Below are 89,490 nucleotides of genomic sequence, written 5' to 3'. Positions count from 1 at the left end.
CAGGACAGTCTACGTGCGCGTAGTGGCGAGTAGGTGTGTCATATTCAACGTGTGAAGTAGAGATGGTTATACCACGTGCTTTTTCTTCAGGCGCGTTATCGATCTGATCGAATGCCTGAGCTGCACCACCGTAAGTCTTTGCAAGAACTGTAGTGATTGCTGCAGTTAGTGTAGTTTTACCATGGTCAACGTGGCCGATTGTTCCCACGTTTACATGGGGTTTCGTACGTTCAAACTTTTCTTTTGCCATTTTTCTCGTTTCCTAAGTTAAAAGTCCGACCCAATACAGACCGGACCGAACCTTCATTAAGATTTAATTTCTAGATTCTATAATTGCTTTAGCAACATTGCTAGGCGCTTCAGAATAATTGAAGAACTCCATAGAGTATGACGCGCGACCTTGCGTTTGTGAACGCAGATCTGTGGCATACCCAAACATTTCTGAAAGAGGTACTTTCGCGCGTACAATTTTTACGCCCGCGACACCATCTTCCATACCTTCGATCATACCGCGACGACGGTTCAAATCGCCAACAACATCACCCATCCAATCTTCCGGCGTGGTTACTTCAACCTTCATTGTGGGCTCCAGCAATACCGGGTTTGCCTCGGTACAGCCTTTCTTGAATCCCATAGAGCCGGCGATCTTAAACGCCATTTCAGAAGAGTCAACATCGTGATATGAACCATCAAACAGCGTAACCTTAACATCAAGAACAGGGTAGCCTGCAAGTACACCACTTTGCAGCTGTTCCTGAATTCCTTTATCTACCGCAGAAATAAATTCTTTCGGTACCACACCGCCTACAATTTCATTAACGAATTCATAGCCAGCGCCTTCTTCCTGAGGCTCTATTCGCAACCACACGTGGCCAAATTGACCACGACCGCCAGATTGACGAACAAACTTGCCTTCTGCTTCCACCGTAGAACGAATTGTTTCACGATAGGCCACCTGAGGTTTACCTACGTTACATTCAACTTTAAATTCGCGCTTCATACGGTCGACAATAATATCTAGGTGTAATTCGCCCATCCCAGATATTATGGTTTGGCCACTTTCATCATCAGTATGGACTCTAAATGATGGATCTTCGGCAGCCAATTTGCCTAACGCCAGCCCCATTTTCTCCTGATCAGCTTGTGACCGAGGTTCAACGGCAATGGAAATAACCGGATCGGGAAATTCCATTCTTTCTAGGGTGATTATATGATTTGGATCACATAAGGTATCCCCAGTGGTGACGTCTTTTAGACCGATCGCTGCGGCTATGTCGCCAGCTCGGACTTCTTTAAGCTCTTCTCGGTCTTTAGCATGCATTTGTACAATACGACCGAAACGCTCTCGTTTACCTTTTACCGGGTTATACACAGTATCGCCTGTGTTCACCACACCGGAATAGCAACGGAAGAACGTTAATGTTCCCACAAAGGGGTCGGTGGCAATTTTAAACGCCAATGCCGAAAACGGTTCTTTATCGTCGGCGTGGCGTTCTGCTTCTGACTCATCGCCATCATCCAGTACACCTTGGATTGCCGGCACATCAATAGGTGCTGGCAAATATTCAATAACCGCATCAAGTACGGCCTGAACGCCTTTATTCTTAAACGCACTACCGCATGTCGCTAGCACAATTTCATTGTTCAATACACGAGTACGAAGCGCAGAGCGGATTTCCTGTTCGGTTAAGTCTTCACCTTCGAGATACTTATCCATCAGTGAATCAGACGCTTCTGCTGCCGCTTCTATCAACTCGGTACGATAGTGCTCTGCCTTTTCGGCAAGCTCTTCTGGAATCTCTTCATAGGTAAAGGTCATACCCATGTCTTGAGCATTCCAGTTAATGGCTTTCATCTTGATTAAATCGATGACGCCTTCGAATTCTTCTTCTGCACCAATATTCAATTGAATAGGCACACAGTTTGCGCCTAAGCGCTTTTTAATTTGCGCAACAACGCGCTCAAAGTCGGCACCGGCCCGGTCCATCTTATTGACGAAAACCAGACGCGGCACGCGATACTTATCAGCCTGTCTCCAGACCGTTTCTGATTGAGGTTCTACCCCAGAAGACCCACAAAAAACAACAACCGCACCATCAAGCACGCGCAAAGAACGCTCTACTTCAATGGTAAAGTCTACGTGTCCCGGCGTATCAATGATATTGATACGGTGGGTATCGTACTGCTGTTGCATACCGGCCCAAAAACAGGTGGTCGCAGCAGAAGTAATGGTAATACCACGTTCCTGCTCCTGCTCCATCCAGTCCATGGTGGCAGCACCATCATGTACTTCGCCAATTTTGTGCGATAGTCCTGTATAAAACAGAACACGCTCAGTAGTGGTAGTTTTACCTGCGTCTACGTGAGCTACTATGCCAATATTACGATAACGTTCAATTGGGGTCTTACGAGGCATACGACTCTCTCAGTTTAAACGTTGATTACCAACGATAGTGTGCGAACGCTTTGTTCGCTTCGGCCATACGGTGTACGTCTTCACGTTTCTTAACCGCAGAACCTTTGTTGTCTGCTGCGTCTAACATTTCAGCTGCAAGGCGTTGTGCCATGGATTTTTCGCCACGTTTACGTGCCGCTTCTACCAACCAACGCATACCTAATGCATTACGACGAACAGGACGAACTTCTACTGGTACTTGGTAAGTTGAACCACCAACACGGCGAGATTTAACTTCCACAGTAGGACGAATGTTGTCCAAAGCGTCTTCAAATACATCAAGGTGTGCCTTGCTGGTTTTTTCAGCAACAATATCAAGCGCACCGTAAACAATCTTTTCAGCAACTGATTTCTTGCCGTCGAGCATTACGACATTCATGAATTTAGCAAGCAGTTGAGAACCAAATTTTGGTTCAGGTAGGATTTTACGTTGACCTACGACTCTTCTTCTTGGCATTTCTATTCTCCGTATGAATTCAGGGAATTCCCAAAACTCTAATTACTTCAGTTTGGCCTTACTAACGGAGAACCGTTAAGACTTAGGCTTCTTGGCGCCGTACTTAGAACGGGCCTGACGACGGTCGTTAACGCCGGCGCAGTCTAATGTACCGCGAACAGTGTGATAACGAACACCTGGTAGATCTTTCACACGACCACCGCGAATAAGAACAACGCTGTGCTCTTGCAGGTTGTGGCCTTCACCACCGATGTATGAAGATACTTCAAAACCATTAGTTAAACGTACACGGCATACTTTACGCAGTGCAGAGTTTGGTTTTTTAGGCGTAGTTGTATATACACGGGTACATACACCACGTCTTTGTGGGCAAGCTTGCAAAGCAGCAACGTTGCTTTTCGCAACGGGCTGGCGGCGTGGCTTACGCACTAACTGGTTAACTGTTGCCATTAACTAGCTCCTGATTGAAAACAATAAAAACCCGATACCATGGCCGGGTCTGCTAAGACGGCTTATTGACCTTTAGGAAATCAAACGAAGGTTGCTCAACCCTTACCTGTTTTCCCATACAAAAAACCGCGTCCTGATTGGCTTAATCCAGAAAAAATCAGGATTAACCCAAATTCGGGTCGCGGAATTCTAATGATCTCATAAGCCACTGTCAAGGTGTACAAAGGATAACCAGAGGATTATTCTTTGACTGGCACCAAAACAAAGACGGACAGCACCAAATACTGTCCGTTTATACTTATTCGTCTGTAGAGTTATTACCACCTACTTCCGCATTCAATGCTTCAGTAAGGGCTTGTTCTGCTTCAGCAGCAGATACAGACATTTCTTCGATTTCTTCTGCACGTTTTGCCATCCGGCGTTCGTGGTAAGCGAAACCAGTACCAGCAGGGATTAATCGTCCAACGATTACGTTTTCTTTCAGACCACGTAAATCATCTTCTTTACCCTGTACAGCCGCTTCTGTAAGCACCCGTGTGGTTTCCTGGAACGACGCTGCAGAGATAAACGACTCAGTAGACAGCGACGCTTTAGTAATACCTAACAGTTGGGTCTCATAAAGCGCTGGCAGTTTGCCCTGTTTTTCCATCTCACGGTTTGAGATTTTCACATGGGCAACTTCAACTTGTTCGCCTTCGAGGAACTGGGTATCACCTGGTGCGGTAATAATACACTTACGCAACATCTGGCGAATAACCACCTCAATGTGCTTATCGTTAATTTTTACACCTTGCAGACGATAAACTTCCTGTACTTCGTTAACGATGTAGTTAGAAACTGCACTGATACCACGCAAACGTAAGATGTCATGAGGAGACTCAGGACCGTCAGCGATAACTTCACCACGTTCAACCTGCTCACCTTCAAACACGTTAAGTTGACGCCATTTTGGAATCATCTCTTCGTATGCATCGCCACCGTCGGTCGGTGTGATAACCAAACGTTTCTTACCTTTGGTCTCTTTACCAAAGCCGATGGTACCGGAGATTTCTGCCAATATAGCAGGCTCTTTCGGCTTACGGGCTTCAAACAAGTCAGCAACACGTGGCAGACCACCGGTGATATCACGGGTCTTCGAGCTTTCCTGCGGGATACGCGCTAACACATCACCAGCATGAGCCAGCTTGCCATCAGCCGCTTCAATGGTGGTAAAGCTAGGCAGACGAATTTCCTGCAATGCGCCTTCGTCGCTTTCAAGGATCAGCTTAGGTTCTTTTGAGTTAACCTTAGCAAGATCTTTCACCACGATACGGGTAAGACCGGTCAATTCGTCTTGCTGCATTTCCGTGTTGGTATCGTCAATATCAGCAAAAGTGATCTTAGACGGACGCTCAACCACAATTGGGTGACTGTGCGGATCCCACGTTGCAACAATTTGGCCTGGGGTGACTACTGCGCCGTCGTCTACAGACAAGATAGCACCGTAAGGCACTTTATAGCGCTCTTTCTCACGACCGTGGCTGTCGATGACCGTCAGTTCGGTAGAACGAGATACAATCACTACTTTATCGTCGCTGTTGCGTACGAATTTCGTGTTATGCATCTTCAGATTACCGTCAGTTTTAACCTGAACACTGTTTTCTGCTGACGCTCTTGATGCTGCACCACCGATGTGGAAGGTACGCATGGTAAGCTGTGTACCCGGTTCACCGATTGATTGTGCTGCAATAACACCTACCGATTCACCTTTAGCGACCATGTGACCACGGGCCAAATCACGACCATAACAGTTAGCACACACACCAAAGTCATTGTCACAGGTAATAACAGAACGCACCATTACCTGGTCAACAGAGTTAGCTTCAAGCATGTCAACCAAGGCTTCATCAAGTAGCACGTTACGTTCTACTAAGACTTCGTTAGTACCTGGTTTAAGTACATCTTCAGCCACTACACGACCGAGTACACGTTCACGCAGTGGTTCAACAACATCACCACCTTCAATCAGTGGTGACATCTTCACACCTTCAAAGGTGCCACAATCGGAGTTGGTAATAACCAAATCCTGCGCTACGTCAACCAGACGACGGGTAAGATACCCAGAGTTAGCGGTTTTCAGTGCTGTATCGGCAAGACCTTTACGAGCACCGTGAGTAGAGATGAAGTACTGTAATACGTTCAAACCTTCACGGAAGTTTGCCGTGATGGGCGTTTCGATGATGGAACCATCTGGTTTCGCCATCAAGCCACGCATACCAGCTAACTGACGAATCTGAGCGGCACTACCACGAGCACCGGAGTCAGCCATCATATAAACAGAGTTAAATGATGCCTGTTCTTCTTCTTCACCGTCACGGTTAATTACCACGTCAGTTTTCAGGTTTTCCATCATGGCTTTCGCGACTTTTTCGTTCGCGTTAGACCAAATATCGATAACTTTATTGTATCGCTCACCGGCAGTTACAAGACCGTTTTGGAATTGTTCCTGAATCTCGATAACTTCCGCTTCTGCCGCTTCGATAATGTCTTTTTTGGCATCTGGGATAACCATGTCATCAATACCAACTGATGCACCCGCTACCATTGCGTAATGGAAACCGGTATACATGATTTGGTCAGCAGCGATAACGGTATCTTTCAGACCCAATGTCCGATAACAGGCATTAAGCAATTTCGAAATCTGCTTTTTACCCATAGGCTGGTTGATGATCTCAAACGGCAGACCTTTAGGTAAAATCAAAGAGAAAATAGCACGGCCAACAGTGGTATCTGTCAGTGTCACTTTTTCTGTTTTACTACCATCTTCAGCAATATCATATTCGGTGATACGTACTTTAACACGGGCATGTAACTCAGCCGCTTCGGTACGATACGCTTTTTCAGCTTCGTGAGGGCTGGTAAATACCATGCCTTCACCTCTACCGTTAACCTTATCGCGTGTTAAATAGTAAAGACCTAATACAACGTCCTGTGAAGGTACGATAATAGGCTCACCGTTCGCAGGTGACAGAATGTTGTTGGTCGACATCATCAGAGCGCGGGCTTCTAGCTGCGCTTCAATAGTCAATGGCACGTGAACCGCCATTTGGTCACCATCGAAGTCGGCGTTGTAAGCAGCACACACCAAGGGGTGTAACTGAATCGCTTTACCTTCGATAAGGGTAGGTTCAAATGCTTGGATGCCCAATCTGTGCAAGGTAGGAGCACGGTTCAGCAATACAGGGTGTTCACGAATTACTTCGTCAAGTACGTCCCATACTTCTGGCGCTTCGCGCTCTACCAATTTTTTGGCAGCTTTAATGGTGGTGGCTAAACCACGGCCTTCTAATTTACCGTAGATAAATGGCTTGAACAGTTCCAATGCCATTTTCTTAGGCAGACCACACTGATGCAAACGCAACGTAGGTCCAACGGTAATAACAGAACGACCCGAGTAATCTACACGCTTACCTAGCAAGTTCTGACGGAAACGACCTTGCTTACCTTTGATCATATCGGCCAAAGATTTCAACGGACGCTTGTTAGAGCCTGTGATAGCACGACCACGACGACCGTTATCCAACAAGGCATCTACCGCTTCTTGCAGCATACGCTTTTCGTTACGTACGATGATATCAGGCGCCGCTAGGTCTAAAAGACGCTTCAGACGGTTGTTACGGTTGATAACACGACGATACAAATCGTTCAAATCAGACGTTGCAAAACGGCCACCATCGAGCGGTACCAACGGACGTAAGTCTGGCGGTAATACCGGTAATACCGTCATGATCATCCACTCAGGCTTATTACCAGACTGCTGGAATGACTCAAGCAACTTCAGGCGCTTAGTGATTTTCTTACGCTTAGTTTCAGAGTTAATACTTGGTAACTCTTCACGCATAGAAGCCACATCGGCATCCACGTCGAGGACTTTAAGCAAATCGAATACGGCTTCAGCACCCATTTTTGCGTCAAATTCGTCGCCATGCTCTTCTAACGCATCAAGGTATTCTTCTTCACTCAGCAGTTGGCTGCGTTCAAGTGTCGTCATACCTGGTTCTGTGACCACGTAGGATTCAAAATACAAGACACGTTCGATATCCCGCAATGTCATATCCAGCATCAAGCCGATACGTGACGGAAGGGATTTTAAGAACCAGATATGTGCAACCGGACTAGCCAGTTCGATGTGACCCATACGCTCACGACGCACTTTTGTCAGGGTAACTTCTACGCCGCACTTCTCACAGATAACACCACGATGCTTTAAACGCTTATACTTACCGCATAAACATTCGTAGTCTTTTACTGGTCCGAAAATACGGGCACAAAACAAGCCGTCACGCTCTGGTTTGAACGTACGGTAGTTAATGGTTTCAGGCTTCTTAACTTCACCGAATGACCAAGAACGGATCATGTCAGGCGATGACAGGCCAATTCGAATATTATCGAATTCTTCTGTCTTGTTTTGTTGCTTTAGAAACTTTAATAAGTCTTTCACATTACTCTCCCAGCGGAGTCAGTCTCTATAGCCCGGCGAACCGGGCCATCAAATCATACAATGGCGTAAGCCGTATTACTTTTCTTCCAACTCGATATTGATACCGAGTGAACGAATCTCTTTGAGCAATACGTTGAAGGATTCAGGCATGCCTGGCTCCATTCTGTGATCGCCATCCACGATGTTCTTGTACATTTTGGTACGACCGTTAACGTCATCAGACTTAACAGTAAGCATTTCCTGCAAGGTATAAGCAGCACCGTATGCTTCAAGTGCCCACACTTCCATCTCTCCGAAGCGCTGACCACCAAACTGTGCTTTACCACCAAGGGGTTGCTGTGTAACCAAGCTGTATGAACCGGTAGAACGCGCGTGCATCTTATCGTCAACCAAGTGGTTCAGTTTCAGCATGTACATGTAACCTACTGTTACTGGTCGTTCGAATTCACGTCCAGTCCGCCCGTCAAACAGTTTAATTTGTCCGCTTTCAGGCAGGTCAGCAAGTTTTAACATCGCTTTAATTTCTGATTCCTTCGCACCGGAGAAAACCGGAGTCGCAACGGGTACACCTTTGCGCAGGTTATCAGCCAAACGAAGTATCTCATCGTCAGTAAAGTTATCGATATCCACTTCTTGGTGAACATCACCCAAGGTATACACCTCTTTAAGGAAGGTACGTAACTTAGCTAACGCTTCTTGTTCTTTGATCATACGGTCGATCTTCACACCCAATCCATGAGCAGCCATGCCCAGGTGAGTCTCAAGAATCTGACCGATGTTCATCCGCGATGGTACACCCAGCGGGTTCAATACGATGTCTACCGGCGTACCGTTTTCATCGTATGGCATATCTTCCACAGGGATTACCGTGGAGATAACACCTTTGTTACCGTGACGACCGGCCATTTTGTCACCCGGTTGAATGTGACGTTTAACAGCAAGGTATACTTTAACAATCTTAAGTACGCCAGGTGCTAAGTCATCACCCTGAGTGATTTTACGACGCTTGTTCTCGAACTTCTTATCGAAATCAGATTTGATTTCAATATGTTGCTCGGTAATTTGATCAAGCTCGTTTTGCGCATCTTCGTTAGTCAATGGAATTTCTAACCATTTTTCACGAGGCATGCTGTCCAATTTGGCTTCGGCCACCCCTGCGTTAATTAGCAGGTTACGGGCACGGGCAAAAATACCATCGGCTAAGATATTAAACTCGTCAGACAGGTCTTTCTTAACCTGACGGAGTTGCATATCTTCGATTTCCATGGCGCGCTTGTCTTTCTCAACGCCGTCACGGGTAAACACTTGAACATCGATAACGGTGCCGTGAACCGAATTAGGTACACGTAACGACGTATCTTTAACGTCCGAGGCTTTTTCACCGAAGATTGCTCTTAACAGTTTCTCTTCTGGCGTAAGCTGGGTTTCACCTTTAGGTGTTACCTTACCAACCAGAATATCGCCGCCTTTCACTTCCGCACCAATGTAAACAACACCGGATTCATCCAACTTGCCTAACGCGGCTTCACCAACGTTAGGAATATCAGAAGAAATCTCTTCTGGCCCCAACTTGGTATCACGAGCGATACAGCTTAATTCTTGGATGTGGATCGTTGTAAAACGGTCTTCCTGAGCAACACGCTCGGAAATGAGGATGGAATCCTCAAAGTTATAACCATTCCACGGCATAAATGCGATACGCATGTTCTGACCCAGGGCCAGTTCACCTAAGTCCGTTGATGGACCATCGGCCAATACGTCACCAGCAACAATGGGCTCACCCACGTTACAAGTTGGGCGCTGGTTAATACAGGTGTTCTGGTTAGAACGGGTGTACTTAGTCAGGTTGTAGATATCAATACCGGCTTCACCAGGCAGCATTTCATCTTCATTAACCTTAATAACGATACGACTGGCGTCAACATAGTCCACCATACCGCCACGCTTAGCCACCACAGTAACACCAGAGTCAACCGCAACGGTTTTTTCCATTCCTGTGCCCACTAACGGCTTATCAGCACGTAATGTAGGAACAGCCTGACGTTGCATGTTCGCACCCATCAAGGCACGGTTTGCATCATCGTGTTCTAGGAATGGAATGATGCTTGCTGCAACAGATACGATCTGTTGAGGCGAAACATCCATATATTTGATTTCTTCTTTCGGCATCAACGTGGTTTCACCACGGTGACGTGAAGGAATAAGATCGTCAATCAAAGCGCCATTTTCATCCACAGCCACATTTGCCTGTGCGATTTTGAACTGGCCTTCTTCGATGGCAGATAAATAATCAATTTCATCAGAAATCACACCATCGACAATGCGACGGAATGGTGTTTCTAAGAAACCGAAATCATTGGTACGGGCAAAGCTCGCCAATGAGTTTATCAAACCGATGTTTGGACCTTCAGGTGTTTCGATAGGACAAAGACGACCGTAGTGCGTAGGGTGTACGTCTCGAACTTCAAAGCCTGCACGTTCACGGGTAAGACCACCTGGACCTAAAGCAGAAATACGACGCTTGTGCGTTACTTCTGACAATGGGTTGTTTTGGTCCATGAACTGTGACAACTGCGACGAACCAAAGAACTCTTTGACCGCTGCAGAAATCGGTTTAGCGTTAATCAGATCCTGAGGCATGATGTTGTCTAGGTCACCTAGACTCAAACGCTCTTTAACCGCACGTTCAACACGTACTAAGCCAACTCGGAACTGGTTTTCGGCCATTTCACCTACAGAACGGATACGACGGTTACCAAGGTGATCGATATCATCCACTTCATCTTTACCATCACGGATAAGAATCAGTTGTTGCATTACTGCAACGATATCGGCTTTATCCAAGGTACCTGAACCGGTGAGTTCTTCCCGTCCTAAACGGCGGTTGAACTTCATGCGGCCCACTGAAGATAAATCGTAACGTTCTTCCGCGAAGAAAAGATTTTCGAACAGGGTTTCTGCTGCATCTTTTGTTGGCGGCTCACCGGGACGCATCATACGGTAGATTTCTACCAATGCTTCCAAACGGTTTGTTGAGTTATCAATACGTAACGTATCAGAGATGTAAGAACCGTGATCCAATTCATTGATGTACAATGTTTCGAATTCTTTGATACCGGCTTGGCTTAATGCAGCCATGTTTTCCAGTGTCACTTCATCGTTTGCATTTACGATGACTTCGCCAGTATCTTCATCAATATGGGTACGTCCGTAGACACGCCCAATCATATATTCTGCTGGAACTTCAAGTTCAGTCACGCCGGCTTTTTCAAGGGCACGGGTGTGACGGGCAGATACACGACGACCGGTTTCAACAATCACTTCGCCTGCGTTGTCCTTGATATCGAACTGGGCGGTTTCACCCCGTAAGCGATCAGGAACCACTTCCATAAGCAGTTTATTGTCTTCGATACGAATGTTCACTTTCTCGAAGAATAACTCGAGAATTTCTTCGGTGGTCATCTCCAGCGCACGCAAAATAATCGTTGCAGGCAATTTACGGCGACGGTCGATACGCACGAACAGGTTATCTTTCGGATCAAATTCGAAATCTAACCATGAACCACGGTATGGAATAACGCGGGCGTTATACAATACTTTACCGGAAGAGTGAGTTTTACCTTTGTCGTGATCAAAGAATACACCAGGGGAACGGTGCAGCTGTGAGACGATAACACGCTCTGTACCATTAATGACGAACGTACCGTTCTCTGTCATTAAAGGTATTTCGCCCATGTACACTTCTTGTTCTTTAATATCTTTTACGGTACCTGGGGCAGCTTCTTTATCGAATAATACCAACCGCAGTTTTACTCTTAACGGGGCTGAATACGTGACGCCACGAATCTGACATTCTTTAACATCGAAAACAGGTTCGCCCAGGCGATAGCTGACATACTGCAGCTCAGAACTGCCTGAGTAGCTTTTGATTGGAAATACAGAGCGGAAAGCGGCTTCTAAGCCATATTGTCCATCTGCATCTATTTCAATAAATTTTTTGAAAGAATCTAGCTGGATTGAAAGGAGGTATGGAATTTCCAATACCTGTGGGTGTTTGCCAAAATCCTTACGGATACGTTTCTTTTCGCTATAAGAGTAAACCATGGGTTCCTCAGCCTGCTGATTTTTGACCCAACCTGCTGTCTGAACTTAATCAAACAACAAACTTCCACAACCCTTATTCAGGGTAATTTCATAGCATACAACAAAATTCAACTAATTTTTAGTTAACTTGTTGGTTTTATGCTTTTTTATGAAATTCCTGTTTGCGCTTGGTGAACTACAGTAAAGGGCTAGAAACTGTACACCCTACAGCGCAAAAAGGCTGGTGGTCAAAAATAACCACCAGCCTTGCCGTTTCAGGCAGGTAATCTGATTAATTCAGATTACTTGATTTCAACTTCAGCACCAGCTTCTTCAAGCTGCTTCTTCAGTTCTTCTGCTTCGTCTTTGCTTACGCCTTCTTTGATAGCTTTAGGAGCAGATTCAACTACTTCTTTAGCTTCTTTAAGACCTAGGCCAGTTGCGCCGCGAACAGCTTTGATAACTGCAACTTTGTTGCCACCGAATGAAGTCATTACAACGTCGAATTCAGTTTTTTCTTCAACTGCTGCTTCACCGCCAGCTGCTGGACCAGCTACAGCTACAGCTGCAGTTGCTTCAACACCGAACTTTTCTTCAGCTGCTTCGATCAATTCAACCAGTTCCATAACTGGCATTTCAGCGATCGCGTTTAAAATATCTTCTTTAGTCAGAGCCATTTCTCTAAACTCCTGGGATTAGTATGTTAAAAAATTCAAAATGCCAAAAACGAAAATTATTTTTCGTCTTTGATCGCCGCCAATACGCGCACAAACTTGGTAGGTACTTCGTTGATTGTTTGAACGAATTTGCCCACCGGTGCTTTGAAGGTTGCAAGAAGTTTTGCAAGCGCTTCGTCGCGAGTTGGAAGAGAAGCTACTGCATCCAGTTTTTCTGGACCCAATAAACCGCTGCCGATAGAAAGTGCTGTTACTTTTAGCTTATCGTTTCCCTTAGCAAAGTCTTTGAAAAGACGTGCTGCGCCGCCAGGGGCGTCAATAGAGAAACCATAGATAAGCGGGCCAGTAAGGGCGCTTTCTAAGTCAGCAAATTTACTGTCTGATAATGCGCGCTTAGCCAGAGTATTACGTACAACCTTAAGGTATACGCCTTGCTCACGAGCTTTTACACGCAGATCAGTCAGTTCTGCTACTTCCATCCCACGGTATTCAGCGACGGCAACGGATAGAGCGCGAGATGCAACGTCGGATACCTCTGCTACGATCTCTTTTTTTGCTGCTAAACCTAGTGCCACTGAGTTCACCTCTTAAAATCTGACTTTGGAATCGAATTTTCGATGCCGCCATCAGGGTTCACAGATTGATACAGTCGGGATAAGACTGTACCGCTCCACGGTGTTCCTGGTCCCAGAGAGTCTGAGTCGAAACCACCGTCTGCGCAGGCTTTTTGTTTTAAGTGACCCGTTGATTGCAGAAGTTCTCTTACCTCTTCTGCCGGGAAACGCCTGCGGTCTTGGACGGGAGCTATCGTTATTCGCTTCTGGCGATATACAACAGCTCCAACCCATAACCTTTAGAGAATCAGATGCACTTACGTCACCTGATAAAAGTCTTACAAGCCAACAGTGGCCTTATCAACAGTCAGACCTGCGCCCATAGTGGTGCTCAGACTAACTTTCTCGATGTAAGTCCCTTTAGCAGAAGAAGGCTTCGCCTTTTTCAATGCTTCAAGCAGGGCTTCGAGGTTTTCTTGAATTTGGTTCGCTTCAAAGGCAATTTTGCCGATGCTAGCGTGGATGATACCGTTTTTGTCGTTGCGATAACGAACCTGACCTGCTTTTGCATTTTTAACTGCAGTGGCAACGTCTGGGGTTACAGTACCTGTTTTAGGGTTAGGCATCAGGCCACGTGGACCTAAGATTTGACCTAATTGACCAACAACGCGCATGGCGTCAGGGCTGGCAACAACTACGTCAAAGTTCATTTCGCCTTTCTTAACTTGTTCAGCTAAGTCATCCATACCAACGATATCAGCACCTGCTTCTTTCGCAGCATCAGCATTGGCGCCCTGTGTAAACACAGCTACCCGTACTTCTTTACCCGTACCGTTTGGCAACACAGTTGCACCACGAACGTTTTGATCAGATTTCTTTGCATCGATACCAAGATTGATAGCAACGTCAATGCTTTCTGCGAACTTAGCGGTGGCCAGTTCTTTAAGCAAAGAAACAGCTTCGTTGATGTCGTAATCTTTAGTGGCGTCTACTTTTTCGCGGATAAGACGAGCGCGTTTTGTTAATTTAGCCATTCGATTAACCCTCTACGTTCAAGCCCATGGAGCGAGCAGAACCCGCGATAGTACGTACTGCTGCATCCATATCAGCTGCAGTTAGATCTGGCTCTTTAGTATTGGCAATTTCTTCCAATTGAGCGCGAGTAACCGTACCCACTTTTTCAGTGTTAGGACGACCAGAACCACTCTTGATGCCCGCTGCTTTTTTCAGCAAGTAAGAGGCTGGAGGCGTTTTGGTTTCGAATGTAAAAGAACGATCTTCGTAAACTGTAATTTCTACAGGTACTGGAGCGCCTTTTTCAATGCTTTCAGTTTTTGCGTTGAAAGCTTTACAGAATTCCATGATGTTCACACCATGTTGACCTAATGCAGGACCAACTGGTGGTGAAGGGTTAGCAGCGCCTGCTGCAACCTGTAGCTTAATTAAGCCAGTTACTTTTTTAGCCATAATAATGCTCTCGTTTGTGGGTCTAACGCCTTGCAAATACTCGAGAATATTTGCTCTAACGGCTCCCCGTTCCGTTCAAAAGGGCGCGTAATGTACAACAAATAGCCTATCCATGCAAGGGTGCTTGCCAAATAAATACGGAGAAACCGATAAAAAAACCGTTTATTGGATCAGTTACAACCTCAAGACGGTGTTGTCATACTCACCACTTGTTTATAACAACGGTTAAGGAGAAAAGTCCGATGACGGAACTCACTAAGCTTGAATCTCGCCAAGTGAATGGTGGGATACTTCTTTATCTTGCTATTGCTTATCAATATTTCAATGGCCTACAAGACGCCCAGAAATTTGGTGCTGGACTAGGCAGTGGTTTTTACGATGGTAAATATGGTCAAAGGAGCATCCCATAATGCATGAACTTAATAAACAACAAATTTCTGCTGTGCAAGGCGGTATCTATGGATGGTATCAATTAGGTTACGATATTGGCTATGCCGCAGGGTATTTTTATCGCAATGTTATGATCGGCAACGGTGTAATAGACGATTTAGCCAAGTCCGTTCGTTAACCCAACAAGGAGACAATGAAGGGTCGATTCCCTTCATTGTTTTTAGAATGAGTATAATCGTTAAATTTTTTCTTGTTTTTGGTCTGTTAAGCATGATGAACGGTGCATTCCAGTCCTTTGGGGGGGCGGGCAGAGAAATCACCGGCAGCTATTATGTCACAGGCTTTGTACACTTTAATATTGCGGTGACATTACACGTACTAGACCAGCTTACAAAACTGAAAAAACAGCTTAAGTATCAATTAAAGGACAACCAACCTTTAGATGATTCGGAAACAAAAAACCCAGCGTAATGCTGGGTTTTTATGTACTTGCAGATAAAAAACGCTAACTAGCCCTTTTCTACCTGACCGAACTCTAGGTCTACCGGGGTAGAACGACCGAAGATCAATACAGACACTTTTACGCGGCTTTTTTCGTAATCCACTTCTTCGACCACACCGTTGAAGTCGGCGAAAGGTCCATCGGTAACCCGAACCACTTCGCCCGGTTCGAACAAAGTTTTTGGTTTTGGCTTATCGGTAGATTCTTCAAGACGATTTAATATGGCGTCAGCTTCACGTTTGGTGATAGGCATAGGACGGTCAGACGTACCGCCAATGAAACCGAGTACACGAGGTACACTTTTCACTAAGTGCCACGATTGCTCGTTCATTTCCATTTCAACCAACACGTAACCTGGGTAAAACTTACGCTCTGACTTACGCTTCTGGCCAGCACGCATTTCGACTACTTCTTCAGTAGGCACCAGTACTTGTCCGAAGTACTTTTCCATGCCATGCATTTTAATGTACTCAAGCAGGGTCTTCTTTACCCGTCCTTCATACTGAGAGTAAGCCTGCACGACATACCAACGTTTGTTGTTTTCTTCCGGCGCCTGACTTTCTTCAGGAACTTGATTATCTTCAGGAACTTGATTTTCTTCAGACATATTACACTCCGATTCCGGTGATGAAGGCAACGAGTCGCACGATGATCCCATCAAGGCCCCAAAGCAACAATGCCATGATCAATGTTGCTGCCATAACAATAAGGGTGGTTTGGTTTGTTTCTTGACGCGTTGGCCAAATAACTTTACGCACTTCCATGCGAGATTCTTTGGCAAAGTTAAGAAAAGCACTGCCTTTAACTGTGGTGGCAGCTATCAATCCAGCAATAGCTACAACCGCAACGGCTACCAGCGCACGAATCAATACCGAGAATTCATCAAACATGTGGTTTGCGGCAATAAGACCTGCCAACAAGGCAAAGATTACCAGCCATTTCATCATATCCAACGGGTTGGATGTACTTTCCGTTTTTTCGCTCATTTCACGATCCTAGCAATACTGCGTCAGTCTCTACAAACTACTTCATAGAGTTCAATTCTGGCAGGGGTGGAGGGACTCGAACCCCCAACCATCGGTTTTGGAGACCGCTGTTCTACCAATTCGAACTACACCCCTAAATGTCTTAAGTTAAGACAAAATTTGGTTACACTACCCTTGTGAATGTTTGGCGTTTCTTTGTGAAAAATCGCGGAATCGCAAGGGAGGGAGGCGTATTATACCGATCCTTGCCCGAGATACAAGCAAACAAATGCACTGTATTGTGTACAAAAGAAATCCTCTTACAAACCGAGTAATTGCCCCTGATATCCTTATTCAACGCCAATAAATCCGCCGGTTTGATGAGCCCAAAGCTTCGCATAGAGGCCTTTTTTAGCCACCAACTCCTGATGGGAACCAGACTCCACAATCTCACCTTGGTCGAGTACAAGCAGCCTATCCATTTGCGCAATGGTCGATAAACGATGAGCAATGGCCAGTACGGTTTTGTTGTCCATCACCGAGTTCAAACAATCTTGTATTGCCGCTTCCACTTCTGAATCCAATGCGGAGGTGGCTTCATCCAAGATTAATATTGGTGCATCTTTTAGCAATACCCGAGCGATGGCTATACGCTGGCGCTGTCCTCCCGACAATTTAACCCCCCGCTCTCCCACATGGGCATCGTAACCGGTACGACCTTGATTATCAGAAAGGGTAAGAATAAAGTCGTGGGCCTCTGCTTGCTTAGCTGCGCGAATCACCTCTTCTTCCGTCGCGTCAGTACGTCCATAAATGATATTGTCTCGCACCGAACGGTGCATCAGTGAGGTATCTTGGGTCACCATGCTAATTTTTTCCCGCAACATCTCTTGGGGCACGGATTCAATGGGTTGACCGTCTAGGGTAATCTGCCCCGCGGACGTATCATAAAAACGCATCAATAAATTGACTAAGGTCGATTTTCCTGCCCCAGAGCGGCCTACCAGCCCCACTTTTTCACCTGGCTTGATGGTAAAATTTAAATCGTCAAATACCTTAATCGCCCTATCATCACTGTCCACATAGGCAAAGTTCACATGATTAAACCCGATCTCGCCGCCATTAAGGATGAGCTGATTAGGTGTTTGTGGATCTTTAACTTTCACCGGTTTAGCCAAGGTGTTCATGCCATCTTGTACTGTCCCTAGATTTTCGAACAACGATGAAACCTCCCACATGACCCAATGGGACATGCCGTTTAAGCGCAACACCAAACTGATCGCAATGGCAATATCACCGGGACTCACGATGTTCTGTAGCCACAAATAAATCGACAATGCACCCACTGCGAATATCAACACCGCGTTGGCCAGTTCTACGCAATTTTCTAAAATCGTTACCAGACGCATTTGGGGATGTACTGTTTTGAGAAACACGTCCATACTTTCTTTGGCGTAATCGGCTTCACGACGACTATGGGAAAACAGTTTCACCGTAGTGATATTGGTATAGCTATCAACTATTCGTCCGGTCATTTCAGAACGGGCATTAGCTTGGGCTTGAGAGACCTGCTTTAGCTTTGGCACCAGCACCCGTAAAATACCGATGTAAACAAAAAACCACACCAGTAGCGGTAAAGCTAAACGCCAGTCTGTGGAAAAGATCAGCACCACCATCGACACAAAATACACGCTAATGTAGACCATCAGATCCAGTAGTTTCATTACCGTTTCACGGACAGAAAGTGCCGTTTGCATGACTTTGGTAGCAATGCGACCGGCAAATTCGTTATGAAAAAAGCTCACGCTTTGTCCTAACAAATAACGGTGAGCCTGCCAGCGTATACGCATGGGGTAATTCCCCATTAACGACTGTCGATTGAACAATGAGCGCAACAAAATGCAACCTGGGATCAACACCAATACCACCAGCGCCATGCCGGTAAGCGTCCAAGCTTCTTCAGCTAAAAAATCACTACGTTCATGTTGACCAAACCAATCAACCATCTGTCCGAGAAACCCAAACAGGGTGACTTCAAGGATGGCAATAATGGCACTAAGTAAGGAAACCGCACCAATGATTTTCCACATTCCTTGGGAGTAATAACGACAAAAAGCCATTAATCCTTTGGGGGGTTGACCAGGAGGGATATCAGGAAACGGCTGAGTCAGCCGTTCAAAAAAAGAAAACATAGATGTGCTCAGGTTTATTCATTAAACCCTAGCTTAGTGAGGATAGATTCAACTTTTTCAAGGTGTTTATCTTGCCATTGGGACAATGTCATCTCCCCATCGTTCTTGGTGCGGGCTTTCGCAATCTCTAACGCATCTGCAGCTTCTGCTAGGGGGATAACGGCGATCCCTTCTTCGTCAGCCACAATGATGTCGCCAGGATGCACTTCTACACCGCCACAATTAATAACCTGATTAAGAGGGGACAATGTTTCTTTCGCGCCGGGTTTCGGACAAGCGCCTCGGGCATATACAGGAAACCCCATCTCACGGACCTCCCCCACATCGCGTATCACGCCATCAATGACAAACCCAGCAACACCTCGTTCCTGGGCAATGGCACACACATTGCCGCCTGCTAATGCATACATATCGTCGGCCTCGGCAACAATGATATCCCCAGGACTCGCTCGGTAAATGGCAGCGTGAAACATAAGATGGTCGCCTGGGGCGCATTTTACCGTATAAGCAGGCCCTGCAATCTTCGGAGCCGGACTCCACAGCGAATGGATTTTGTAATCCATAAATTGTGATCGGGGCAATGCATCAGCATATTCGCACACCGAAACGGACGTAAACTCTTCGTACATGATGGCTCCTTTCAAACTATAGTCGCTAAATTAACTATAACACTTTCCCATTCATGTGCATTTTTTCGCCGTTAATACTCACAATAACCTGCCGTGTTTTCAGCGGTGTAACCCCCTATCCTAGCTTTCTAGCACGCACCCGTTTGCCTTTGATTTTGCCTTCCCGAAAAAGCTTCAACGCACGCTTGACGCTGCGGGCTTTAACCGAAACGAAACTCTGGGCATTTTGCACCTGGATTTTACCAATATCGTCCGCCGGTAATTCGGCATCCTTGACTAAAGAGCCAAGAAAATCCCCCGGTCGCAGCTTTTGCTTTTTACCCGCATTGATATGTAAGCACACATATTCAGGTAGCTTTATACGATTAGCGTGAAAACGTACACTTGGCCCACCTTTCAGTGGAATATTCACCTCACTAAAGGCTTCAATTTTAGTGAATTGGTCTTGTTCTGAAGGCCCCACCAAAGACACAGCCAGTCCTTTCGTACCGGCTCGCCCAGTTCTTCCGACGCGGTGAGTATGGGTGTCCACATCTTCACTGATGTCCACGTTAATAACGCAATCCACCTCTTTGATATCCAGCCCTCGTGCGGCCACATCCGTGCCCACCAAAACTGACAACGCCTCGGCGGCAAAGCGAGCTAATACCTCTGTTCGTTCCCGCTGCTCCATGTCACCTTGTAATCCCGCAGCAGAAAACCCTTCGCTAACTAAGGCCTCGGTGACTTCCACAACGCGACGACGTGTATTACAAAAGAGAATGGCTTTTGTAGGCTGTAAGGTAGTCAGTACCCCTTTTAACACCGTCAGCCGCGTATGCTCTTCCACCGAGAACGCCCGTTGTTCTATGTCTGGGTTTGAGGTGCTTTTTTCTTTTGCCAAAAATTCATGGGCTTGATGTAAATACCTTGCCGCCATATTCTGAATACCCGACGTCCAGGTAGCCGAAAACAACAACGTTTGAACTGGACTTGGCATGGCATCAAAGATGGCGTCTACATCTTCTGCAAACCCCATATCGAGCATACGGTCGGCCTCATCGAGTACCCGACTGATCACGCCATCTAAACGTAGTCGACGTTTTTGTAGGTGATCTAATATACGGCCGGGCGTGCCTACCACGACATGAGCACCATGCTTTAAGGATTGGATTTGAGGCCCCATGGGCTCACCACCACACAATGTTTGCACCTTCAGGTTTGCCATACATTGGCCCACCTCTCGATACTGCTGTGCTACCTGGGCAGCCAACTCACGTGTGGGACAAAGCACCAGCACTTGTGTAGAAAACTGACTGACCGTAACCGTATTTAGGGTTGCCACGGCAAAGGCGATGGTTTTACCGCTTCCGGTTTGCCCTTGGGCCATAATATCTTTGCCATCGAGTGCCGCTGGCAATGTACCGGCTTGAACCGATGTCATAGAAGGAAAACCAAGACGTGACAACGCTGTTTGAAGTTCGTCCCGAATAGTGCTGATGTCTGAAAATTGATTCATTATTTTTGATTTACTTGATAAAGGTATATAACGCCATCCATGAAGCTATAATCCGTTTGATTTCTGCCGTTCATATCATGGACCCATTGCTTCGCCCATTTCTGATATTGACCTGTACGTTTTACATTATCTGCCGCCCGCTTAAATCGCGCGGCCAGTTCTTCTGATGTGCCTGCCTTCGACATGACCAACCAGGATTGCGCATTCATAATAGGACTAACCGGCCTAATATCCACGCAAGGTTCTATTTGCTGCTGACAGCCTAATTCTATGGCCCGTTTAGAGGCAAAAACCACATCAGCTCGCTGATGAATAACCCCTTCAATAGCATCATGCCAAGAATCATATTCTACCGTTATCAACCCCTGACTGCGGGCGATATCACCGCGAAAATCACGCTTGAGCACGGCCATAATGGTATCATCTGGCACCTGTTTTAGTGAGGAATAAAACGCGTCTTGATCACCGTACAATCGATACTCATTTGCCGTCAACGGTGTAATCCAATGAAACAGGTCTTCTCTGTCGGGGGTTCGCACCACGGCAAAGGCCAATACATTTGGCTGGTAGAGTGCTTCTCTGTATAAACGCTTCCAGGGGGCGGCGAGAACAGGTTTAACTAACCCCGCCTCATTCATGATCCGTTTGACTATTTCTGCATTGTACCCCACCATTTCCGAGCGACCATTGAGCTTTGCGAATTCCCCTGCCAACTCCCCCAGTACCCACAATTGTTCGTCCTTATCTATGCCAATGGTCGATCCCAGTTTTAAGGTACCGTTAACATAGGAAGCGGCCAGTCCATACTGATTAAATTGACGTATGGTGGCATTGGAAAGACGGGCAAACTTTTCGCTGCTTTTAAAGCGAGTCGCCGCATTGGTGAGTGTTTCTGCCAGTTCGTCACTGCCCTCATATTTCGGCAACACCAGATAGCTTACCGGCGTACTGTGGGTTAACACAGGCACTAACGAAGAACAGTCTAAATGTGCAGATTTGCACACCAAATTTAGGCCATACGCAGAAAATAAGATCCCTTCAACCCGGTCACGCAGTAATGCTTCCACCGCTTGGGCCCACGAATTGACCGCCATAATCGATTTTACACCGGATTCACGAAGTATTGTTTCTCGGTAGTCTTTTCGCAATACCGACACCGTGGGCAACGTATTGAGAGACCTGATTTCAAGATCCGTGTACGCCGATCCTTTCTTAACAAATAGTTGATTAGACGTTGCGGTGACTGAAGTAAGCCAGTGAAATGACGCTTCCCGTTCTGGGGTGCGTACCACTGAGGCACCAAGTTGCCTTGGTGTCACAGCAAGATCCGCTAACATGCGGGCAAAGGGTTCGGGGCGCAGATTACCGATATAACCGGCCTCTAACAGCATGCCATTGATAACATCAATGGTATAGCCACTTAATTCGCCCGAAGCATCAAGATCGGAAAAAACGGGGACAGGGTTAACAATGACAGGTAAAGACTCTGCATTGCTCCAACTAGCAAAACACCAAACGGCTACAAGCCAAATCTTTATTCGGGTTAAGTTAATGACTGCTCCAACTTCCACTTCAATGTTTTCCCTGCAGCAAAAGGTACCATTTCGGTACCATCAGGTAAGGTAACGATTTCTGGTACTGTCCAAGGTGATTCGATCAGCGTAATCGTACCGTCATTAATTGGCAGACCATAAAAATTCGCCCCATGAAGACTAGCAAAGCCTTCTAGTTTGTCCAATATACCCAACGAATCAAATACTTCTGCGTACAGTTCAATAGCGCTCCACGCGCTGTAACAACCGGCGCAACCACATGCGTTTTCTTTACGATGTTTAGCATGAGGCGCAGAGTCGGTACCGAGAAAAAACTTCGCTGAGCCCGTTGCCACGGCTTCTTGTAACGCTTGCTGATGACTATTTCTTTTTAATACCGGCAAACAATAATTGTGAGGCCGAATTCCGCCGACTAAGAGATCATTACGGTTAAGCATCAAATGCTGCGGCGTAATTGTTGCGCCCACATTTTTATCGGCGGCAAAGACAAACTCTGCAGCGTCTGCGGTAGTAATGTGCTCAAAAACAATTTTTAGCTGGGGGAACGCATTAACGATAGGCCGTAAATGGGTTTCTATAAAAACTTTTTCGCGGTCAAAAATATCCACATGACTTTGGGTCACCTCACCGTGAATAAGTAGCAATAGCCCCTGCTCTTGCATCGCTTCAAATACGGGATAAAGTGCCTGAATTCCGGTTACCGCAGCATCAGAATTCGTGGTTGCACCAGCAGGATAAAGTTTACAAGCCACCACCCCAGCAGCCTTTGCAGCGGCGATATCTTCTTTGCTGGATTGATTGGTCAAAAATAGGGTCATTAAAGGTTCAAATTGGCTACCGGCGGGTCTTGCAGCTTCGATACGCCCTTTATAATCCATGGCCATATCGGCGGTGGTTACCGGTGGAACCAGATTAGGCATCACGATAGCTCGCGCGAAGCAGCGGGCGGTGGCGGGCACCGTTTCTGACAGCATGTCGCCATCACGAAAATGAAGGTGCCAATCATCTGGTGTGCGAAGAGTAAGCGATTGCATTGGGTGGTTGCCTATTAAAAAGTCTGATAGGGCAATTATGCCTCAAACCCCCACTTTCTGCAGCAATTCTCTCGCTACTCGCCCTATCAAAAGCACCTTTTTAGTACCTAGTTAACCTTTTTTGGTATAAGCCGCGATAATCACAATTCGGGTACCATTTACTTTACCTTCAATATGCAATGGATTATCGCTAAGACTGATGTTGCGTACCGGCGTGCCTCGTTTCGCTGTAAACCCCGCCCCTTTTACGTTTAAATCTTTAACTAGGTGAACATTATCGCCCGCAACAAGTGCCGTACCATTGCAATCTAGGGTCGGCTCTTTGTCGAGATCCACCAGTCCGGCTTCCCCCCATTCTCGAACATTGTCTTCTAAATACGCAATATCGAGTAAATCTTGGGCCCATGTTTCACTTTTCAGCTTGTTTAGCATGCGCCATGCCGTCACCTGAACCGGTGGAACGGGAGACCAAATAGCTTCATTAAGACAGCGCCAATGGGCAGGATCAAGTGGTGCTTCACCGGCCAATTGATCGCGACACGTCTGGCATGCTGCCAGGTGGGTATCTGATTGTGAGTCTGGAGTAAAAGGGACTTCATACAAAGCTACTAAGTCTTTACTGCCACATAATTCACAGGTATTGCCTGCACGCGTCATTACACGAGTTTCCAAAATGTATGCTCCGTCACGTTATAAAGGCCCAATTTTAGCAGGGTTTTAAAGGGATCCGTTATCAATTCATTGCATTTTATCTATATTTATCTTGGTTAACGTAAATTAATTGGCTAACGTCATAACCTAATGCTTCGGCTTTATCGACCAAACTATCGAGGGTATCGGGTGCTAAGGTTTTCGTTCTCGACAGCACCCATAGATAAGAACGATCCGGCCCTGAAACTAACGCGTAACGGTAACTTTCGTCTACCGACACCACTACGTAGCTGGCATAGAAAGGGCCAAAGAAGGACACTTTTAAATAACCGATGGACGGGTTTTCTACAAAGTATGCCTTTCCTTCTGCCTCTTCCCATTCACCACTTTCGTCATTAAACCCTTTATTCAGTACATTGATACCACCATCATCCCGCAAGGTATACGTGGCTGTGACATTAGATAAACCCTCTTCAAAGGAATGAGGTAACCGCGCTATTTCATACCAGTTACCTAGATAACGGTCTGCATCAAAATTTTCTACCGGCTTTACACCGTCAGGGACGGATGTACAACTCGCTAATAATAAAAGTCCTGCTGCTATCCAAAGTAACCGCTGCATATCGTGCTCCTAAGGGTATTCGTATTAATGTACCTACTACTCTATAGGCTTATTTTGACCAAATGGTTTCATTCATCATCACCCATTTCGCCTTTTCAGGTATCAAGTAAGGCCAGTGCGCCTAATACTCCTGACTGTGTCCCCAACCCCGGAAGACAAATAATATCGCTAAAAGCCACTTTTGGTGGCAACACAATATAGTCGTTCAGACTGATTTGGGTTTTATCAATAATGCGTTCAACGATGCCTTGCTTTTGCATCACACCACCACCGAAAATAATACGTTGGGCGCTTAGCCCTACCAGCAGGTTGTGACACAATTGTGCGAGTACATCGGTGAGTTTATCCCAAGCGGGATGATCATCGGCAAGGGTGTCTGATGGTTGCCCCCATATTTTGCCTAAAGAGGTACCGGACGCTAACCCCTCTACACAATTGCCATGGAAAGGACACACGCCTTGTATACCGTCAGGGGGAATCACTTTGAAATGGCCTATCTCTGGATGCACCAAACCGTGCAGCGGTTTACCGTGAATTACCACTCCGCCCCCCACGCCAGTACCTACCGTGATGTAAACACACACATCGGTGCCTTGGGCAGCGCCCCACCGAGATTCAGCTAAAGCCGCGGCATTGACGTCGGTATCAATCACCACATCACAATTTAGGGCGTCGGCAAAAAAAGGGGCAATGGACACATAGGACCAATTAGGCTTAGGGGTTTTTGTGATAAAGCCATAGGTATCTGATTGGGGATTGAGATCTAACGGGCCAAAACTGCCTATCCCCATTTGTTTGAAATCGTAGCCGGCCTCGCGCTGTGCCTTGAAAAAATCCACGCAAGCGTTGAGCGTTTTTTCTGGTAACGCGGTGGGCACCCGAACCTGTTCCACCACTTCCTTAGCTTTGTTTACAATTGCGCAGTTGAATTTGGTGCCACCTGCTTCGATGACTGCATAGTACTCATCATTTAATGCCATAGTTATACGCCTTCGTTGGTCAATTAAAAGCAACCTTAAACATGTATCTTAGCAGCCAAACCGTATCTTAAAACAGAGGTTTGAAGTGGTAACAAATAAAACCTCCATCCTAGAGTAAACTTATCTGTCATCTAGGGCGTAGATAAGAATGAAAAAAACGTCGCAAATTTTCATTTACGCTATAATTAGGAGACCTCATCAGCCGCCCTACGGATTACAAACAAAAAACTTCCTATACGTCGTTCAAGTCCCTCACATCAGCGAACCAAAGCGGGGGTCGTGGTTGTTATACTTACAAAAGGAATACCTATGAATGCGTCCTATGAACACGAATATCTGTGTCCACATTGCGGCCATCTAAATGTGACCGAAGTCGAAACGGAAAAAGACATGTATAGGGAAAAGTACGCCACCTGCTCACAGTGTGATGTGAAGCTGGAAATCGTGCCTGCTGAAGGCATAGAAGATAGGATTAATTTGATTGTTTCTGTGGCATTTACAGATGCGGTCTCACGCTGACAGTTTGTGCTCAGCGTGTGAACGAAAAGGGCTAATACTAGCCCTGAAAGAATTCCTGCCTCAATATTGCATCGCTAGCAAATTGACCACCCAGTGCCGAGGTTCGGGTATAAGAGTTTGTATCGCGGATCCCACGGGCCTTCACACAATAGTGCGTGGCGTTAATGCATACGGCAACATCGTCGGTTCCCGCCAAGGTTTGAATCGCCACCAGTACCTGTTGAGTTAAACGCTCTTGTACTTGCGGGCGCTGAGCAAAAAAACTTACCAAGCGATTTAATTTCGATAAACCAATTACCGTGTCTTTCGGGATATACGACACCGACGCCGTACCATCGATGGTTACAAAATGATGCTCACAGGTACTGGTAAGACTAATATCTGACACCTGAACCGGTTGATTGAGTTTCATTTTATTCTCAATGACCGTAATTTTAGGGAAGTTTCGGTAATCCAGCCCACCGAAAATCTCATTGACGTACATCTTAGCAATACGCGCAGGGGTATCGGCCAAACTGTCGTCGCTACGATCTAGGCCCAATGTATCCATGATGTCTGTCATTGCAGCTTCAATCCGTGAACGCTTTTCGTCGTCTGTCAGGCCATTACGAACCATAGGGGTTTCTAGGCCTTTTTCTTCCAACGCAGCTCTTACTTGGGCTGCCGATGGAGACAAACCAGGCTCTATAACCTCACGTACTACTACCGCTTCATTTGATAACATTGCTATATTCCGAAACCACCTAATATCTGTAAATCAGATATTATTAACTTTATTAACTACACAACTTAAGGAGTTCGCTTTGTCTAACCCTGTGCTGATAACGGGCGCTTCCCAACGAGTGGGTCTTGCCATCGCCACCGACCTGTTAAACAAAGGCTACTCGGTCATTATAACATACCGCACTCACAAAGCGGCAGTTGACACATTAAGAGACGCAGGTGCGATAACTATTCAGGCTGATTTTAGCACTGACCTGGGCGTTAAGCGATGCATTGAAACGATTAAATCTCATACACACACATTAAGAGGGATTATCCACAATGCATCGTTATGGGATTCAGAAAAGCACACCACCGACTACAGCACTTTGTTTGATTCAATGATGCAGATACACGCTAAGGCACCGTATCTTCTGAATATGGGGCTAAAAGATCTGCTTACAAGAGACACCACGGTGGCAGATATCATTCATATAACCGATTTTGTTCAAGACACAGGCAGCGAAAAACACATTGCGTACGCTGCTAGCAAAGCGGCATTGCACAATCTCACCCTGTCTTTTGCCAAACTGCTGGCCCCTTCAGTCAAGGTGAACACCATCGCACCAGCCTTACTCATGTTTAACGATACTGATGACGACTCCTACAAAGCGAAGGCATTAGAAAAATCACTCATGGCTTGTGAACCCGGCGCGGTAGCGGCGGTGGAAGGGGTGAACTATTTGCTCAATAACACGTATGTGACCGGAGAAACATTACAGGTCAATGGTGGGCGTCACCTCAAATTCAGCTAAAAAATACGTTGAGTATTGGTGTGTAAAAGTGGAAAGGATATACTTGCCCCGGCTTTCAACCTCTTATGCTGGATACTTTCATGTCGAACCTTAAAGCTTGCCTTCTTGCCGAGTGGGAACCCCTTGATGCGGTTATTCTCGCTTGGCCCCATGCTCATACTGACTGGGCGCCTTGGTTAGAAGACACGCGCCAGACCTATCTGTCGCTAATAGAACAGATAAATGACGCCGACGCCGGCGTGATATTGTTGTGTCTACAAGAGGATATAGCGACGCTAACGCCACGGCTGTCGCCAGATGCTAGGGTGTTGATTGTCCCAGCCCAGTACAATGATACCTGGGCCCGAGATTTTGCTTTTTTAACCTGTAAAAGCCCCACTCATCCGCACCGGCAACCGGTGGAGTTTACCTTTAACGGCTGGGGAGGAAAATTTGACGCGCAGCAGGACAACCAAGTAAATCAGCGCTACCTGGCAGAGCTTTGCGCGCTTCCGCTACGTACCATAGAAATGGTGGCAGAAGGCGGCGCGTTGGAAATCGATGACCAGGGCCACCTGCTCACCACAGCTCAATGCCTACTGAATCCCGGTAGAAATAAAACCATGCCGTTGCACGTTTCTGTGGATACCTTAAAAAATGCACTGGGCTGCCAGCAGGCAACGGTTTTCCAGCACGGCCATCTTGAAGGCGACGATACCGATGGACACATTGATACCTTGGTGCGCTTTACCCCTGATGGCGGCTTAGTTATTCAAGGGGCTGATAATCGCCCTGATGACAGTCACTATGCAAGCTTATCAGCCTTATGTGAAGAATGTGCCGCTTACTTACCCGATCACAAGCAATTTCGCTTGCCCTTACCCCATATCGACAATGACGCTGGTGAACGACTTCCGGCGTCCTACGCTAACTTCTTAATTTGTAATCAAAGGGTGTTATTTCCCGTTTATGGCGTGAATGAAGATAAAGAGGCAATAAGGGTGATCACCGATGCCTTCCCATCACATACTATAGTGGCGGTCAATTGCGCGACACTGATACGCCAATTCGGTAGTTTGCACTGCATCTCGATGCAAATTCCCCAACACACCTTGCGTCCTGAGGTACTATCCCAACTCAATAAAGGAGTGACAACTTATGTCTCGTAAATCTCTTAAGGTCGGCATAGTCCAGCAATCTGTAGCCGACAACAATAAAAAGACTAACTGGGAAAACAGTGCCAAACAGATCGCCGATTTAGCGGCAAAGGGCTGTGAATGTATTTTACTTCAGGAACTGCACAGTACCTTGTATTTCTGTCAACAAGAAGATACCGATGCCTTTGATCTTGCGGAGCCTATTCCCGGTGCAGCCACTGCTTTTTTTGGCGCATTAGCGGCAAAACACAATATCGTGCTGATCACGTCTCTATTCGAAAAGCGGGGGTCGGGTCTTTACCATAATACCGCCGTGGTATTTGACCGTAGCGAACACATTGCCGGCCAGTATCGAAAAATGCATATTCCAGATGATCCTGGTTTCTATGAAAAATTCTATTTTACTCCCGGCGATACGGGTTTCGAACCCATTGAAACCAGTGTCGGCAAACTAGGCGTGTTAGTGTGCTGGGATCAGTGGTACCCCGAGGCTGCCCGATTAATGGCCATGGCCGGCGCTGACATTTTATTTTATCCCACCGCCATTGGCTGGGACAAAAACGATTGTGATGCAGAGCAACTGCGTCAGCACGACGCTTGGCAAACCATTCAACGCTCCCATGCAGTGGCAAACTCGGTGCCCGTGGTGGTTGCTAATCGAACTGGTTTTGAAGCCTCACCGGTAAAGGGAGATCCTGGTATCCAATTTTGGGGTCAGAGTTTTATTGCCGGTCCTCAGGGTGAAATACTGGCCAAAGCGTCGGCGGATAAAGAAGAAACTCTCTGGGTAGAATTGGATATGCAAAGAACCGAACAAATCAAACGTATTTGGCCGTATTTCCGTGACCGCCGTATAGATGCCTATGACGAACTCACTAAACGCTGGCGGGACTAATATCGCCAGCCCTTTGGGTTAAACCTGATAAATACGATCTTGATATATCAAGTAAACGTGCCGGCTAACCGGGTTGATAAGGTTTTTAATTACCTCACTATCAATACTTAAGCCGCCGGTGTATTGGCCAAATGCCGGCATGATCAGGGTGTGGCCATTGTGCACAAAGCATTTCCCCTGATACCGGCGTGAGGCAACCGTAAGGTGACTTTTCGGATGAAAGTGGCCAACCACTTGAAAACTGGTTTCGTCGTTTTCAGGTTCGTGCTGAAATACCATATCTTGACGATGCACAGCCATTGTCTGTTCTCCTCCTGCAGCAACAGGAATTGCAGGATCATGATTGCCTAAAACCCAACACCATCGACTGCACCCTGTTACCAATTGGGCCAAATTGGCTTTATCTTCCGCCAACATCCGATTGTAACCATGGGCATCATGGAAACTGTCTCCTAAACATATGACTTCTGAGGGTTGATATTGACCTAGCACGGCGGCCAATCGTTTTAAGGTAGCTCGGGTATCAAGCTGAGCCACAGGATTGGCATACGCGGCGAGATAACTGGCTTTTTCGAAGTGTAGATCGGATACCACCAGCGAGTCGAAGGCAGGAAAATAGAGGATCCCGCGACTATCAAGCAATGCGATCTGCCCCCCAAACTGGATCGCTGTTACCTGCTTGCGTGTTACAAGTTGTGTCAGTATTGCCTGATTAATCGCCACCTAACAATGCCCTCACCTCATCGAGCATACTTTCTGCTTCTTTATATAATTCGGCCTGGGCGATCAATTCATGGGCCCCTGCTCCTGTAATAGATTCACTACCTAAAGCCTGCACCATAGGGATAGCCAAAGGAGAAACCTTTGGTAAGTCCTGAAACACTAACTTGTCATGAAAGCGGATCAGCATGTCAGCTAACCGCCTAAGATCCAATAACTCCCTTTCGGCGTCCATGCGCGTAACCGTTAACAGAATATGGTCAGGATCATGCTCCCGTAAGGTGTCGTAAATCAAATCGGTGGAAAACGTGATCTGCTTCATGGTTTTACTGCGGCTATGGTAACGCTGCTCGGTTAATCCACTCACCACGGCGACTTGTCTAAAAGAACGTTTTAACATGGGCGCGTGTAGCATCCAGTCTTCCAATTCATCACCTAAAATATCAGGCTGAAACAGGGTGTTGAGCATCCGTTTATCGAGGGTTTCGAGCATCGCCACAGACAGCCCATAATCGGTAGCAGAAAAGCTTAGGGGTTTGAGCCCTTTTTTCTCCATCCGCCGGGTCATCAGCATGCCGAGGGTTTGATTTGCCTTGCGCCCTTCAAATGTATAAAACAACACCTGATTGGCTTTGCGATAGGGAAACTGCTCTACCAAAATATTATCATTGGAAGGTAAAGTCGAAAAAGCACGCTGTAACTGCAACCATTGTTGCACCTGCAATGGCAATGTCGCCCAGCTATTGGGATTTTTCAAAATCCCCCTAACTTCATCGGCAAGAAAAGTGGACAGCGACAACTGCCCGCCCGTGTAACGAGGAATTTTAGGATCCTTTGACTTAGCGGGCTTGCCATGCAATTGCATATCACGAATCGCTTCAAATTTGAGCACTTCACCGGCAAATAAGAAGGTGTCGCCAGGCACAAGTTGCTGGGCAAAATACTCATCCACATCGCCAACGATGGTGCCTCGGTTCCCCCGGGTTATCCGTTTCACTTTTAGCCGTCCGGCTTCAACAATAGTGCCTATATTCTGCCGGTGACGCTGTATTACCCGCTGTGACGCTGGACGAAAAAAGCCCCCTTCATCAACGGTCATACGCAAAAATCGACCGTATCCGTTAAGCGCCTCACCACCATTTGCGGCAAACCGCCACAGTCGGTCAAACTCCGCTTTAGTCACATCTTGGTAAGGTGGTGCGTTCACTACCTGTTCATACACTTGGTCACGTGTGGTAGGCCCACTGCACACACAATTGACGATAAACTGAGGCAGCACATCCAGCGCGCCTGGGGTTAAGGTCTCAGCATCCAGCTTACCTTTGGCAATGGCCTCAATGGCAGCCTTACATTCAATGGCCTCAAAGCGGTTTGCTGGCACTAACAACGCTTGACTAGGCTCATCGAGTCGGTGGTTCGCTCGTCCAATACGTTGTAACAAGCGGCTAATTCCTTTTGGCGCTCCTACTTGAATAACAAGGTCAATATTGCCCCAATCGATACCGAGCTCTAGCGCTGATGTACTTACTATGGCCCTCAGCTTATTTTCTGCCATTAGCGCTTCGGTCTTTCGCCGCTGCTCTTTTGCCAAGGCACCATGATAAAGCGCAATAGCCAGACCATCACGATTTTGTTCCCATAACATCTGAAAGACCCGTTCGGCCTGTGCTCTGGTGTTGACGAACACCAACGCCGTCTTGGTTTTCTTGATCGCTTGATACACCGCTTCCATTGCATAGCCGGCCATAAACCCGCCAAATGGCATGCGCTGGGTAGGTGCCAACAGGGTAACGTCCGGTTGAGTTATCTGGGGCACATGTACAACCTGAGCAGGCTCTCCGGTTACTCCTAACCAACGACTTATGCCTTTTGGGTCCGCCACCGTCGCGGACAAACCAATGCGTCGATGTTGCGGGGCTATCTCGTTTAATCGCGCTAGTGCCAGTGCAGTGAAATCGCCCCGTTTATTCCCCACCAGGCTGTGCACTTCGTCAATTATCACCGAATGTAGGTTTTTGAAAAACGTCGCCCCGTCACTGTAGGACAATAACAGCATTAATGATTCTGGGGTGGTGAGCAAAATATTAGGTGGCTTTTTACGTTGTCGCTGACGTTTATAGGACGAAGTATCACCGGTGCGAGTTTCTATTGAAATGGGTAACGACATCTCGGCGACCGGTGTGGTCAGATTACGATGAATATCGTTAGTCAGGGCTTTTAGCGGCGAAATATACAGGGTATGTAACCCGCTACGGGGATGTTTGTATAAATCGGCCAGTGACGGCAAAAAACCAGACAACGTTTTACCCGCACCGGTGGGCGCGACCAATAACGTGGATCGATGGCTAGACACGGCAGACAGCATTTCCCGTTGATAGGCACGCAGTGTCCAGCCCTGTTGTTTAAACCATCGGTAGAAAAGGTTGGGAAATCGTTTGGCCATAGTATCCATCTTTTGCTAAACCAATACGCGGTTGTAGCCCGTTCAGTTTACTTTTTGCTGGTAAATCCACATCTTTTTCAGCCATTTATACGTACTAAGATAGACCTAACCGCAGGAGTTTATTTTGCACCCTGAACACTGGATGTCCGTGGAAGAAGCTGGCCTATTTTGCCGCCCTGCCAACCTATACATCGACCCCATGCTGCCGGTAACCCGCGCGGTGGTGACCCATGGTCACGGCGATCATGCTAGGTCGGGGCACCAATGTGTCTACGCTTCCGCCCTTACTTTAAAGATAATGACCACACGTTACGGTGAAGACATGGCGGTATCGCCCCTACCTCTTAGGATGGGCGAGTCGGTAGTGCTAGGGGACGAGCATGATCCCGTTTTACTCACACTCTACCCTGCCGGTCATATTTTGGGCTCCTGCCAAGTATTGCTTGTTTATCGAAACACGCGATTGGTGATTTCTGGAGACTATAAACGACGAGACGACCCAACCTGCCCTCCTTTTGAGGTGATCCCCTGCGATGTTTTTATTACTGAAGCCACGTTTGGGTTACCCGTATTTACCCACCCGCCCATTGAGCAAGAGATTCAAAAACTGCTGACCTCACTACGGGTGTTTTCCCATAACTGCCATCTGGTGGGCACCTACGCACTAGGTAAATGCCAGCGGGTTATCATTGCACTTCGTCAGGCCGGCTACCACAAACCGATTTATATCCATGGCGCATTGGAAAAACTATGCAAATTGTATGCAGATGAAGGCCTCGAACTTGGCGAGTTAATTCTGGTAAATGACGTAATAGACAAACAAACCTTGACCGGGGAAATTGTCTTAGCGCCCCCTTCAGCCCTCAATGATAGGTGGTCACGAAAGCTCCCCGATACACGAACCGTGTTAGCCTCTGGATGGATGCAAATTAGAGCCCGCGCCAAACAGCGACAAGTGGATTTACCGTTGATCATCTCTGACCATTGCGATTGGCCTGAACTTATCCAAACCCTTGAGGAGGTGTCGCCACAAGAAGTATGGGTAACCCATGGCCGTGAGGACGCACTGGTTTATCAAGCGTCCCGTATGGGGTTTAAAGCCAAGGCACTGTCTCTTATCGGGTATGAAGAAGACGAGGAGAATGGGTAGTGGAGGCCTTTAGTGAACTACTTGAACAACTTTACTTTACCCGCGGAACGAAGGCTAAAGCCACCTTAATAGAAGATTATTTGCACCGTACCCCCGACCCAGACCGAGGTTGGGCAGTCGCGGCTTTAGCCGGAGAGCTTCGATTCGACTTTTTTAAACGCAATACAATAAAAGCGCTCATGCTCACTCGGACCGACCCCACCCTCTTTGCGCTCAGTTACGATTATGTAGGGGAAATGAGCGAAACCGTGGCCCATTTATGGCGACCAGAAGAAAACAAAGCTTGGACGACGCCGTTACCGGGGCTTGCTACGCTGGTTGATCAGTTTGCTGTTGCAAAAAAGCAGCAGGTACCCAACCTTTTAGCGCAATGGTTAGACGTGATGACACCAGCTCAGCGCTGGGCGTTAATCAAATTAGGCACCCGTGGGTTACGAGTTGGCATATCGGCGCGCAGTATGAAACACATTCTGGCCAACTACGGTGGTGTTTCTATCAATGACATCGAAGCCCTATGGCATGGCATTGCCCCGCCTTATTCCACTTTGTTTTCTTGGCTCGACGGCACAGGCCCTAAGCCTGATATTGCTAACCAGGTCACATTTCATCCTGTGATGCTCGCCCACCCTCTTGATGAGCAAACACGGCAAAAGTTAGTCATAAAGGATTGGCAAGTAGAAGCAAAGTTTGACGGAATTCGTGTCCAGCTAGTCTCGAAACCGTCGGGCAAAGCCCTGTTTAGCCGCACCGGTGATGATATTAGCCACGCCTTTTCTGACCTATTAGATACCATTGACCACCATTGTATTTTAGACGGTGAACTCCTGGTGATGCATGGTGCGAAAATCGACACCTTTAATCAGTTGCAAAAAAGATTGAACAAAAAACGCCCTTCTAGCAGTCTGATGGCTTCACTACCTGCAGCCATGATGGTTTACGATGTGTTGCAGTATGACAATAAGGCGTTGTCCCACCTTCCTCTTTCTCAGCGAAGAAGCGCACTGCAGTCCCTAATGGCCAAGATGGCCAACCCCCGTTTACATTTAAGTCCATGCTATGACGTGACTAGCCACGAACAATTAGCCCTCCTTCATCACAGCCTGTGTAAGACGCCAGAAAACGAAGGGCTTATGCTTAAGCGTAAAGACAGCCACTACATTCCAGGGCGACCAAAGGGTATTTGGTACAAATGGAAACGTGACCCGCTATTGGTGGATGCAGTTATTATGTATGCCCAGCGCGGGCACGGAAAACGCTCGAGCTATTATTCTGATTTTACCTTTGGCGCGTGGGAAGGCGATACACTGCTGCCCATCGGTAAAGCCTATTCTGGTTTTACCGATGCAGATTTAAAGAAACTCGACAACTGGGTTCGCCGACATACGGTTGGCCGCTTTGGCCCTGTCAAAGAAGTGCAAAAGAAATTGGTGGTAGAAGTGGCCTTTGATGCCGTACACCTATCCACAAGGCATAAATCAGGTCTGGCTTTGCGATTCCCCCGCTTTCATCGAATTCGGTGGGACAAACCCGCCGACGAAGCAGACTCCCTAGACACAGTGAAAGCCCTCATTCCCCCTTCATCTCACCATGGCGATTAATGCCTATGCGCTGTGTTTAAAACTGGCCATGTAGTTCACCGCCTGCGATGAGCTCGCCCGCCATACCCCGTTTAGAGGATTCAGCGCAAAGCCGGTAATATGCTGACGGACAAAAGCCCCGCTTAACCAGCGTTCCAACTCGGCAGGTTTAACAAATTTCGTCCAGTCGTGAGTGCCTATGGGTAAGTATCGCATTATGTATTCGGCACCAACAATGGCCACAAAATAACTACGCACCGTACGATTTAACGTCGCCAAAATAAGTAAGCCGCCGGGCTTTACCATGCTGGCACATTCCTTTATTAACTGTTCTTGGCAAGGCACATGCTCCACTACCTCGGCGTTAATCACGATATCGTACTGATGCCCGCTAGCGGCCCATTGGGAGGCCAGTGTGTGATGATAAGAAATGGCTAGGTTACTGCGGGCAGCATGACGCCGCGCCACTTCAACACTCACACCACTGGCATCAATACCGGTAACTTCCGCGCCCCGTTTTGCCAACGGTTCACAAATCAGGCCACCGCCACTCCCCACATCCAGCACAGACAAGCCATCAAGCAGCTTATCCGCCGCGCCATGGGGCTTAAAGTGATGCTTGATGGTACTGACGATGTAGTCGACTCGCACAGCGTTAAACGCCAGTGAAGTTTTATAATGCCCCTTTGGATCCCACCAGGAGCTTGCCAACGCATCAAAGCGGGCGATTTCCTGTTCATCCATATTTGGCTGGGACACGGTTTGACTCAACTGACTTTTATCTAGCATTCCTATCTCCACATTACATACTGGGTGAATAGGACGATATATCCCATTGTCACACTTAGTGGAATAATACGGTCAAACACTGCTTTGCGCTCAAAACCCGGACAATATTTCCCAATGCTTTAAGGCGTTCTTATCACCATTAGCCGCGTTTCTGTCATATCTTCGATGGCGTAACGAACACCTTCTCGACCTAATCCGGAATCCTTCACGCCACCGTAAGGCATGTTATCCACCCGCCAACTGGGTACATCACCGATAATAACGCCCCCCACATCCAAAGTATCCCAAGCTTGATGGGCTTTATAAAGATCCCGGGTAAAGACTCCCGCCTGCAACCCATAACGGCTATTATTCACTTGGTCTAACGCAGAATCAAAATCGTCAAAAGGTTGTAACACACAAAGGGGACCGAACGCTTCTTGCGCACTGGCGTTACAATCCTCGGGCACATTTTCCATGACGGTTGCTTCCAACAACGCCCCTTTACGGGTTCCACCGCATAGAATAGTGGCTCCACTCGCCCGTGCTTGCTGGATCCAATCCTCAAGACGCTTAGCTTCAGACTCGGAAATCATCGGGCCAATAAACGTCTCTTCATTGGCGGGATCACCACTGACCAACTCCGATGCTTTAGCTACAAATTTTTGCCGAAAGTCATCGTAAATGTTTTGATGCACCAAGATACGCTGCACACTGATGCAGCTTTGCCCTGACTGATAGAAAGCTCCCACAATGATGCGAGAGACGGCATCATCAAGATCGGTATCCTCATCCACCACACAGGCAGCATTTCCACCTAACTCCAATACCACGGGTTTCTTTCCCGCTTTCGCTTTCAGCGCCCAACCCACATCTGGCGAACCGGTAAAGCTAAGTAACTTTAATCGCTCATCGGAAGTAAACAAGTCAGCGCCGTCCCGGCTACAAGGTAGAATAGAGAACGCGCCTTTCGGTAACGCCGTTTCTGCCAATACTTCGCCAATAATAAGGGCGCCAATAGGGGTACGGGAGGCCGGTTTAAGTACAAAGGTACATCCTGCCGCTATGGCAGGTGCCACCTTATGAGCGGCTAAGTTCAGTGGAAAGTTAAACGGTGAGATAAACGAACAAGGTCCAATGGGAACTCGTTTGGTCATGCCCTGATACCCTTTCGCTCGTGCTGATATTTCAAGGTTGAGCACTTCACCTTCTATGCGAACGCTTTCTTCAGAGGCAATTCTGAACGTATCGATAAGGCGGGTTACTTCTCCTTGCGCGTCATTAATGGGCTTGCCTGCTTCTATACACAAGGCTTTGGCTAGTTCATCTTTGCGTTCAGTAAACCGAGCAATACAATGGTCTAGCACGGCCTTTCGTTCATAGGCTCGCATTGCTGTCATGGCTGGCTGCGCCTGTTGTGCGGCGGCGATGGCCTTATCAATCACCTTCGCATCGGCTTTGGCCACACGGGTAGCAACCTCGCCGGTGTACTTATTAGTCACACAGAGGTCTTGATTAGCAAACACCGGTTCACTGGCAAGGTAGTAGGGATAGCTGTCTTTTAACATGCTAGGCTCCTTATAATTTATCACTAAGTTCGCGGATTGTTTGATTTAACGTCTTATCATTCATGCTGTAATCCACGGGACAATCAACAATGTGCACACCTGGGGTGGAAAGACAGGTTTCGATTTGCTTGGCTAACTCCTCAGTTTCGGTGATACGCCACCCCTGTGCACCATAACTTTTTGCATACTCAACGAGGTCGGGATTACCGTAATCCAAACCAAAATTGTCTAATGACATATGAGATTGCTTCCATTTGATCATGCCGTAGGCATCATCACGCAATACCACCACAGTGAGGTCAATACCAAGCCTGACGGCGGTTTCTATTTCCTGACTGTTCATCATAAATCCCCCGTCCCCGCAGACACTCATCACGGGCACGTCTCGGTGCACTAGTTTGGCGGCAATGGCTGAGGGAAGCCCCGCCCCCATGCTTGCCAGGGCGTTATCAAGTAATAAGGTATTGGGGTGATAAGCGGGGTAATTGCGTGCAAACCAAATTTTGTAGACACCGTTATCGAGGGTCACAATGCCATCGTCGGGCATGACCTTTCGCACGTCGCGCACAAACCTTTCTGGTAACACGGGAAAGCGGCCATCATCTTCGGCTTCACCACGGTGTTCAACATAAGCCTCGTGAACATCTTTATAGAAGTTCAACTTCCAGCTTTTTTGCGGTGTGATTTTTTCTTTAATCTGCCAGAGACTGTTGGCGATATCTCCTACTACTTCGGCTTGTGGAAAATAAACCGGGTCCACCGCCGCTGGTTCAAAGTTAATGTGGATAACTTGCTTGCCATCGTCGTGCATAAAAAAGGGCGGTTTTTCTACCACGTCATGACCTACATTTATGATCAGATCAGCGCGATGAATAGCTCGGTGAACAAAATCACCATCGGACAATGCCGTATTGCCGGCAAAGAGCGGATCACTTTCATTGAGTACCCCTTTCCCCATTTGCGTGGTAATAAATGGGATGCCGGTTTTATCCACCAATTCCCGCAGCATTTTTGCCGTTAATTTTCTATTTGCACCCGCCCCAATCAGAAGTAATGGTGAGCTAGCCGACTCAATCATCGACACAGCATTGTTGATGGCTTTATATTCAGCAATAGGCCGGCGGGTGTAGCTCGGTGAAAGAATGGGCGCCTTGGTGTCTTCTGTGGCAATATCTTCAGGTAATTCGATATGCACCGCACCTGGCCGTTCTTCTGTGGCCAACCGGCATGCTTCACGGATAATAGACGGGATACGATCGCCACTTACCACTTGATTGGTATACTTGGTAATCGGCCGCATCATATCGACAATATCAATTACCTGAAACCGCCCCTGCTTACTGGTTTTTATCGGTTTTTGTCCAGTGATCATAAGCATCGGCATGGCGCCTAATTGGGCATAGGCGGCTGGGGTTACCAGATTGGTCGCGCCAGGGCCTAAGGTAGCTAAACACACGCCCACTTTACCGGTCAGACGTCCATAGGTGGCCGCCATAAAACCGGCCCCTTGTTCATGGCGGGTTAAAATCAGTTTAATCGATGAGGTTCTTAAAGACTCAAGTAGGTCGAGGTTTTCTTCCCCTGGAATACCGAAGATGTATTCAACACCTTCTGCCTCCAAGGCTTTTACAAAAAGATCTGACGCTTTCATAGATCGTTGCACTCCGTTATCTAACATTTCCTCTTGGCTTTATTGGCGCGGAGAAAATATGAATCGAGTACAAGGTGCTACGGTTAAAAGGATGAAAGCGTTTACCGATAATTGGATTTTGAGACGGGTAACTGTCTAGTCAGATAACTTTTCCCGCCACTGTTGTAGTTTTTCAGCCGTGTGCTTATCAACCGCCCCTTTGTTGTTGCTAATCCACCACTTCTCCATGATGCGCACATTTTTCTGATTAGATTTAAAGAAGAAATCGGCAATATCACCAAACACAGGTATAAATCCGATGGCAAAATCTAGCAGCGCATTGCGTACCATCGCCGACACCAACGCCTTAGGCATGCCCAATGACTTTCCTAGCATCACAATGCGCAAACCCGCTAGCAGCATTAATCCATCACCAAGACCTGGCAATAATCCAACAATAGAATCTAACCCGATGCGAAAGGGGATCACGGGTAATTTCACTGCGGTATCCAGTACGTTTGCCCACTTCTGCGCCTTTAACAAAGGCGCAGGTGCACGAACCTCGGTGTTTTTGCTCATGTTATTGCTGTGCTCCTTTAGCCTTAGCTAACGATTCACGAAGACCATTGTCGTCACTTATGGCTTCATCCCACCCGTGTAGTTGGGTATGAATAAGATTAAATAGCATGTCCATGTGGGCCGGTTGGTCATTGAGCGCGGGGATATACTCAAAATTCTCGCCTCCGGCCTCCATAAAGTAATCACGGTTTTCTTCACCAATCTCTTCGATGGTCTCCAAGCAATCAGCAGAAAAACCCGGGCACATAACCTGAACGGATTTCACCCCTTTTGCCGGTAGCCCTTTCATCGTGGCGTCGGTGTAGGGCTGTAACCATTCTTCTCGGCCAAAACGGGACTGAAAAGTGGTCATGTATTGGTCCGGTTGTAAGTTAAGTGCTTGGGCCAATAACCGTGAGGTTTTATGACATTCACAATAATAGGGATCACCTAAGGTCAGATAACGCTTAGGGATCCCATGAAAAGACATGAGCAATAAGTCAGCCTGACCATGGGTCTGCCAATGAGCCCGTACACTCTTTGCTAGCGCCTCTATATACTCTGCATTGTCATGGTAATGGGTGACAAACCGCAATTCGGGCATCCACCGACGTTGGGTAAAATCTGCCGCCACGGCATCAAAGGTAGAGGCGGTTGTCGATGCGCAGTACTGCGGGTATAGAGGCACAACAACTAACTTGCGGACACCTTGAGCAAGCATGCCGTCAATCACATCGGCTATTGCAGGGTGGCCATAACGCATGGCGAACTCCACCACTACGTTTTCACCGTATTTTTCCTGACAACGAGTAGCAAGGGCGGCTTGTTGCTTTTTAGTGATAGCCATCAAGGGCGAGCCTTCGTCTGTCCATACACTGGCATACGCCGCGGCAGACCGTTTAGGACGAATATTTAGAATCACACCGTTGAGTATCATCCACCACAGCAACCGCGGTACTTCTACCACCCGTGGATCAGAGAGAAACTCCTTTAGGTACGTTTTCAACGCCGACTTAGTGGGCGCTTCTGGGGTACCTAAATTGGTTACCAACACACCAATGCGATCACCCTGTTTATGGGAAAAATCAGGCGTATTTATATATTTCATGCTGTATGAACCTAAACATATTTATATGGATTAACTGTATTATACTAACAAGCTCAAGGTTTTGATCCCCGTTAAACAAGTAATTACTCGATTGTCCGGTTTTAATAAACCGATAAACCCCAGCGAGAATAAAAAACGCCGGCTAAGTTGCCGGCGTTATTTTCAAGGTTGATAGTAGGTAGCCGCCCCTGGGCCTACTGGCATGCCCAATAAGAACACCCAAGTGAAAAACAATATTGTCCAACCAATAATAAATACCATGGAGTACGGTAACATCATCGCAATCAAGGTACCTAACCCCACATCTTTGCGATACCGAGCGGCCATGGCCAGAATAAGACCAAAATAACTCATCATTGGGGAAATCACGTTAGTCACAGAATCTCCAATTCGATACGCCGCTTGAATCACCTCGGGCGCATAACCGAGTAACATCAACATGGGCACGAAAATGGGGGCCGTGACAGCCCATTGGGCCGAGGCACTGCCTAATGACAAATTCACCAGCCCACACATAAGTATAAACAGAATAAACACCGACGGCCCATCAAGCCCTGCGGCCTGTAACAAGGCCGCGCCTTTCACCGCCATGAACGTCCCTAAATTTGTCCATTTAAAAAAGGCCACAAATTGGGCGGCAAAGAAAACCAAGGTAATATAAAGGCCCATTGCCCCCATGCTTTTGGACATGGCGTTAATGACATCCTTGTCGTTTTTCATCGTACCCACCACTTTGCCGTAAACAAAGCCGGGGATGGCGAAGGTAATAAAGATAAAAGCTACAATTCCTTTAAGGAAAGGTGAACCGGTAACGCCCCCGGTTTGTGGATTACGCAACGGTCCGCTTTCCGGCACAATGGTTAACGCTAAGATCCCACACACCACCACAAAAGCTAACCCGGCTAGCATCAATCCTTTGCGTTCTAGGGCTGTGGGCGCCGACATGGATTGCTCTTCTAAGGATACCGACGCATCCTTGTTGTTGTATTCACCTAACCGAGGTTCCACGATTTTATCTGTTACCAAGGTTCCCATAAGGGCTATAACAAAGGTGCTGATGAACATAAAGTACCAGTTTACTTCTGGCCCGACACGGTAAGTCGGGTCAATCATATGCGCCGCCGCTTCAGTGATACCCGATAAAAGAGGGTCCACCGTACCTAATAGTAAATTGGCACTGTAGCCCGCCGATACCCCCGCGAAAGCCGCTGCTAAACCCGCTAACGGGTGCCGCCCTAAGGAATGAAAGATCATGGCGGCTAAAGGGATAAGTACCACATAACCCAGTTCTGATGCGGTATTCGATAAGATACCAGCAAACACAATTGCAAAGGTCACCACCCGCTTAGGCGCGCCCATGACTAAGCCTCGCATCAAGGCCGATAACATGCCGGAATGTTCGGCCACAGACACACCGAGTAGTGCAACAAGTACCGTGCCTAATGGCGCAAACCCGGTGAAATTTGTAACTAACCCCGTGACAATACGTTGTAACCCTTCGGCACTCACCAAAGAGATAACCTCGATCATGCCATCGGCTTCACGGCCTTTAGCACCCTCAGGACGGGGGTCGGCCACAGCCACATCAAAGTAGCCAAGTACACCACTTAAAAGAACAATAAATACGGATAAAAGCGCAAATAAAGTGATGGGGTGCGGCAGCAAATTACCTAACCACTCTACGGTGGCTAAAAATCGCGCAAACCATCCCGATGATGCCTTAGCTTGCGCCGGTGGCACGTTCGATTGATTCGATCCCACTAGAAAACCTCTGTCGTTTTTTTAGTAATAATGACAAATAAAATGTCGTTATCTTATTATGTAATTAGCGGGAGACAGTATAGCGGATAAACCTCATATTGGCAGTAATGTCTACAAAACCAATCACTCCCACTAGCATGGCATGATGATCATTACCGTCATAAAAAAGCCCGCATATTAAGCGGGCTTTTGCAGGTGTTTCGTTTTGTAGGATTATTTTGACTTTGAAGTATTAAGATACTTAAAGAAATCACTATCTGGCTCTAGCACCATAATATCGCTATTGCCGTTAAAGCTTTTACGGTATGCATCCATGCTTCTTAAGAAGCTATAGAATTCAGGGTTTTTCGAGTACGTATTGGCATAAATTTGTGCCGCTAACGCATCGCCTTCACCGCGAACTTGACGAGCATTTCGCTCGGCATCTGCCACCATAACCGTCACTTTGGCATCAATATCAGCGCGAATCACTTCCGCTTGTTCTTGACCTTCAGAACGGTGTTCTCTAGCTACGGCAGCACGTTCAGCTCGCATACGTTGGAAAATCGCATTACTGACTTCGTCCGGCAAATTGATTTGTTTCACCCGTACGTCGACAATTTCAATGCCCAGCTCACTGGAGGACTCACTGGCCTGTTCCATCGCTTGATTCATTAAAGCTGAACGCTCGCCTGACACGATTTGTGAAATGGTACGCGTACCAAACTCAGAACGTAATCCGTTGTTCACTTTTTGCTTAAGTAGGGCTTCAGCCTGTAATTTATTCCCGCCTTGGGTGGCGAGGTAATATTGGGCGAAGTCGTTAATTTTCCACTTAACGTAAGAATCAACAATAAGATCTTTCTTTTCTGACGTAACAAAACGATCTGGCGCATCATCTAACGTTTGAATACGCGCATCTAAACGACGCACTGTATCGATGAAAGGCAGTTTAAAATGTAGCCCAGGTTCAAACACTCGGGTGTCACCGGTGGCTTCATCTCTTTGCACTTTACCAAACTGGATAACAATGGCTTTTTCGCCTTCCGATACCACAAACAATGAACCGGACAACAACATGCCAAAAATCACAACAATAGCAATGATTAGATTTTTCATATGTTATTCTCCCCCATTTTGAAAGCGGCTGTCACGGATACCCGACGTGGTAGATGAATTGCGCGACGTATCATTTGTGGTAGACATTGGCGCACTTTGATAGGTGCTATTGTTTCTACCTTGTGAGGAGGAACTATTCGCTTTTTGCTCCATCAGTTTATCTAGCGGCAGGTACATCATGTTGTTACCACCTTTCGTGTCCACCAAAACCTTACTGGTGCTGCCGAGCACGGCTTCCATGGTTTCTAGGTAGATACGTTCCCGCGTGACTTCCGGTGCAGCTTCATATTGCGGTAGCAGTTCAGAGAAACGAGCGACTTCACCTTGGGCTTCAAGAATAATCTGTTCTTTGTAAGCTTGGGCTTCTTCATTCATTCGATTCACTTGACCACGAGCGCGAGGTTCAATTTCACGGGCGTAGGCTTCAGCTTCACGAATAAAGCGTTGCTCATCTTCCTGTGCAGAAATCGCATCATCAAACGCATCTTTCACTTCTTCAGGGGGTCTTGCATCACGGAAGTTCATATCCGTAATCACCACACCTAAATCATAAGGTTCAATAATCGACTGTAATTCTTCCCAAACCCGTTGACGGGTCACTTCACGACCGTCGGTAAGCACATCATCCATTTGCGAATGACCTACCACATAACGAATTGCGCTATCTAACGCCTGACTAAGGCTCAGCTCTGGGCTTGTCACGGCAAAGGTCCAGCGATACGGATCGATAACCCGAAATTGCATTTCCATTTGCACACGAACTACGTTTTCATCTTCGGTCAGCATGGAACCGCTTGATGCTTGGTCTCGAATTGAAGTGACATCCACCGGGATAACCGAATCGATAAACGTTGGCTTCCAGCGTAAACCGGGTTCAACTTGTTTATAATATTCGCCAAAGCGCAGAACTACCCCCCGCTCCGATTCGCGTATTGTGTAAAACCCGCTTACCACCCACACTACAATCAGTAATGCGATGATTACGCCTGCACCCCACGTACCCAAGCTTTTGCCTGAACCGCCGCTGCCGCCGCCCATCTTTCCAAATTTACCAAACAGGTTTTTGAACATGTCGTCCAAATCCGGGGGACCTTGGTCGCGGCCGCCGCGATTCTTCCAAGGATCATTATTTTTGCCACCCGGCTCATTCCAAGCCATGCTGATACTCCATAAGTGGTTATAAAGCTAATTGAATTTCTCGTATCACCAATAAAATCTAATGGTGCACGACGTAACCGGATATTCCGCTATCCAGGCGCTTCTCTAGACGATTCCAGTCGGCGGCGGGCATTGTAACATCAACCACCCAGTCGCCTTCAGAATCGTACGCTTCACTGGCAATACAGTTCAGATCGTATAACACTCCGCGCAATTTACTTTGCGCAGGTGGGATTCTCAAGGTATAACTTACCATGCTTTTGCCTAAACATTCAGTGAGGGCTTCACTCAGTAAATCAAGCCCCTCTCCTGAATGGGCGGAAAGCCACACTCGCGTTGGTATACCTTCTTCGTTTCTTTCAATACGGGGAGACACTTCATCAAGTTTATCAATCTTGTTACAGATTATTAACTGTTGAATCTCATCCGCTTCAATTTCTTCTAGTACCGCGTTGACTTCGTCCATCGTTTCACGATAGTTCGATTCTGCAATATCTACCACATGAAGTAACAAATCCGCTTCTTGGGTTTCTTGCAGCGTGGCTTTAAATGCGGCCACTAAATCATGGGGAAGATGACGAATAAAGCCAACTGTATCGGCTAATATGGCCGGCCCTACATCCTGCAACTCTACTTTTCTGAGAGTGGGATCCAGTGTAGCAAACAGCTGATCCGCCGCATACACATGGGCGTTAGTAATCGAATTAAATAACGTGGACTTTCCGGCATTGGTATAACCAACCAAAGAAACGGTAGGGATTTCTGCCCGTTTACGAGATCTTCGACCTTGCTCACGCTGTTTCTGCACTTTGGCTAAACGGCGTAAAATAGCCTTAATACGGCCTCTCAATAATCGACGATCCGTTTCCAACTGTGTTTCACCAGGCCCACGCAAACCTATGCCGCCTTTTTGGCGCTCAAGGTGAGTCCAACCGCGAATAAGACGGGTTGAAATATGCCGTAATTGGGCGAGTTCTACCTGAAGTTTACCTTCATGGGTACGGGCACGTTGTGCAAATATATCTAGGATCAAACCTGTACGGTCTAATACCCGACACTTACACACGGCTTCAAGGTTTCGCTCTTGGGAAGGAGACAGCGCATGATTAAAAATCACTACATTGGCATCATGCGCCTTCACAGCGGCAGCAATTTCTTCGGCTTTGCCAGAACCTACAAAATACTTGGCATGAGGTGCGCTGCGCGATGTCGTAAGTACATCTACCGCATCTACACCAGCAGAAGAGACGAGTAATTCTAGCTCGGCTAGATCCTCTTTGCTGCTTTCATCAGCAAAATTTATATGAACAAGAATAGCCTGTTCACCGGCTTCATAACGGTCAAACAAGCAGTATACCTTTTAAATTATTCACTTTTAGTATTTTCAGATTCCCCTTGGGTTGTACTGGGCATAGTAATCGCACGTGAAGGTACGACGGTCGAAATCGCGTGTTTATACACCATTTGACTAACTGTATTTTTAAGCAGAATCACGAACTGATCGAACGATTCAACTTGTCCCTGAAGTTTTATTCCATTTACCAAGTAAATGGACACTGGAATACGTTCTTTACGTAACGCATTCAAAAATGGGTCTTGTAGTGACTGCCCTTTAGCCATTTGAAATCCTTAGTTTTTATTATCTCCATGGCAAACCTATTGGATTACCACCGCACTTACTTAATGTATACCACACTCCAACACTTAAAGCGTGATTTTTGACAAAATTTTCATCAAATTATCGTCTGCAAAGGTATCGAGCCACTGTACCGAGGGCCACCCTCTTAACCACGTCAATTGACGTTTTGCCAACTGACGTGTGGCAATGATACCTTTCTCTTGCATCTGTGCATAGCTGATTTGTCCCTTAAGATACTGCCAAACCTGACGATATCCTACAGAACGAATAGCCGGAAGATCTTCATGTAGATCACTCCGTGCATACAATTTTTCCACTTCCTCGACAAAACCGCTTTGCAACATGATTTCAAAGCGAGTGGCAATGCGTTCATGCAAAACCGCGCGGTCCTCAGGTGCTATGGCAAATTGGGCAATAGCAAAAGGACACGGTTCGCCTTTCTCTGACTGCCACGCCGTAAGGTTTCGCCCTGTAGAGCGATACACTTCTAACGCTCGCGTAATACGCTGTGGATCATTCGGATGAATTCGCGCTGCGCTATCAGGATCGATGGCCTGAAGTTGCCCGTGCATTTCATTCCAACCTAGGCGCGCTGCGTCAGCATTAATTGCCGAACGAATCGATTCATCCGACTTAGGTAAGGGCGAAATTCCATTAATCAAGGCATTAAAGTACATCATCGTACCACCTACCAGAATAGGTAATTTGTTTCGCCCTTGAATTTCTGCCACTAACCTCACTACGTCTTGACGAAATTCAGCCACTGAATAACTGTCAGCGGGATCCCGAATATCAATGAGCCAATGGGGCACGGCCCGCATTTCTTCGGCGGTAGGCTTGGCCGTGCCAATGTCCATGCCCCGGTAAATCAAGGCAGAGTCCACGCTAATAATTTCGCAGGGAACTTTGCTCGCTAGCGCCAACGCCAGCCCGGTTTTACCGGAAGCAGTAGGCCCCATGATACTGATCACAGGCGCATGTTGTCTGCTCATGATACTGCCCAACCACTTATCAATTTGTCCACACTTTGTCTTATCCCAAGACCTTCTAATACCCCTACCTGTTCAGACAAGGGTTTATTATCTAAATCGTGCCAAACCCCAGTGATAATATCAGCCGGTAAGCTATCAGCAGATTCCATTTGCACGGACTCTAACATACCGCAAAGGCTTGGCTGGCCTGATGAGAGCATGTCTGGAAACCATTTCACCCAAGGGAAATGTCGACACCCTGCCGGGACTTGTCGCAGTAGATACTTTCCCGCCACTTTATCCACACTAAACTGGTTGTCGTTAAGGGCGCGACCTACCTTCTCATCCACGCCTTGCGCTGCAGTGGACACCGGCATTAACAGCGGTTGAGAGGTATTCGCTTTTTCTACTGTCTTTACTACCCAAGGTATAAGTATAGACGCCACATTTAAAAGCCAACAATCATTTTTATGTACATAAATTCGCGAATAAGGTGCGATCTGCAAATACGGTAATGCCGGTAAAGGCGAAATGTCATCGCTATGATGAGGTGTCATTAGTTGACTATACTGTTCGCTAACGGATCGTGACGGCCCAGTAGATGAATAAGATCGTCCCTGCAATGGCTGCCCGCCCAAAGGTCTGCGCGGGCTAGTATCGGCTTGTTCCGCTGGCTCACTATGGGTAAGCGGGCGTATATAATCGTGACTCGGTGCTGGCTCGTGTGCAGGCGATACCTCAGCGCCATCAGACAAAGCATCACAAACCGTTTTACAAATAAAATCGTGAACAAGGCGGCTTTGTTGAAATCGCACTTCGTGTTTAGCTGGGTGCACATTCACATCGACTTCTTTAGGATCAACCTCTACATACATCACAAAAGAAGGCTGTTCCACAACCCCCCATACGCTTTCGTATGCTTGGCGAATAGCATGCAATATCAGCTTATCGCGCATGGCACGACCATTGACAAAACTAAATTGGCAATCGGTGCTGCTTCGTAACACACGTTCATTTCCTAACCATGCTTTAATACGCATACCAAGGTGAGCGGTATCGATAAAGGTGGCATTGGCAATGAATTTTTGCCCCATGACAGCACTAATTCGCTGGGTCAACGCATCGCTAGAAGACACCGTATATCGTTTGGTTATCTTACCATTATGCTTTAACTGAAAAGCTACCTGAGGATGGCTCAGTGCGATTCGCCTAACTACATCCTCAATGTGTTGATACTCGGTTTTTTCGGTACGTAAAAACTTTCTTCGTGCCGGTGTATTGTAAAAGAGATCGGCTACATCAATCGTGGTACCGGAGGGATGGGCAGCAGGATTAATCTGTACATCCATGCTTCGCCCTTCACAGTGGGCTTGCCAGGCCTGCGCCTGTTGGGCCGGTTTCGAGGTTAATTTAAGGCGACTGACAGAACTGATACTGGCCAACGCTTCGCCTCGAAATCCCAGAGACATAATATGTTCTAAATCATCAAGGCTGGCGATTTTACTGGTGGCATGACGACTCAACGCGAGTGTTAGTTCTTCTTTGCTAATCCCGCAGCCGTTGTCTCGTATTTTCAGCCGTTTATGGCCGCCTTTCTCTATTTCCAGTTCAATTTTTGTTGCCCCAGCATCCAAACTGTTTTCCATCAGTTCTTTGACAACAGAAGCGGGGCGTTCCACCACTTCGCCGGCGGCAATTTGGTTCGCCAATTGTGGAGGGAGTAGCTGAATTGGCAATGGAAATCCTGCTCTAATGTTTACAGATTAGGTTCTTGGAATGGTCAGCACCTGACCAATGCGTACGGTATCGCTGCGTAAATTATTAACCGCTTTTAAGCTGCTGATTTTGACATTGTAACGTTGCGCCAGCAAGGATAAAGACTCTCCACTACGGACTTTATGGGTGCGATTGTTCATTTTCTGACTGGCCCACAATGTGCCATCTGGAGGCACTTGTCGAAAATAGGATTTAACCGCGGTAAAAATAGAATTGGCGAGCTTTTGCCGATACGTACTCCAATTCAAATTCTTTTCTTCTTGGGGATTACTGATAAACCCCGTTTCCACCAGAATTGAAGGAATATCCGGGGCGGTAAGTACCGCCAGACTGGCCGCTTGTGGCGTCCCTTTGTGCATTTTCGTTACCGACTTCATTTCGCTGATCACTTTACGGCTCAAGTCGTAACTGGTTGACATGGAATGATCCATAGACAGCCCCAATATGGTTTCTGCTAAATAGCGCTCACTGACATTATCAGAAATCACTTCCGCCGCACCGCCTAGCAATTCAGAGTGCCGCTCTGACCGTTCTAACCATCGCCCCAGTTCAGTGTCGGCTCGACGCATAGACAGCACCCACACTGACCCGCCCCGAGGGCCAGGCGCGGTAAAGGCATCGGCATGAATAGAAATCAGTAAGTCAGCTTTACTTTTACGGGCAATTTCCGGTCTTTTATTCAACCCCACGTAGTAATCACCACTGCGGGTCATAACCGCTCGCATGCCAGGTTCATTGTTGACCAGTTTCTCGAGATATTTAGCGATACTTAACGTAATGTGCTTTTCGTAGGTGCCAGCCCGGCCAATGGAACCTGGATCATTCCCACCGTGCCCAGCGTCAATGGCTACAATAATATCCCGATCCCGAGAATTGTTTCCGGCATCAAGCACCACCGACGCTTGCCTAGAGGTAGACGGCGGGTTTGAATCTAACAGATCAACCACCAGACGATGGCCGTAAGCGCCATCGGGTTCCACCGGAAACAAAGTAGGAGTCGCTTTACGGGCGAGTTCCACGACAATACGTGCAGATTGGGGGTTTTTCGGTGTGGAATAACGAACTTTCTTTACTAGACTGCCGCTAATATCGGCTTGAGACAGATCACTTTTGGTACTGGTATTGGCTAAATCAATGACTAAGCGGTTAGGGTTATCTAACGTAAAATAAGTATATTCAGGGGCCGCTTGCACATCTAGCACCACCCGCGTTTTATCCCCTGACGGCGCAGCTCTCACTCCGCTAATCTGGTTTTGCGACCAGACAGGCAAAGCCAAACACCAAACACATATTGTAAGGACGAAAATGCGCACCATTATAAACCCTGAAACCCGCTTTTAATCACTGTTATTTTATGCATCCCGCTAGTTACTTAATTCCCTTGGACAGATAAGCCATTCACTATATCCGTTCCCCTTGGAGATTTCGCGGTGATGGTCATTTTTCTACTATTATCGTGACTCTTCATACTAATCACTAAATCTGCGGCTGCCAAGCAATCCGCCCCTTTTTGCGGCCATTCCACCAAACAAAGGGTATTTTCGGCGAAGTAATCCCGTATTCCCATAAATTCTAGCTCTTCAGGATCCGCTAATCGATACAAATCGAAATGATAAACGGTGACGCCGTCAAGCTCATAGGGTTCCACCAAGGTATAAGTCGGGCTTTTTACCTTACCTTGATGCCCTAAGTGCTGGATAAAAAACCGACTAAACGTGGTTTTACCCGCACCTAAATCCCCTTCTAAATAAATCACAATGCCTGCTGGCAGTGCACCTTTACACACATGAGCTAGGTTAACCGCAATGTTCTGGGTATCGGCCAATTCGGGTGTATCAAAGAGTAAGCTTTGCTCTAACATTTACTTTCTATTTCACAAAATTCGTTATTATTGGTTGATCAACGCCCGTACGGCGTCATACAAATCGCTGGCAATCATACCACGTTGACCGTACAACTCAGCGATTTGATCCCCGGCTTTAGCATGTAAGATAACCCCGTATTTTGCGGCAATATCACGAGATAACCCTTGCGCCAACAATGCCCCTAAGATACCACTTAGTACATCCCCACTGCCGGCGGTGGCCATACCTGGGTTACCGTGTTTACATACCCAAGTAGACCGTTCATTATCAATAATGGTTCCGGCCCCTTTTAATACACATGTGGCATGATACCGCTGGGCACATTGACGCGCATAATTAAATCGCTCGGTTTCAACATCATCGATAGAGACCCCGAGTAACCTAGCGGCCTCTCCTGCATGGGGCGTTAAAATACAATCGGTGATGGTGTATGCCGTTGCCTGACGGCTAAGAATATTTAACGCATCAGCATCAATAACTAAGGGTTTACTGTGTGCTTGGCAGTGCTTCATCACTGTCATAAATGCGGACTCAGCCCATTCATCCTGTCCTAACCCCGGACCAATAACCACACACGTTGCCCATTCAAGGGACGCTTCTATATCCTCAGCGCTCACCATCAGTTCCGGTCGGCCAGCGCTGACCTGCACAATAGAAGCTTCATGGGTAAACACCCGCACCATTCCAGCACCACTGCGTAATGCCGCTTCACTGCTTAAGCGAATAGCCCCTGCCGTTCCTTTGTTGCCGCCAACACACAATAACCGGCCGTAAGTGCCTTTATGGCTGTGCACGTCTCTTGGGCCTAGCCCACCGAATTGTTCGATATCAAGTAGCGTAGCCGATGAACGGGCCAGGCTAGCGAAAGCTTTTCCTATACCTAGATCATCAAACACCAATTTTCCGCACGACTGTTTTCCTGCGCCGGTGGTTAAGCCCGGTTTGATACCTACAAATGTCACTGTTACATCCGCCTGGACACAACGGCCTAAAGACTGGCCGGTATTTGCATCTAGCCCGGAGGGCACATCAATACTGACTACCGGTACACTGTGAGCATTTAATGCGTCAATAATATCTGCAAATTCGTTACGTATATAGCTGGTGATCCCTGTACCAAGCATGGCATCCACCACCAACCCCGCTTTATCTAACAACTCGGGTTCAAACTGGCTGATGCTGCCACCTGACGCTAACCATTGTGCTTGTGCTTTTCCTGCATCACCGCTTAGCACCCGATCTGGCTCTACGGCGCACACCAACACATGCTTACCTGCTTGTTTCGCTTTAAGTGCCGCAATATAACCGTCACCGGCATTGTTTCCCTGCCCTACGATGACCAGATAGATATCCGTATTAGGCAGTAGATTTTGGCATTGTCGAAACACAGCATTACCGGCGCGCTGCATTAACGTGTACATGTCGCATCCAGTCTGTTCGGCGGCTGCGCCTTCATTTTCTCTAACCTGGTCGGCGCGAAAGAGTTTGTGTGCTAAGCTTGTGGCGAGTTTAGTATCTAGCATGGTTTCATGTCCGCGTTGCAATCAATTGATCTTATAAAGTTAACAGACGATATCAAGGCTTGGGGCCGCGCGCTAGGGTTTCAACAAGTCGGCATCAGTGATATTGATCTGGCTCACCATGAACAGCACCTTAGTGAATGGCTGGGCAAGGGCTATCATGGAAGCATGTCTTACATGGAAAACCATGGAATGAAACGGGCTCGTCCCGCCGAGTTAGTGCCGGGGACCGTACGGGTGATCACCGTACGTATGGACTATTTACCTCCTGACGCGTCGTTTGCCAAGCATCTCAAAGATGATCATATTGCTTATATAAGCCGCTACGCACTTGGCCGTGATTATCACAAGGTACTGCGCAACCGGTTAAAACAACTGGGAGAAAAAATAAAAAGCGCCTTGGCTGATACTGCGTACCGTCCTTTCGTCGACTCCGCCCCAGTACTTGAACACGCCTTAGCAGAAAAAGCAGGACTTGGCTGGACCGGTAAACATACCCTAACCCTTAGCAAAGAAGCCGGTTCGTGGTTTTTTCTTGGTGAGCTATTTATTAATTTACCGCTACCTGTAGACGCTCCCATAGAAGACGGTTGTGGCAGTTGCACCGCCTGCCTCACTATTTGTCCTACACAAGCAATTGTGGCGCCATATACCGTAGATGCCCGTCGTTGTATTTCTTATCTTACCATTGAAAACGACGGCCCCATCCCCGAACCCTTACGTCCACTGATGGGAAATCGCATTTATGGTTGTGACGACTGCCAATTAGTCTGCCCATGGAATCGTTTTGCCAGTATTAGTGAAGAAACCGACTTTCATCCTCGACAACAGTTACATGGGCAAACCTTAGAAGTGTTATTTGCTTGGGATGAGCCCACATTTCTGAAACAAACAGAAGGCTCTCCAATTCGTCGCATAGGCTATGAAAGATGGTTAAGAAATATCGCAGTGGCCATGGGAAACGCCACCCCAAGTGAGCAGTTATTTCACGCCCTTGAAGCCAGAAATGGGAAGGTATCAGCCCTCGTCCAAGAGCATATCGACTGGGCACTGGATGAACTGAAAACAAAGCAAGCGCAGACCAACTCCGCCAATCGACAGAAAAATAGACTTACCCGAGTTATTGAGAAAGGGTTGCCAAGAGACGCCTAACTCCCTTCTCTTGGCAGTGATAATGATTATTTGTGGTAAGGCTGACTCAGTTTGTGCACCGCATCCACAAATACCCCGGCATTTTCCGGTGGCACATCAAGATGGATCCCGTGGCCTAAGTTAAATACATGACCCGAGCCATTGCCAAATCCTGACAGGATATGAGCCACTTCTTCCTCAATTCTTGCCGCCGGTGCATACAGCATAGACGGGTCCATATTACCCTGTAACGCTACTTTATCGCCAACCCGGGCTTTGGCTTCTGCAATATCAATGGTCCAATCTAAACCCACTGCATCACATCCTGTGTCAGCGATGGCTTCCAACCACATCCCACCATTTTTGGTAAATAAGGTGACAGGAACACGACAGCCTTCATTTTCCCGTTTAAGGCCATCAACAATACGGGCCATATACTGCAAAGAGAAAAGCTTGTAATCCCGGGGCGATAATACGCCGCCCCAGGTATCGAAAATCATCACCGATTGCGCGCCAGCGGCAATTTGTGCGTTAAGGTAAAGCGTGACAGCGTCGGCCAGCTTTTCTAACAGCTTATGTAGCAACGCCGGTTCAGCAAATGCCATTTTCTTAATTTTCGTAAACGCCTTACTTCCGCCACCTTCCACCATATAAGTGGCTAGTGTCCAAGGACTGCCAGAAAATCCGATAAGAGGTACTTCGCCTTTTAACTCTCGACGAATTGTACGAACCGCATTCATCACGTATTGCAGTTCGCCTTCAGGATCAGGAATACCAATTTTATTCACATCGGCCTGACAGGTAATAGGATGAGCAAATCTCGGACCTTCCCCCGCTTCAAAATATAAACCTAAGCCCATGGCGTCGGGAATAGTAAGAATATCAGAAAACAAAATTGCTGCGTCTAAGGGAAAACGGCGCAATGGTTGTAATGTTACTTCGCAGGCTAGTTCGGCATTTTTGCACAACGACATAAAATCGCCAGCTTCAGCTCGGGTTGCTTTGTATTCAGGCAGGTAACGCCCTGCTTGTCGCATCATCCATACCGGAGTCATATCGACGGGCTGTTTTTGTAGAGCACGCAAATAGCGATCATTCTTTAACGCTGGGCGCGCTTCTGATGGACGGTGTGCCGACATGCAAATCCTCATATTCGGATGATTAAAATTCGTCGGCAGTATAACAAACTTTACAAGCTTGGGTGAATATCACCAACCCGATGGCCGTGATTAAGAAAAACAATGAAAACTTCGATAAAAGTAAGACTTTAGTCTTGTATCTTTATTAATTGCTTGCTAATAATAGATTCAGCAATAAGAAGCTCGTTAACGAGACCGCGATATAACTTCTTACTAACCCCGCTTGCGGGGTTTTTTATTGCCTGAAGATCAGAGACCGCTTATTTTAACTCAAGGCCCTACGTACCACAGCATCGATAAGACGCCCGGCAATGGACATTTTAGGCGGGATAGTGGGCAGCTTGTCCACATCAAACCACTGTGCATCAACGATCTCGCCTTCTTGAGGAATAATATCGCCACTTTCATACTCTGCCAGATACCCCATCATCAATGAATGAGGAAATGGCCATGGCTGACTACCAAAATAAGTAAGGTTTTTTATTTTAACGTTCACTTCTTCTGCTACTTCACGATGCACCGCATGTTCTAAACTTTCACCGCTTTCGACAAAACCAGCTAACGTTGAATACATGTTGCTGTCTTTGTGACGCACTCCTTTGGCCAGTAGTATTTGGTTGTCACGATATATCGCCACAATGATGCAAGGTGAAATCCGTGGATACGTGCGATGCTTACACTGATGGCATTGCATGGCCATTTCCCAGTCTACCTGTTCAGTCCGTGCACCACATTGCCCACAATAACGATGGGTTCGCAAAAAGTGCACATACTGCCAAGCGCGGGCAAGTACGTAGAACTGGGTATCGGTTCCCACCCCAAGCACGCTGCGCATTGAGCACACCTCCCAATCCGGGTGTTGCGGAAACTCGGCCCCTAAGTCAATAACAAAGACAGGTTTTTCCAACGTATGGGAGTCAGCAAGGGGTAAAAGCTCCACAACACTACTTTTATGATGATGTAAAAACGACAACTCTTGCCAACGGCCAATATGTAAAACTGGCGTACCCTTTTTTACCAAAAGTTGGTCACGACTGAATATAACCCAAATTCCTTCGCTAACCCTGAGTTGTGTCTCGGTGACTGCACGTATCATCGCATGTTCTCTTATGCTTATTTCTTATCGTATTTTAAGGCCTCGCGGCAAAAGTTACAGTAAATTTCTGTTTACGCCTTCGACTATCATTGTGAAGGCCTGTGCCAGTGTTATACTTGCCCTATACGCAGTAAGCTGCCTGTGGAGAATAGAATGCTGAATAAATTGGAACAAGCCAAGGAAAAGTGGGGCGGCGCGTCGGGTATTATCGATAACTGGCTGAAAGCTCGCCAACAATTGTTAGTAAGATACTGCGAATTGGCTGGGCTGTCAGATAAAAACAGTGCTTTACCTGATGCCCAAGAAATCAGTGAATTCTGTACGCTAATGATGGATTATTGTTCGGCAGGACACTTCGGTATTTACGATCAACTTACAAATACGGATGATCAGGCACAAAGCCTTAAAGAGCGGTATTACCCCCAAATAGCCCGTACTACCGATAAAATTTTAGCTTTCTCCGATCATTACAGTGATTCTTTTTCGACTCAGCAAGCCTCGTCATTTGATAACGAGTTGGCTTCACTAGGCGAAGTTATTGAAGAACGCTTAGCGTTGGAAGATGAGTTAATTACACATATGTATCAGCGCCTTGACAAATTGTCAGATGGGCCTAGAGATTAGCGAAATCGCCCTGATATGATTACAATGATTACTTAAACGTTTGCCGGTTTCAAATAATGAATAATACAACTTTAATTAATAAAGCCAGAGCTTATTGCGAGCAACGTGGCGCCAGATTTACGCCATTACGAGAAAAAGTTTATCAAATCTTGCTTGGAAAGCATGGCCCCATGGGCGCATATGAACTACTCGATTCATTAAAAGAGACAGAATCGAGTGCTAAACCTGCCACGGTTTATCGCGCTTTAGATTTTTTACTAGAGTTTAGTTTTATCCATCGCCTTGAATCAACAAACGCGTTTGTGGCGTGTCACCATTTTGGTTGTCAGCACCCCGTACAGTTCCTAATTTGCGACAGTTGTGGTGACGTAGCCGAGATACAGTCCGAAGGTTTACAGGAAACATTAGACACCCAAGCAAAAAAATTCGGCTTTAAAGTGTCAAAACAAACCGTAGAGGCCCACGGACTGTGTGCCGACTGCCAAGAAGCAGAAACGTCGCCGATCGAGGATGCAAAGCATGAATGTTGAGTTTGTAAATCCCTTTATCAGTGGCTTACTGAACGTAATGGAAACCATGGCGCAAACGACCCTCAAGCCCGGAAAACCCAAAAGAAAACAAAGTGATATTGCTAAGGGTGACGTATCTGGTCTTATCGGCATGGTCGGCCCACAAATAAAAGGCTCCATGTCTATTACCTTCGACGAAGGACTGGCGTTGACCATAATGGAGCGCATGGTAGGTGAACGCCCAGAAAAGCTCGATGCTGAAGTAGGCGATATGGTGGGTGAAGTGACCAACATGATTTGCGGTAATGCCAAGCGAGAACTGGCTGAGAAGGGGTTTGAGTTTGGTATGGCCACCCCTATTGTTGTATCAGGCAAGCAACATACCATTAGCCATCAGGTGGATGGCTCTAAGCTTATTATGCCCTTTATGTGCGATGAGGGCTTGGCCCATATGGAAATCTGTTTTGACAAATAATTGGGTGCAGAAAATCATTACTCTCCCCGCTTTTCAGCGGGGTTTTCATTTGGTTACCGAGCACGTAACGAACCAGCTTCCCGCGTTGAAAAATGTCGAGATTGGGCAGGTTCACCTGTGGCTCCAGCACACCAGTGCCAGCTTAACCATCAACGAAAACGCCGATCCTACGGTGAGAAGTGATCTTGAAACATGGTTTACCCATACTGTACTCGAAGACGATACACATTACACCCATACTTATGAGGGGAGTGACGATATGCCTGCTCACATAAAATCCAGTTTACTAGGATGCGAATTGACGATCCCGATCAAAGACGGCCGGTTACAATTAGGAACTTGGCAAGGTATAATTTTGGGAGAGCATCGCAATTCTGGGGGGAACCGGCGCATCGTAGCTACTGTTCAAGGTATGTGGCGGTAAAATAAACCCCATCAACATTACACCTTTTTGATAATTGGCACACAGTGTGCTTATTGTTACCATAGTTTATGATTAATCAATCACTCAACGTTATACAGGATGTGAAAATGAAAAAAACATTTAGGTTTACCGCATTAGCCCTCGCTGTGATGACTTCATCACACGTTGTTGCTCAGGAAGATTCCACTGCACCGTACGAAAGCTGGTTAGGCTTCCACGGCATGTATTACAATGCCGACGAAGCTGACAAGCCAGCACCAGACTTCTTAGAAGATGGCGCGGGTTTTGGTTTCGAATACGGATGGCGTTTTGATCAAAGCTGGGCCGTTCGTGGTGAATACACAGCCCTCGATCTTGACTACGCACAAGTCAATGGTTCTCAAGATAGCGTTTCCGGGCACATGTTCGGTGTAGACGCAATGTATTTCATGCCTGACGACCTGTGGTATTTGTTTGGTGGTGTTAAACGCCAAATCCTAGATGAAAACTACAACTTGGCTAACGTAGGTGTTGGTAAGCACTGGGAATTGAACGATGATGTTCAGTTAACCACTGAAATTGCTGCGTACCGTGATTTCGACGATTCTTACTACGACTACAGTGTAAAAATCGGTGTTGCTTTCCCATTCGGTAAAGCCACAGAAACTAGCTATACTCAACCTGCTCCAGTGGTTGATGGCGACACTGACAACGATGGCGTGTTGAATAGCCAAGACATGTGTCCAAATACGCCTGCTGGCACAGAAGTTGACAGCAAAGGTTGTGCTGTTGTTGCTGATAGCGACAACGATGGTGTAGCTGATAACAAAGATATGTGTCCTGACACACCTATGTACGACAAAGTTGATGCAGATGGTTGTACTGTCTTCGATCAAGAAGAAGTGACGCATACTCTGCGCGTTCTGTTTGCAAATAACAGCGCCGAAGTTAGCGACCCACATTCACCTGAAATTGAAGAGTTTGTTGAATTCTTCAAACGCTATGGCAAAACAGAAGCTGTGATCGAAGGTCACGCATCTGCTCCGGGTGAAGCGGCGTATAACTTAGACTTATCTGAGCGTCGTGCAGCTGCATTCAAAGAAGTTTTAGTTAACGAATACGGTATCGATGCCTCTCGCCTAACCACTGAAGGTTTTGGTGAGTCTCAATTACTGATGGAAGGTAGCTCACTTGAAGCGAACCGCGTTAACCGTCGTATCGCGATCCGTGTTACTGCTATCATAGAAGTACCAGAAAAGCGTTAATTCGGTATTTTGAATAATAAAAAGGCGCCAATTGGCGCCTTTTTTTATGCGTAATTGTTAGCAATTAATAATCGTCGTCAAAATCTGGACCGGCATAATTATCAAAACGAGAAAAGTGTCCTTGGAACGTTAAGCGGCTGGTACCGATGGGCCCGTTCCGCTGCTTACCAATAATAATTTCCGCAATGCCCTTGTACTCGCTGTTCTCGTGATAAACCTCATCACGGTAAATGAACATGATTAAATCGGCATCCTGCTCTATAGAGCCTGATTCACGTAAGTCAGAGTTAACAGGCCGCTTGTCTGCTCGTTGTTCTAGACTCCGGTTTAACTGGGATAGTGCCACTACCGGCACTTCTAATTCTTTGGCTAACGCTTTCAGTGAGCGAGAGATTTCAGCAATCTCTAACGTCCGGTTTTCACTTAGTGAAGGAACACGCATCAATTGCAGGTAATCCACCATTATAAGACTAATCCCCCCCTTTTCCCGCGCTAGCTTACGCGCCCTAGAACGGACGTCCATGGGAGTCAAACCCGATGAGTCATCTATAAACAGGCTGTCCTTTTCTTTCAACATGGCCATGGTATTTGAGACTCTAGCCCATTCCTGATCATCGAGCTGGGCGGTTCTGATACGAGTTTGGTCAACCCGGCTTAAGGAGGCGAGCATACGCATCATGATTTGTTCTGATGGCATCTCTAGACTGAAGACTAAAACCGGTTTTTCCTCTGACATCATGGCGTTTTCGCACAAGTTCATAGCAAACGTGGTTTTACCCATAGAGGGACGTGCCGCCACGATGATAAGATCAGAAGGTTGCAAGCCGCTGGTTTTTTTATCCAAATCTGTAAAGCCGGTGGTGACACCGGTGACTTCTTTACTGGTTTGAATAAGCGCTTCAAGACGTTTAATGGTTTTATCCAGCACCGAATCTACGTCTCTTGGCCCTTCGTTTTCTCCTGTGCGCTTTTCAGCTATCTCGAACACCTTGCTTTCGGCCATGTCGAGAATATCCGCACTATCGCGCCCTTCAGGGTTGTAACCCACCTCAGCGATTTCATGGGCAACACCAATCAGTTCACGGGTAATTGCCCGCTCACTGACAATTTTCGCATAGGTGGTCACATTGGCCGAACTAGGGGTGTTTTTTGCCAATTCCGCCAAATAGGCAAAGCCGCCCGCATCTTCCAACTGATTTTGGTGTTCAAGGGCTTCGGAAACGGTGATCAAATCAATAGGCTGACTTTTGCCGAGAAGAGCCAGTACTACCTTAAAGATAACTTGGTGAGAATGATTGTAAAAATCGTTTTCGGTTACGACTTCCGCGACCTTGTCCCAACTTTCAGGATCAATAAGCATACTTCCCAGTATCGCTTGCTCAGCTTCAATACTATGTGGGGGAACTTTGAGCTTCTCGACATTTTTATCTTTGGGGGCAGAAACAGCTTTCACAATAAACGTCCGGTATTCATGGATCTGGTATTTTCCGTGAATTTATCTGAATTGCAATGACAAAATAGAAAGCCGAAATTAGCTTCCTTGTAAAAGCCACACCATGTCTTTGATCAACCTAACGATTAAGGTATAGGTGCAGCAAAAAATCAGTACTATGGTAACCGCTTGGACGTGACATATCACTGACTTAAGCTTGACTGAATTGACTAACCTATTAATGACCAAATCGCCTTGGGTAAAAAGTTAGTCGAGTAAAAACCCCGAAGGGTTTACACTTCCTTTTACTATGATTTAAAAAACGTTATTGGTGTCAAACCGCACCAATACCTAGTTTGGAGATAGGCATGTTTGTAGAAGCATTGTTCGCAGGAAAGCCCGTTGCCTTCGGACCAAGAGGTGCACCTAGTGCCATTCAAAAAGCGTCGGTAGCATTGCTCACTGTGGGCTTCGATGGCACAAAGGAAGACGAGCAAGGAAATAAAAAGCTCCACGGCGGGGCGGAAAAAGTGCTACATCAATTCAGCCACCAAGGATATACCCGTTTACGCGAGGGCTTCGACGAGCATGACTTCCCTTTAGGGAGTATAGGCGAGAATATGCTGGTGCCTGGCATGAACGACGAAAACGTGTTCATCGGTGATGTCTATCGCGTCGGAGAAGTTACCTTACAGGTAAGTGCACCACGGGCACCGTGCAATAAGATCTCCCACCGCTATGGAATAAAGAATCTTGATCGCTTCGTAGGGGCTAATGGCATAACAGGTTGGTATTATCGGGTTATCGAGACCGGTGTTATTCATGGCAATGATCCTGTTACATTGCTCAGTCGCCACGATAAAACGGTATCCGTTGCTGCGCTGATGCGTGCAGTGCATGATCTTGGTGATATTGATGGGGCAAAACAATTTGAAGGGTTAGAAACACTCGATGACGAATGGCGGGAGAAGTGCACCCGGGTAATTAAACGCGCTGCCAGTAAAACTTCGTCCTAAAGCCGTAACGTGAACCAATAAGTCGGCGTTTGGAATAAAGCTGTTGATATGGCTAAAATTCAGACACAAAAAAGCCCGGTTAAACCGGGCTTTTTTTAAGAAAAAACCACCATTACATGCTGGCTTTTTCGATAACGTCAACTAGTGTCCAAGTTTTATTCTTGGAAAGAGGACGACATTCACGCAAGGTGACTGTATCGCCTTCTTTGCACACATTGTTTTCGTCGTGGGCGTGAAGCTTAGTAGAGCGCTTGATGAACTTCCCATAGATAGGGTGCTTAACGAAACGTTCAACTACAACAGTGATAGACTTATCCATCTTGTTGCTAACCACACGACCTTGCACTGTACGAATTTTTTGTTCAGTCATTACGCATCAGCCTTTTCAGTCAGAATGGTTTTAACACGCGCGATGTTGCGACGCACTTTCTTCAGCTGGTCAGTTTTTTCAAGCTGGCCAGTTGAGTGCTGCATGCGCAAGTTGAACTGTTCGCGTAGCAGGTTTAATAACTCTGCGTTCAGCTCTTCTACGCTTTTTTCTTTCAGTTCAGTCGCTTTCATTACATCACCGTCCGAGTTACAAAGGTTGTCTTAAATGGCAGTTTTGCCGCTGCCAATTCGAACGCTTCGCGTGCAAGCTCTTCAGGAACACCTTCCATCTCGTACAATACACGACCAGGTTGAATTTGGCATACCCAGTACTCAACGTTACCTTTACCTTTACCTTGACGAACCTCAAGAGGCTTCTCAGTAATTGGCTTGTCAGGGAAAACCCGAATCCAGATTTTACCTTGACGCTTAACGTGACGAGTCATAGCACGACGCGCTGCTTCGATTTGACGCGCTGTCATACGACCGCGGCCAACTGCTTTCAGGCCATAAGTGCCGAAGCTTACTTTGCTGCCAGCAATAGCAAGACCACGGTTACGACCTTTATGCATTTTACGAAATTTCATGCGTTTTGGTTGTAACATGATTAGCCCTCTCGCTTAGCGTTGCGGCCTTTCTTCTTAGGTTGAGCAGGTGGTTGCTCTTGGTTTGTAGGCAGACCGCCCAGAACCTCACCTTTGAAGATCCACACTTTAGTACCGATGATACCGTAGGTAGTCAACGCTTCTGAAGTGGCGTAATCGATGTCCGCACGGAATGTGTGCAGTGGAACACGTCCTTCACGATACCATTCAGAACGTGCAATTTCTGCACCGCCCAAACGGCCGCTTACTTCAACTTTGATACCTTTAGCACCGAGGCGCATTGCATTTTGTACCGCACGCTTCATGGCGCGACGGAACATAACACGACGCTCCAGCTGGCTTGAAATGCTGTCAGCGACTAGCTGTGCATCAAGCTCAGGCTTGCGTACTTCCGCAATATTGATCTGAGCAGGCACACCGGCCAGCTTAGATACATAGTTACGCAGCTTTTCTACGTCTTCGCCTTTCTTACCGATAACGACGCCAGGACGAGCGGTGTGAATAGTCACACGGATACTCTTAGCTGGACGCTCGATCACAATTTTAGAAAGTGAAGCGTTTTTAAGTTGCTTGGTCAGATACTGACGTACCTGATGATCGTTATACAGGTTGTCTGCATAGTCTGCAGTATTAGCGTACCAGGTAGAAGTCCATGGTTTGCTGATACCCAGGCGTATACCTGTAGGATGTACCTTCTGTCCCATTATCTACTCCTAGTTATCCGCTACAACCACAGTGATGTGACTGCTACGCTTAAAGATACGATCCGCACGTCCTTTAGCACGTGGCTTGATACGTTTCATTGTTGGACCTTCGTCAACGAAGATTTTCGCGATATGCAATTCGTCAATGTCAGCACCTTCGTTGTTTTCTGCATTTGCAATGGCAGACTCCAGTACTTTCTTAACTAATGCTGCGCTTTTCTTCGGGCTGTACGCTAAAACTTCAAGAGCTTTTTCAACGTGTAAACCGCGAATTTGATCCGCAACCAAGCGTGCTTTCTGAGCCGACGTGCGGGCGAAACGGTGTTTAGCTAATGCTTCCATATTCCTACCCCTTAACGTTTAGCTTTCTTATCCGCGACATGGCCGCGGTAAGTACGCGTTGGCGCAAATTCGCCCAACTTATGGCCGACCATTTCGTCACTAATAATGACAGGTACATGTTGGCGACCGTTATGGACCGCAATGGTCAACCCAATCATATCTGGGATGATCATAGAACGACGAGACCAAGTCTTAATTGGTTTACGTTCGTTCTTTTCCACTGCAGCCTCTACCTTCTTCAGCAAGTGAAGGTCAATAAATGGACCTTTCTTGAGAGAACGTGGCATGGTGAATCCTCGCTTTTACTTGTTACGACGACGTACGATAAGCTTATCAGTACGCTTGTTGCTACGGGTTTTCTTACCTTTGGTAGGAACACCCCATGGAGAAACTGGGTGACGGCCACCGGATGTACGTCCTTCACCACCACCGTGTGGATGGTCTACCGGGTTCATGGCAACACCACGAACGGTAGGACGAACACCACGCCAGCGAGTTGCACCAGCTTTACCCAATGAACGCAGCATGTGTTCTGCATTGCCCACTTCACCGATAGTTGCACGGCAGTCAGACAAAACTTTACGCATCTCTCCAGAGCGCAAACGTAAGGTAACGTAGTTACCGTCACGCGCTAGGATTTGCGCATATGCACCGGCTGAACGTGCGATTTGCGCGCCTTTGCCTGGTTTCATTTCGATAGCGTGTACAGTAGAACCTACTGGAATGTTACGCATAGGTAAGCAGTTACCTGCTTTGATAGGCGCATCAGAACCAGACTGAATAGCATCACCTGCTTTCAGACCTTTAGGAGCCAGAATGTAACGACGCTCACCGTCTGCATACAACACTAATGCAATGTTTGCAGAGCGGTTTGGATCATATTCCAAACGTTCAATTTTGGCAGGAACGCCATCTTTGTTACGTTTGAAGTCAACAATACGGTAGTGTTGCTTATGACCACCACCGATATGGCGTACCGTAATACGACCATTGTTGTTGCGGCCACCAGACTTGCTGTTCTTGTCTAGCAGAGGTGCATGAGGCGCACCTTTGTGCAGATCAGGGTTAACAACCTGAACAACGTGACGACGACCGGCAGAAGTTGGCTTAGCTTTCATTAATGGCATTTCTAATCCCCTTCTTATTCAGCGCCACCGACAAAGTCGATGTCCTGACCTTCTTTAAGCGATACATACGCTTTTTTCCAGTCGCTACGCTTGCCGAAAGACATGCCGTGACGCTTGGTTTTACCCTTAACGTTCACAGTACGAACACCTGCTACTTCAACTTCAAACAGTTTTTCAACTGCCGCTTTGATTTCAGCTTTGTTCGCGTCTTTTGTTACTTTGAATACAACCGTGTTGCTCGCTTCAGCGGCCATAGTAGACTTTTCTGAAACGTGAGGTGCTTTAAGCACCTTCAGTAGACGTTCTTCGTTCATGCTAACGCCTCCTCAAGCTGTTTAACTGCATCAGCAGTAATCAGCACTTTTTCAAAAGCGATCAGGCTAACTGGGTCAACACCAGCAACATCACGTACATCTACTTTGTACAGGTTGCGTGCAGCTAAGAACAAGTTCTCATCTACTTCAGGCGTTACGATAAGAACGTCGTTCAGTTCCAGATCGTTCAGCTTAGCAATCAGTGCCTTAGTTTTAGGCGCATCAACTGCGAACTTTTCTACCACGACCAAACGGTCTTGACGAATCAGTTCAGACAGGATGCTTTTGATTGCACCGCGGTACATTTTCTTGTTAACTTTTTGCTCAAAGTCACGAGGCTTGGCTGCAAATGCACGGCCACCACCAACCCAAATTGGGCTGCGGATTGTACCAGCACGGGCACGACCAGTACCTTTTTGACGCCATGGCTTCTTACCACCACCACGTACTTCAGAACGCGTTTTCTGCGCTTTAGTACCTTGACGAGCACCGGCACCGTAAGCAACGACTACCTGGTGTACCAGGGCTTCGTTGAAATCACGTCCAAAGGTCGCTTCGGATACTTCAAGAGCGCTTTGCGCATCTTTCAATGTTAATTCCATCAGTTCACTCCCCAGACGTTACGCTTTAACAGCTGGCTTGACGATAACGTCATTGCCAGTTGCGCCAGGTACGGCACCTTTAACCAAGATAAGGTTATTTTCTACGTCAACACGTACTACTTCCAAAGATTGGGTAGTCACTTGCTTGTTACCAAGCTGACCAGCCATTTTTTTACCTTTGAAAACTTTACCTGGAGATTGGTTCTGACCAATCGAACCAGGTGCGCGGTGTGACAAAGAGTTACCGTGAGTCATACGCTGTGAACTAAAGTTCCAACGTTTGATAGCACCGGCAAAGCCTTTACCTTTAGATGTACCAGTTACATCAATTCTTTTGGTGTCGTTGAAGATTTCAACAGTGATTTCACTGCCTACTTCAATATCAGCACCTTCGTTGTCTTCCAGGCGGAATTCCACCAGAGAACGACCTGCTTCAACACCCGCTTTAGCAAAATGACCTGCTTGAGCTTTGTTGACGCGGTTCGCTTTCTTAGTTCCAGCAGTAACCTGAAGAGCGCGATAACCGTCAGTTTCTTCAGTGCGTAACTGAGTAACACGGTTTGGGGTCGCTTCGATAACAGTCACAGGGATAGACGTACCATCTTCAGTGAAGATGCGAGTCATACCCACTTTACGACCGACAAGACCAATCGCCATTGTTATTACCCTCTCTTGTTAGCCCAGGCTGATTTGAACATCAACACCGGCAGCCAAGTCCAAACGCATCAACGCATCAACTGTTTTATCAGTTGGCTCGATGATGTCTACCAAACGCTTGTGAGTACGGATTTCGTATTGGTCACGCGCGTCTTTGTTGACGTGCGGAGAAACCAGAACTGTATAGCGTTCTTTGCGAGTAGGCAGTGGAATTGGACCGCTGACCTGAGCACCAGTACGTTTCGCTGTTTCAACGATTTCAGCCGTTGATTGATCGATCAACTTGTGATCAAACGCTTTCAGACGAATACGAATTCTTTGATTTGGCATCGATTAAGCTCCAATCGAAAGAACAAAAAAATCATCTTCTCACTCCCTTATTATCTTGGGATGAAAAGATGTGCGTATAAACCAGTGATTCCCAATTGGAATCTTGTTCTTTGTTTCTGACCCGCCCGCTACGTCTACGTGTTTAACTTCGTTTTTCGTAACTTCGGCATCTACCCTAAAAGCAGTGTAGCTGCGGCCGAAACCATGCCCCAAATACAAGAAGTATCGGGCAAGTGGGCGCGAATTATACAGCTTTACTGCCACTGCGCAAGTGCTATTTGCATTTGTATTGGTTTATTTTTGTTCTACTTGAATAATTATATTTTTATGTAAAGGCTGTAAACCCGACAAAGGTCAAGTTGCTGCAACATACATAAAGGTATATTGTTGAACTCAAGAAGCATTGGCCAGTGTATTTTCTGACGCCGCCGGTTTAACCGCGCCAGAATCTACGCCTAATAAAACACGTCAAAGACAGAATAAGAAACTATGCTCGGAAACAGTATTCAGCAACTCGCATTTGATAAAATCAATACTTTGCTAACAAAGCATTCTTCGTTATTAGATGCCTTCAGTGACATTGAGCCTATCATTCTTGAGCTTTTTAGTGCTCAACGAATGAGTATATTTCAACGACGCCGCCAGCATCAGGATCTGGTCGCCCGCTTTAAAACCGGCAAAGCGACCCAAGAAATAAAAGTGCCTATTTCACCCTTGTCCATAGCAGGCTATGTGGCACTAGCCCAGCGCCCGATTCTTATTAGTAACCCTTACGATAAAGATGAATTATCGCAAATTCATCCTCGGTTACGCTTTGCCGATAAATTTGATAAAAGCAGTAACTTTAGAACCAACAATATTCTTTGTATACCGGTACTAAATGCCGGAGTGCTGCTGGGCGTCATGCAGGTAATCAATAAAACCGCAGGGCCGTTCAACGATAATGACCTTAAAGTTGCCGAAGAGCTGGCAGAAATTTTAGGTAATAAGTTTCGCTTTGAGCTTGGCGGCACCAATGACCCCTTCGATTTACTGCTTCATCGAAAGCAAATCGAGCCCGCGGCGCTTACCGACATTATTCAAAACAGCAATGATCAACGTACCATTATTCAGCGCCTCATGTCTGAACACAGTATTCGAGAAGGGGATATCGGCAATACCTTATCGGTACATTACCAAGTACCTTACATCGGCTTTCTACCAGAAAAATATCATTTATATCAAAATGAAAGTCGGCTAAACCCCTCTTACCTTAAACGCAATTTAGTTGCGGTAATTGCTGATGCGCACGACCGTCCTATCGTACTCATGGCGGAGCCTAACAATGCGGCCCTTTTAATGGAAATTGAAAGCGCCATGGGCATAGACAGTTACGAAATTGCCGTTGCTTTACCTACACAAATATTGCAATACCTCGGTGAAAGCAGTGGTCGGGGCTCGCCAGGGGAAATGAGCGAAATCCTCGATGAAATCAGTGCTGGCGATGAAGAAGGGGATGAACACGTCGATGAAATGTCTGACGACGCCCCAGCGGTGGTGCGCTTGGTGAGCCGGGTGCTGCACGATGCTAAGCGACTTAATGCATCAGATATCCACGTTGATCCGGAAAAAAACGGCCCGACGCGGGTAAGGATGCGTGTAGACGGGGTTTGTCGAGACATGAGCCAAATTCCTCAATCCCATCACAGTGCCGTGATAGCCCGTATTAAGATTTTGTCTAACTTAAACATTGCTGAAAAACGGGTACCTCAAGACGGAAAATTGGCCTTCCGCATGAACGGCCAATTGGTGGAGGTACGGGTGGCAACCATCCCAACGGTGGCCGGTGAAGGCGTGGTGATGCGTATTCTTGCCTCAGGGGGCGCCATGCCCATTGATAAGATGAACTTGGCACCGTCAAATATGCGCCGTTTAGAAAGCATGATTAAAAAGCCCCATGGCATATTACTGGTGGTAGGACCTACAGGTTCAGGTAAAACCACCACACTGCATGCGATTCTTGGCTACCTCAATACCCCCGACAAGAAAATATGGACAGCAGAAGACCCCGTGGAGATCACTCAAGCGGGGCTACAGCAGGTTCAGGTGAGTCCCAAAATTGGCTTTACCTTTGCCAATGCCCTGCGGGCTTTCTTACGTGCCGACCCAGATATCATTCTGATTGGTGAGATGCGGGATAAAGAAACCGCCCACGCTGGTATCGAAGCGTCATTAACCGGACACTTGGTATTATCAACACTGCACACTAACTCCGCGCCGGAAACCATCACCCGTTTGCTTGATTTAGGGTTAGACCCAGTTAACTTTTCCGATGCGTGTGTGGGTATCCTTGCCCAGCGATTGATTCGTACTTTATGCAAAAACTGTAAAGAAGAGTATGTGGCCTCGGACAATGACGTGGCATTTATAAAACGCCAATATGGCGAAGAACATCTGCACGAATTAAATCTTCCCGAACAATTAAAGCTGCATCGCCCCGTCGGTTGCGATGAATGTGGAGGGACAGGTTATCGGGGACGAACTGGGGTGCATGAATTACTAGGCATGACACCTGAATTACGAGGATTAATATACAAAGAAAGCAGTGTCTCTAAAATGAAATCCCAAGCCATGGCGGACGGAATGCGCACATTAGTACAAGATGCCATTTATAAAGTCTTAAAAGGCGATACCGATTTGGCGCAAGTGCAAATTATCAGTGGCGCTGAATAGCTAACCCATTGCAATGAGCGGTAACTAATTGCCGCTTACTGCGCTTTCATCTACGTCAAATTGCCGCCTGGCAAAGGAGTAGGCATTTGATGCGACAGCTTCACCCGACTTACCCGCCACCGTTTCTGCTAAGCTTTGACTTTCAGATACTACGCCTTTTTCAAATAACCATTCGTCACCCATGCTCCACAGATTACCGACAATGGAGTCACCGGTGATCCCTTCTACCGTTAGGTTAACCGCAGAGTAAGCTAGCCCCGCGGGCCCGCCATAAAGAAAGCTACCCGCCAAGTCTGATACAGCGCTAATATCGGTAGAAGAAACAGATTGATACACATCAGACACAATGGGTATGTGGTTTAACAAATTCACTGCATCGAAACCGTCTGATAAGTCCACGCCATCATCGCCAAAACCAAAGTTCATAAACGCATCCCAAGTGGAGGCGCCATCTTCAACCACTGACGCTACATCTGTGCTTTGCGCACTGCTTACCGTATCACTAGCCGAATCGCTAGCCGACGAGAAAAGATCCGCTTGCAGCATGGTAAGAAAGGTAGACTGCATAGACGCTAAATTATCATCTGACACCAGATCGGTAAGGGTATCCACACCCAGTCCAGCCACCCCAAGGGAACTCATTAGCTGGGATTGCATTTGGGATATTCCCGCCTCACTGTCAGTGCTAGCACTGCTTTGTCCTGCCGTAAACATAGACAGTAAATTAGAAAAATCTGACGCCGGCGACGCCTCTTCTGTGGCTATTTCAGTGGTTTCATTCTGTTCACTAGTGTCAACATCGTTTAAACCAAAATATTCGGAAAATGAATCAATTATGCGCATAAAAACCCCTACCCTGCGGGCATTTGTCAGTTTTGTAAATGTTTCGCAAATCACTCGCTTACGCACATGACAAGGCGAATTTCTCAGTTAGTATCTAGCTTCGTTTACCGGGGATTGGTGTTTAAACTCCATGATTGTCAAGAGAGACTTACATGCACGTAACTGCACAGTTTACAGATTCACCTATGAAAATAAGATGCCATAATTTACTTATGATTCTTTCTTTACAATTGGCAGGCTGTGCGCAAACGCCATCAGAGGAAGAAACCGTGGTCGCAGAAAGCGCTACCAACCCCAATGTTCAGCAGCGAGCGGTAGAAACTCGCAGTGAAGAAGTCTATAAAGGCGATCCGTCGTACCGCCCTCCTCGCAGCGAACCGGTATCGGTGGTTCGTGTTCCTACCGGCTCACTGTTCGATCCTGACAACGCAACGGGACTGTACGAATTGCACCACAACTTTAAAGTGGGTGATATGATCCTGGTGGAACTGAACGAAGAAACCACCTCGTCTAAATCCCTCGATTATAGTGAAGACAAAAGCGCCAGTTTCACCATCGAACCGTTAACGGTAAACGCTGGCCCTATTCATATTTCAGACGATGACTTAAATGTGGATCACGAACAAGACGGTGAATTTAACAGTTCGTCCAATGCCAGCCAGTCAAATGAACTGGAAGGTAAGATAACCGTTTACGTGGTGGAGGTTTTGCCAAACAAAAACTTGGTGATCGCCGGTGAAAAATGGATCACCATGAACCAAGGTAAAGAGTACATTCGCTTTTCTGGCGAGGTGCGTACCAAGGATATTAATGAAAACAACACCGTCAGTTCAGAAAAAATAGGCAATGCGCTCATTGAATACAGTGGAAAAGGGCCATTACAGGACAATCAGAAGCGTAGCTTACTGAGTAAATTATTTTCGATATTTGGATAACCTTGTATGACCCCTGTGCTGCGTGTCTTTTTACTCTTTATCACTTGCTCGCTGCCTCTGGCAGCCTCGGCCGAATGGGTACAAGGGGAGTCCACGCTGGCCGTTAAAGATGCGCCCCTTGACGATGTTCGTTTAATGGCGATAAAAAATGCCATTGCTGACGCCTCTTTTAAAGCCGGCAGTCTGATTACCGCAGAAGATGTGGTACTGAACGGTCTGCTGGTAAGTAGTAAAGCCGAAATACACTCTACAGGCCGTATTCAACGCGTGGAAATACTCAGCGAAACGGTAGAAGACGAGAAACTCACCGTGGTGGTACGGGTTAACATCACCCCTATTTTTTCATGCGAAAGTGATAAGTATAGCCGTACGGTATTAGTTACACGATTTCAGTTACTTAAACCACGTCAGGCCGCCTATGGTGATATTTACGACTTTGGCCAGCAAATCAGCAAACGTATAGAACAACAACTCATGCGCCAAGAGACATCTCTGAGCGTGCAGTTAATGGATAAAGCCTTCGCAGATACCGCCAGTTTTAATGCATTGCAACCACAAATGATGTATGAAAAAGCCGCTTACTTAGCACAAACCTCCGGCCGGCAATTTATCGTATTTGGGTTTGTTAGAGACATTAGCCTATTTGAGCAAATCAATATTGAGGACGACGACGACGCTGCACTTAAGCGTAATTTCACCTTAGATGTTTACGTTATCGATGCTTTTAGGAATGCCTTGCTTCTTCAAGACAGTTATCACAGTGAGGCAAATTGGTCATACGCCGAGGCTTCTGCGGTGGATACCCATAACAGTTTGTTCTGGCGCAGTGAATACGGCCGAGTGTCTCTCAATACAGTGAATGCCGCAGTGTCTGACATTAGTAGCGCCATTGCTTGTAAAGCCTCCATCACGCAAATCGTGGATAAATTACCTGACGGTATTGTGGTCGCCATGGGCAGCGATCAAGGGGTCAGTATGGGTGATAGTTTTTCCCTCCTTAAAAAACGCTCCTTAAAACGCACCCCGTATACCGGGATCTCCGTTCAGCGCCCGGTAGAAAACGTGCGTTTTACCGTTTCCGAGGTTAACGCTGGCGCCTCCGTGCTTACCAGTGACCGCCCCGCTGACATCGCCCTCGCTGAGCTCTACGACCTTGTCACCCCAGCCGATACCCCCTTAGCTAACTCCCTGTCTCAACAGACACCTTAAGTAAAATTTAATAATTCATAACCTATTGATAGTGGGCTTATTTCGCCCACGCCTTACCCATTGCTCGCCGTTTATTTGCAACAAGAGATTGATTTGGATCAAGCTTCGGCATAAACTTTCAGTAATTTCTGAAACTTCAGTAAGGCAATAAGATGAATATGTCACCCCTCGTTACCTCAGCGGTTATGCACTTTGGAGAAATGGGCAGCCGCTGGGGCTTCAATCGTACCGTGGGACAAATATTTGCCCTCATAGTATTAAACGACGAACCCCTCGCGGCTCAGGAAATAGCCGACGCTTTAAGTATTTCTCGGGGCAACACCAGTATGGGTTTAAAAGAATTGCAGTCGTGGCAGGTCATCAAACACCATCATATTCCCGGCGAAAGAAAAGAGTTTTTTGTCCCAGCCGGTTCAATCTGGGTTTTAGCAAATCGCGTGTTTGAAGAACGAAGAAAGCGAGAGATTGATCCTACCTTAACCTTACTACGGGATTTAATCCTCGACACGCCAGGCAACAAGCAAGACGAACAGGTGCAAGAAAGACTTCATGAAATCCATGATCTACTCGAATCTGTTACCGCTTGGTCTCAAGAGCTGCAAAACCTTGGTCCAGAAAAACTCGACACCTTAATGAAACTAGGTGCAGGTGTTGGTCGTATTCTTGAACTTAAAGACAAACTTCTTCCGGGCAAAGCTCAGGAAAAATAGGAGGCTACCGTGGACGCATTTTTGTTATCACGACTTCAGTTTGCATTAAATATCAGTTTTCACATTTTATTTCCCACCATTACCATCGCGCTGGGATGGTACCTGTTTTATTTCAAATTGCGCTCTAACTTCTCATCAAACCCCGTATGGATGCGAATTTACCGCTTCTGGGTTCGCGTGTTTGCTTTAACCTTCGCTCTGGGTGTAGTGAGCGGTGTCACCATGTCCTTTCAGTTTGGCACCAACTGGCCCGGCTTTATGGAAAAAGCCGGTAATGTGGCTGGACCCTTATTGGGCTATGAAGTACTTACCGCCTTTTTTCTTGAAGCCACCTTTTTAGGCATTATGTTGTTCGGTACCAAGCGTGTGCCTAACTGGTTACATACTCTGGCCTCCTTTGTGGTGGCAGCGGGCACCACCTTGTCGGCATTCTGGATATTGGCCCTCAATAGTTGGATGCAAACGCCACAAGGCCATGAAGTGGTTGATGGTGTTATTTACGCCAAAGACTGGTCTGCCATCATCTTCAACCCATCATTTCCTTATCGCCTGACCCATATGTTGCTAGCATCGGGACTCACCGCCAGTTTTCTTATCGCCGGGCTTTCTGCTTATCGACTCTACCGAGGCGATGAAAAAATAGCGCCTAAGATCGCTTTGAAAACCGCCACCTATACCGCCGCGGTGCTGATCCCATTGCAAATCATGGCCGGCGATATGCACGGCTTAAACACCTTAGAACATCAGCCACAAAAAATTGCTGCGATGGAAGGTATCTGGCACACAGAAAAAGGCGCCCCCTTATTACTGTTTGCCATACCCGATGAAAACAATAAGGAAAATCACTTTGAAATTAGTATCCCTCGCGGTGCCAGCCTTATTCTCACCCATGATCCAGAAGGTGAACTTAAAGGGTTGAACGAATTTGAGGGCGAACACCCTCCCGTCGCCCCTGTTTTCTTCTCGTTTAGAATCATGGTAGGCATGGGAATGCTGATGCTCTTTGCCGCTTGGTGTGGCGCCTACTACCTGTTCCGTCAAAACGCCATGCCAGTGTGGCTGAATCGCCTTTTCATTGGTATGAGTTTTAGTGGTTGGATTGCCACCTTATCAGGATGGTATGTCACCGAGGTGGGCCGACAGCCCTATTTGGTCAGCGGTGTATTAAGAACCCAAGATGCGGTAACCGGATTACCTCCTGCCAATGTGGCGCTATCTTTCACCTTATATGCTGTCATGTATGTGGTATTGCTCATCGCTTATATGAGCACGCTCACACTGATGTGTCGCAAGTCGGTGGGAATAGAAGAAATTACCCATGAAGAACGCCAGAAAGCCAAAGCCAATCGGCTCACCACTATCGGTGTACACTAGGAGGTTACTATGCCATTTGATTCCTTATCCATCGAAACTCTCGCCAACATATATATTGGCTTACTGGGGTTAGCGGTGCTCTTGTATGCTGTTTTAGACGGCTACGATCTTGGTGTGGGCGTGTTGTTTCCACCACGAAATGAAGGCTTTAAAGACGATATGATCGCGTCTATCGGCCCCTATTGGGACGCCAACGAAACCTGGCTGGTGTTGGCTGTTGGCTTATTGCTCATTGCCTTTCCCCAGGCCCATAGCGAGATTTTGCAGGCCTTGTATTTGCCTGCTACCTTTATGCTACTTGGGCTTATTTTACGGGGGGTCTCATTCGATTTTCGCGCTAAAGTGCCCCAAGTGAAAAAGAAAAAATGGGATACCTGTTTTAAGTATGGTTCATTACTGACCACACTTTCTCAAGGCTATATGTTAGGTATCTGGGTAACAGGGCTACGTACCGATCTCTTCGCTCAAGGCTTTGCACTATTAGCCGCGTTTGGCGTCACCGCCGCTTATGCATTTATTGGTGCTTGCTGGCTCATCCTAAAAACCGAAGGCGAGTTACAGCAAAAAGCCCTTTACTGGGCAAAACGCTGCCTAATGGTATTAGCCGGTGGCATCATTGCTGTGAGCTTTCTTAATCTGACGTTACATGACAGTGTGCGCACGTTGTGGCTTGAAAGCCCAGCAGGTTTCGTACTGATGGCCATACCGGTAGCTTGCTTTGGCTTGCTTACCTTATGTTCCGTGGTGTTAACCAAACTCCCCGAAGCCAACGGCAAAGGTGAATGGCTACCTTTCGCCATTGCCTTATTGGTCTTCATCTTATGCTTCTTTGCCTTTGGCGTCAGTTACTATCCGTATGTGGTACCAGGGAAGCTCACGATTTTGGATGCCGTTAGTGATGCCAATTCTTTGCGCTTTTTACTGGTTGGTGCCGTTATTGTGGTGCCTTGTATTTTGGCTTACACCGCCATGGTATATCGGATCTTCTCAGGTAAATCAGAAAAACTCACCTATTACTGATCCATGGGTGTCATCTTGTGATGTTTACAAGGTGACACCGATTAACTCCGGTTATTGGTGGTTTGAGCCTTCGTTTTTCACCTTGTAGTTATGCTTTTGATATTCTGAGGGCGTCACATCATACACCTCTTTAAAACTACGGCTAAAATAGGACGGTGAAGTAAAGCCTACATCGTATACAACCTGAGTAATTTGCCTGCCCTGTTCAAGCATATCTTTGGCTTTACGCATACGAAATTCCCGCAGTAAATCCGTAAAGTTTTTGCCAAACATGGCTTTAATCTTACGCTGTAGGTGGCGCTCGCTCATCGCCATGTGTTGTGCCACATCCGAACGAGAGCTATTTTCTTGTCCGTAAACCTGTTCCATAAACGTCATCAGCTTAAAATAGAATTGCTGCTCTCGTTCAGATTCAAACGTGGGTAAAGGCCAATCATTTGCCGGCTCTTCTGCTGCATTAGACTCAGAGCGATGGGTGGCTTCCCTGTGCAGTAAATTGGTAACCGTTAATAACAGGGCTTCTTCATTAAATGGCTTGGTCAGGTAGCAATCAATATTAGCCTGCAACCCTCTTACCCTGCTGGTGGAATCACCAAGGGCCGACAGCATAATAATCGGAATATAAGCGTGCGCAGCATCATCACGAATACTCGTCACCAGCGCTAAGCCGTCCATCACCGGCATTTTGTAATCGGTAATAATAAGGTGAGGACGAATTTTCTCGACTATTTGTAACCCATGCTTTCCATTATTGGCTAATAGGCAGGTGTAATTGATGGACAACACAGTGTGTAAATAATGTCTCATCTCCTGATTGTCATCAACCACTAATATAATGGCTTGCTTATTGTCAGCATTTATCAGCTCGTACTCATTTACTATGGGCTCTTCTACCGTATCAACATCATCACTATCAAAATGGTGAAGCATGGGCAGTGTCACCGTAAATCGGGTGCCTTTGTCTTGTTGACTTACCACGTTGATCCAGCCACCGTTCGCGGTAATTAGCTCTTTAACTAGGGCAAGGCCAACCCCGGCGCCCTGTTCGCCTTCATTAAACCTTGTATAACGTTCAAAGATTCTCAGGCGCTCTGATTCAGTCATACCAATGCCGTTGTCATCCACCTGGATAATTAATTGAAGATTATCCACGCGAACCGACACATTAATTGCTCCCATCCGGGGGGTATATTTCACTGCATTGGAAACCAAATTCATTAATATCTTTTCTAACGAGCCCCCATATAATTTTATTTTTTCTTTGGTAGTACATTGCCAATTCAGCGTTTGTTGTTTCATGTCGGCAAGGGTGCTGAGGTCGTACAAAATACATTGGGTCACAGAGGCGATATCACATTCATTCACAGGCAGTGTCTTAACATGATCTAACCGTTCAACCTCCAGCATCTGATCGAGTAGCACCTGTATTCGTCCAGCGTTTCTTTCAGCAAGCTGCAAATGCTCAAGGGCTTTTGCGGATGTCACACTTTTTTTCAACTGAGAAAGAGGTCCAAGAATAAGAGACAAAGGGGTTCGTAGTTCATGAGACAAATTAGAAAACACGGTTTGCTTGCGTTGCAGCATACGTTTAATCGAATCATTCGACTCTTCTAACACACGGTTTTTCTCATTTACCAAACTAGTAAGATAAGCCCCCTGCTCGCGGATCCGTTTTCTGTAACTCCAGTAGGTTATAAATATGATAAAACTAAGTAGAACCCCATAAATCACCATTGCCTGCCAACTGCGCCACCAGGGCGGCAACACCCTAATGTTTAATCGGGTAACGGGTTGTAGTTGGTAACTGCGTGGGTCGTGAACCCGCAATTGTAAGGTATGTGTACCGCCTGTAAGTTGGTTGAGAACCACAGTGGTAACATTAGCCTCTAATTGTTGCCAATTAGGTCCGTTATCTAGCATAAATTCATAAGTTAGTAAGTGCCTTGCAATATAGTTAAAAGACGGCAGCTTTACCTTAGGCGCGGCTCCCTCAAGCACACGCAAAGCGTCGGCCTTGTCTTGACTATCAATGGCAGAGAACTCAAGGGAACTTAACGGGATAGGATGGGTATCAACGCTAAGGTTGGATAGATTCTTCAGTAACGTGGCTTTATCGATTAGATAGCGATGCTTGTCCCCTTTTACAAATATCTGCTGGGAAGAAGCGGAAATACCATCGAAATCGAAATCACTATCCATAATACCAAAGCTAGTATCTAACTTTATTCGTTCACCTTTCGCTTTACCTACAGCAAACAGCCCGCGATTAGTGGCCACAAGCCAGTACTTGTCTAATGAAATTGCATCTCTTACAAATTGGTCAGTGGCGTCTTCATGAATTAATTTTTGTTGGCTGTAGTCAAAAACAAAATAGCCACTTCCTGAGGTGCCAAGAATAACCAGATCCCCATTAACGGCAATAGAGCTAAAAACATCGTAGGAGTGGTCTATACCCAAGTTTAGCGAACGAATATTTCCACTCTGATCTATCTCAAATACGCCCACCGCATTTACCGCCACTAATAGGCTGCCCCAATTTGATAATGCCGCTGTAACCACCACATGGTCCATGACCTTTTGTGTTCTATTTCCGCTAACTTCATAAAGCTCGCGTTTAGATTCATCACCTGAAAGAAAGAAGAGTTTTCCACCCACTAAAAAACCTTCTTCCATTAAAGAGAAAAAATCATGAGGCAAGGCTGTAAACCCAAGATCCACGATTTTATTTTCATTTACAGACCAAATTTGATTTTCTTTATTAATTAAATAATGTGTGTCTCTTCCACGTATCAACTTAAAAGGTTCAACACCATTGAAATTTGATGATGAATCCACCGACACTAGGCCATTATAGCTGTTAACTATGATTTCAGAATTATTAGAAAACTCGGTCTTTGTAACAATATCATTTAATAAGTTTTTCGGTCGATACAACTGGGTTGAAGTTAATAAATTTGAAAACACCATAAACTCGTTTAACGTATCGACCACATACATATTTGCAAATTGATCTTGCGCTACATCCATAACAATAAAAAACTCAGAAACCCGTCTATGATTCTTTATATATTTTTTTTCAACAAAACGATAGGCCGTTTCGTCCACCACATAGAGTGTTTCTGCACCCACCCAGATTGTACCGTCTGCCCCCACAAATACGGTTCTTGTTGGCTGTTGGGAGAGATCACTGTTCACTCTTTCCGTGATGATTTTAGGGGTTCGCGTTTTTGTATCGTATATCACCAAGCCTTTATTGGTTCCAATAAGTAATTGTTCTCCCTGTTTTTTTAGCGCTGTATAAATGGTGCCGGCGTCCTTTGGCAGATTCACATGGGACCAAGATTGATTCGCCAATGAATAAGAAGACAAACCCAACCTAATATCCAGCCACCAAATAGTCTGATTTTTTTCATCTAGAACCAAATCGATTGTTTGGTTAGCTATGGGGATGTCAGAATCGGCGAAATTGAGTACTAGGTTCTGCGTTTTATTGTCGTATACAGCAATATTATTCAATGAACTTATCGCGAAGTGCTTTTCGCCGACACTGATTTTCCAAAAGCCAAGTTGTTTCATCGTGCCAGTATCGATACGCTCAACCATGTAGCTTTTTTTATCAATCAGATAAAGTCCATTTCCAAAAACTGAAACTAATATTTTATCTTTGTTAAAGTCACAAATATCCGTGACCCAATTGGATTTGGCTTTAACATTTTTTAAGGAAAAATCTATGATTTTTTCGCTTCTTAGTTCTACCAGTCCATTTTCACCGCCAATCCAGATTGCATTTTCATCCACCCAAATAGAATAGGGAATACCAACGTTGGCCCGAGGATTGACATAGGAGTAATCAGGAGAATAGGCTGAAGCAATGCTGACTACGACGTGACAGCCCGATAATATCAACAGAAAAGACAACTTTGATAAAAAATTAAATAAACATTCCATGTCTACTTCAAGCTATTTAAGGATAAATTTAATAAGGCAATTAATTGGCTTACAAGTTAGTAAGTCTAAATAAAAATACTAAAAGAGAATAGAGAAATGAAGGCTATATAAAAAATAATTCCAAAGGAATAGTTTTAGAAAAAATCAGTTCTAAAAAGTGTATATCTGAGAATTGGGGTGATGTAGACACTCATCATATTAATGCACCACTATTTGCGTTTTTCTCACTCACACCTAACGATTAGCCCCTAGACCAACAACCACTGCATGCCGGCATTTTCGGCCGCTTGTTGGTCATAAATGAAATCCCCCACGTAAAGCAGGTCTGATGGAGGCAGCCTCCATTGCTGTGCAATATTCAACAATGCCGTGGGATCAGGCTTAGGCGGCGCACATTCTCGGGTTAAAACTAACGAAATGGGGATGTCATTATTCTGTATTTTTATCGCCGTGGCTTGTTTGCAATTACGGGTAACAATTGCCATGGGTAATCCCGCCTCTAGCACACGGTTTACCATGCGTTTGCCGTTTTCCAACCACCTAGACGAGCGGGCATCTTCCAATTCTTGCTCAAGGATCACCTGATGGGCGGCCTGCTTTTGCCCTTGATCGGTTAACCGCTCAATAAAGGTCAAGATATCGGTTTGTGGGGGACAGCCTACCGCCGCACGCATCTTGGCAAAATCTAATGTGGACTCTACCAAGGTACCATCCAAATCGAATATCACACCTTTTACACCCGTAAGATTCATTTCCTCACCGCCTTGACATTGATTACCTATTTGCAAGCCTACCGGTTTTGCTTACAACGGCATAGCGTTAAGCAGTAACTTGTGTCTAACTGACGAATACACTACTATTTCTAGGTCAAAAAAATACAGGTTACCGAACAGGTCACATGAATGGGTTTGCAGCGTGGTGCTTAATAGTAGCAATGGCGATATTCTCTACGAATACGTCAGCCTCCTTGCTGTTTCCAGTTCACGGGTCGAACATGATGTCACATCACGCTATGGCTGATGTGCCTGGTACTGATATGACCCACATGAAGGAAGATTGCTGCCAAAGCCAATGTGATTGCGATGCCACCTTGTGTCATCAAACCCTGGTGGTGTTATCCAAGTTGCCCCCTACCCATGCCGTATCCATGTATGATACGACCCCGTTCCCTCCCTTCTACGTTTTATCTGCACATCGCAGGTTACTGTTTAAACCCCCTAGATCATAACGTCGCTTTTCCTACTATGATTTCGTCTGCCTTCATTAATAGGCGGTTATATCGTTGTTTTTATAGAGCGTTTATTTATGTCATCTACAACACCTACGCGCCGACAATTTTTGTGCGGAGCCATTACTTCGTTGTCGTCTTTCGCCCTCTATCAGGCATCGCCGAGATGGGCCCATGGTCAGGGCTATACAGCCACCTCCCCAACCCAGTCAGCACCGGTCACACTCAATGTGGCTGAGCGAACCTTTCAATTTTCGAGTAAGCCACACAATACCATTACCTTAAATGGCCAAATGCCAGGACCACTACTACGTTTCACCGAAGGCCAAACCGCCGTTGTCGATGTGACAAATCACCTTAAGGTCGATACCTCTGTGCATTGGCACGGCATTATTCTGCCCGCCAACATGGACGGTGTACCCGGTTTATCTTTTGCAGGGATAAAACCCAACGCCACCTTTCGCTATACCTTTGATATTAAACAAAATGGTACTTATTGGTATCACAGCCATTCTGGCCTGCAAGAGCAATCTGGCCATATTGGACCTATGGTGATCACGCCGAAAGACGGCGATATTGGTGCTGACAGAGAGCACACCATTTTATTATCCGACTGGACTTTTGAGGATCCTGAAGACATTTACCGCAACCTGAAAGTGTCAGAAGGTTATTACAACTACCAGAAGCGAACGCTGTTTGACACCCTAGCAGAGGTTCAAGCCCACGGGTTGGCCCAAACCTGGCAGTCCCGCAGCATGTGGAATGCCATGCGCATGGATCCCAGAGATATCGCCGATGTCAGCGCTAGTGTGTATACCTATTTGATGAACGGTAAAGATTCGTTAATGAATTTCGAAGCCCTTTTTAAACCTAATGAAAAGGTACGTTTACGGTTAATTAACGGCTCTGCCATGACTTACTTTGATTTTCGTATTCCCGGTCTTTCATTAACGGTGGTCGCTGCCGACGGACAACCGGTAAAACCGGTTATTGTTGATGAAATACGTATCGCCACCGCCGAAACCTATGATGTTATTGTTCAACCTAAACACAACAAGGCTTACACCTTATTTGCAGAAAGTTATGATCGCAGCGGCTTTGTTCGCGGTACGCTCACCCCTCAGTTAGGCCTGTCTGCTGCCGTACCTGCTAGGCGACATCTCGTCGAGCGCACCATGAACGCCATGGGTATGCAACATTCCATGCCGGCCCAGCACACCATGGAGATGCCGCCATCACACCAACCTTCCTCTGTCATGTCGGGATCTGAGCATTCACATCACGCTCATGCCCCCTCAACACCACAAAAATTGGCGGTGCCTATCGCGGATATCCCCGTGCATCACCAATCACAGGGGCATGGCCAAGGGGCTGCCATGATTGCCCATAATCCACGGCCACGCATGGATGAACCGGGACTAGGACTGGCCAATAGCCAGCGGCGAGTCTTGGTGTACCAGGATTTAATTGGCGCGACCCCGTGGCCCGACGAACGGCCCCCTCAACGTCATCTTGAGCTTCATTTAACCGGCAATATGCAACGTTATATGTGGTCATTTGATGGTAAGAAATTCAGTGAGGTAGATGAACCAATTCATTTTGAATACGGCGAGCGACTCAGGCTTATTCTGGTGAATGACACCATGATGGACCACCCCATCCATCTACATGGTATGTGGATGGAATTAGAAAATGGGCAATTTCCTCGGCCCCGCAAGCACACGATTAGCTTAAAACCGGCGGAAAAACTATCACTGTTGATTACCGCCGACGCCAAGGGTGAATGGGCGTTTCACTGCCACCTGCTTTATCACATGAAAGCCGGTATGTTTCGGGTAGTTCGCGTACAACAAGGAGAAGGCAATCATGATTAAGATAATCGGGATAACCTTCTCCGTTCTTACCGTGACGGCGGCTCAGGCAAAGCACCCATCTTGGCCTGCGCCTATGCACGAAACTTACGTAGGACAAGTGATGATAGACCGATTGGAACTCCAACGGCAAAACGGTGAAACCAGCGCAAACTGGGATATCACGGGTTGGTACGGCGGTGATTACCATCGTCTGGTGTGGCGTTTCGAGGGAGAAAACACCATCAATGATGGCAATTCGTCACACGTTGAGCGCAATGATTTAAGTTACAGCTATTTGCTCTCGCCTTTTTGGTCGGTACAGGCCGGATTAGGGGTACGCCAGTCAATGAGCGGGCACAACAAAGAGCATTATGGGGTGCTCAGTCTAAACGGCTTAGCGCCCTACTGGTTTGAGGTCGATAGTAGTGTTGTGATAAATGAAGCTGGGCAAGTGCAATGGCTCAACGAAGTGGAATACGATGTGTTACTAACACAATCAAGCTACCTGCAGCCCCGTATCACAACAACAATAAACGTCGCGAAATCCACTGAGTTTGCGCGACCTAAGGGGTTGGAACAACTACGCATTGGCCTAAGGTATCGACATGAAATAACCCGGGAGATTGCGCCTTACATAGGCGGGTATTGGCAGCGAGAAAAAAGCGTAGACAACCACTATACCACCGAAACAGGACTGGTAGCCGGTGTTCGCCTGTGGTTTTAACCTATTTTCGCCCAAAAGATTAACCGTGAAGTGATGTATCGGTGAATTTCACTGACACACCATAGTAGAAATGGTTTGCAATGAAAGGTTTGTTAGCATTAACTAACGTCAATCTATCAATGAATAAATGATCAAAATGAGGAGTTTTGTTATGTCCGATTTACGCAGTCAAACCGATGCACAAATTGAAAAAACACGCAGTGGTAACCCCACCTTTATGGCGGCGGTTGACGCACTAATTGAAGAAGCAAGAGCCTTTGAAACCGGCGGTAACGCCCTGTCCCTTGGCCAAGGTACTCCGGATTTTGCTTTACCCGATGCCAACGGCAAATCGGTGTCATTGGCCGCTTTGTTACAAAAAGGCCCTGTTGTCGTGACCTTTTATCGTGGTGGTTGGTGTCCGTACTGCAATTTGGAACTACGGGCATTGCAAAGCAAGCTCGAAGAAATTCATCAGCTAGGTGCTCAATTGGTTGCCATCAGCCCACAAAAGCCCGATGAGTCGCTAACCCAACTTGAAAAGCAAGACCTCGCCTTTCCCGTACTCTCCGATCAGGACGCCAAGGTGGCACAGGCATTTGGGGTTGCCTGGACTGTCCCCGATGTTTTAACAGAGCACATGCGTAAAGATCGGCAATTAGATTTGACCGCCATTAATAATGGCAACGGTAATGTCCTCCCCATTCCTGCAACCTTTGTGTTAAATGCCAAAGGAGAAGTCGTATGGCGTTTTGTAGACGTGGATTACCGGAAACGGGCCGAACCCGATGATGTGATTGCAGCCCTTAAAGGATTATAACAGGCGTATTGATACCTCACTGAATAACTAAAGCATGAGCACAGGGCTCATGCTTTAGTGAGTATTAGTTAAGTCGTGTAACCTCGCCTAAACCTAGCCCTTGTAACCGTGGCAATTGTGTTTCTGCATCTCCCACCACAACATAGATAAGACTTTGAGGTTTAATGTATTTTTTCGCTAGAACCTTAACTTCTTCAACGCTCATCTCTGCAATGGCTTTTGCCCGCTGTTGCACGAAATCATTGGGCAACCCCAACACCGCAATATTTTCCAATACGGATAGTTTAGCGCCCAAGGTTTCAAATCGACGGGCATTACTTTTCAAATAGAAACTCTTTGTGGTGGCTAAATCCGCCTTTGAAAAAGTATTGGCGTACTGGGTCACGATCTCTTTAATGAGGGCCAATGATTCATAGGTAACATTAGTACGTACACTGGTATCAATAATAAATTCAGATGAATACTGGGACGCACTAAACCTGGAGGTCGCCCCATAGGTGTAGCCTTTTTCTTCTCGCAACACTTGGGTTAAGCGAGAGGCAAAACCACCGCCCCCTAAAATATAATTCATTACGGTTGCTGGGTAATAGTCAGGCTCATCGGCTAACAATGAGGGGTGAGCCACCCTGATTGTAGATTGCTTGGCACCTGGCACATCGTAAAAATAAATGGCTCCCTGTGCTGGCATTTTAGCCGCTGGCAATGTCGGTAACACCACATCGGTGCGCGGCCAGTTATCAGTGAATGAGGACAAGACTTTCATAGCTTGCTTGTGGGGCACATCGCCAGCGATTTGGACACTAGCAAATTGAGGCGCCACATAACGTTGGTAGTATTGTTTTACATCGTCCAGAGTCAGAGATTGAACACTTTGTTCATCACCTAGGAGGGAATGGGATAATGGGTTGTCCGGCGAATAAAGCAGCTGGCTCATTTTCATTTTAGCAATGGCATCAGGGTTACTTTGGCGGCGCTTTATTTGGCTTAGCACATCACTTTTGGCTAATTCAAATTCCTCAGGGGCCCATCGCGGTGACAAAAGCATTTCTCTGGCCAATGCCACCGTGGCATCAAAATTTCGAGATAAGGCGCTTACTCGAATAGTCAGCGCTTCTTTACTAGCAAAAATGTTTATCTCAGCGCCTAACTGCTTGATTGCTTGTTCTAGCTGCGCTGGTGTTTTATTTTTTGTTCCTCGGTTTAGTAATTCTGCCATTAAATTGGCTGTACCTACCTTGTCAGTTTCATCGAAAAGGGCACCGCCATCCATGGATAATTGAAATTCAACCAAGGGCACTTCATCGGTAAAAAAGGTGGCGACGTTAATGCCGTTAGATAATGTGGACTGACTCACCTTAGGCACCGGTATCGAAGGCGGCTCTCCGTATGGCGGCTCTATCGTTCGGTCGAACGTAGAGGGTGTTTTTGGATAATTTCCGTTCCCCTGTGAGGCAAAATTTTGTGCATTAGCAGGGGTTATATTTTCTTCTTTAACCACCGCTGCCGTGGCCCCTTCTAAGCTCAATGCCAACTGCCCCTTAGGTACAAAACTGGTAGACACATAAGGCTTGTTCTTAATATAGCGATGGTAGACACGCCACACATCGTCCGCCGTAACTTGGCGATAATAGTCGATTTCTTTGTTGATAAGATCCGGGTCCCCCGCAATCAGGTTATAGTCCGCCAGTCTGGCGCTTTTTCCTAATACACTGGCTAGGCGACTGTAATATTCTGTTTCTAACCCTGCTTTAATACGTTGTAAATCACCCTCACTGAATTTGTCTTTCTCAAAACGCTGAAAGGCGGTATCCAGCCCCGCTTTTACCTTATCTAAATCCACCCCGTCAAAGGCATTGACGGTAACAATTAATTCGCCAGCCAATTCAGTACGGTAATCAAATACCGACACATCCGCCGTGAGCTTTTGTTTATTGACGAGTTCGCTATAAAGAGGCGCTTGTTTACCGTCTGCCAGTAGTCGAGACAAGATCTCCATGGCGTAACTATCGGCGGCAAATTTCTCGGCGGTGGGCCAAACTAAGGTTAATTGGGGCAAGGTAGCAAAGTTATCTTCGTAATAAAGATCCTTGGTTTGCGCCAGTTCCGCAGGTTGTTTAGCTAAAGGCTCAATGGGCCCACCTCGGGGGATCTCACCGAAATATTTTTCTACCCATTGCTTGGCTTGCTCAGTGTCAAAATCACCGGCAACGACCAATGTAACGTTATTGGGGACATACCATTTTTTATAAAAACCTTTTACATCGGCTAGGGATGCAGCTTGAATGTCTTCCAACGAACCAATGGTTTGCCAACTATAAGGGTGGCCTTGTGGATACAAGTTTTGGGTAATGACGCCAAACTTATGACCGTATGGACGGTTATCTACCCGCTGCCTTTTTTCGTTTTTTACCACTTCCTTTTCTTTGGCTAACACAGGATCTGTCACTGTATTAATAAAATAACCAAGCTTATCGGCTTCGGCCCAAATCATTTTCTCTAGGGCATCGTTAGGCACCGTTTGTAAGTAGTTGGTGACATCACGACTGGTGGACCCATTCGCCCCAGAACCGCCGATACGGGCGCTCATTTCATCCAGCCCCCCTTTACCGAGATTTTCCGACTCTAAAAACAATAGATGTTCGAACAAATGGGCAAACCCAGTACGCCCCGGCTTTTCTCGGGCAGAGCCAACATGGGCAGCCAAAGTAACGCCTACCACGGGATCAGAGCGATCCACATGAAACACCACATTTAACCCATTTTCCAATTGGAATTTTTCGTACTGTATGCGGCTGATGGCTGTGGTCGACGCCACATTTTCATTTTGCGCCGTGGTTTGATTGTTGTCACACCCACTCACTAACACAAGGGCGCAGGCCAACAAGCCCAAAGAAAGCCGATGAATTCCCATGTTCTGCCTTACTATTTTTTTGTTGTCTGATATAAATTTTACTTTATCCGACATACTAGAAATAAGCCACATTAAGTCATGTGTGATGCTTGGTTGATAAATGGTTTTGTTACAAAATCTCAGCAAATTCCCCTTACGAGGTGAAAAACAGTTGCAATAAACACTGTTTATTTATACAGTTAATTTGGTGATGCATTCATTACCATTTTTCTGCAATTACATACCGGAGGCACAACATGGCTATTACCGTGCAATACGTTGTTACACACAAAGGGGTTGAAAAATTGGTTACTACCGATAAAAAGGAAGCCGATCAGTACGATAAAATGCTGGACGCAGCAGACAATTTGGCCACTTATATCGACGCTAAAGGCATTAAGTTGGATGAGGGCGTGATTGAAGAACTCTCTGTCATGTTGGCAAAAAATAAAGATGCCATTACGAAACTATTAAAGGGCGCGTCGGCAACAGATGTATTAGAGGCGGAATCCGCTGACGTAGTAAAACTTAAAGCCAATAATTAAAGATAACTTGCAGCCACATACGGTACATAACGTTGAGGAGCATCCGATGATTGGGATATGCTAGATAAATCGCCTGTCTAGGTTAACGAACACCTAGCGTTATTCTGTGTGAGATTATCATTGCTATGCCTGAATCGTCGTCTACCCCATCAACTAATGGCTCTCTCATGGAAGCCACTCAAGAGTGTGCTGACACGGCGGTGCATCTTTCTCACCTTAAGTTTGCTTACGAAAACAATGTAAACGTTATCGATATTCCCTCGTGGCAACTGGCAAAAGGAGAGAAGTGCTTCATTGCTGGGCCCTCTGGAGCAGGTAAAAGTACGCTTCTAAATTTACTTACCGGCACCTTAACCCCCACTGAAGGTAACATTGCCCTTCTAGGCCAACAATTTTCGTCTTTATCGTCACGTAAGCGAGATGGCTTTCGCGCCAGACATATCGGGGTGGTATTTCAGCAATTTAATTTAATTGAATATCTTACCGTACAGCAAAACATCGAGGCCGCAGCTTATTTCTGTGGCGGTAAAGAAGCCATTACCCAAGCTCGGCAGCGCATTCCCACCATGTTAGCCCATCTTCAGCTTTCACCGACAATTTGCAACAAAAAAGCAGCGGCATTAAGTGTGGGTCAACGTCAACGTATCGCCATCGCTCGGGCCCTAATCAACCAGCCTCAGTTACTTATAGCCGATGAACCGACCTCATCCCTTGATGCCGAAACCCGTGACCAATTTATGCAACTTTTACTGGATATTGCCCGCGATACCGCGGTTATTTTTGTGAGTCATGATACCAGCTTGGCCCAATACTTTTCCCGCCATGAAGATATTCGACAAATCAATGCATCCCGGGGAGACATCCAATGCGATTAACCCTAGCCATTGAAAGTCTAAAGCACAGACGCAGCGCAGTTTTATTAACGCTGATGTCCATCATCATTAGCGTTAGCCTTTTGCTTAGCGTTGAACATATAAGAGGTCAGGTCAAAGAAAGCTTTACTCGCACTGTTTCTGGTACTGATTTAATCGTAGGCGGAAGAACTGGCCAGTTAAATTTACTCTTGTATTCCGTGTTTCATATCGGCGAATCTACCTCACCTATCGATTGGGAAGATGTGCAAACCATTACCAGCCATCCTCAGGTCGCCTGGTCTGTACCATTGGTTCTTGGTGATTCTCATAAAGGTTATCGTGTTGTCGGTACTACCAACGCATATTTCGAACATTTTCAGTATGGCAACAAACAAAGTTTGGATTTTGCCCACGGGCAAGCCTTCGCTAGCGACAAAGATGCGGTGTTGGGTTTCGATGTGGCAGAAGCGTTGGGTTATCACGTCGGCGATGAAATCATTATTTCACACGGACTAGGAGCGGTAAGCTTCCAACATCACGATAATCACCCCTTCACCGTGGTCGGTATTCTCGCCCCCACAGGGACGCCTGTGGATAGGGCAATTCATGTAACCATGCACGGTTTAGCTGAAGCCCATCAACACGGCGGGGCGGGCCATCACCATGACGACGATGACCATGATCACGCTG

The 89,490-nt window shown here is 46.6% G+C and carries 85 protein-coding genes and 1 tRNA gene; 29 read left to right on the top strand and 57 right to left on the bottom strand.

Annotation, left to right across the window (positions count from 1 at the left end; all coding sequences use genetic code 11):
• The 10 genes from KO501_RS18230 to rplK all read right to left on the bottom strand — a co-directional run.
• A partial coding sequence (locus KO501_RS18230) for a GTP-binding protein (protein ID WP_252728173.1) occupies positions 1 to 250 on the bottom strand: 250 nt, incomplete at its 3' end.
• A gap of 63 nt (positions 251 to 313) precedes the next feature.
• Positions 314 to 2,416, bottom strand: coding sequence for an elongation factor G (gene fusA / locus KO501_RS18225; RefSeq protein ID WP_216031113.1), 2,103 nt, complete (start codon positions 2,414 to 2,416; stop codon positions 314 to 316).
• Between the two features lie 25 nt (positions 2,417 to 2,441).
• The gene (gene rpsG / locus KO501_RS18220) at positions 2,442 to 2,912 is read right to left on the bottom strand and encodes a 30S ribosomal protein S7 (RefSeq protein ID WP_216031112.1); all 471 of its coding nucleotides are present in this window, start codon (positions 2,910 to 2,912) and stop codon (positions 2,442 to 2,444) included.
• 75 nt (positions 2,913 to 2,987) lie between these two features.
• On the bottom strand, positions 2,988 to 3,362 hold the full coding sequence (rpsL, locus tag KO501_RS18215) for a 30S ribosomal protein S12 (RefSeq protein ID WP_216031111.1): 375 nt from the start codon (positions 3,360 to 3,362) through the stop codon (positions 2,988 to 2,990).
• A 298-nt stretch (positions 3,363 to 3,660) separates the two neighbouring features.
• Positions 3,661 to 7,842 (bottom strand): DNA-directed RNA polymerase subunit beta', encoded by a 4,182-nt coding sequence (rpoC, locus tag KO501_RS18210; RefSeq protein WP_216031110.1) that lies wholly within the window; start codon positions 7,840 to 7,842, stop codon positions 3,661 to 3,663.
• A gap of 75 nt (positions 7,843 to 7,917) precedes the next feature.
• Positions 7,918 to 11,946: a DNA-directed RNA polymerase subunit beta gene (rpoB, locus tag KO501_RS18205; RefSeq protein WP_216031109.1), complete on the bottom strand. Its 4,029-nt coding sequence runs from the start codon at positions 11,944 to 11,946 to the stop codon at positions 7,918 to 7,920.
• A 281-nt stretch (positions 11,947 to 12,227) separates the two neighbouring features.
• The gene (gene rplL / locus KO501_RS18200) at positions 12,228 to 12,602 is read right to left on the bottom strand and encodes a 50S ribosomal protein L7/L12 (protein WP_216031108.1); all 375 of its coding nucleotides are present in this window, start codon (positions 12,600 to 12,602) and stop codon (positions 12,228 to 12,230) included.
• A 56-nt stretch (positions 12,603 to 12,658) separates the two neighbouring features.
• Positions 12,659 to 13,177 carry a 50S ribosomal protein L10 gene (gene rplJ, locus KO501_RS18195; RefSeq protein WP_216031107.1) on the bottom strand — a complete coding sequence of 173 codons (519 nt, stop codon included), beginning with the start codon at positions 13,175 to 13,177 and terminating at the stop codon, positions 12,659 to 12,661.
• Positions 13,178 to 13,494: 317 nt separating this feature from the next.
• Positions 13,495 to 14,190, bottom strand: coding sequence for a 50S ribosomal protein L1 (gene rplA, locus KO501_RS18190; protein ID WP_216031106.1), 696 nt, complete (start codon positions 14,188 to 14,190; stop codon positions 13,495 to 13,497).
• Between the two features lie 4 nt (positions 14,191 to 14,194).
• Positions 14,195 to 14,623, bottom strand: a complete 429-nt coding sequence (gene rplK, locus KO501_RS18185) for a 50S ribosomal protein L11 (RefSeq protein ID WP_216031105.1) — start codon at positions 14,621 to 14,623, stop codon at positions 14,195 to 14,197.
• Positions 14,624 to 14,865: 242 nt separating this feature from the next.
• Between rplK and KO501_RS18180 the strand changes: the two genes are divergently transcribed.
• The 3 genes from KO501_RS18180 to KO501_RS18170 all read left to right on the top strand — a co-directional run bounded on the left by KO501_RS18180 (position 14,866) and on the right by KO501_RS18170 (position 15,484).
• Positions 14,866 to 15,033, top strand: a complete 168-nt coding sequence (locus tag KO501_RS18180) for a hypothetical protein (protein ID WP_216031104.1) — start codon at positions 14,866 to 14,868, stop codon at positions 15,031 to 15,033.
• Positions 15,033 to 15,191, top strand: coding sequence for a hypothetical protein (locus KO501_RS18175; protein WP_216031103.1), 159 nt, complete (start codon positions 15,033 to 15,035; stop codon positions 15,189 to 15,191). The genes KO501_RS18180 and KO501_RS18175 overlap by 1 nt, the downstream gene beginning before the upstream one ends.
• Before the next feature lie 92 nt (positions 15,192 to 15,283).
• Entirely contained in the window at positions 15,284 to 15,484 is a 201-nt protein-coding gene (locus KO501_RS18170) for a hypothetical protein (protein ID WP_216031102.1), read from the top strand.
• 38 nt (positions 15,485 to 15,522) lie between these two features.
• Here KO501_RS18170 and nusG read toward each other — a convergent pair whose 3' ends face one another.
• The 11 genes from nusG to KO501_RS18115 all read right to left on the bottom strand — a co-directional run bounded on the left by nusG (position 15,523) and on the right by KO501_RS18115 (position 25,639).
• Positions 15,523 to 16,122: a transcription termination/antitermination protein NusG gene (nusG, locus tag KO501_RS18165; protein ID WP_252728550.1), complete on the bottom strand. Its 600-nt coding sequence runs from the start codon at positions 16,120 to 16,122 to the stop codon at positions 15,523 to 15,525.
• 1 nt (position 16,123) lies between these two features.
• Positions 16,124 to 16,501, bottom strand: coding sequence for a preprotein translocase subunit SecE (gene secE, locus KO501_RS18160; RefSeq protein ID WP_216031101.1), 378 nt, complete (start codon positions 16,499 to 16,501; stop codon positions 16,124 to 16,126).
• A 58-nt stretch (positions 16,502 to 16,559) separates the two neighbouring features.
• A tRNA-Trp gene (locus tag KO501_RS18155) sits at positions 16,560 to 16,636 on the bottom strand.
• A 194-nt stretch (positions 16,637 to 16,830) separates the two neighbouring features.
• Positions 16,831 to 18,672 carry an ABC transporter ATP-binding protein gene (locus tag KO501_RS18150; protein ID WP_216031100.1) on the bottom strand — a complete coding sequence of 614 codons (1,842 nt, stop codon included), beginning with the start codon at positions 18,670 to 18,672 and terminating at the stop codon, positions 16,831 to 16,833.
• A 14-nt stretch (positions 18,673 to 18,686) separates the two neighbouring features.
• Positions 18,687 to 19,301: an RraA family protein gene (locus tag KO501_RS18145; protein ID WP_216031099.1), complete on the bottom strand. Its 615-nt coding sequence runs from the start codon at positions 19,299 to 19,301 to the stop codon at positions 18,687 to 18,689.
• A 115-nt stretch (positions 19,302 to 19,416) separates the two neighbouring features.
• Entirely contained in the window at positions 19,417 to 20,799 is a 1,383-nt protein-coding gene (dbpA, locus tag KO501_RS18140) for an ATP-dependent RNA helicase DbpA (protein WP_216031098.1), read from the bottom strand.
• Positions 20,799 to 22,370, bottom strand: coding sequence for a transporter substrate-binding domain-containing protein (locus KO501_RS18630; RefSeq protein ID WP_216031097.1), 1,572 nt, complete (start codon positions 22,368 to 22,370; stop codon positions 20,799 to 20,801). Before KO501_RS18630 ends, dbpA begins: the two co-directional genes overlap by 1 nt.
• Positions 22,343 to 23,386: a dihydroorotase gene (gene pyrC, locus KO501_RS18130; RefSeq protein ID WP_216031096.1), complete on the bottom strand. Its 1,044-nt coding sequence runs from the start codon at positions 23,384 to 23,386 to the stop codon at positions 22,343 to 22,345. Before pyrC ends, KO501_RS18630 begins: the two co-directional genes overlap by 28 nt.
• Before the next feature lie 111 nt (positions 23,387 to 23,497).
• Positions 23,498 to 24,061 (bottom strand): alkylphosphonate utilization protein, encoded by a 564-nt coding sequence (locus KO501_RS18125; protein WP_216031139.1) that lies wholly within the window; start codon positions 24,059 to 24,061, stop codon positions 23,498 to 23,500.
• 73 nt (positions 24,062 to 24,134) lie between these two features.
• Complete coding sequence (locus KO501_RS18120; protein ID WP_216031095.1) at positions 24,135 to 24,659, bottom strand: lipocalin family protein; 525 nt, start codon at positions 24,657 to 24,659, stop codon at positions 24,135 to 24,137.
• 95 nt (positions 24,660 to 24,754) lie between these two features.
• Positions 24,755 to 25,639, bottom strand: coding sequence for an ROK family protein (locus tag KO501_RS18115; RefSeq protein ID WP_216031094.1), 885 nt, complete (start codon positions 25,637 to 25,639; stop codon positions 24,755 to 24,757).
• A 309-nt stretch (positions 25,640 to 25,948) separates the two neighbouring features.
• Here KO501_RS18115 and KO501_RS18110 point away from each other — a divergent pair, with 309 nt between their 5' ends.
• On the top strand, positions 25,949 to 26,158 hold the full coding sequence (locus KO501_RS18110; RefSeq protein ID WP_216031093.1) for a hypothetical protein: 210 nt from the start codon (positions 25,949 to 25,951) through the stop codon (positions 26,156 to 26,158).
• Positions 26,159 to 26,195: 37 nt separating this feature from the next.
• Here the strand turns inward: KO501_RS18110 and folE are convergent, their stop codons facing one another.
• Positions 26,196 to 26,882, bottom strand: coding sequence for a GTP cyclohydrolase I FolE (folE, locus tag KO501_RS18105; RefSeq protein WP_216031092.1), 687 nt, complete (start codon positions 26,880 to 26,882; stop codon positions 26,196 to 26,198).
• Between the two features lie 79 nt (positions 26,883 to 26,961).
• Between folE and folM the strand changes: the two genes are divergently transcribed.
• The 3 genes from folM to KO501_RS18090 all read left to right on the top strand — a co-directional run bounded on the left by folM (position 26,962) and on the right by KO501_RS18090 (position 29,706).
• The gene (gene folM, locus KO501_RS18100) at positions 26,962 to 27,675 is read left to right on the top strand and encodes a dihydromonapterin reductase (protein ID WP_216031091.1); all 714 of its coding nucleotides are present in this window, start codon (positions 26,962 to 26,964) and stop codon (positions 27,673 to 27,675) included.
• An 80-nt stretch (positions 27,676 to 27,755) separates the two neighbouring features.
• Positions 27,756 to 28,823, top strand: coding sequence for an agmatine deiminase family protein (locus KO501_RS18095; protein ID WP_216031090.1), 1,068 nt, complete (start codon positions 27,756 to 27,758; stop codon positions 28,821 to 28,823).
• The gene (locus KO501_RS18090; RefSeq protein ID WP_216031089.1) at positions 28,813 to 29,706 is read left to right on the top strand and encodes a carbon-nitrogen hydrolase; all 894 of its coding nucleotides are present in this window, start codon (positions 28,813 to 28,815) and stop codon (positions 29,704 to 29,706) included. The genes KO501_RS18095 and KO501_RS18090 overlap by 11 nt, the downstream gene beginning before the upstream one ends.
• An 18-nt stretch (positions 29,707 to 29,724) precedes the next feature.
• On the opposite strand, the gene pdeM is transcribed toward KO501_RS18090, so the two are convergent.
• Positions 29,725 to 30,429, bottom strand: a complete 705-nt coding sequence (gene pdeM, locus KO501_RS18085) for a ligase-associated DNA damage response endonuclease PdeM (RefSeq protein ID WP_216031088.1) — start codon at positions 30,427 to 30,429, stop codon at positions 29,725 to 29,727.
• Complete coding sequence (locus KO501_RS18080) at positions 30,419 to 32,869, bottom strand: ligase-associated DNA damage response DEXH box helicase (protein ID WP_216031087.1); 2,451 nt, start codon at positions 32,867 to 32,869, stop codon at positions 30,419 to 30,421. The genes pdeM and KO501_RS18080 overlap by 11 nt, the downstream gene beginning before the upstream one ends.
• 124 nt (positions 32,870 to 32,993) lie before the next feature.
• Between KO501_RS18080 and KO501_RS18075 the strand changes: the two genes are divergently transcribed.
• A complete protein-coding gene (locus KO501_RS18075) occupies positions 32,994 to 34,019 on the top strand; it encodes a ligase-associated DNA damage response exonuclease (protein WP_252728547.1) in 1,026 nt (341 codons plus the stop codon).
• A complete protein-coding gene (locus KO501_RS18070) occupies positions 34,019 to 35,617 on the top strand; it encodes a cisplatin damage response ATP-dependent DNA ligase (RefSeq protein WP_216031086.1) in 1,599 nt (532 codons plus the stop codon). The genes KO501_RS18075 and KO501_RS18070 overlap by 1 nt, the downstream gene beginning before the upstream one ends.
• 3 nt (positions 35,618 to 35,620) lie before the next feature.
• On the opposite strand, the gene ubiG is transcribed toward KO501_RS18070, so the two are convergent.
• The 15 genes from ubiG to KO501_RS17995 form a co-directional block, all read right to left on the bottom strand.
• Entirely contained in the window at positions 35,621 to 36,385 is a 765-nt protein-coding gene (gene ubiG / locus KO501_RS18065) for a bifunctional 2-polyprenyl-6-hydroxyphenol methylase/3-demethylubiquinol 3-O-methyltransferase UbiG (RefSeq protein WP_216031085.1), read from the bottom strand.
• 119 nt (positions 36,386 to 36,504) lie between these two features.
• On the bottom strand, positions 36,505 to 37,932 hold the full coding sequence (locus KO501_RS18060) for an aldehyde dehydrogenase family protein (RefSeq protein WP_216031084.1): 1,428 nt from the start codon (positions 37,930 to 37,932) through the stop codon (positions 36,505 to 36,507).
• 10 nt (positions 37,933 to 37,942) lie between these two features.
• Complete coding sequence (locus tag KO501_RS18055) at positions 37,943 to 39,583, bottom strand: acetolactate synthase large subunit (protein WP_216031083.1); 1,641 nt, start codon at positions 39,581 to 39,583, stop codon at positions 37,943 to 37,945.
• 135 nt (positions 39,584 to 39,718) lie between these two features.
• Positions 39,719 to 40,141 carry a DUF4112 domain-containing protein gene (locus tag KO501_RS18050; RefSeq protein WP_216031082.1) on the bottom strand — a complete coding sequence of 141 codons (423 nt, stop codon included), beginning with the start codon at positions 40,139 to 40,141 and terminating at the stop codon, positions 39,719 to 39,721.
• Between the two features lies 1 nt (position 40,142).
• Complete coding sequence (gene hemH / locus KO501_RS18045) at positions 40,143 to 41,228, bottom strand: ferrochelatase (protein ID WP_216031081.1); 1,086 nt, start codon at positions 41,226 to 41,228, stop codon at positions 40,143 to 40,145.
• Between the two features lie 162 nt (positions 41,229 to 41,390).
• Positions 41,391 to 42,989 carry an AbgT family transporter gene (locus tag KO501_RS18040; protein ID WP_216031080.1) on the bottom strand — a complete coding sequence of 533 codons (1,599 nt, stop codon included), beginning with the start codon at positions 42,987 to 42,989 and terminating at the stop codon, positions 41,391 to 41,393.
• 213 nt (positions 42,990 to 43,202) lie between these two features.
• Positions 43,203 to 44,087: a protease modulator HflC gene (gene hflC, locus KO501_RS18035; protein ID WP_216031079.1), complete on the bottom strand. Its 885-nt coding sequence runs from the start codon at positions 44,085 to 44,087 to the stop codon at positions 43,203 to 43,205.
• Positions 44,088 to 44,090: 3 nt separating this feature from the next.
• Complete coding sequence (gene hflK, locus KO501_RS18030) at positions 44,091 to 45,245, bottom strand: FtsH protease activity modulator HflK (protein WP_216031078.1); 1,155 nt, start codon at positions 45,243 to 45,245, stop codon at positions 44,091 to 44,093.
• Between the two features lie 58 nt (positions 45,246 to 45,303).
• On the bottom strand, positions 45,304 to 46,593 hold the full coding sequence (hflX, locus tag KO501_RS18025; RefSeq protein ID WP_216031077.1) for a ribosome rescue GTPase HflX: 1,290 nt from the start codon (positions 46,591 to 46,593) through the stop codon (positions 45,304 to 45,306).
• Between the two features lie 17 nt (positions 46,594 to 46,610).
• Positions 46,611 to 46,865: an RNA chaperone Hfq gene (gene hfq, locus KO501_RS18020; RefSeq protein ID WP_216031076.1), complete on the bottom strand. Its 255-nt coding sequence runs from the start codon at positions 46,863 to 46,865 to the stop codon at positions 46,611 to 46,613.
• An 84-nt stretch (positions 46,866 to 46,949) separates the two neighbouring features.
• Positions 46,950 to 47,876: a tRNA (adenosine(37)-N6)-dimethylallyltransferase MiaA gene (gene miaA, locus KO501_RS18015; protein WP_216031075.1), complete on the bottom strand. Its 927-nt coding sequence runs from the start codon at positions 47,874 to 47,876 to the stop codon at positions 46,950 to 46,952.
• Positions 47,873 to 49,591: a DNA mismatch repair endonuclease MutL gene (gene mutL / locus KO501_RS18010; protein WP_216031074.1), complete on the bottom strand. Its 1,719-nt coding sequence runs from the start codon at positions 49,589 to 49,591 to the stop codon at positions 47,873 to 47,875. The genes miaA and mutL overlap by 4 nt, the downstream gene beginning before the upstream one ends.
• Before the next feature lie 27 nt (positions 49,592 to 49,618).
• Complete coding sequence (locus tag KO501_RS18005; protein ID WP_216031073.1) at positions 49,619 to 50,947, bottom strand: N-acetylmuramoyl-L-alanine amidase; 1,329 nt, start codon at positions 50,945 to 50,947, stop codon at positions 49,619 to 49,621.
• A 56-nt stretch (positions 50,948 to 51,003) separates the two neighbouring features.
• Positions 51,004 to 51,492, bottom strand: coding sequence for a tRNA (adenosine(37)-N6)-threonylcarbamoyltransferase complex ATPase subunit type 1 TsaE (gene tsaE / locus KO501_RS18000; RefSeq protein ID WP_216031072.1), 489 nt, complete (start codon positions 51,490 to 51,492; stop codon positions 51,004 to 51,006).
• 27 nt (positions 51,493 to 51,519) lie between these two features.
• Positions 51,520 to 53,019 (bottom strand): NAD(P)H-hydrate dehydratase, encoded by a 1,500-nt coding sequence (locus KO501_RS17995; protein ID WP_216031071.1) that lies wholly within the window; start codon positions 53,017 to 53,019, stop codon positions 51,520 to 51,522.
• 6 nt (positions 53,020 to 53,025) lie between these two features.
• On the opposite strand from KO501_RS17995, the gene queG reads away from it, so the two are divergent.
• On the top strand, positions 53,026 to 54,168 hold the full coding sequence (gene queG / locus KO501_RS17990) for a tRNA epoxyqueuosine(34) reductase QueG (protein WP_216031070.1): 1,143 nt from the start codon (positions 53,026 to 53,028) through the stop codon (positions 54,166 to 54,168).
• Positions 54,169 to 54,194: 26 nt separating this feature from the next.
• On the opposite strand, the gene hemE is transcribed toward queG, so the two are convergent.
• Together hemE and nudC are read right to left on the bottom strand one after the other, a co-directional pair.
• Positions 54,195 to 55,286, bottom strand: a complete 1,092-nt coding sequence (gene hemE, locus KO501_RS17985; RefSeq protein WP_216031069.1) for a uroporphyrinogen decarboxylase — start codon at positions 55,284 to 55,286, stop codon at positions 54,195 to 54,197.
• A 265-nt stretch (positions 55,287 to 55,551) separates the two neighbouring features.
• Entirely contained in the window at positions 55,552 to 56,382 is an 831-nt protein-coding gene (gene nudC / locus KO501_RS17980) for an NAD(+) diphosphatase (protein ID WP_216031068.1), read from the bottom strand.
• A 153-nt stretch (positions 56,383 to 56,535) separates the two neighbouring features.
• Here nudC and rsd point away from each other — a divergent pair, with 153 nt between their 5' ends.
• The 5 genes from rsd to KO501_RS17955 all read left to right on the top strand — a co-directional run bounded on the left by rsd (position 56,536) and on the right by KO501_RS17955 (position 59,658).
• Positions 56,536 to 57,006, top strand: a complete 471-nt coding sequence (gene rsd / locus KO501_RS17975; RefSeq protein WP_216031067.1) for a sigma D regulator — start codon at positions 56,536 to 56,538, stop codon at positions 57,004 to 57,006.
• A gap of 56 nt (positions 57,007 to 57,062) precedes the next feature.
• Positions 57,063 to 57,536, top strand: a complete 474-nt coding sequence (locus KO501_RS17970) for a transcriptional repressor (RefSeq protein ID WP_216031066.1) — start codon at positions 57,063 to 57,065, stop codon at positions 57,534 to 57,536.
• A complete protein-coding gene (locus KO501_RS17965; protein ID WP_216031065.1) occupies positions 57,526 to 57,990 on the top strand; it encodes a chemotaxis protein CheX in 465 nt (154 codons plus the stop codon). The genes KO501_RS17970 and KO501_RS17965 overlap by 11 nt, the downstream gene beginning before the upstream one ends.
• Positions 57,980 to 58,414 (top strand): secondary thiamine-phosphate synthase enzyme YjbQ, encoded by a 435-nt coding sequence (locus KO501_RS17960; protein WP_252728546.1) that lies wholly within the window; start codon positions 57,980 to 57,982, stop codon positions 58,412 to 58,414. Before KO501_RS17965 ends, KO501_RS17960 begins: the two co-directional genes overlap by 11 nt.
• 107 nt (positions 58,415 to 58,521) lie before the next feature.
• Entirely contained in the window at positions 58,522 to 59,658 is a 1,137-nt protein-coding gene (locus tag KO501_RS17955; RefSeq protein WP_216031063.1) for an OmpA family protein, read from the top strand.
• A 64-nt stretch (positions 59,659 to 59,722) separates the two neighbouring features.
• On the opposite strand, the gene dnaB is transcribed toward KO501_RS17955, so the two are convergent.
• Complete coding sequence (dnaB, locus tag KO501_RS17950) at positions 59,723 to 61,111, bottom strand: replicative DNA helicase (RefSeq protein ID WP_216031062.1); 1,389 nt, start codon at positions 61,109 to 61,111, stop codon at positions 59,723 to 59,725.
• A gap of 347 nt (positions 61,112 to 61,458) precedes the next feature.
• On the opposite strand from dnaB, the gene KO501_RS17945 reads away from it, so the two are divergent.
• Positions 61,459 to 62,106: an MOSC domain-containing protein gene (locus KO501_RS17945; protein WP_216031061.1), complete on the top strand. Its 648-nt coding sequence runs from the start codon at positions 61,459 to 61,461 to the stop codon at positions 62,104 to 62,106.
• A gap of 112 nt (positions 62,107 to 62,218) precedes the next feature.
• Here the strand turns inward: KO501_RS17945 and rpsQ are convergent, their stop codons facing one another.
• The 11 genes from rpsQ to rpsJ are packed head-to-tail and all read right to left on the bottom strand — an operon-like array spanning position 62,219 to position 67,156.
• On the bottom strand, positions 62,219 to 62,476 hold the full coding sequence (gene rpsQ / locus KO501_RS17940; protein WP_216031060.1) for a 30S ribosomal protein S17: 258 nt from the start codon (positions 62,474 to 62,476) through the stop codon (positions 62,219 to 62,221).
• Positions 62,476 to 62,667 carry a 50S ribosomal protein L29 gene (gene rpmC / locus KO501_RS17935; RefSeq protein ID WP_216031059.1) on the bottom strand — a complete coding sequence of 64 codons (192 nt, stop codon included), beginning with the start codon at positions 62,665 to 62,667 and terminating at the stop codon, positions 62,476 to 62,478. The genes rpsQ and rpmC overlap by 1 nt, the downstream gene beginning before the upstream one ends.
• Positions 62,667 to 63,080, bottom strand: a complete 414-nt coding sequence (gene rplP, locus KO501_RS17930) for a 50S ribosomal protein L16 (RefSeq protein ID WP_216031058.1) — start codon at positions 63,078 to 63,080, stop codon at positions 62,667 to 62,669. Before rplP ends, rpmC begins: the two co-directional genes overlap by 1 nt.
• A gap of 2 nt (positions 63,081 to 63,082) precedes the next feature.
• Positions 63,083 to 63,784, bottom strand: a complete 702-nt coding sequence (gene rpsC / locus KO501_RS17925; protein WP_216031057.1) for a 30S ribosomal protein S3 — start codon at positions 63,782 to 63,784, stop codon at positions 63,083 to 63,085.
• A 9-nt stretch (positions 63,785 to 63,793) separates the two neighbouring features.
• Complete coding sequence (rplV, locus tag KO501_RS17920) at positions 63,794 to 64,126, bottom strand: 50S ribosomal protein L22 (RefSeq protein WP_216031056.1); 333 nt, start codon at positions 64,124 to 64,126, stop codon at positions 63,794 to 63,796.
• 11 nt (positions 64,127 to 64,137) lie between these two features.
• Positions 64,138 to 64,413: a 30S ribosomal protein S19 gene (rpsS, locus tag KO501_RS17915; protein WP_012516961.1), complete on the bottom strand. Its 276-nt coding sequence runs from the start codon at positions 64,411 to 64,413 to the stop codon at positions 64,138 to 64,140.
• A gap of 15 nt (positions 64,414 to 64,428) precedes the next feature.
• Positions 64,429 to 65,253 carry a 50S ribosomal protein L2 gene (gene rplB / locus KO501_RS17910; RefSeq protein ID WP_216031055.1) on the bottom strand — a complete coding sequence of 275 codons (825 nt, stop codon included), beginning with the start codon at positions 65,251 to 65,253 and terminating at the stop codon, positions 64,429 to 64,431.
• A 14-nt stretch (positions 65,254 to 65,267) separates the two neighbouring features.
• Positions 65,268 to 65,567 (bottom strand): 50S ribosomal protein L23, encoded by a 300-nt coding sequence (rplW, locus tag KO501_RS17905; protein WP_216031054.1) that lies wholly within the window; start codon positions 65,565 to 65,567, stop codon positions 65,268 to 65,270.
• A complete protein-coding gene (rplD, locus tag KO501_RS17900; RefSeq protein ID WP_216031053.1) occupies positions 65,564 to 66,169 on the bottom strand; it encodes a 50S ribosomal protein L4 in 606 nt (201 codons plus the stop codon). Before rplD ends, rplW begins: the two co-directional genes overlap by 4 nt.
• An 18-nt stretch (positions 66,170 to 66,187) precedes the next feature.
• Positions 66,188 to 66,826 (bottom strand): 50S ribosomal protein L3, encoded by a 639-nt coding sequence (rplC, locus tag KO501_RS17895; RefSeq protein ID WP_216031052.1) that lies wholly within the window; start codon positions 66,824 to 66,826, stop codon positions 66,188 to 66,190.
• 18 nt (positions 66,827 to 66,844) lie between these two features.
• Positions 66,845 to 67,156, bottom strand: a complete 312-nt coding sequence (gene rpsJ / locus KO501_RS17890) for a 30S ribosomal protein S10 (RefSeq protein WP_008845776.1) — start codon at positions 67,154 to 67,156, stop codon at positions 66,845 to 66,847.
• Positions 67,157 to 67,645: 489 nt separating this feature from the next.
• On the opposite strand from rpsJ, the gene KO501_RS17885 reads away from it, so the two are divergent.
• Positions 67,646 to 69,868, top strand: coding sequence for a GspE/PulE family protein (locus KO501_RS17885; protein WP_216031051.1), 2,223 nt, complete (start codon positions 67,646 to 67,648; stop codon positions 69,866 to 69,868).
• A 24-nt stretch (positions 69,869 to 69,892) separates the two neighbouring features.
• On the opposite strand, the gene KO501_RS17880 is transcribed toward KO501_RS17885, so the two are convergent.
• On the bottom strand, positions 69,893 to 70,711 hold the full coding sequence (locus KO501_RS17880; protein ID WP_216031050.1) for a hypothetical protein: 819 nt from the start codon (positions 70,709 to 70,711) through the stop codon (positions 69,893 to 69,895).
• Between the two features lie 152 nt (positions 70,712 to 70,863).
• Here KO501_RS17880 and KO501_RS17875 point away from each other — a divergent pair, with 152 nt between their 5' ends.
• From KO501_RS17875 to KO501_RS17855, 5 genes are all read left to right on the top strand, one after another.
• Entirely contained in the window at positions 70,864 to 71,646 is a 783-nt protein-coding gene (locus tag KO501_RS17875) for a flagellar basal body L-ring protein FlgH (protein ID WP_252728545.1), read from the top strand.
• A gap of 6 nt (positions 71,647 to 71,652) precedes the next feature.
• Positions 71,653 to 72,855 carry a flagellar assembly protein T N-terminal domain-containing protein gene (locus KO501_RS17870; protein WP_216031049.1) on the top strand — a complete coding sequence of 401 codons (1,203 nt, stop codon included), beginning with the start codon at positions 71,653 to 71,655 and terminating at the stop codon, positions 72,853 to 72,855.
• 152 nt (positions 72,856 to 73,007) lie between these two features.
• Positions 73,008 to 73,565 (top strand): GbsR/MarR family transcriptional regulator, encoded by a 558-nt coding sequence (locus KO501_RS17865; protein WP_216031048.1) that lies wholly within the window; start codon positions 73,008 to 73,010, stop codon positions 73,563 to 73,565.
• A gap of 9 nt (positions 73,566 to 73,574) precedes the next feature.
• Positions 73,575 to 74,939 (top strand): cytochrome ubiquinol oxidase subunit I, encoded by a 1,365-nt coding sequence (locus tag KO501_RS17860; RefSeq protein WP_216031047.1) that lies wholly within the window; start codon positions 73,575 to 73,577, stop codon positions 74,937 to 74,939.
• Between the two features lie 9 nt (positions 74,940 to 74,948).
• Positions 74,949 to 75,959, top strand: coding sequence for a cytochrome d ubiquinol oxidase subunit II (locus KO501_RS17855; protein ID WP_216031046.1), 1,011 nt, complete (start codon positions 74,949 to 74,951; stop codon positions 75,957 to 75,959).
• A 51-nt stretch (positions 75,960 to 76,010) separates the two neighbouring features.
• Here KO501_RS17855 and KO501_RS17850 read toward each other — a convergent pair whose 3' ends face one another.
• A complete protein-coding gene (locus tag KO501_RS17850; RefSeq protein WP_216031045.1) occupies positions 76,011 to 79,907 on the bottom strand; it encodes an ATP-binding protein in 3,897 nt (1,298 codons plus the stop codon).
• Positions 79,908 to 80,155: 248 nt separating this feature from the next.
• Positions 80,156 to 80,659: an HAD-IA family hydrolase gene (locus KO501_RS17845; protein ID WP_216031044.1), complete on the bottom strand. Its 504-nt coding sequence runs from the start codon at positions 80,657 to 80,659 to the stop codon at positions 80,156 to 80,158.
• Positions 80,660 to 80,901: 242 nt separating this feature from the next.
• Here KO501_RS17845 and KO501_RS17840 point away from each other — a divergent pair, with 242 nt between their 5' ends.
• The 4 genes from KO501_RS17840 to KO501_RS17825 all read left to right on the top strand — a co-directional run bounded on the left by KO501_RS17840 (position 80,902) and on the right by KO501_RS17825 (position 84,511).
• The gene (locus tag KO501_RS17840; protein WP_216031043.1) at positions 80,902 to 81,135 is read left to right on the top strand and encodes a hypothetical protein; all 234 of its coding nucleotides are present in this window, start codon (positions 80,902 to 80,904) and stop codon (positions 81,133 to 81,135) included.
• 77 nt (positions 81,136 to 81,212) lie between these two features.
• Positions 81,213 to 83,009: a copper resistance system multicopper oxidase gene (locus tag KO501_RS17835; RefSeq protein WP_216031042.1), complete on the top strand. Its 1,797-nt coding sequence runs from the start codon at positions 81,213 to 81,215 to the stop codon at positions 83,007 to 83,009.
• Entirely contained in the window at positions 83,002 to 83,712 is a 711-nt protein-coding gene (locus KO501_RS17830) for a copper resistance protein B (RefSeq protein ID WP_216031041.1), read from the top strand. The genes KO501_RS17835 and KO501_RS17830 overlap by 8 nt, the downstream gene beginning before the upstream one ends.
• Positions 83,713 to 83,863: 151 nt before the next feature.
• The gene (locus KO501_RS17825) at positions 83,864 to 84,511 is read left to right on the top strand and encodes a peroxiredoxin-like family protein (protein ID WP_216031040.1); all 648 of its coding nucleotides are present in this window, start codon (positions 83,864 to 83,866) and stop codon (positions 84,509 to 84,511) included.
• 64 nt (positions 84,512 to 84,575) lie between these two features.
• Here KO501_RS17825 and KO501_RS17820 read toward each other — a convergent pair whose 3' ends face one another.
• Positions 84,576 to 87,422, bottom strand: coding sequence for a pitrilysin family protein (locus KO501_RS17820; protein ID WP_216031039.1), 2,847 nt, complete (start codon positions 87,420 to 87,422; stop codon positions 84,576 to 84,578).
• Between the two features lie 236 nt (positions 87,423 to 87,658).
• Between KO501_RS17820 and KO501_RS17815 the strand changes: the two genes are divergently transcribed.
• The 3 genes from KO501_RS17815 to KO501_RS17805 form a co-directional block, all read left to right on the top strand.
• Entirely contained in the window at positions 87,659 to 87,946 is a 288-nt protein-coding gene (locus tag KO501_RS17815; RefSeq protein ID WP_216031038.1) for a YebG family protein, read from the top strand.
• 125 nt (positions 87,947 to 88,071) lie between these two features.
• Positions 88,072 to 88,821, top strand: a complete 750-nt coding sequence (locus KO501_RS17810; RefSeq protein WP_252728544.1) for an ATP-binding cassette domain-containing protein — start codon at positions 88,072 to 88,074, stop codon at positions 88,819 to 88,821.
• The coding region (locus KO501_RS17805) for an ABC transporter permease (protein ID WP_216031037.1) at positions 88,812 to 89,490 on the top strand (679 nt) is incomplete at its 3' end. The genes KO501_RS17810 and KO501_RS17805, both read left to right, overlap by 10 nt.

Origin of the sequence: Alteromonas sp. C1M14, from assembly GCF_018860965.1 — a bacterium.
GTDB lineage: Bacteria > Pseudomonadota > Gammaproteobacteria > Enterobacterales > Alteromonadaceae > Alteromonas.
Note: the sequence above shows the minus strand (reverse complement) of the source record. Positions and strands in the feature narration are given on the sequence as shown.

Bases quoted from the DNA above. Each gene is read 5' to 3' on its own strand.
- rpsJ (WP_008845776.1), bottom strand. From the start codon at position 67,156: ATGCCAAATCAAAGAATTCGTATTCGTCTGAAAGCGTTTGATCACAAG.
- KO501_RS18120 (WP_216031095.1), bottom strand. From the start codon at position 24,659: ATGCAGCGGTTACTTTGGATAGCAGCAGGACTTTTATTATTAGCGAGT.
- rplA (WP_216031106.1), bottom strand. From the start codon at position 14,190: ATGGCTAAATTAACAAAACGCGCTCGTCTTATCCGCGAAAAAGTAGAC.
- KO501_RS17945 (WP_216031061.1), top strand. From the start codon at position 61,459: ATGTTTGTAGAAGCATTGTTCGCAGGAAAGCCCGTTGCCTTCGGACCA.
- rplK (WP_216031105.1), bottom strand. From the start codon at position 14,623: ATGGCTAAAAAAGTAACTGGCTTAATTAAGCTACAGGTTGCAGCAGGC.
- KO501_RS17955 (WP_216031063.1), top strand. From the start codon at position 58,522: ATGAAAAAAACATTTAGGTTTACCGCATTAGCCCTCGCTGTGATGACT.
- KO501_RS17880 (WP_216031050.1), bottom strand. From the start codon at position 70,711: ATGCGCATAATTGATTCATTTTCCGAATATTTTGGTTTAAACGATGTT.
- tsaE (WP_216031072.1), bottom strand. From the start codon at position 51,492: ATGTTAGAGCAAAGCTTACTCTTTGATACACCCGAATTGGCCGATACC.
- KO501_RS18005 (WP_216031073.1), bottom strand. From the start codon at position 50,947: ATGGTGCGCATTTTCGTCCTTACAATATGTGTTTGGTGTTTGGCTTTG.
- KO501_RS17845 (WP_216031044.1), bottom strand. From the start codon at position 80,659: ATGAATCTTACGGGTGTAAAAGGTGTGATATTCGATTTGGATGGTACC.
- rpsC (WP_216031057.1), bottom strand. From the start codon at position 63,784: ATGGGACAGAAGGTACATCCTACAGGTATACGCCTGGGTATCAGCAAA.
- rplD (WP_216031053.1), bottom strand. From the start codon at position 66,169: ATGGAATTAACATTGAAAGATGCGCAAAGCGCTCTTGAAGTATCCGAA.
- KO501_RS17850 (WP_216031045.1), bottom strand. From the start codon at position 79,907: ATGGAATGTTTATTTAATTTTTTATCAAAGTTGTCTTTTCTGTTGATA.
- KO501_RS17840 (WP_216031043.1), top strand. From the start codon at position 80,902: ATGATGTCACATCACGCTATGGCTGATGTGCCTGGTACTGATATGACC.
- KO501_RS17835 (WP_216031042.1), top strand. From the start codon at position 81,213: ATGTCATCTACAACACCTACGCGCCGACAATTTTTGTGCGGAGCCATT.
- folE (WP_216031092.1), bottom strand. From the start codon at position 26,882: ATGTTATCAAATGAAGCGGTAGTAGTACGTGAGGTTATAGAGCCTGGT.
- KO501_RS18095 (WP_216031090.1), top strand. From the start codon at position 27,756: ATGTCGAACCTTAAAGCTTGCCTTCTTGCCGAGTGGGAACCCCTTGAT.
- rplL (WP_216031108.1), bottom strand. From the start codon at position 12,602: ATGGCTCTGACTAAAGAAGATATTTTAAACGCGATCGCTGAAATGCCA.
- KO501_RS18150 (WP_216031100.1), bottom strand. From the start codon at position 18,672: ATGTTTTCTTTTTTTGAACGGCTGACTCAGCCGTTTCCTGATATCCCT.
- KO501_RS17870 (WP_216031049.1), top strand. From the start codon at position 71,653: ATGACCCCTGTGCTGCGTGTCTTTTTACTCTTTATCACTTGCTCGCTG.
- hflC (WP_216031079.1), bottom strand. From the start codon at position 44,087: ATGAAAAATCTAATCATTGCTATTGTTGTGATTTTTGGCATGTTGTTG.
- rplB (WP_216031055.1), bottom strand. From the start codon at position 65,253: ATGCCATTAATGAAAGCTAAGCCAACTTCTGCCGGTCGTCGTCACGTT.
- KO501_RS17995 (WP_216031071.1), bottom strand. From the start codon at position 53,019: ATGCTAGATACTAAACTCGCCACAAGCTTAGCACACAAACTCTTTCGC.
- rpsQ (WP_216031060.1), bottom strand. From the start codon at position 62,476: ATGACTGAACAAAAAATTCGTACAGTGCAAGGTCGTGTGGTTAGCAAC.
- KO501_RS17865 (WP_216031048.1), top strand. From the start codon at position 73,008: ATGAATATGTCACCCCTCGTTACCTCAGCGGTTATGCACTTTGGAGAA.
- fusA (WP_216031113.1), bottom strand. From the start codon at position 2,416: ATGCCTCGTAAGACCCCAATTGAACGTTATCGTAATATTGGCATAGTA.
- rplP (WP_216031058.1), bottom strand. From the start codon at position 63,080: ATGTTACAACCAAAACGCATGAAATTTCGTAAAATGCATAAAGGTCGT.
- KO501_RS18055 (WP_216031083.1), bottom strand. From the start codon at position 39,583: ATGAAAGCGTCAGATCTTTTTGTAAAAGCCTTGGAGGCAGAAGGTGTT.
- KO501_RS17820 (WP_216031039.1), bottom strand. From the start codon at position 87,422: ATGGGAATTCATCGGCTTTCTTTGGGCTTGTTGGCCTGCGCCCTTGTG.
- rplW (WP_216031054.1), bottom strand. From the start codon at position 65,567: ATGAACGAAGAACGTCTACTGAAGGTGCTTAAAGCACCTCACGTTTCA.
- KO501_RS18110 (WP_216031093.1), top strand. From the start codon at position 25,949: ATGAATGCGTCCTATGAACACGAATATCTGTGTCCACATTGCGGCCAT.
- KO501_RS17855 (WP_216031046.1), top strand. From the start codon at position 74,949: ATGCCATTTGATTCCTTATCCATCGAAACTCTCGCCAACATATATATT.
- KO501_RS18060 (WP_216031084.1), bottom strand. From the start codon at position 37,932: ATGTTAAAAGACAGCTATCCCTACTACCTTGCCAGTGAACCGGTGTTT.
- KO501_RS17885 (WP_216031051.1), top strand. From the start codon at position 67,646: ATGCTCGGAAACAGTATTCAGCAACTCGCATTTGATAAAATCAATACT.
- KO501_RS18175 (WP_216031103.1), top strand. From the start codon at position 15,033: ATGCATGAACTTAATAAACAACAAATTTCTGCTGTGCAAGGCGGTATC.
- hfq (WP_216031076.1), bottom strand. From the start codon at position 46,865: ATGGCTAAAGGGCAGTCACTACAAGACCCATTTTTGAATGCGTTACGT.
- hemE (WP_216031069.1), bottom strand. From the start codon at position 55,286: ATGTCGGCACACCGTCCATCAGAAGCGCGCCCAGCGTTAAAGAATGAT.
- KO501_RS17830 (WP_216031041.1), top strand. From the start codon at position 83,002: ATGATTAAGATAATCGGGATAACCTTCTCCGTTCTTACCGTGACGGCG.
- KO501_RS18145 (WP_216031099.1), bottom strand. From the start codon at position 19,301: ATGTACGAAGAGTTTACGTCCGTTTCGGTGTGCGAATATGCTGATGCA.
- rpmC (WP_216031059.1), bottom strand. From the start codon at position 62,667: ATGAAAGCGACTGAACTGAAAGAAAAAAGCGTAGAAGAGCTGAACGCA.
- secE (WP_216031101.1), bottom strand. From the start codon at position 16,501: ATGAGCGAAAAAACGGAAAGTACATCCAACCCGTTGGATATGATGAAA.
- KO501_RS17965 (WP_216031065.1), top strand. From the start codon at position 57,526: ATGAATGTTGAGTTTGTAAATCCCTTTATCAGTGGCTTACTGAACGTA.
- hflK (WP_216031078.1), bottom strand. From the start codon at position 45,245: ATGGCTTGGAATGAGCCGGGTGGCAAAAATAATGATCCTTGGAAGAAT.
- rpoB (WP_216031109.1), bottom strand. From the start codon at position 11,946: ATGGTTTACTCTTATAGCGAAAAGAAACGTATCCGTAAGGATTTTGGC.
- rpsG (WP_216031112.1), bottom strand. From the start codon at position 2,912: ATGCCAAGAAGAAGAGTCGTAGGTCAACGTAAAATCCTACCTGAACCA.
- rplV (WP_216031056.1), bottom strand. From the start codon at position 64,126: ATGGAAGCATTAGCTAAACACCGTTTCGCCCGCACGTCGGCTCAGAAA.
- pyrC (WP_216031096.1), bottom strand. From the start codon at position 23,386: ATGCAATCGCTTACTCTTCGCACACCAGATGATTGGCACCTTCATTTT.
- hemH (WP_216031081.1), bottom strand. From the start codon at position 41,228: ATGAAATATATAAATACGCCTGATTTTTCCCATAAACAGGGTGATCGC.
- KO501_RS17810 (WP_252728544.1), top strand. From the start codon at position 88,072: ATGCCTGAATCGTCGTCTACCCCATCAACTAATGGCTCTCTCATGGAA.
- rsd (WP_216031067.1), top strand. From the start codon at position 56,536: ATGCTGAATAAATTGGAACAAGCCAAGGAAAAGTGGGGCGGCGCGTCG.
- KO501_RS18050 (WP_216031082.1), bottom strand. From the start codon at position 40,141: ATGAGCAAAAACACCGAGGTTCGTGCACCTGCGCCTTTGTTAAAGGCG.
- dbpA (WP_216031098.1), bottom strand. From the start codon at position 20,799: ATGAATCAATTTTCAGACATCAGCACTATTCGGGACGAACTTCAAACA.
- rpsL (WP_216031111.1), bottom strand. From the start codon at position 3,362: ATGGCAACAGTTAACCAGTTAGTGCGTAAGCCACGCCGCCAGCCCGTT.
- KO501_RS18090 (WP_216031089.1), top strand. From the start codon at position 28,813: ATGTCTCGTAAATCTCTTAAGGTCGGCATAGTCCAGCAATCTGTAGCC.
- ubiG (WP_216031085.1), bottom strand. From the start codon at position 36,385: ATGCTAGATAAAAGTCAGTTGAGTCAAACCGTGTCCCAGCCAAATATG.
- KO501_RS18180 (WP_216031104.1), top strand. From the start codon at position 14,866: ATGACGGAACTCACTAAGCTTGAATCTCGCCAAGTGAATGGTGGGATA.
- nudC (WP_216031068.1), bottom strand. From the start codon at position 56,382: ATGATACGTGCAGTCACCGAGACACAACTCAGGGTTAGCGAAGGAATT.
- queG (WP_216031070.1), top strand. From the start codon at position 53,026: ATGTCCGCGTTGCAATCAATTGATCTTATAAAGTTAACAGACGATATC.
- nusG (WP_252728550.1), bottom strand. From the start codon at position 16,122: ATGTCTGAAGAAAATCAAGTTCCTGAAGATAATCAAGTTCCTGAAGAA.
- KO501_RS18170 (WP_216031102.1), top strand. From the start codon at position 15,284: ATGATGAACGGTGCATTCCAGTCCTTTGGGGGGGCGGGCAGAGAAATC.
- KO501_RS18115 (WP_216031094.1), bottom strand. From the start codon at position 25,639: ATGGCATTAAATGATGAGTACTATGCAGTCATCGAAGCAGGTGGCACC.
- KO501_RS18080 (WP_216031087.1), bottom strand. From the start codon at position 32,869: ATGGCCAAACGATTTCCCAACCTTTTCTACCGATGGTTTAAACAACAG.
- KO501_RS17970 (WP_216031066.1), top strand. From the start codon at position 57,063: ATGAATAATACAACTTTAATTAATAAAGCCAGAGCTTATTGCGAGCAA.
- rplC (WP_216031052.1), bottom strand. From the start codon at position 66,826: ATGGCGATTGGTCTTGTCGGTCGTAAAGTGGGTATGACTCGCATCTTC.
- KO501_RS17825 (WP_216031040.1), top strand. From the start codon at position 83,864: ATGTCCGATTTACGCAGTCAAACCGATGCACAAATTGAAAAAACACGC.
- miaA (WP_216031075.1), bottom strand. From the start codon at position 47,876: ATGAGCAGACAACATGCGCCTGTGATCAGTATCATGGGGCCTACTGCT.
- KO501_RS17875 (WP_252728545.1), top strand. From the start codon at position 70,864: ATGCACGTAACTGCACAGTTTACAGATTCACCTATGAAAATAAGATGC.
- rpsS (WP_012516961.1), bottom strand. From the start codon at position 64,413: ATGCCACGTTCTCTCAAGAAAGGTCCATTTATTGACCTTCACTTGCTG.
- KO501_RS17815 (WP_216031038.1), top strand. From the start codon at position 87,659: ATGGCTATTACCGTGCAATACGTTGTTACACACAAAGGGGTTGAAAAA.